General features: G+C 69.1%; 77 protein-coding genes, 1 rRNA gene and 1 pseudogene (1 of these 79 cut by a window edge). 34 read left to right on the top strand and 45 right to left on the bottom strand.

The window, feature by feature from the left end; genetic code table 11:
• From CRP45_RS32855 to CRP45_RS32835, 5 genes and pseudogenes are all read right to left on the bottom strand, one after another.
• Positions 1 to 219, bottom strand: a 16S ribosomal RNA gene (locus tag CRP45_RS32855); the annotation flags it as partial.
• Positions 220 to 749: 530 nt separating this feature from the next.
• Positions 750 to 2042 (bottom strand): tyrosine--tRNA ligase, encoded by a 1293-nt coding sequence (gene tyrS, locus CRP45_RS32850; RefSeq protein ID WP_097248478.1) that lies wholly within the window; start codon positions 2040 to 2042, stop codon positions 750 to 752.
• 100 nt (positions 2043 to 2142) lie between these two features.
• Positions 2143 to 2832: a DNA-3-methyladenine glycosylase gene (locus CRP45_RS32845; protein WP_097248477.1), complete on the bottom strand. Its 690-nt coding sequence runs from the start codon at positions 2830 to 2832 to the stop codon at positions 2143 to 2145.
• A 262-nt stretch (positions 2833 to 3094) separates the two neighbouring features.
• Positions 3095 to 3964 (bottom strand): annotated as a pseudogene (locus CRP45_RS32840) (RNA polymerase sigma-70 factor); the annotation flags it as partial.
• Positions 3965 to 4005: 41 nt separating this feature from the next.
• Entirely contained in the window at positions 4006 to 5064 is a 1059-nt protein-coding gene (locus CRP45_RS32835) for an NAD(P)/FAD-dependent oxidoreductase (RefSeq protein WP_097248502.1), read from the bottom strand.
• A gap of 181 nt (positions 5065 to 5245) precedes the next feature.
• On the opposite strand from CRP45_RS32835, the gene CRP45_RS32830 reads away from it, so the two are divergent.
• The 4 genes from CRP45_RS32830 to CRP45_RS32815 all read left to right on the top strand — a co-directional run bounded on the left by CRP45_RS32830 (position 5246) and on the right by CRP45_RS32815 (position 9139).
• Positions 5246 to 6769 (top strand): multicopper oxidase family protein, encoded by a 1524-nt coding sequence (locus CRP45_RS32830; RefSeq protein ID WP_097248476.1) that lies wholly within the window; start codon positions 5246 to 5248, stop codon positions 6767 to 6769.
• 77 nt (positions 6770 to 6846) lie between these two features.
• On the top strand, positions 6847 to 7578 hold the full coding sequence (locus tag CRP45_RS32825; protein WP_097248475.1) for an ABC transporter ATP-binding protein: 732 nt from the start codon (positions 6847 to 6849) through the stop codon (positions 7576 to 7578).
• Entirely contained in the window at positions 7575 to 8369 is a 795-nt protein-coding gene (locus tag CRP45_RS32820; protein WP_097248474.1) for an ABC transporter permease, read from the top strand. Before CRP45_RS32825 ends, CRP45_RS32820 begins: the two co-directional genes overlap by 4 nt.
• Positions 8366 to 9139, top strand: a complete 774-nt coding sequence (locus CRP45_RS32815) for a TetR/AcrR family transcriptional regulator (RefSeq protein WP_097248473.1) — start codon at positions 8366 to 8368, stop codon at positions 9137 to 9139. Before CRP45_RS32820 ends, CRP45_RS32815 begins: the two co-directional genes overlap by 4 nt.
• A 297-nt stretch (positions 9140 to 9436) precedes the next feature.
• Here CRP45_RS32815 and CRP45_RS32810 read toward each other — a convergent pair whose 3' ends face one another.
• The 3 genes from CRP45_RS32810 to CRP45_RS32800 are packed head-to-tail and all read right to left on the bottom strand — an operon-like array spanning position 9437 to position 12381.
• A complete protein-coding gene (locus tag CRP45_RS32810) occupies positions 9437 to 9655 on the bottom strand; it encodes a Trm112 family protein (RefSeq protein WP_067793020.1) in 219 nt (72 codons plus the stop codon).
• Positions 9656 to 9665: 10 nt separating this feature from the next.
• A complete protein-coding gene (locus CRP45_RS32805; RefSeq protein ID WP_097248472.1) occupies positions 9666 to 10151 on the bottom strand; it encodes a GtrA family protein in 486 nt (161 codons plus the stop codon).
• Positions 10152 to 10209: 58 nt separating this feature from the next.
• Positions 10210 to 12381: a hypothetical protein gene (locus CRP45_RS32800; protein ID WP_425437000.1), complete on the bottom strand. Its 2172-nt coding sequence runs from the start codon at positions 12379 to 12381 to the stop codon at positions 10210 to 10212.
• A 260-nt stretch (positions 12382 to 12641) separates the two neighbouring features.
• On the opposite strand from CRP45_RS32800, the gene CRP45_RS32795 reads away from it, so the two are divergent.
• Together CRP45_RS32795 and rffA are read left to right on the top strand one after the other, a co-directional pair.
• Positions 12642 to 13724: a glycosyltransferase family 2 protein gene (locus CRP45_RS32795; RefSeq protein ID WP_084483508.1), complete on the top strand. Its 1083-nt coding sequence runs from the start codon at positions 12642 to 12644 to the stop codon at positions 13722 to 13724.
• On the top strand, positions 13714 to 14853 hold the full coding sequence (gene rffA, locus CRP45_RS32790; protein ID WP_097248471.1) for a dTDP-4-amino-4,6-dideoxygalactose transaminase: 1140 nt from the start codon (positions 13714 to 13716) through the stop codon (positions 14851 to 14853). The genes CRP45_RS32795 and rffA overlap by 11 nt, the downstream gene beginning before the upstream one ends.
• A gap of 64 nt (positions 14854 to 14917) precedes the next feature.
• Here the strand turns inward: rffA and CRP45_RS32785 are convergent, their stop codons facing one another.
• The 3 genes from CRP45_RS32785 to CRP45_RS32775 all read right to left on the bottom strand — a co-directional run bounded on the left by CRP45_RS32785 (position 14918) and on the right by CRP45_RS32775 (position 19605).
• Entirely contained in the window at positions 14918 to 15517 is a 600-nt protein-coding gene (locus tag CRP45_RS32785; RefSeq protein ID WP_097248470.1) for a methionine biosynthesis protein MetW, read from the bottom strand.
• Positions 15518 to 15701: 184 nt separating this feature from the next.
• Positions 15702 to 18650, bottom strand: a complete 2949-nt coding sequence (locus CRP45_RS32780) for an acyl-CoA synthetase (RefSeq protein WP_097248469.1) — start codon at positions 18648 to 18650, stop codon at positions 15702 to 15704.
• A 169-nt stretch (positions 18651 to 18819) separates the two neighbouring features.
• A complete protein-coding gene (locus tag CRP45_RS32775; RefSeq protein WP_097248500.1) occupies positions 18820 to 19605 on the bottom strand; it encodes a bestrophin-like domain in 786 nt (261 codons plus the stop codon).
• Positions 19606 to 19931: 326 nt separating this feature from the next.
• On the opposite strand from CRP45_RS32775, the gene CRP45_RS32770 reads away from it, so the two are divergent.
• The 7 genes from CRP45_RS32770 (at position 19932) to ilvA (ending at position 28097) form a co-directional block, all read left to right on the top strand.
• On the top strand, positions 19932 to 21338 hold the full coding sequence (locus CRP45_RS32770) for a family 2B encapsulin nanocompartment shell protein (RefSeq protein WP_097248468.1): 1407 nt from the start codon (positions 19932 to 19934) through the stop codon (positions 21336 to 21338).
• A gap of 15 nt (positions 21339 to 21353) precedes the next feature.
• Complete coding sequence (locus CRP45_RS34870; RefSeq protein WP_245910669.1) at positions 21354 to 23024, top strand: family 2 encapsulin nanocompartment cargo protein terpene cyclase; 1671 nt, start codon at positions 21354 to 21356, stop codon at positions 23022 to 23024.
• A gap of 31 nt (positions 23025 to 23055) precedes the next feature.
• Positions 23056 to 23928: a geranyl diphosphate 2-C-methyltransferase gene (locus tag CRP45_RS32760; protein ID WP_097248467.1), complete on the top strand. Its 873-nt coding sequence runs from the start codon at positions 23056 to 23058 to the stop codon at positions 23926 to 23928.
• Positions 23925 to 24503, top strand: coding sequence for an isopentenyl-diphosphate Delta-isomerase (idi, locus tag CRP45_RS32755; protein ID WP_245910668.1), 579 nt, complete (start codon positions 23925 to 23927; stop codon positions 24501 to 24503). The genes CRP45_RS32760 and idi overlap by 4 nt, the downstream gene beginning before the upstream one ends.
• A gap of 577 nt (positions 24504 to 25080) precedes the next feature.
• On the top strand, positions 25081 to 25431 hold the full coding sequence (locus CRP45_RS32750) for a hypothetical protein (protein WP_097248466.1): 351 nt from the start codon (positions 25081 to 25083) through the stop codon (positions 25429 to 25431).
• A gap of 218 nt (positions 25432 to 25649) precedes the next feature.
• Entirely contained in the window at positions 25650 to 26828 is a 1179-nt protein-coding gene (locus CRP45_RS32745) for a serine hydrolase domain-containing protein (protein WP_097248465.1), read from the top strand.
• 48 nt (positions 26829 to 26876) lie between these two features.
• The gene (gene ilvA / locus CRP45_RS32740) at positions 26877 to 28097 is read left to right on the top strand and encodes a threonine ammonia-lyase (protein ID WP_097248464.1); all 1221 of its coding nucleotides are present in this window, start codon (positions 26877 to 26879) and stop codon (positions 28095 to 28097) included.
• 28 nt (positions 28098 to 28125) lie between these two features.
• On the opposite strand, the gene CRP45_RS32735 is transcribed toward ilvA, so the two are convergent.
• Together CRP45_RS32735 and CRP45_RS32730 are read right to left on the bottom strand one after the other, a co-directional pair.
• Positions 28126 to 28449, bottom strand: a complete 324-nt coding sequence (locus CRP45_RS32735) for a DMT family transporter (protein ID WP_097248463.1) — start codon at positions 28447 to 28449, stop codon at positions 28126 to 28128.
• Positions 28450 to 28568: 119 nt separating this feature from the next.
• Positions 28569 to 29060, bottom strand: coding sequence for a hypothetical protein (locus CRP45_RS32730; RefSeq protein WP_143861605.1), 492 nt, complete (start codon positions 29058 to 29060; stop codon positions 28569 to 28571).
• A gap of 33 nt (positions 29061 to 29093) precedes the next feature.
• On the opposite strand from CRP45_RS32730, the gene CRP45_RS32725 reads away from it, so the two are divergent.
• The 7 genes from CRP45_RS32725 to CRP45_RS32695 all read left to right on the top strand — a co-directional run bounded on the left by CRP45_RS32725 (position 29094) and on the right by CRP45_RS32695 (position 34551).
• A complete protein-coding gene (locus tag CRP45_RS32725; protein WP_143861604.1) occupies positions 29094 to 29411 on the top strand; it encodes a WXG100 family type VII secretion target in 318 nt (105 codons plus the stop codon).
• A gap of 20 nt (positions 29412 to 29431) precedes the next feature.
• Positions 29432 to 29710, top strand: coding sequence for a WXG100 family type VII secretion target (locus CRP45_RS32720; RefSeq protein ID WP_143861603.1), 279 nt, complete (start codon positions 29432 to 29434; stop codon positions 29708 to 29710).
• Between the two features lie 6 nt (positions 29711 to 29716).
• Positions 29717 to 31048 (top strand): putative toxin, encoded by a 1332-nt coding sequence (locus CRP45_RS32715; protein ID WP_097248459.1) that lies wholly within the window; start codon positions 29717 to 29719, stop codon positions 31046 to 31048.
• Positions 31032 to 32120, top strand: a complete 1089-nt coding sequence (locus CRP45_RS32710; RefSeq protein WP_143861602.1) for a HEAT repeat domain-containing protein — start codon at positions 31032 to 31034, stop codon at positions 32118 to 32120. Before CRP45_RS32715 ends, CRP45_RS32710 begins: the two co-directional genes overlap by 17 nt.
• Before the next feature lie 109 nt (positions 32121 to 32229).
• Positions 32230 to 32901, top strand: coding sequence for a hypothetical protein (locus CRP45_RS32705; protein WP_097248457.1), 672 nt, complete (start codon positions 32230 to 32232; stop codon positions 32899 to 32901).
• A 139-nt stretch (positions 32902 to 33040) separates the two neighbouring features.
• On the top strand, positions 33041 to 33841 hold the full coding sequence (locus CRP45_RS32700; protein WP_097248456.1) for a 2-phosphosulfolactate phosphatase: 801 nt from the start codon (positions 33041 to 33043) through the stop codon (positions 33839 to 33841).
• Positions 33842 to 33996: 155 nt separating this feature from the next.
• Complete coding sequence (locus tag CRP45_RS32695) at positions 33997 to 34551, top strand: Uma2 family endonuclease (protein WP_097248455.1); 555 nt, start codon at positions 33997 to 33999, stop codon at positions 34549 to 34551.
• A gap of 48 nt (positions 34552 to 34599) precedes the next feature.
• Here CRP45_RS32695 and argH read toward each other — a convergent pair whose 3' ends face one another.
• Complete coding sequence (gene argH, locus CRP45_RS32690) at positions 34600 to 36021, bottom strand: argininosuccinate lyase (protein WP_097248454.1); 1422 nt, start codon at positions 36019 to 36021, stop codon at positions 34600 to 34602.
• 186 nt (positions 36022 to 36207) lie between these two features.
• Positions 36208 to 37410 (bottom strand): argininosuccinate synthase, encoded by a 1203-nt coding sequence (locus CRP45_RS32685; RefSeq protein WP_067793050.1) that lies wholly within the window; start codon positions 37408 to 37410, stop codon positions 36208 to 36210.
• A 279-nt stretch (positions 37411 to 37689) separates the two neighbouring features.
• Here CRP45_RS32685 and CRP45_RS34135 point away from each other — a divergent pair, with 279 nt between their 5' ends.
• The 4 genes from CRP45_RS34135 (at position 37690) to CRP45_RS32670 (ending at position 42388) form a co-directional block, all read left to right on the top strand.
• Positions 37690 to 37851, top strand: a complete 162-nt coding sequence (locus CRP45_RS34135; protein WP_157108036.1) for a hypothetical protein — start codon at positions 37690 to 37692, stop codon at positions 37849 to 37851.
• A gap of 133 nt (positions 37852 to 37984) precedes the next feature.
• On the top strand, positions 37985 to 38788 hold the full coding sequence (locus CRP45_RS32680) for an HAD family hydrolase (RefSeq protein WP_097248453.1): 804 nt from the start codon (positions 37985 to 37987) through the stop codon (positions 38786 to 38788).
• 36 nt (positions 38789 to 38824) lie between these two features.
• The gene (locus CRP45_RS32675) at positions 38825 to 41182 is read left to right on the top strand and encodes an arylsulfatase (RefSeq protein WP_097248452.1); all 2358 of its coding nucleotides are present in this window, start codon (positions 38825 to 38827) and stop codon (positions 41180 to 41182) included.
• 6 nt (positions 41183 to 41188) lie between these two features.
• The gene (locus tag CRP45_RS32670) at positions 41189 to 42388 is read left to right on the top strand and encodes a DUF2254 family protein (protein WP_097248451.1); all 1200 of its coding nucleotides are present in this window, start codon (positions 41189 to 41191) and stop codon (positions 42386 to 42388) included.
• A gap of 56 nt (positions 42389 to 42444) precedes the next feature.
• Here the strand turns inward: CRP45_RS32670 and CRP45_RS32665 are convergent, their stop codons facing one another.
• From CRP45_RS32665 to argC, 7 genes are all read right to left on the bottom strand, one after another.
• Positions 42445 to 43044, bottom strand: a complete 600-nt coding sequence (locus CRP45_RS32665; RefSeq protein ID WP_097248450.1) for a Uma2 family endonuclease — start codon at positions 43042 to 43044, stop codon at positions 42445 to 42447.
• 146 nt (positions 43045 to 43190) lie between these two features.
• Complete coding sequence (locus CRP45_RS32660; RefSeq protein ID WP_097248449.1) at positions 43191 to 43703, bottom strand: arginine repressor; 513 nt, start codon at positions 43701 to 43703, stop codon at positions 43191 to 43193.
• 108 nt (positions 43704 to 43811) lie between these two features.
• Entirely contained in the window at positions 43812 to 44756 is a 945-nt protein-coding gene (argF, locus tag CRP45_RS32655) for an ornithine carbamoyltransferase (RefSeq protein ID WP_097248448.1), read from the bottom strand.
• Entirely contained in the window at positions 44756 to 45955 is a 1200-nt protein-coding gene (locus CRP45_RS32650; RefSeq protein WP_097248447.1) for an acetylornithine transaminase, read from the bottom strand. The genes argF and CRP45_RS32650 overlap by 1 nt, the downstream gene beginning before the upstream one ends.
• The gene (gene argB, locus CRP45_RS32645; protein WP_067793075.1) at positions 45952 to 46878 is read right to left on the bottom strand and encodes an acetylglutamate kinase; all 927 of its coding nucleotides are present in this window, start codon (positions 46876 to 46878) and stop codon (positions 45952 to 45954) included. The genes CRP45_RS32650 and argB overlap by 4 nt, the downstream gene beginning before the upstream one ends.
• Positions 46875 to 48095, bottom strand: a complete 1221-nt coding sequence (gene argJ, locus CRP45_RS32640) for a bifunctional glutamate N-acetyltransferase/amino-acid acetyltransferase ArgJ (protein ID WP_097248446.1) — start codon at positions 48093 to 48095, stop codon at positions 46875 to 46877. Before argJ ends, argB begins: the two co-directional genes overlap by 4 nt.
• Positions 48092 to 49147 (bottom strand): N-acetyl-gamma-glutamyl-phosphate reductase, encoded by a 1056-nt coding sequence (gene argC / locus CRP45_RS32635; RefSeq protein ID WP_097248445.1) that lies wholly within the window; start codon positions 49145 to 49147, stop codon positions 48092 to 48094. The genes argJ and argC overlap by 4 nt, the downstream gene beginning before the upstream one ends.
• 236 nt (positions 49148 to 49383) lie before the next feature.
• Between argC and CRP45_RS32630 the strand changes: the two genes are divergently transcribed.
• The gene (locus CRP45_RS32630; protein ID WP_097248497.1) at positions 49384 to 50160 is read left to right on the top strand and encodes an isocitrate lyase/PEP mutase family protein; all 777 of its coding nucleotides are present in this window, start codon (positions 49384 to 49386) and stop codon (positions 50158 to 50160) included.
• A 747-nt stretch (positions 50161 to 50907) separates the two neighbouring features.
• On the top strand, positions 50908 to 51237 hold the full coding sequence (locus CRP45_RS32625; protein ID WP_067793086.1) for a transglycosylase family protein: 330 nt from the start codon (positions 50908 to 50910) through the stop codon (positions 51235 to 51237).
• A 66-nt stretch (positions 51238 to 51303) separates the two neighbouring features.
• On the opposite strand, the gene CRP45_RS32620 is transcribed toward CRP45_RS32625, so the two are convergent.
• The gene (locus tag CRP45_RS32620) at positions 51304 to 51792 is read right to left on the bottom strand and encodes a pyridoxamine 5'-phosphate oxidase family protein (protein WP_067793087.1); all 489 of its coding nucleotides are present in this window, start codon (positions 51790 to 51792) and stop codon (positions 51304 to 51306) included.
• A gap of 63 nt (positions 51793 to 51855) precedes the next feature.
• Here CRP45_RS32620 and CRP45_RS32615 point away from each other — a divergent pair, with 63 nt between their 5' ends.
• Positions 51856 to 52872, top strand: a complete 1017-nt coding sequence (locus CRP45_RS32615; protein WP_097248444.1) for a helix-turn-helix transcriptional regulator — start codon at positions 51856 to 51858, stop codon at positions 52870 to 52872.
• 79 nt (positions 52873 to 52951) lie between these two features.
• On the opposite strand, the gene CRP45_RS34865 is transcribed toward CRP45_RS32615, so the two are convergent.
• The gene (locus CRP45_RS34865) at positions 52952 to 54466 is read right to left on the bottom strand and encodes an epoxide hydrolase (RefSeq protein WP_097248443.1); all 1515 of its coding nucleotides are present in this window, start codon (positions 54464 to 54466) and stop codon (positions 52952 to 52954) included.
• Positions 54467 to 54529: 63 nt separating this feature from the next.
• Here CRP45_RS34865 and CRP45_RS32605 point away from each other — a divergent pair, with 63 nt between their 5' ends.
• A complete protein-coding gene (locus tag CRP45_RS32605) occupies positions 54530 to 55495 on the top strand; it encodes a helix-turn-helix transcriptional regulator (RefSeq protein WP_097248442.1) in 966 nt (321 codons plus the stop codon).
• A gap of 114 nt (positions 55496 to 55609) precedes the next feature.
• On the opposite strand, the gene CRP45_RS32600 is transcribed toward CRP45_RS32605, so the two are convergent.
• The 11 genes from CRP45_RS32600 to CRP45_RS32550 all read right to left on the bottom strand — a co-directional run bounded on the left by CRP45_RS32600 (position 55610) and on the right by CRP45_RS32550 (position 67735).
• Positions 55610 to 56944 (bottom strand): type III PLP-dependent enzyme domain-containing protein, encoded by a 1335-nt coding sequence (locus CRP45_RS32600; protein ID WP_097248441.1) that lies wholly within the window; start codon positions 56942 to 56944, stop codon positions 55610 to 55612.
• Between the two features lie 114 nt (positions 56945 to 57058).
• Positions 57059 to 59833, bottom strand: a complete 2775-nt coding sequence (ppc, locus tag CRP45_RS32595) for a phosphoenolpyruvate carboxylase (protein WP_067793108.1) — start codon at positions 59831 to 59833, stop codon at positions 57059 to 57061.
• Between the two features lie 336 nt (positions 59834 to 60169).
• Positions 60170 to 60727, bottom strand: a complete 558-nt coding sequence (locus tag CRP45_RS32590; RefSeq protein ID WP_097248440.1) for a sugar O-acetyltransferase — start codon at positions 60725 to 60727, stop codon at positions 60170 to 60172.
• 36 nt (positions 60728 to 60763) lie between these two features.
• Positions 60764 to 61339 carry a GTP-binding protein gene (locus tag CRP45_RS32585; protein ID WP_097248496.1) on the bottom strand — a complete coding sequence of 192 codons (576 nt, stop codon included), beginning with the start codon at positions 61337 to 61339 and terminating at the stop codon, positions 60764 to 60766.
• 28 nt (positions 61340 to 61367) lie between these two features.
• The gene (locus CRP45_RS32580) at positions 61368 to 61703 is read right to left on the bottom strand and encodes a DUF742 domain-containing protein (RefSeq protein WP_067793118.1); all 336 of its coding nucleotides are present in this window, start codon (positions 61701 to 61703) and stop codon (positions 61368 to 61370) included.
• A complete protein-coding gene (locus tag CRP45_RS32575) occupies positions 61700 to 62131 on the bottom strand; it encodes a roadblock/LC7 domain-containing protein (RefSeq protein ID WP_097248439.1) in 432 nt (143 codons plus the stop codon). Before CRP45_RS32575 ends, CRP45_RS32580 begins: the two co-directional genes overlap by 4 nt.
• Entirely contained in the window at positions 62128 to 64656 is a 2529-nt protein-coding gene (locus CRP45_RS32570; protein ID WP_245910667.1) for a sensor histidine kinase, read from the bottom strand. The genes CRP45_RS32575 and CRP45_RS32570 overlap by 4 nt, the downstream gene beginning before the upstream one ends.
• A gap of 328 nt (positions 64657 to 64984) precedes the next feature.
• Positions 64985 to 66013 carry a hypothetical protein gene (locus CRP45_RS32565; protein ID WP_097248494.1) on the bottom strand — a complete coding sequence of 343 codons (1029 nt, stop codon included), beginning with the start codon at positions 66011 to 66013 and terminating at the stop codon, positions 64985 to 64987.
• A 51-nt stretch (positions 66014 to 66064) separates the two neighbouring features.
• Positions 66065 to 66571 carry a PspA/IM30 family protein gene (locus tag CRP45_RS34130; protein WP_179831092.1) on the bottom strand — a complete coding sequence of 169 codons (507 nt, stop codon included), beginning with the start codon at positions 66569 to 66571 and terminating at the stop codon, positions 66065 to 66067.
• Between the two features lie 40 nt (positions 66572 to 66611).
• Entirely contained in the window at positions 66612 to 67379 is a 768-nt protein-coding gene (locus tag CRP45_RS32555; protein WP_097248438.1) for an alpha/beta hydrolase, read from the bottom strand.
• Between the two features lie 65 nt (positions 67380 to 67444).
• On the bottom strand, positions 67445 to 67735 hold the full coding sequence (locus tag CRP45_RS32550; RefSeq protein ID WP_097248437.1) for a DUF427 domain-containing protein: 291 nt from the start codon (positions 67733 to 67735) through the stop codon (positions 67445 to 67447).
• Between the two features lie 210 nt (positions 67736 to 67945).
• Between CRP45_RS32550 and CRP45_RS32545 the strand changes: the two genes are divergently transcribed.
• Positions 67946 to 68713, top strand: coding sequence for an SDR family oxidoreductase (locus CRP45_RS32545; RefSeq protein ID WP_097248436.1), 768 nt, complete (start codon positions 67946 to 67948; stop codon positions 68711 to 68713).
• 63 nt (positions 68714 to 68776) lie between these two features.
• Here the strand turns inward: CRP45_RS32545 and pheT are convergent, their stop codons facing one another.
• The 7 genes from pheT to infC form a co-directional block, all read right to left on the bottom strand.
• Positions 68777 to 71281, bottom strand: a complete 2505-nt coding sequence (gene pheT, locus CRP45_RS32540; RefSeq protein ID WP_097248435.1) for a phenylalanine--tRNA ligase subunit beta — start codon at positions 71279 to 71281, stop codon at positions 68777 to 68779.
• 49 nt (positions 71282 to 71330) lie between these two features.
• Complete coding sequence (pheS, locus tag CRP45_RS32535) at positions 71331 to 72407, bottom strand: phenylalanine--tRNA ligase subunit alpha (RefSeq protein WP_067793129.1); 1077 nt, start codon at positions 72405 to 72407, stop codon at positions 71331 to 71333.
• A 212-nt stretch (positions 72408 to 72619) separates the two neighbouring features.
• Positions 72620 to 73147, bottom strand: a complete 528-nt coding sequence (locus CRP45_RS32530; protein ID WP_097248434.1) for a hypothetical protein — start codon at positions 73145 to 73147, stop codon at positions 72620 to 72622.
• Between the two features lie 26 nt (positions 73148 to 73173).
• Complete coding sequence (locus CRP45_RS32525) at positions 73174 to 73998, bottom strand: TrmH family RNA methyltransferase (protein WP_097248433.1); 825 nt, start codon at positions 73996 to 73998, stop codon at positions 73174 to 73176.
• 14 nt (positions 73999 to 74012) lie between these two features.
• The gene (gene rplT, locus CRP45_RS32520; RefSeq protein WP_039797323.1) at positions 74013 to 74393 is read right to left on the bottom strand and encodes a 50S ribosomal protein L20; all 381 of its coding nucleotides are present in this window, start codon (positions 74391 to 74393) and stop codon (positions 74013 to 74015) included.
• A 98-nt stretch (positions 74394 to 74491) separates the two neighbouring features.
• Positions 74492 to 74686 carry a 50S ribosomal protein L35 gene (gene rpmI / locus CRP45_RS32515; RefSeq protein ID WP_040706116.1) on the bottom strand — a complete coding sequence of 65 codons (195 nt, stop codon included), beginning with the start codon at positions 74684 to 74686 and terminating at the stop codon, positions 74492 to 74494.
• Positions 74687 to 74759: 73 nt separating this feature from the next.
• Complete coding sequence (gene infC, locus CRP45_RS32510; protein WP_084483526.1) at positions 74760 to 75413, bottom strand: translation initiation factor IF-3; 654 nt, start codon at positions 75411 to 75413, stop codon at positions 74760 to 74762.
• Positions 75414 to 75755: 342 nt separating this feature from the next.
• On the opposite strand from infC, the gene CRP45_RS32505 reads away from it, so the two are divergent.
• From CRP45_RS32505 to CRP45_RS32495, 3 genes are all read left to right on the top strand, one after another.
• Positions 75756 to 76277 carry a DinB family protein gene (locus CRP45_RS32505; protein ID WP_245910666.1) on the top strand — a complete coding sequence of 174 codons (522 nt, stop codon included), beginning with the start codon at positions 75756 to 75758 and terminating at the stop codon, positions 76275 to 76277.
• Positions 76274 to 76612, top strand: coding sequence for a DUF1844 domain-containing protein (locus CRP45_RS32500; RefSeq protein ID WP_067793136.1), 339 nt, complete (start codon positions 76274 to 76276; stop codon positions 76610 to 76612). Before CRP45_RS32505 ends, CRP45_RS32500 begins: the two co-directional genes overlap by 4 nt.
• A 70-nt stretch (positions 76613 to 76682) precedes the next feature.
• On the top strand, positions 76683 to 77402 hold the full coding sequence (locus CRP45_RS32495) for an alpha/beta fold hydrolase (RefSeq protein WP_067793141.1): 720 nt from the start codon (positions 76683 to 76685) through the stop codon (positions 77400 to 77402).
• A gap of 626 nt (positions 77403 to 78028) precedes the next feature.
• Here the strand turns inward: CRP45_RS32495 and uvrA are convergent.
• Both uvrA and CRP45_RS32485 read right to left on the bottom strand, forming a co-directional pair.
• Positions 78029 to 81079 (bottom strand): excinuclease ABC subunit UvrA, encoded by a 3051-nt coding sequence (gene uvrA, locus CRP45_RS32490; protein WP_097248431.1) that lies wholly within the window; start codon positions 81077 to 81079, stop codon positions 78029 to 78031.
• 118 nt (positions 81080 to 81197) lie between these two features.
• Entirely contained in the window at positions 81198 to 83282 is a 2085-nt protein-coding gene (locus tag CRP45_RS32485) for an amylo-alpha-1,6-glucosidase (RefSeq protein ID WP_097248430.1), read from the bottom strand.
• 229 nt (positions 83283 to 83511) lie between these two features.
• Between CRP45_RS32485 and CRP45_RS32480 the strand changes: the two genes are divergently transcribed.
• Positions 83512 to 84144: a response regulator gene (locus tag CRP45_RS32480; protein WP_067793147.1), complete on the top strand. Its 633-nt coding sequence runs from the start codon at positions 83512 to 83514 to the stop codon at positions 84142 to 84144.
• A gap of 52 nt (positions 84145 to 84196) precedes the next feature.
• On the opposite strand, the gene CRP45_RS32475 is transcribed toward CRP45_RS32480, so the two are convergent.
• Positions 84197 to 84988: a sigma 54 modulation/S30EA ribosomal C-terminal domain-containing protein gene (locus tag CRP45_RS32475; protein WP_067793149.1), complete on the bottom strand. Its 792-nt coding sequence runs from the start codon at positions 84986 to 84988 to the stop codon at positions 84197 to 84199.
• Between the two features lie 138 nt (positions 84989 to 85126).
• Here CRP45_RS32475 and CRP45_RS32470 point away from each other — a divergent pair, with 138 nt between their 5' ends.
• A protein-coding gene (locus CRP45_RS32470; protein WP_097248429.1) for a sensor histidine kinase crosses the window boundary here: on the top strand, positions 85127 to 86805 show its 5' portion. It continues 61 nt past the right edge of the window; the window shows 1679 of its 1740 coding nt (coding positions 1–1679); its start codon is at positions 85127 to 85129; its stop codon lies beyond the right edge, outside the window.

The following is an 86805-nucleotide window of genomic DNA, read 5'->3' as shown; positions in this document are numbered from 1 at the left end:
CTCGCACCGATAAATCTTTCCACCACCAACCATGCAGCTGGAAGTCATATCCGGTATTAGACCCAGTTTCCCAGGCTTATCCCGAAGTGCGAGGCAGATCACCCACGTGTTACTCACCCGTTCGCCGCTCGTGTACCCCGAAGGGCCTTACCGCTCGACTTGCATGTGTTAAGCACGCCGCCAGCGTTCGTCCTGAGCCAGGATCAAACTCTCCGTTGAAGACTCACAATCACACCCAAAGGTGCAATCAGATCTAAACTAGAGTCCGAAAACCTAGCAAAACAATCGCCAGCCGGAAATTAGCTGACTTCAATGTCCGACCCTCCACACGGGGAGTGGAAGAGCCGGAACCAAATTTCAAAATTTGGCACTGACATTCATCGACACACTATTGAGTTCTCAAAGAACACACGCACACCCGTCCGCGCCGGTCTCACCCGGTGCTTCTGAGAGGCAACTTTCCCAGCCTAACCGGCCTCTCGTCTGGAGTCAAGTCCATTCGATTGTCCTGGTCCTTGCGGGCCGTCAGGCGCTCCTCGTCCTACCTCGTGTCCCGGTCCACGCTCAGCCTCTCGGCTTGGCGTCTCGGCTCCGGGTCGGTGTCCGTGTCGCTCTGACGTTGAATAAGTTACGCGGCGACGAACGCGGCGTCAAATCCGCACTACACCGATGTAATTCCGCAGGTCAGGGGCTTGCGATCGGGCCGAAAACGGGCTTGGGCCACACGAATGTGACCCAAGACACCAAGATCAACTCGCGGTGGCCCGCCGGACGCCCGCGATATTGCGCTTGCCCCTACGCACCACCAACCAGCGTCCGTGCAGGTAGTCGCCCTCGGCCGGGGTCCATTCGAGGTCGGAGATCTTCTGGTTGTTGACCGACGCGCCGCCCTCGTTGACCGCGCGGCGTGCGGCGCCGCGGCTCTCGGAGAGTCCGGTGGCGACGAGCAGATCGACGATCGTGTCGGGCTGACCGGGCGCGACCTCGGCCAATTCGCCGTCGACCGCGGCCTCGCGCAGGGCGGCGGCCAGCGTCGGCTCGTCCAGTTCGCGCAGCTCGCCGCGGCCGAAGAGGGCCTGGCTCGCCAGCTGGACCGCACGGGTGTGCTCCTCGCCGTGCACCAGCGTGGTCATCTCGGCGGCGAGCCTGCGCTGGGCCTCCCTTGCGTGCGGACGCTCCTCGGTCGCCTTCTCCAACTCGGCGAGCTCCTCGCGGGAGAGGAAGGTGAACCAGCGCAGGTACCGGACGACGTCGGCGTCGGCGGTGTTCACGAAGTACTGGTACCAGGCGTACGGGCTGGTCAACTCCGGATCGAGCCAGAGGCTGCCGCCGCCGGTGGACTTGCCGAACTTCTTGCCGTCCGCGGAGGTCACCAGGGGCACGGTCAGCGCGTGTACCGATTCCCCGTCGACGCGGCGGTTCAGCTCGACACCCGCGATGATGTTGCCCCACTGGTCCGAGCCGCCGACCTGCAAGCGGCAGCCGTAGTTGCGGCGCAGCTGCAGGTAGTCGTTGGCTTGCAGCAGCATGTAGCTGAACTCGGTGTAGGAGATGCCCTCGCCGTCCAAGCGTCGCTTGATGGTGTCGCGGGCCAGCATGACGTTGACCGAGAAGTGCTTGCCGACGTCGCGCAGGAAGTCGACGGCGGTGAGCTGCCCGGTCCAGTCCATGTTGTTGGCGATGACCGCGCCGGTGGGCGAATCGTCCAGGTCGACGAACCGCTCGAGCTGGGAGCGGATCCGCTGCGCCCACTCGGCCACCGTGTCGGTCGAGTTCATGGTGCGTTCGCCGACGTCGCGCGGGTCGCCGATCAGGCCGGTCGCGCCGCCTGCCAGGACGATCGGCCGGTGCCCGGCGCGCTGGAAACGCTTCAACGCGAGCAGCGGGACCAAGTGGCCGGCGTGCAGGCTCGCGGCGGTCGGGTCGAAACCGGCATACAGGGTCAGCGGCCCGTCGGCCAGCGCCGCGCGCAGGGCGTCGAGGTCGGTGGACTGCGCGATCAGTCCGCGCCAGGTCAGTTCGTCGATGATGTCGCCGCTCACGCCGTCCCATCTTTCCGCACCGCTGTCCTGCGCCGATGCGCAGGTACCGGGGGCGATTCTCCGCGACACGGTCCGCGGTCGCGGTGCAGGCCGGGTCCGTCTAACTCCTGGCACCACCGCGCGTGCCTCGGCGAACTCGGCCACCGGCTCCTGGAACGACCGAGGGGGCCGCGGCGGCGAGGGGCGCGCGGGGACTGCGCCGGTACGCCGAGACCGCGGGCGAGGACGGTAGCCAGAACCGCCACGGACGATCGGCGGCCGTGCTGACGCCGACGCGCGGACCGCTGGCGATCTGGGCGGCATCGATCGCGCCGTCGAGCTCCAGCCGGATCGGCGAAGCCGGATCGAACAGTGGCGTGCCGTAGTCGGCCAGGGTGATGCCGAGGACGGTGCCCAGATTCCCCGGCCCTCGCCCCAGGTCCGTGTCGGAGCGCGCACCTGGCCGCCGGGAACGCGCGACATCCAGGCCCTCGACGACCTCACCCGCCCTGATCAGGACCGCGCTGGCGATGCCGTCGGGTCCGCTGGTCACATTGATGCAGCTGTGCATGCCGTAGCTGAGGTAGACGTAGAGGAAGCCGGCGGGGCCGAACATCACCGCGTTGCGTTTGGTGCGCCCGCGCCCGGAGTGCGAGGCCGAGTCCGGCCACGGTCCCTCGGGATCGCCGCCGTACGCCTCGACCTCGACGATCCGGACGGCCACCGGCCCCGACCGCAGCGTGGCACCGAGCAGGCGACGGGCGGCAGCGGGCGGTTCGACCACGAGATCATCGAAAGACACAGCGGCCATTCTCCTCGGCCGCACCGACAACCGCCCAACCGCTGGTCAGCCGCCATGGTGAGCCCCCGGCAGCGACGGCTCCGAGCACACCTGCCGCGCCGCCCCCCTCATGTCGCTCGTCTCGCCGCACGACCGAGCGCCCCCGCACCACCGATCCCGCGGAATCGGCGCGCGCCCAACAGTGATCGGACGATAGTCTCGGCCAGCACCCAGAGGCGCGAGCCACGACAGCGACGCCCGCTCCCCAACACGACGCGTCCAGCGTCGACGTGCTCATCGTCAGCCCCTTCAACTTCCCCGGGTTGACCTGGAAGCGCAGGTTCTCGATGCGGCCGTCCACCAGGTCGTAGGTGAATGCGGCGACCGGGACATCGCCGATGCGGGCCAGCGCGCCGACTTCGCCGTTGATGTGGGCGGACTCGAGGACGATTCCCGCCGACTCGGGCTTGGCGAGCACGCCGAGGATCCAGCGCGCGACGTGGTCGGGGCCGTGCAGCGGACGGCGGGCCGCGGTGACCACGCCGCCGCCGTCGGACCAGCACGTCACGTCGGGGGCGAGCAGGTCCATCAGCGCGTTGAGGTCGCCGCCCGCGCATGCCGCCATGAACTGCTCGGTGACGTGCGCGCGCTCGGTCGTGTCGGTGTCGAAGCGGGGGCGCCGCGAGCGCACGTGGTTTCTTGCGCGATGCGCGATCTGGCGAATGGTGGCCTCCGGCCGGTCCAGGGTGTCGGCGATCTCGGCGTGGCTGTAGCCGAACACCTCGCGCAGCAGGAACACCGCGCGCTCGATCGGAGTCAGGGTTTCCAGCACCACGAGCATGGCGGTGGAGACGGTGTCGGCCAACTCGGTCCGTTCCGCGAAATCGGGTGTGGTGAGCAGGGGTTCGGGCAGCCAGGGCCCCACGTAGCTCTCGCGGGTGGCCCTTGCCGAGGTGAGCCGATTGAGCGACAGGTTGGTGACCGTGCGCACCAGGTAGGACTTCGGGTGGCGCACCTCGGACCGATCGGCTTCGTGCCATTTCAGCCAGGCGTCCTGGAGGACGTCCTCCGCGTCGGTGACGGTGCCGAGCATCCGATAGGCGGTGGCGAACAGCAGCCGCCGGTGCTCGGCGAAGGGATCGGAGTCCGACGTCTCTGTCATCAGCCCATGCTCCTTGGTGCGGAACCGAGTCGGCGAACCGGTCAGTCTCTTGTGCGGGTGGCCCGGCCACCACGCGAGAGCTGCACGGCGACGGTCATCTTCTTGCTGAGCCGGAAGGTCTTCGGCGGCGAGCCGCTCACGGTCTCCTTGTACAGCACCGCGGCGCGTCCGGTGAGGTGGAACCGGCGCGGGGTGTCGGCGGTGTAGGCCGCGGTGGGCATGCCACTCTGGCAGGTGCCGTGGATCGTGCCCCAGGCCTGGCGGACCGCGGCGGCGTCGCCGATGGCGCGAATGGTGGGGTGCGACACCGACTTCAGCGTCTGGTCGACGACGATCAGCCCGCGCTCGTCGGTCTCGATGCCCGCCCGCGCGGCGAGGGGTGCCACCCGCACGCCGGCGGTCCACAGCGTCAGGTCGGCGGGAACCACTGTGCCGTCGGCCAATTCGACCGCGTCGGGCAGCACCTTGGTGACCGACCGACCGGTGCTGCGGGTGATGCCGAGCCGATCCAGCGCGCGGTGCAGGTAGGCACGTGCCCGCTCCCCCATCATCGCGCCGGGCTCGCCGGTACTGATCAGGGTGACCCGCAGGCCGGGGTGCCGCTCGGCGATCTCGGCGGCGGCTTCGATGCCGGTGAGGCCGCCACCGCAGACAGCGACCGAACCGCCATGGGCTGCCACCGCCGCGAGCCGTCCGGCGAAGCGGTGCGCGGTGCGCGGATCGTTCAGTGTCCAGGCGTGTTCGGCGACGCCGGGGACCTTGTCGGTGTCGGTGGCGCTGCCGAGCGCGTAGACGAGTTCGTCGTAGGGCAGCACGCGATCGCCGTCGACGGTGACCAGTCGCGCCTCGGGGTTCACGGAAGTCGCCCAGCCGCAGACGAATTCGACGCCGGTGCCGTCGAGGATCTCGGGGATCCGGTGATCGGCCAGTTCCTGCCCGGTGGCGATCTGGTGCATGCGCAGCCGCTCGGTGAAGCGATCGGACGGGTTGACCAGCGTGATCCGCACGGGCAGGCGGCGGGTGCGGCGGGCCAGCCGCACGGCGGCAAGCATGCCCGTGTAGCCCGCGCCAAGGATGACGATGCGGTGTTCGGTGTTCATGGCGGTGGCTCCGATTCGTTGCTCGGTCGCTGGTTGGTGACGACCATGGGACAGGCGACCGGCGCCGAACGTGACACCGCAGATCGTGACCCGTGTCACACCGCGATCGGGGCTGGTCCCAGGGTCGAAATGGGGACGCTCCCCGATGCGCCCGAGCACACGAGATTCCTACCGTCGGTGCATGTCTTCGGTTTCCCGTCCGCGTCGATGGCGGCGGCTGTTCCTCGTTCTCGTTTCCTTCGTCGTCGTATTGCTCGCCGCGATCGGCGGTTGTGCCGGTTGGGTCTACGTCGACGCGGCGGTCTCCACCGTCGGTCGCACGAAGTTTCGCAACGAGCTGGCGGTGCCGCCGCTTGCCGAGTCTCGCGTCGAGCCCGACGGCGCGCGCCTGTTCGAGCTCGACATGCGCACGGGCAGTAAGGAATTCCGGCCCGGGCAGGCCACGGAGACCTGGGGTTTCAACGGTGACTACCTCGGACCGACGCTGCGCGCCCGGCGCGGCGAACAGGTCAGGGTCCGCGTCCGCAACGGCTTGCCCGAGGCCTCGACGGTGCACTGGCACGGCATGCACCTCCCCGCGGCCATGGACGGCGGCCCGCACCAGATGGTCGAGGCGGGCGCGACGTGGACGCCGGAGTGGACGGTGGACCAGCCCGCGGCGACGCTCTGGTACCACCCGCACCCGCACGGCGAGACGGAGGACCACGTGCGCCGCGGCCTGGCCGGGGTGTTCCTGCTCGACGACGAGCTGACCGAAACCCTCCCGCTACCAAGGAATTACGGCGTCGACGACCTGCCGGTCATCGTGCAGGACGTGACCTTCCGCGGCGCGCGCTTCGACGGCACCCACCGGATCTTCCGTGAAGTCGGCTTTCTCGGCGAGCAGACGATGGTCAACGGCACACTGGCCCCCTACCGCGAGGTCGGCGACGAACTGATCCGGCTGCGACTGCTCAACGCCTCCACCGCGCGCGTTTACACGTTCGGCTTCGACGACGCCCGCGCCTTCGCGCTCGTAGGCACGGACGGCGGCCTGCTCGAACGCCCGGCCACCCTGCACGAGCTGCCGCTCTCGCCGGGCGAGCGCGCGGAGATCGTGGTGCGGATGCGTCCCGGCGAGCGAACGGTGTTGCGCAGCAACAAGTTGGCCGCGGGCCTCGGTTTCTGGACGCAGCGCTTCAGCGGCGGCGACGACACATTCGACCTGCTGGAACTGCGCGCGGCGGCGACCCTCCGCCCCTCCCCGGCGCTGCCCGCGGCACTGGCGCCCGCGTCCACCCCTGACGGCGGCGACTCGGTGACCGAACGCCGCTTCGAACTCGATCTGAGCGGCATCAACGGCCAACCGATGGCGATGGATCGCATCGATTTCGCCGTCACCCGCGGTTCCACCGAGACCTGGATCGTGCACAACCGCGACGGCATGCCGCACAACTTCCACATCCACGACGTGCAGTTCCGCGTGCTCGCGGTCGGCGAGAACGCGCCGCCGCCGCGGTTGACCGGCCCGAAGGACACCGTCTTCCTCGCGCCGAACGAGACCGTACGGCTCGCGGTGCGCTTCGACGGCCCCGCCGATCCCGACACGCCGTACATGTACCACTGCCACCTGCTGTGGCACGAGGATCTCGGCATGATGGGCCAGTTCGTCGTCGTGGAGCCCGGCGGCACGCCGGGACGTCCCCCGCACCGTCACGGGCATTGACACCCCTTGCCGCGCCGGGCGCGACGGCGGTAAATTCATCACACAGTGAATTCAACACTCGATGAATTGAGGCCGTCATGTCTCACCCCTCGTCGTCTCCGGCCGTCGAAATCCGGAATCTGACCGTCCGGCGCGGCAAACGCGAAGTCCTGCACAACATTTCGTTGACCATTCCGCGCGGCTCGATCACCGGGCTGCTCGGACCGTCCGGCTGCGGCAAGACCACGCTGATGCGCAGCATCGTGGGCACCCAGATCGTGGCGTCCGGCGAGATCACCGCGCTCGGTCTGCCCGCGGGGTCCGCCGAACTGCGCAGGCGCATCGGCTACGTCACCCAGTCGCCGAGCATCTATCCCGATATCAGCGTCCGCGACAACGTCGCCTATTACGCCGCGCTGTACGGCCGCGATCGCGACGACACCGATACCGCCATCGCCGCGGTCGGCCTGCTCGACCACGCCGACCAGCGCGGCGACGAACTCTCCGGCGGTCAGATGACCAGGGCCTCGCTGGCTTGCGCGCTGGTCGCCCAGCCGGATCTGCTCGTGCTCGACGAACCCACCGTCGGGCTCGACCCCGTCCTGCGGGTCGATCTGTGGAAGCAGTTCCACGAGCTGGCGGCCGGCGGGACGACGCTGCTCGTCTCCAGTCACGTCATGGACGAGGCCGAGCACTGCGACAAGCTGCTGCTGATGCGCGAAGGCGATGTACTCGCCCAGCTCAGCCCCGACGAACTGCGCGAACAGACCGGCGAGCAGAACCTCGAACAGGCGTTCCTCACCCTCATCACGATGGGACGAGCGGCATGACCACGACAGCCCTGCCTTCGAGCGTGACCCGGTGGACGCTGCGCCCGTACGCCGCGACCACCACCCGCATCCTGCGTCAGCTGCGCAACGACCACCGCACCGTCGCCATGATCCTGGTGGTCCCCGCCCTGCTGATGACGCTGCTGTACTTCATCTACGCCGAGGCGCCGACCGCGCCGCATCAGCCGTTGACGCTGTTCGACCGGGTCGGCATCAGCATGCTCGGCATCCTGCCGTTCATCGTGATGTTCCTGATCACCGCGATCGCCATGCAGCGCGAACGCACCTCGGGCACCCTCGAACGGCTGCTCACCACACCGTTGTCCAAGCTCGACCTGCTCGGCGGCTACGGCACCGCCTTCTCGCTGGCCGCGGCCGCGCAGGCGACCGTCGCGTGCCTGGTGTCGTTCGGGCTGCTCGACCTGGAGGCGGCGGGCAACCCGGCGTGGGTGGTGCTGATCGCGGTCGTCGACGCCATCTGCGGTGTCGCGCTCGGCCTGTTGGCAAGCGCCTTCGCGCGCACCGAGTTTCAGGCGGTGCAGTTCATGCCGGTCGTCGTCGCACCGCAGATCTTCCTGTGCGGCTTGCTTGTTCCGCGCGACCAACTGCCCGGCTGGCTGCAACCGATCAGCGATCTGATGCCGCTCAGCTATGCCGTCGACGCGTTGCAAGAGGTTTCGACCAACCCGGAGGCGACCGCGGAGATGTGGCGCGATCTCGCCATCGTCGCCGCGTTCGCGGTGGTGGCGCTGGTGCTCGGGGCGGCGACCCTGCGCAGGCGGACCGCATGAGCTCGAACGAGAATCCGGCGAAGGACCTTCCGGCGTCGGCCGCGCGGCGACGCAACGGGTCGAAACGAACCGGGGCGGTGGATGCCGAAGAGCGGCAAGGGCGTTCGGGGCGTCGGCCGGGCAGATCCGGCGCGCGGGAGGCGATCCTCGCCGCCGCACGCGCCCGGTTCGCCGAGGCCGGTTTCGACAAGACCTCGATCCGCGCCGTCGCGGCCGACGCGGGGGTGGATCCCGCGCTGGTGCACCACTATTTCGGCACCAAACAGCAGCTGTTCGGTGCGGTGGTCGAGCTTCCGGTCGACCCGGAAGTGATGCTGAGCGTCATGGAGAGCGCGCCGCTGGACCAACTCGGCCCGACGATTCTCGGCGCGGTGGTCGGCGTGTGGGACTCCCCCGCGGGTCCCGGCATCGTCGCCGCCGTGCGCAGCATCCTCACCGGCAGCGATCCGGTGCTGGCCCGCACGTTCATCCTGGAGGTGGTGCTCGAGCGGGTCCGCAAACGCATCGCCACCCCGGAGGACGATGGGCACGCACGGGTGGCGTTGGCGGCCTCGCAGATGATGGGTGTGCTGGTGGCGCGCAAGATCATCGGCGTCGAACCGCTGGCATCGATGCCCATCGACGAGCTGGTCGCCGCCGTCGGTCCGACGCTACAGCGCTATCTGACCGGCGACATCGGCTCGCCCGCAAGCGAATTCGCACCGACCGCCGAAACGATCGCAGGGCGGCGCCGACGACTCGAGCGTGGGCCGTCAGCGAATCCACGCTGAGAGGATTCCAGAGCGACGCAAACGCGCTGGAACATCGGCCGCAAGCGAACCCGCGCGAACTGCCGGGACGATCCCTAGGCGACGCTGATCTACTCGAGCGCGGTCGCAAGCGAACCCGCGTCGATTGCCAAGACGAATCCAGAGCGACGCAAACGCCCTAGAGCATCGGCCGCGAGCGAATCCACGCCGATCGCCGAGACGATTCCAGGCCTACGCTGGCGCGCTCGAGCAGACAGTCGCTGGAATGCGGCCGATCTCCCCGATCGGCCGCCCGAAGACGTGGCCGTCGTCGCGCGCTCAGGCGGTGAACGCCTCGTGCTCGGCCTCGGTGACGTCGCGCGCCTCGTCGATGAGCAGCACCGGAATGCCGTTCTCGATCGGGTAGGCGCGGCGCAGGCGCGGGTTGTAGAGCAGCGCGGCGCCCGCGGCGTCGCGGACCAGCAGCAGCGGGCCCTTGTCCTGCGGGCAGGCGAGCAGGCTCAGCAGGGTGGCGTCCAACGCGGTTTCCTCCGGCATGATCGTGAACCTACCCGACCGGTTCGCCCGCTTCGACGGCCGGGCGACGGCGGAACGAGATGTGCCGATGCCCGAAGAAACTCGCCACCGCGACCAGCCCCATCACCACCACCGCGGAGGGCTGCGCGGGCAGGTGCAGCACCGTCACGGCCAGGTAGAGCAGCGCGGTGTTCAGCGCGAGACCGCCGGAGTTGACCGCGACGAAGCCTGCGAAATCGCGCAGCACGTGGCCGCGCACCCGGAACACGAGGGTGCGGTGCAGCACGAACGCGACGGTGATGCCGAGGGCGTAGGCCAGCGGGACCGCGACCAGCGGCGCCCACCCCGCGTCGGGCAGCACGGTCAGCCAGCCCACCGTCAGCGCCATGCCGAAGACCGTGTTGAAGGCGCCGATCAGCGCGAAGGCGACCTCCTGCCGCCGGACCAGCCGCAGCAGCAGACCCGAAGCGGGCGCGGCCGCCTCGGTCGTCGCGATCGAACCCTGGTCCGCGCTCACGACACCGCCGCCGCGTTCACTCGCGCCTCGCCGCGGTCTGTGTCATCGAGACGCGCGCTCACGAGACCACGTCCGCGAGCTCGCGCTCCGGTTCGCCCGCGGGGCGTTCTTCGGAGTCCGCGTCGTCGTCGCGCCGCCGGGACCGCACGTACATCCACTGCAACACCCCGAGACCCGCCAACCCGGCCACCATGGTCGCGATGCCGATCTTCCATCCCGGCGGACGCCAGGTCAGCACCAGTTCGGCGTCCTTCGTGCCCGCGGGAACCTCCACGGCGACGAAGGACTTGGCCACGGTGGTGATCGGAATCTGCTTGCCGTCCAGAGTGACTCGGTATCCGGGCCAGCCGAGGCGGGCGAAGACGACGCGGCCGCCCTGCTCCGAGCTCACCCGCACGCGGCTGGTGGTGTCGGTCTCGTCGATCGACGTGGCCGTCACGTTCTTCGTGTCCGAGACCCGCCCGTTCACGGTGGACACCGGACCGTCGACGCGCTCCAGCACCGCGATGTAGCGCTCGTGGCCCGGGTAGTCCACCCACTTCCAGCCCTCGGGAGCGGCTTGGTCGCGCGCGTCGGGGTACAGCGCGCGCTGCAACACCACCCGATCGAGCTTCATCAGGTCGACCAGCGCGCGGCCAGTGGTCGGCTCCGGCGCGAACACCCTGCGGTAGGCGTCCGGGCAGACGCTGCTGTCCCAGCGCATGCACAACAGCTCACCGAAGTAGAAGTGCCCGGTGGGCGTGTAGCCGTTGACGTACTTCAGCTCCAGCGCCCTGGCGTAGTTGCCGAAGACCAGCGAGCCGTAGGCGGCGTCGATGTCGCGGTCGGCCGGTTGCAGCAGCCCGCGCTCGCCGAGCTGGAGGGTGGTTCCGGTGAAATCGGGGAACTTCGCCATCGCTTCCGTGCGGTCGGCGGGCAGGTTCCACGGCATCGGCGTCGGCTGCGCGGCGCTCACTTGGAAATAGGCGATCGGGAACATCGCGACGATGGTCAGCGCGCATGCGGCAGCGATTCCCCGCTCGCGGGCGAGCCACACCACCCCGGCGCCGACGGCCGCGATCGCGAGCGCGGCGACCACGTGCCAGAGCGCGTGGTGCGGGTCGGCCGAGAAGGACCGCACCCACAGCGCCAAAATCAGCACACCGGCCGCGAGACCGCGGTTCTTCCAGTTCTGGAATGTTCCGTAGCGGCCGAGCAACACGCACACCAGCACCAGCAGTCCGATGGCCAGCATCGGCAGCACGCGCACCGGCCAGCGCAGCGGACCGATCGAACCGGGTCCGGCGGTCCACATCAGCATGATCATGGCGAACAGCGCGACCGCGCTCAGCTCGCGCCACGACTCGCGGGCCCGCTTCCAGTCGATGAACGCCAGCGCCGGGATCAGGAACCAGGCGATGTAGGTCAGCGGCATCGGCTGCACGTAGCCCCACCAGGAGGTGAAGGCGGGCAGCGAGCTGGGCAGGCTGGCGTTGAGCGATTCCGACCACGGCACGGTCAGGAACTGGTCGTTGTTGATCTGCGCCGTGCCGCGCCAGGTCACTTTGGCCGAGAGCATGCTGGGCAGGAAGGTCAGCAGTCCGGCCAGCCCGGCGCACAGCGAGACGGCCGTCAGCCGCGCGACCGGCCACCACTTGCGTTGATACACAAGCTCGCCGACCGCCACCGCGAGCAGCATCAGCGCCGCCTCCACGGCCGGGAAGATGTACTGCGTGGAGATCGTCAGATACAGGAAGACGAAGACCGGAATCGGCCCGCCCAGCCCGCGGGTGTAGCGCACCGACGAGGCCCACGCGTGCACCAGCCAGGCGGTGCCGGTCAGCGCGGTCATCCAGCTGGCCTGATCGAAGAACAGGAAGAAACCGGACAAAGGGAACGCGATACCGGCCACCGCGGACCAGGCCGGGCGCGCGCCGTAGGCCAGACAGATCCGGTAGACGCCGGTCGCGGCGATGACGGAGAAGATCAGCTTGACGACCGTCGCGTACAGCGCCACGTTGTCCACCGAGGGTGCGATCAGATCGATCAGCAGCTGCGGCGGATTGAACAGGCCCGCGTCGTCCATCGTGTTGTTGCCCGACATCCACTGCTCCGGGACCATCACCGGGAACTGGCCGTCGCGCAGCGCACGGCCGAGGCCCACCCACAGTGCGGTGTACTGCGATTCGGTGTCGTCGGTGAAGTAATGCCGGACGTTGGCGAGCAGCACCGCCGCGTATCCCGCGATCACCCCGAGCACTGTGATCGCGGCCCACCGGTGGACGTCCCGTCGCGAGTGCGGCCGCGAGTCGAGTACTGCACTGTCGGTCACGAGTTCCAAACCCTACAGCCCACTGCGGCGCTTGGCATCGGCCGCCGAGGTGTTGATGATGGTCTGATGAACTGCACCGGAAGGCCTTGTTCGCATCGTGCTACAGTTCACGGCGGCTCGGGCTCCGCTGTCCAGCGGGCAGTACCGGCACGCACCGTCATCGAAAGTTGATTCAGCTGATGCCGATTCCCTCCGCTCGCCCGTACTCCGACCCTGCCGCGGACGGACGTCCCGGCGTCGACCGGCCGCACGGCATTTCCGTTGTGGTTCCGGTGTATCGGGGCGAGAACACCATCGGCGGACTGGTCGCCGAGCTGCACGCGCTCACCGCGGGCTCGGAGACGCCAGGCGGCACCGCGTTCACCGTCCAGGAAATCATTCTGGTGCACGACAACGGGCCCGATCGTTCCGATGTCGTGCTGCAAGAGCTGGAGCAGACCTATCCCGAGGTGCGCACCGTCTGGCTGAGCCGCAATTTCGGCCAGGACGCCGCCACCATCGCCGGAATGTCGGCCGCGCGCGGCGACTGGATCGTCACCATGGACGAGGACGGCCAGCACGATCCGCGCTTCATCGGCGCATTCCTGGACGCGGCGCTCAACGGGCGCGCGGACCTGGTCTACTCCAAGCCGACCAACACCCGCCCGCACGGTTTCCTGCGCAATCTGACCTCGCGCGGGGCCAAGATCGTGCTGGCGACGCTGTTCGCCTTCCCCGATTCCACCAGGTTCGAGAGCTACCGGCTGATTCGCGGCGCCATCGGCCGCCAGCTCGCCGAGGTCGCCTCCAACGGCGTGTACCTCGATGTCGCGCTGACCTGGGTGGTCGGCACGGTCGTCCAGGAACCGGTGATGCTGCGCGCCGAGGGCCGCGAGGAGTCCGGCTACAACTACCGCAGGCTGTTCTCGCTGTTCTGGAAGATGGTGCTGTGCAGCGGAACCCGCGGCCTTCGCCTGGTCAGCATGCTTGGCGTGACGCTGGCGCTGGCCGGTGTGGTGATGGCGGGCGTCGTCGTGTACGAGGCGCTCACGACCGACGGCTGGGCGCCGGAGGGCTGGGCCTCCACCATCGTGGTGCTGCTGTTGTGTTCCGGAGCGATCCTGTTCTCGCTCGGCCTGATCGCCGAATATCTCGGTGTCGCCCTGCACATCCTGGTGGGCAAGCCGCTCTATCTCACCGTCGACTCACCGACGCCGCGCCCGATCGACGCGCGGGAACTGACCACGACCACGAGTAGGGGGATCGACCGGGTTGAGCACTGACCGCGTCATCTTCAGCCGCCCGTTCCGGGCGCGCCGGGAACTGGCCAATCTGGAGGCCGTGCTTGCCTCCGACCACAGCCATGGCGACGGGCAGTTCACCGCGTCGGCCACCGCGAAGCTCAAGGCCATCACGGGCGCGCCGCACGCGCTGCTGACCACCTCGTGCACCTCCGCGCTGGAGATGGCCGGTCTGCTGCTCGAGCTCGGCCCCGACGACGAAGTCATCGTGCCGAGTTTCGCGTTCACCTCCACGGCCACGTCGATGGCGCTGCGCGGGGCGACCTGCGTGTTCGCCGACATCGACCCGGCGTCGGGCAACCTGGATCCGGAATCGGTGGCCGCCTCGGTCACCGAGCGAACCAAGGCCGTGGTGGTCATCCACTACGGCGGTGTGGCCGCCGACATGGAAGGTCTGCTCGCGCTGGCCGCCCAGCACGGCTTCGCCGTCGTCGAGGACAACGCGCACGGGCTCGGCGGCAGGTGGCGCGGGCAGCCGCTCGGCACCATCGGCACGCTTGGCACGCTCAGCTTCCACGACACCAAGAACGTGCACTGCGGCGAGGGCGGCGCGCTGCTTCTCACCGACGAGATCCTGATGGCGCGCGCGGAGATCATCCGGGAGAAGGGCACCGACCGTGCCCGTTTCCTGCGCGGCGCGGTGGACAAGTACTCCTGGCAGGACATCGGTTCCAGCTACCTGCCCAGCGAGCTGAACGCGGCGGTGCTCGACGCGCAGCTCGACGAGTTCGACACGATCCAGTCCGGCAGGCATCGGGTGTGGGACGCGTACGCGGCCGGGCTGGCGGACTGGGCCGCGCGCAACGACGTCCGGCTCATGACGGTGCCCGAGGACCGCGCGCACACCGCGCACCTGTACTACCTGCGCACGCCCACCGAGCAGCGCCGCGACGACCTGATCGCACACCTCGGCGGTCTCGGCATCTCAGCTCCGTTCCACTACGTGCCGCTGGACTCCAGCCCGGCGGGCCTCAAGCTCGGCCGCACACCGCGGCCCTGTGTGCGCAGCGCGGAGTTCTCCGGAACCGTTGTGCGCCTTCCACTCTGGCCGGATCTGCGCGACGAGCAGGTGGCCAGGGTGATCGAGGCGGTCACCGCCTTCACCGTCTGACCCGCGAGACCGACCGAACGTCACCGTCACCCGGTCGGGCGCGGTGGCGGTCACCCTCGGTCGTTCACGCCGTCAGCACGTACAACTTCTCGCGGCCGCCCGCGATCAGTGCGCGGTGGGCGATGCGCGGCCGGTAGCGATCGAAGAATTCGTCCAGGGTCGCCTCGGTGAAGCGGTGCGCCTGGCGACCGTCGCCCGCGTTGGTGAACCGTCGTCCGACGGTGGCCAGGATTCGGTTGCGGCTGGTCGCGAGGTTGCGGACGGGTTCGGCGACGATCACGGCCTTGCGCGCGGCCGCGAGCATCCGGTCCAGCACCGGTCCCGGCTCGGGCAGAAAGTGGTAGAGGCTGGCCTGCATGATGACGTAGTCCGCCTCCGGCAACGCCGCGTCGGAGCGCATGTTCCAGACCAGGCCGCGACCGCCCGCGCGGGAGACGCCCGCGACGAAACCCTCGTTGAGGTCGAGCCCGGTGTAGTCGACCGACTTGGCGCGCAGGTAGCGGGTGTACAGCGTCGCCGGACCGCAGCAGACATCGACAACCTCGGCGCCGTCGGGCACCAGCCCGGCGATCGCGCCGTACCTGGCCGCGTAGTGGCGGCCGTACAGCCCGCGCATCAGCAGCTCGTACACGGCGCGATTGCGATAGATGAGGCTTTGACTCACCAAGTACCCCTGAACGGTTGTCGGACGTCGGGTGCGGCCTCCGGCGCCGCGCGGGCGGACCCGCGCACAAACTATGCCAGCCGACGCCGCGACGCGAATTGTCCGGGTGCGCGAGCCGCGGCCAATCCGGCGGATCTACAACACGTTCCGGCCGCACCGGGGGCCGGTGCGGCCGGAATTGGGTTCAGTCACCGAACAGAGCGCGGGCCTCGGTCTCGGTGAGCACCTCGTAGTTCTCGGTCTCGCGGTGGTACCACCAGGTGAGCGGCCCTGGCTCCGGTCGCCCGGCGGCCTGCACCGCCCTGGTGGACGGCCGGTAGCTCGAGCTGCGTGGAATCTCGTCGACCACGTACACCAGGTCGGGCCGCTGCTCGGTGTCGAGAGCGCGCATCGCCTCGGTGACGTCCTTGGGCTCCAAGTGGAAACCCGCCCGCACGGACACCGCAGCCACCGCCAGGCAGTGGTCGCCGACCGGAAGGCCGTAGGCGACCTCCATGTCGACGGCGGTGATGTCGTTGAGCACGTCGACGATCGGCTGGGTGAACACCGGGCCGCGGGCACTGTGGATCACCGTGTCCTTGCGGTCGACCAGCCAGTAGTCGCCGTCGCTGTCGCGGCGGAACAGATTCTCGGTCGGCATCCACGAGTCGCCCGGGGTGAACACCCCGCGCAGGCCGCCCTCGGAGATGTCGACGCCCTCCGAGGCCCGGCCGATCAGCAGGCCGACCTCGTTGTCCGCGCAGCGGCGGGCGAAACCGGCATCGTCTACCAGGATGCGGCCCTCGCTCGGGTCGTAGGCCACCAGTTCGACCTTGGCGGTGCCTGGCACCGGGCGGCCCTTGCAGCCCGCCTTGGCTCCGGTCACGTTGGCGAGCACCACATCGCCCTCGATGGAGGCGTAGAACTCCAGCACCCGCGCCGGCTCGAACTGGTCCATGGTGCGCCGCCACAGTCCGGCGGGCATCCCCGAGCCGATGAACAACCGGATCGGGTGGCTGTGCCCGGCGGGGAACACCCCGGCGTCGAGGATGTCGCGCAGCATCGTCCAGGTGTAGGTCACCACCGTGACGCCGTAGCGGTGCACCTCCTCGGCGAACTGCTCCGGATCGAGCGACCTGGCCAGCGCGATGCGGCTGCCGCCCGCGATCGCGCCGCCGAGGCTGACCAGCAGTCCGGACGAGTGGTGCAGCGGCGCGAGGCAATACACCGTGTCCTTGCGGTCGAGATCGGCGGTGGTCGCGGTGCCGAAGGCCGACAGCGCCCAGCGGTGGTTGGTGATGTGCTTGGTCTCCAACCGGTCACCGGTGCCGGTCACCAGTACGAAGGCCAGCTCGCGCGCCAAACCAGGGTTGGGGCGGTACCAGCCGGGCACCCGCACCTGGGTGGGATCGATCTGCTCGAGGTCGATCACGTTGTCGCCCAAGGTGATGTCGAGTCCGCGGGCGTCGCCGCCGCCCAACACCAGGACCCGAGCGCCGCTCGCCGCCGCCTGGCGCAGGTTCTCCGGATCGACGATCACCGTGTCGGCGCCGGTGAGTTCGATGGCGCGGTTCAGCTCGCTGCCCGGCGCGAGCAGCACCGCCACCGCGCCGAGGCGCGACAGCGCCGCCACCGTCACCAGGGCGCTCGGGCGGGTCTCCATCAGCACGCCGACCCGGGTCGCGGGCCGGATGCCGACGGAGATGAGCCCGCGGACCACGTTGTCGATGCGGACCTGCACCGCCGCGTTGGTGTGCACCCGGTCCTCGAAGAGGAAGCATTCGCGCAACGGCGCCCGCTTGGCCTGCTCGGCGAGCAGCTTGCCGAGCGAGATGCGGGTGTTGGGCTGGATCCTGCCCAACCGGGTCAACCTGGGCACCGCACGCGCCGCCTCGCCCGCCAGCTCGATCGAACCCCGCACGGTGTTGTTGGCGATGCCTTCCAGCGCCTTGCCGACCCCGGCGCCCGCCTCGGCCAGCGTCCCCGCGGTGTGCACCACCCGGGTGGCCGCCGAGCGCGGCCGGTTGGTCGTCACGTGCTCGGACATACGGAAGATCTCTTCGGGCAGCGGCTTGTCGCGGTCCATCCACTCCACCCACTGGCGCACCAGCGGCCAGGTGTGGTTGGTTGCCATGCTGCCCGCGACAAGACCGAAATGACCCGCGACCAGGCTGGCCTCGAAGACCTCGGCGTTCGGCGCCGCGCGCACGATGCCGCGCACCGCGGCGGGCTGGCCGATGTCGTCCACCTCGCCGACGAAGGCGAGGATCGGGCACTTCAGTTCGGCCAGCGAGATCGGCTGATCGCGAATCACGAAGCCGCCGAGCATCATCCGGTTGTGCGCGACGAACTGCTTGAGCAGGTCGGCGGCCGCAGGCCCGGCGTAGCCGACCCAGCCGTCGCTGTTGAGGAAACGGCGCTGACGCTCCTTGGGCAGCAGCGCCTCACGGTCGTGCAGCTGGCGCAGGAAGTCGATCCTGGCCTTGGCGGTCTTGACCGGGTCGAGCATCTGGAAGCCGAATCGCACCATCGAATCGGTGATGGGCAGCCGCGTCACCACGTGGTCGGCGAGGAAATCCGCCACGTCCGACACCAGGCCGTAGGGCAGGCCGAACGGCATGCCCGCGACGATGTCGACCGGGCTGCCGAAGGTCACGATGCTCTCGACGCCCTTGCCGAAGCGGTAGGCGGTGGTCTGGTAGGCGAACATGCCGCCCTGCGAGTAACCCATCAGGTGCACGTTGCTGCCGGTCGCCTCGCAGACTGTGTCGATGGCGCTGCTCACCGCGAGCACGTGGTCGGCGAGATCGCGCTCCCAGCCGCCCTCCTCGCTCGCCGGAGAACCGAAATCGACCACCCAGCAATCGATTCCGCCGCGATGCAGGATGCCGACGGCGCCGTCCTCCGCGTTCACGTCCCAGATGTCGGCATTGACCATCAACGGCGGCACCAGCACCGCGACCGGGCGACCGGGCGTGGCATCGTCGGGGAAATAATGGCGCAGCCGATACATCCTGCGCCGCTCGACCACCTCGAAGGGCGACGACTCGACATCGTGGGTGAGCCCACCGAAGCGGATCACCTCCAGGCCGTTCTGCGCGGTCGCCATCAACCGCTGCACCGAACCCACCAATTCCTTACCGAAGTTCACCATCGCTCCTGGCCCTACCCTGCAATGTGCCCACACGACCTTCGCGCGCTCGGCGCGAAGAGACACCTTCCGACCCCCGGGGAAGTATGCCGTCCACGCGTATAGACGAGCTTCCCACATCGGGGTGATCTCATGTGTCGGCTGTGACAGGTTCCATGGCAGGTGAGCGCGGTCACCGCCCCATGACGTGGATGTACATGCTCTCGAACGGTTCGGGGCTGACGCTGAGATCACCGCGGAACGGATAGTCCATGGCCGCGATCAGGAAGATCATCGCGCCGAGGAAGAAGGCGAACAGACCACCGAGCACCAGGTGCGCGCCGCGACTCAGACTGAACATGCACAGCAACACCAGGTTGACCGCGCCGCCGACCAGGATGACCCACCACAGCACGTCGGGCATGCCGCCCGCGGTGGCGTTGATCCGGTGCCTGCGGTCGGAGTCGAACTGCGCGAACTGTTCGATGGTCGCGGCGTGCACGATCTCCTGCGCGGTCGTCTGCGGCTCGAAAGCCAACAGGTTCACTTGGAACCGGGTCACCAGGGCCGTGCCGCCCATCGGCTCGCGCCCCTCCCGCAGCGCGGGCCACGCCTCGGTCAGCACGTTGTCGGCGTAGTCGACCAGATCCTGCTGAAGCTGGGTGCGCTGCGGCTCCGGGTAGGCGCCCACCTCGCGGTAGAGCGTGCCGAGCGCGGCGGCCTCGTCGGCGACCAACGCCTGTGCGGTGTCGTAGGACTCGTAGGTCGCCGCCGCGATCAGGCCGAGCAGCAGGCCGTAGAACACGCCGCCGACGGTCAGCACCATCGTGACGGTGTCGTTCTTGCCGGGCTCGGGCCCGAAGATCCTGATCACGTACTTGCGTGACACCAGGATGCCGACGGAAGCGAGTAGCACTGCGGTGCCGGTGATGATGAGGAAGACCAGCCAGATCGGCAACACGTAGATCCACGTGAACATGGACAGAAGATAGCCAGCCGACCGCGAATCGTCGGCGAATCCATGATTCATCCCAGGATGTTCGCGCGCGTCGCCGTGCCGTTATCTGCCGTTGGTCGAATCGAACGCATGTCGTGACCATCCGAATCCGCTCCCGCGGATCTGCGAATTTCGCTGCGCCGCAACACTTCCGCCACCTACCATCGATGCCGTCTGGAACGCACTGTCGCACAAGTCTTTTCCACTCGAATGTCTCTCCATTCGCAGGCCATTTCCGGTCTGCTGATCTGCCGTGCCCAAGAAACACCATCGACCGTCCCGGTGACCCCTCGAGGTGAGGACCACGCATGACCATCGAAATGCCAGTCCAATCGGAAAACAACGTTCGCAAGAGCCTGAGCACGGGCGCCGCGCACCAGCTGGCGCACACCACCAAATCCGAACCGCAGATGCAGGGAATCAGCTCGCGCTGGCTCACCCGCACGCTGCCCTGGGTGCAGGTCAACGGCGGTGTCTACCGCGTGAACCGGCGCCTGACCCACACCGTCGGCAACGGTGAGGTCGAATTCGTCGTCGACGGCGGACAGGCCCGCGTGATACCGCTGGAACTGCAAGAACTTCCGCCGTTGCGCGGATTCGACGACGAGGAAACGCTTTCCGCGCTCGCGCAGCGTTTCGAACAGCGCGATCTCGAACCAGGAACTGTCGTCGCGGAATTCGGCAATCCGATGAATCAGGTCATTCTGATCGTGCACGGCAAGCTGGCCAAAATCGGCTCGGGCGAATTCGGCGAACAAACGAAGGTCGGCATGCTCGGCACCGGTGATTACTTCGGCGCCGAAACCTTGCTCGATTCCTCCGCCATCTGGCCGGTGACCGTCAAGACGGTCACCAAGACGACCATGCTCGTGCTGCCCCGGCAATCGCTCGACGAAATGGTCGACGCCGCACCGGCATTGCGCGAGCAACTCGAACGCGTCGCCGCCGCGCCCGCCCACCGGCAGAATTCCAAGGGCGAGGCGAACATCGAGATCTCCTCGGGCCACGACGGCGAGCCGCTGCTGGAAGGCACCTTCGTCGACTACGACGCCTCCCCGCGCGAATACGAACTCAGCCTGGCGCAGAGCGTGTTGCGAGTGCATTCGCGCGTGGCCGACCTGTTCAACGATCCGATGAATCAGGTCGAACAGCAGTTGCGCCTGACCATCGAGGCGCTCTACGAACGCCGGGAACACGATCTGGTCAACAATCCCGATTTCGGGCTGCTGCACAACTGCGATCTCAAACAGCGCATCTACACCGAGTCCGGGCCGCCGACCCCGGACGACATGGACGAGCTGCTGAGCATGCGCCGCAGCACGAAAATGTTTCTGGCGCATCCGAAAGCGATCGCCGCGTTCGGCCGCGAATGCACCAAGCGCGGGATCTATCCCGACCCGGTGGACGTCGACGGACACCGGGTGCCCGCCTGGCGCGGCGTGCCGATCTACCCGTGCGGCAAGATCCCGGTCAGCGACAACGGGACCACCTCGATCCTCGCCATGCGCCTCGGCGAGAAGGATCAGGGCGTAATCGGATTGCACCAGACCGGAATTCCGGACGAGTTCGAGCCGAGTCTGAACGTGCGCTTCAAGGGTATCGACGACCAGTCGATCATCTCCTACCTGGTCAGCTGCTACTACTCGGCCGCCGTGCTGGTCCCGGACGCCCTCGGGGTGCTCGACAATGTCCTGGTCGCCCGGCAGGCGGACTAGCCGGGGTGATGACCGATGTCGGTGCTCTCCCGCGCCGCCGCGCCCGCCGCCACGCACGATCTGGCCGCCGACGTCGTGGCGCTGCTCACCAACACGCACAGCACGGCGCCCGCCGAGCTGTTCGCCGAAGCGGTAGCCGAATCCCCGGCGCCGCCGACCGATTCGAGTCCACCCGCGCGAGCGGCCGGCCCGACGCCGGTCCAGCTGCTCGGCCCGAGGGGGCTCGGGTCGGGCGCGCTGCGGTTGCCCGTCGATCGCACCGCCGGACCGACCACGCCGTACCTGGCGCCGGACGGTCTGGCGCTCGGGCCGTCCGCACCCGACGCCGCTCCGGTCGCGGACGGCGTCGACGAGGCTCCGTCCGGTTCGCCGGTCGGGAACGTCGCGCACTCCGTCGGGCCGGCGCAGGGGGCCGGTCCGGCGGGGTCGCGGCGCCCGCCGATTCCGTCCGGTCCCGCCGTTCCGGTCGCCGGACGAATCGACGGCCGCGTCGCACCGGAAAGCAACGGGCACGCATCCGGCGCAGGCGGGATGTCCACGACGGATGGATTCCGGTCTCGAATTCCCCTGGGACCGAGCGGATTGGGGACCGCGGGCTCGGCGGTGCGTCCGGCACCGGTCGCAATGTCCGATCCGGCGCCCGTCCCGCTCGGCCCGACCGGGCTCGGCACGGAATCCACGCGGCGCGGTGGCGGTAGCTCTCGGATACCGCCGCTCTATTGTCCGCCGCCGCTGCGCGACGATCCGACGCTTGCCGAGGCGGTGAACGAGGGACTGCTGGCTTGGGCCGAGGACATCGGGCTCTACGCCGGTCGGCTGGACGAGTTGCGCAAGGCCGACTTCGGACGGCTCATCATGCTCGCCCACCCCGACTGTTCCGACGCCGATCGGCTGCTTGCCGCGGCCAAATGCGCGGTCTCGGAATGGTCGGTGGACGACTACTACTGCGAGGAGGACGCCGACGACCGCGCACCGGACGGCACCCCGTCCAGCCCGGAGGCCGAACTGGGGCCCCGACTCGAATTGTGTATGGCCGTCATGGATCCCGCGCATCTGCCCGCGCGCTACGCACCGCAGCTGGAACGGACATTGCAGGCCGATCCGATCATGCGCGCCTTCCGTACCTCGTTCGAGCACTTGGCCAAGTACGCCACCTCGGCCCAATTGGCCAGGCTGCGAACCGAGATCGCAGGCTGGTTCATCGCACTGGGCGCCGAGGCGGGCTGGCGCGGCGCGGGCCGGATGCCGCCGGTCTGGGAATATCTCGCCAACCGCCAGCCGCACAGCTTTCTGCCGTGCATGGCCCCGATCGACGTACTCGGCGGCTACGAACTCTCGGCGGCCGAATACACCCACCCGGCGATGCGGCGCGTAACGACAACCGCGGCGCTCGCCGCCCAGATGGTCAACGACCTGTATTCGATGGCACGCGAAGACCTTTCCAACGGAAGGGAATTCAACCTCCCCACGGTGCTCGCCGCCGAAGAGCGGTGCTCCCGTCGGGAGGCGGTGCTGCACACCGCGGCGGTCCACGACGAACTCGTGCACCGCTTCGAACGCGAGGCCGCGCCGCTGGCCGCCGGCGGATCGCCGGAACTGCGACGCTTCCTCGTCGGACTGTGGGCATGGATGGGCGGCAACCGCGCCTGGCATGCCGACAGCCGTCGCTACACAGATGTCGGATAGCCGGTACCGCAATGAGAGAGGATGATCACGCATGACCATGCTCAACCCCAAGACCGAGGCCGTGCTGCGCACCAACTACCAGAAATCCGTTGCGGCGTACTGGAACAACAACCCCAACGACGACCGCGTCAACACCAAGCTCGGTGAGGTCGACGGGCTCTACCACCACCACTACGGCATCGGCGACCCCGATCTCTCGGTGCTGGAAGGTCCCGAGGAGACGCGCCAGCAACGGATCGTCGAGGAGCTGCACCGGCTCGAGACCGCGCAGGCCGATCTGCTGCTCGACCACCTCGGCGACGTCCGTCCCGGCGACCGGCTGATGGACGGCGGCTCCGGCCGCGGCGGCACCAGTTTCATGGCCAACCAGCGCTTCGGCTGCCAGGTGGACGGTGTCACCATCTCCGAGTACCAGGTCGGCTTCGCCAACGACCAGGCCGCGCACCGCGGCGTCGCGGACAAGGTGAGGTTCCACTTCCGCAACATGCTCGACACCGGCTTCGACAGCGGCGTGATGCGCGGGATCTGGACCAACGAGACCACCATGTACGTCGACCTGTTCGACCTGTTCCGCGAGTTCTCCCGGCTGCTGGAGCCGGGTGGGCGCTATGTCTGCATCACCGGCTGCTCCAACGACGTCACCGGCGGGCGCTCGTCCTCGGTCAGCTGGATCGACGCGCACTACGGCTGCATGATCCATCCGCGCAGCGAGTACTTCCGCGCCCTCGCCGAGAACGGACTGGTTCCCATCGACGTGGTCGACCTCACGGCCGCCACCATCCCGTACTGGGATCTGCGCACGAAATCCGAGCTCGCGACGGGTGTGGAGAAGCCGTTCCTCACCGCGTACCGGGAGGGCAGCTTCCAGTACCTGCTGATCGCCGCCGATAAGGTGGGGAGGTGACCGAGACCCTCGCCCAGCCGTTGACCGACCGCGAGGCCCTGCCCGTCGAGCTCGTGGACGAGGCGGGCCGCGCGGTCGGCGCGTGCCCGGTCTCGGAGGCGCACCGGGCGCCTGGGCGACTCCATCGCGCGTTCTCCGTCTTGCTCTTCGACGCGGCGGGACGGGTGCTGTTGCAGCAGCGGGCCGCCGTGAAGACCCGCTTTCCGCTGCTGTGGGCCAACACCTGCTGCGGACATCCCGCGCCCGGCGAGCCGGTCGCGGCCGCGGCGGCGGTGCGGCTCGCCGAGGAGCTCGGGCTGGCCACCACGCTCACCGAGGTCGGCGTCTTCCGCTATCACGCGCGGGACACCGCCACCGGACGCGTCGAACACGAATGGGACCACGTGATCATCGGCCTGCTCGACGCGGGCATGCCGAGGCCCGACCCCGCCGAGGTCGCCGCGTACACGTGGATCCAGCCGGAGGAGCTGCGTGCGGCGCTCGCGGAGGATCCGGCGAGTTATACGCCGTGGTTGGCGGATGTGTTGGAGATCGCCGACGCGGCGCATCACGCGGGGCGTGCGGGGTCGCTCTGAGTAGGGAGTAGTCGCAGCGGTCGGCAAAGCCATGGCCCAGCCCGCGAGTTGTCGGGCTGGGTCCTTCTTGTCTAGGTTCGACCGCCGACGGTGACCGGTATCGCTGATCATCGAGGCCTCGACCGCCGGCCGAACTGGCGCACGCTGCCGCTGATCGTCTGGGCTCTGGTTCGGTGAGTAGCGCGCAGAGTCCGCACGTCGAAAAAATGGGCTCCCCGTTCCTTGCAGATCTCGAAGGGGTCGAACGTTGTCGCCGGATTACATCTTGAATCAACATGCGTTCATGCGCATATTTACGTAGCGACATCTTGTTGATCGCTGCGCGGCCGTCGGTGGACCTGGCGGCGGAGGCTGCCGGTTATGGACTTGGCGGCGCAGGCGGGCGAGCCCGCGCACTCGCCATGTCGCAGCGCCAGCAGCAGCGGCAGGTCCCGCCCCGGTCCGAATTGGAACTCGTCTCGGGCGGTGCCTCCTTCAGAAGCTTGGGGAAATCACAGGATCGACACAGGGTCAATCCAGGGGCGGCCCCGATGCTGGAGTCGTACGGAAATCCGGGGGCGATTGCGAGGTACGCGGCATGGTGGAGATCGAGGTCACTGGAACGACGGTGACGGTCAAGGTGCTCGGCGGACATCGACTGCTCGCGCTGCGCGACCAACTCAGTTTCGACTTGCGCGATATCACCGAAGTCGCGCCTGCCGAGGTCGATCTGCGACCGCCGTGGGTGCGCGCGCCCGGCACCTTCTTCCCCGGCGTGATCGCCGCGGGCACCTTCCGCGGCAAGGGCCGCAAGGAATTCTGGGACACCCGTTTCGACGGCTCGGGCGTGCGCGTCGAGCTCAGGGGCTCGGAGTTCACCCGGCTCGTCATCGATGTCGCCGAGCCCGCCGATATCCTCGGCGCGCTGCGCACCGCCGTCGCGGCCTGACCCACTCCCCTCCCCCGCCGGTTCCCGACCGGCGGGTCGAATCGTTGATCGCCGCCGGATCGCGCGAAGCGGTCCGGTGGCGGCACCCGCGTCGCCGGGCCTCGGCGCGACGACGGCGACCGTCGACTCCCGAGAACGGACCCGATGCGGGGTAGGCGCGCCGGTTCGCCGTGTCCCAGACCCTTAGTCTGGGTAAGGGACAGAAAGGGGAAGCCTCGATGCCGACACCTCCGACAACGCAGTTCGTGGACCGGCGCTTCGTCGGCCTCGTCGCCGAATTCGACCGGCTCTTCCGCCGTCCGGGCGACGGCGGCGGCGCGCTGACGGTCTATCTGCACGGCGAGCCCGTGGTCGACGTCTGGGCAGGCTTCGCGCGACCGGGCGTTGCCTGGCAGCACGACACGCTGGCCGTGGCGTATTCCACCGGCAAGGGCGTCGCCGCCACGCTGCTGCACCGCCTCGCCGAACGCGGACTGCTCGACTACGACCGTCCCGTCGCCGAATACTGGCCCGAGTTCGCCGCGGCGGGCAAGGAGCACATCACCGTGCGCGCGCTGCTCAGCCACCGTGCGGGACTGCACCGGCTGCGCAATCTGCTGCCCGGTTCGCCAGAACGCTTCTTCGACGACGCCGCGGTCACGTCCGCGCTGGCCGCCGCCGCACCCGACCCGCGGCACCGCACGACCAGCGGCTATCACGGCATCAGCTTCGGACATCTCGTCGCCGAGCTGGTGCGGCGGGTCGCGGGCGCGGACTTCACCGACGTGCTGCGGACCGAGATCGCCGAGCCGCTCGGCGCCGAGGAACTCTGGTTCCGGGTGCCCGAGACCGAGCGCGACCGCATCGCCGTCAACTTCCCGAAGCTGACCGTCGCCGGGATGAGCTGGGAGAGCGGCGCGCGGATCATGGGTCGCAGCCGCCGCCTCGCCGCCGCCGCGGAGACGACGCCCAGCGGTTTCGCCGAGCTGATGTCGGACCCGCGACTGCACGATTCGGTGATGCCCGGTGTGAACGGCGTCTTCTCCGCGCGGGCGCTGGCCAGGCTCTACGGGGCGCTGGCGATCGGCGGCAGCCTCGACGGCTACCGGCTGCTCGGCGCGGAGACCATCGACCACATGCGCGAGCGCCAGGTCTTCACACCCGATTACGTGCTCGCGTTCCGCATCCCGTGGGGACTGGGATTCCACGGTGTGCCGATGATGCCCTCCAAGGCCGCGCCGATCTCGGCGTTCGGGCACTTCGGGCTCGGCGGCTCCGGCGCGTTCGCGGACCCGGCCACGGGGATGTCGCTCGGCTTCGTCACCAACCGGCTCGGCGGCAAGCTCACCCCACTCGGTGACGCTCGCTTGGCCCGGCTGGGCGCACTGGCGCACAACCTCGCGAAGAAAGCGGACTGAACACCCGAATCATAGGATGTCTTCGGCTCGCGATGGCAGCATGAGGCCATGGAGCTGATCGGGCTGGAACGGATCGAGTCGGCCGCGGCGCTGTTGGCGCCGGTGATCCGCCGGACGCCGGTGGTCGCGTCGCGGGTGCTGTCCGAACGTTGCGGCGCGGACGTGTGGTTGAAATGCGAGAACCTCCAGCGGACCGGCTCGTTCAAACCGCGCGGCGCGTACAACCGGATCGCGAATCTGCCGCCCGAGGACCGGGCGCGTGGGGTGGTCGCGGCGAGCGCGGGCAATCACGCGCAGGGCGTCGCGTGGGCGGCTACCACGCTCGGCATCGAGGCCACCGTCTTCATGCCGGTCGGCGCCTCGATACCGAAACTGGCCGCCACCAAGGCTTATGGCGCGCGGGTGCGACAGATCGGCGACACCATCGACGAAGCCCTCGACGCGGCACTGGATTTCGCGGCGCGTACCGGAGCCACGCTGATCCACCCGTTCGACCACCCGGACATCGTGGCCGGTCAGGCGACCGTGGGGCTCGAAATCCTGGAGCAGCTGCCGGATGTGGGCACGGTGCTCGTGCCGACCGGCGGCGGCGGATTGCTGGCCGGTATCGCCATCGCCCTGCACCGTCTTGCGCCCGACGTGCGGGTGATCGGGGTGCAGGCGGCCGAGGCCGCGGCGTGGCCGGAATCGCTGGCGGTCGGCAAACCGGTACGGGCGGAACGGATGTCGACCATGGCCGACGGCATCGCGGTGGGGCTGCCTGGTGAGGTGCCGTTCGCGCACATCGCCGCGCACGCGCCGCGCATCGTCACGGTGGACGAGGAGGCGCTGTCCACGGCGCTGCTGCTGTGCTTGGAACGCGCGAAGCTGATCGTCGAACCCGCGGGCGCGGCGGCTGTCGCGGCGCTGATGAGTTGCGCCGCAGGCGAACTCGAGCTGCGTGGGCCCGTCTGCGCGGTGCTTTCCGGCGGCAATATCGATCCGCTGCTGCTGACCCGGATCGTCAACCACGGCCTCAGCGCCGCCGGGCGTTATCTCGCTGTGCGCGTGACGATCTCGGATCGCCCCGGCGGATTGTCCGCATTGCTCACCGTGGTCGGCGGGACGGGCGCGAGCGTGGTCGACGTGGTCCACTCACGCACCGGGACTTGGCTTGCCGTCGACGAAGTCGAAGTCGCGCTCACGCTGGAAACTCGCGGACCCGACCACCGCGACGAGGTGCTCACCGCACTCGACGACGCGGGTTACACGGTGCGCGTTCAGGATTGAGGCCCTTCGTAACACGACGACGCGGACGCTAGTGCGAGCCGCCGAGTTCGAGTGCGAGCACGCCGAGAATGACCATCGCGATGCCGCCGACCTGCACCAAGCTGAGTCGTTCGTCCAGAAAAAGCACGCCGATGATCGCGATGGCCGCGACACCGACCGCGGACCAAATCCCGTAGGCCACACCGATCGGCATGCCCCGCTTCAGCGCCTGGGAGAGAAAGAAGAACGCCGCGCCGTAACCGATGACGACCACGATGGAGGGAACGAGCTTGGTGAACCCCTCGGAGAACTTCAGCGAAACGGTCGCGGTCACCTCGGAGGCGATCGCCAGCGCGAGTAGCAGCAAGGTCATGGCGGCAGCCTAGTGATTATCGGCGGTTCGAGATGTCACCGCTCGTACCACGGACCACGCCGCTACCAGGCCACAATCTCGACAGTCTCGGCGCGACACCGAAGGGTTCGCCTGTCCGATCAGAGGCGCAGAGTCCAGATGCGCCGTGTCCCAGGCGCCGCGATGACGCGGTCTGCGTCGAGATGTGCGCCGTCCGGACCGATGCTGTACGGAACGATGAACTGCAGTGCGACGCCGTCGGCATGTTCGATCAGCAGTTCGGCGGCATCGGTGCCGTCGGGTGGCAGGGAGACGTCGATCGCGATGAGGATGGCGCGGGAGTTGGTGGTGTCGCTGTCGAGAGTGAGCGCGTCGAGAATGGCTGTCTTGGTCGAGGCGGTGGGCGCCATGCGGAGGTTGTGATCGCCGGAGTGTCCGGTCACGATTGCGAACGGACTGAAGCCTCGGTGGTCGGCAAGCTGTCGCCGGATGAGGGTGAGGGCTTGGCTGTAGAGCCCGGAAATATCGGTTTGGGCTTGCGGAGAGGCGTGATCGCGCCAGGAGATCGGCATCGGCATCTGTCCTGTCGTAGGTGTGATGGCTACTGTATTGAGTAGGGTTGCCGACAGCATTCGGGCGTCGGTGCGTTTGGTGGGGTCGTGATCATGTCTGACGAGTTGTCGGTTTCGCCGGATCGGCTACGGGCTGAGGCTGATACCTTGCGGGGAATCCACAACAGCCTGGTCGCTGCGGCGGGTGACATCGACCGAGCACACGAGGATCTGCACGCGAGCTGGCGGGGACAAGCCGCGTCCTCGTTGATGTCGATCTGGCGAACGGAGTACGAAGCATTGACCCCGTTTCTCGGCCGACTCGATGAGCTAGCCGACAAGCTGACCCTCGCCGCCGACACATTTCAGCGGCAAGACGAATCCAGAGGATCGGAGATCGAGCAAGCGACCGACGCGATGCCGGAATCGTAATGAGCGGGCATTCTTTCGAATTGGACGATTTGGCGGCATTCTCCAAGGCCTTGGACGGGTTCATCCGGACGCTGACCGCTCAGATGCATGATGTGTCGCAGACCGCGGCAAAGCTCGGTGACGGATTCGCCGGCGCCGTCGCCTCGGCGGTCGCGCAGGCTCACACCGAGTGGCAATCCGATGGCGCGGCACTGATCGGAAGGTTCGCCGAGTATCGGCTGATGATCGACAACTGCCACTACAACTATGCGCAAGCGCGTCGCGCGAACTGCGAAACCCTCGGCTTGCCGACCACCTAGCCGACCATGGGGGATGTCGATCCGGCCGCCTACTATGCGGCCGCAGCAAGGCTGATCCAGGCCAGCCTCACCATCGAAAAGGCTCTGCGAGAGCTGAACAAGCGGCTCGAGGACGTACTTCGCAGCGCAGGACATCATGAGGCTGGTGTGCTGTGGTCGACCAGTTACGACCAGTCCGCCTCCGACGTATTCGAGCTCGCCTCGTTCTGCGCGATGGCGGCCCGCGAGCTCGGTTATCAGGTCCACGGTTTCGGGCTGATCCATGACATGCACGAACACGCCAACAACCCGACGGGCCCACCGTTCACTCCCCCGGCGCAGCCGCAGGGCACGAGTTTGTCGGTGGCATTGCATCCAAGCAAGATCTCGGCCGGAGGGACCGGTGACAAGCCGGAGCACTGGGACTACATCGCTGAGTTGGTGACGAAGAAATGGCCCGACGCCAAGGTGGCGGCAATCGCGGCGGCAGGGGCGGCTTTCGAGTCGTTCGGCACGGGTGCCGAGACAGACTCGTATGCGATGTACGACGATGTCAAGGCGCAGCTGGCCGATCAGACTGAACCCGAAATCGACGGTGTACTACAGGATTTGGTGTGGTTGGCCACTGCCTACCGTGATACCGGTGACGCGGCCAAAGCGCTGCGACCGGCGTGCGTGGAGGTGTCGTCGAAGACCGATACCGAACGCCAGCAGGTCCAGGCGATCCTGAACTCGTTACACGCGAGCCTGTTGCTGCTCGAAGGTGCCGACATCGGCGCCGAGCTCAATCCGACGCCAGCGGGAAGGGCAAGCAGCATCGCGATCGAGCTTCAGCGCAAGGAGTATCGGGAACGCGCGGCGTCGGACTTCGACACCCTGATGCGAGAATTGGAGGGATTCGTCGCCACCGCGATCAACTCCAACAAGGGCATCTACGCCATAGCCACTGCTTCCGCAGGGCTACTGCGGCCGATCCTCGGTCGGACGCCGCGCAAGACCGACCCGATCCACAACGGTGGTGGCGGGCATACCAATGAGGAGACCGGTCGCCGGGGCGAGGAACGCGCGGATGTGCCGCCGGGACCGAAGCGTTCCATCCCAGTCAACGGGCACGATCGTGAACCGGACTACCTCAATGTTCCCGATCAGCAACTGACAGAGGTCAAGAACAAGAACCAGCTCGACAGATCGGATACCGAGCAGATCACCGACTACCTCACCTGGGCCGATGGCAACGGATATTCGGTGATTCTAGTGGTCGATCATCGTACGCAACTGACCCCCGACGTTGAGAAGTTGGTTCAGGAGGGCAAGATCACCCTGATCCGGAAGGAGCTAGACGATGGCGACGGACACTGAACCCGATGACCATCCCGCTGATCCGGTACAGGTGGCACGGGATCTCGCGACGCTGAGTACTCGCGTCGGAGACTTGGCCCGGGCGATAGCCGCCGCCCTGGCACGGGTCGAGCAAATGGCAAGCACTCTGCCCGGCGACGCTGTGCAACTTCGCGAGTGGTGCCGGGAGATGGACCGGCAACTGGACGGGCTGTACCGGTACCGCAAACAGCTGATGGCCCGCAGCATGCATGTTCTCGCGGAGAAGCAAGCCGCAGACGCGCCAGCGGTTACTCTCCCCTCGTCGGTTACGACCCAATCGCCGTCCGCAAAATATGACCCGGCAACGATGCCCGACAGCCTCGGAAACCCACCCGTCGTGCACCGCGCCTACCCGGGAATGCCCGACCAACGCGATTGGCTCGAAGACCTCCCGTCCAGCCGACATGACGGTCAGGATGGGTTCGAGTTGCAGCTCGTCCGCGACCTCGCCGCAGTCGGTGTCCGCGCGTACACTCTCAGCCCGCTGAACAAGCTGAGACCGTTGCCACAGGCGATCCCGGTGTACCTCGACTGGCTCGAACATCTCGATGAACGAATCCCCGGCCCGGAAGGTCGCGGAGTCGCGGGCTCTCGTGCCCCACACAAGCTGGCCATCCACACAGACCTGATCAGCAATCTGGATGATCGCTCCGCCCGAGGAAATACAGACGCGATCCGGCTGCTCACCGAACAGCTGCGGCACAAAGCGCTGGATCACTTCCAGCGCTACACAGCCGCCCGCGCGCTTGCCACTGTCTCCGGACCGCGAGAATTCGATCTGATCGCCGGTCTCATCGCCGAACAACCCGAACCCAACGAGGTCGTGGCCGGACTGCTCACCTACTTCGGACGAGGCAAAGACCCACGCGCGCCGGGCATTGTCACGGCCTACTTGCACGACCCACAGACCCGCAACTACGCAATCGAAGTTCTGGGACGGATCAAGGCTCCCGGGACGCGCCAGCTGATCGAGCCGTTCCTCACCGACCCCGACTCCTACACCCGGAGGCTGGCAACCCGCGTGATCAAGAAGCTCCCCGAACAGAGCTGACACCCGGCGTAACACTGATAACGGCCGCCTCCGTAGCTCGCGCGGCTGCGGCAGCCTAGTGAGTCGGCGGACAATGGGAGGGTCCGTCGATCGAGGGATGTGATGGCCCGTGGTGGAAGCGTTCCGGATCGGTCTGATCGTGTTCGTGGCCGTGCTGTTGGCGGCGGGTTTCGGGGTGTTGCTTCCGTTGCGGGTGCGCAGGAGGCGGGCTTCTGGTCAGACGTTCAGCGAGTGGGCGGCGCGGCACGGCTGGCAGTTCGAGATGGCGCCGCTCGTGCCGTGGACCGCGCGGCTGCCCGGCCGCAATCCCACCGGACTCGGCGCGACGCTGACCGGTGAGCTCGGTGGACACCAGGTCACCGTGGCCGACTACTCCTACCCGACGAGCACGTGGAACGGCGAGGTCGTCCACACCATCACCCACCGGTGCGTTGTGGTGGTGGTGCTGCTGGAGCGGCCGTATCCGCCGGTGGCGGTGGTCGACGTCGCGGCGCTGTCCCAGCCCGGCAGCGGCCTGTTCAGCGACTCGCCCGTCACCACCGGCCATCGCGATTTCGACCACCGTTTCCGGGTGACCGCCGTGGACACGAACTACGCCCGCCTGCTCGTCGGCCCGCAACTGATCGCCGCCCACTTGGCGGGCGTCGTCCCCCGCTGGAGCCTCGCGGGCCACGAACTCCTCAGCTACCAAACCGGCCGCTTGGGCGACCCCGACGCCATCCCCGACCTCGCCGCACCCGTCCTCCACCTGGCCACCCTGATCGAACGCCGCGCCCACTGACCCTGACCCGCGTGCGCGCCCGCGGCAGTACGCGTGTCGTCCGCCTCGGTCACCAGGCGATCCCACGGCCCCTGCCGCAGCAGGGAGCCACCTGCTTTCGGCAGCACGAGGGACCGGGGACTTCTGTTAGAACAGTCCAATGGTGGGAGGAACATGGTTCGAGCAGCGAACCTTCGGCGTTCGCTGCGAGTGGGGTGTGGCGGGGGCGGGGGCGCTGGCGCCGGGCAGCGCGTGCGTGGTGGTCGTCGACGTGCTGTCGTTCACGACGTCGGTCAGCGTCGCGGTCGACGCCGGTACCCGCGTCTTTCCGTTCCCCTGGCGCGACGATCGCGCGGCCGACTTCGCCGCGGCCGAGAACGCGGTGCTCGCCGTGGGTCGCCGCGCCGTCACCGAGCAGGCGCCGTGGTCGCTGTCGCCCGCGGCGCTGCGCCGCGCCCCTGCGGTGCCGAGGCTGGTTCTTCCGTCGCCCAACGGTTCGGCCATTTCCGCCGCCGTCACCGGGATTCCGGTGCTCGCCGCGTCGTTGCGCAACGCGACCGCGGTCGCCCGATGGATCCGCCGACAGGGGTGGGGCACAGCGGATCGGCCGGTCGCCGTGATCGCGGCGGGCGAGCAGTGGCCCGGTCGCGACGCGTTGCGTCCGAGCATCGAAGACCTACTGGGCGCCGGAGCGGTCGTCTCCGCGTTGTCGGCCGCAGGCGCCGGACCACTGTCACCCGAATCAACCATCGCCAGAACAGCTTTCGAATCGACGGACGATATCGCCGCCACCCTTGCCGAGTGCTCGTCCGGCCGCGAACTCCGCGATGGAGGATTCGCCGACGACGTCGCCATCGCCGGTGAAGTGGACGTCAGCAAGGCCGTCCCGCTCCGCGCCGACGGCGCATTCGCTCACGTCGAGCTCATCCGGGCATCGTCCCCGGCCGCGACCGTTTCCTGAGAACACGCCGCGTGTCGTGCACTCGACGGGAACCAGCCGACGGCGTGCCCGTCCAACTCCGAGACAGAGAATCACTATCGAGAGGAGTCCCCGTGGCGATCATCGCAGGACACGAGTCACGCTCCGACCGTCCCCCACCCCGTTACCCTGGGCACATGGGTATCCAGGACGCCGACGTGAGCCTCGCGGAGTTCGAGGTACTGGAGCGTGCATCGTCGGAGGAGGTATCGGTCGAACTGATCAACGGAAGGATCTACGTGGTACCCGTTCCCGACGGCGAGCACGACGAGTTCGCCGCGACGATTCGCAACCAGATCGTAAGTTCGACCGGACTCGAGTTCTTCCACGAGCGTGGCCTGCGTATTCCCGCGTACCGCGAGGGCCGTTCGCGAGTCGACGGAGCGGTCGCACCGAGGGGCTACTTCCGCACCGAGCCGTCCTGGGCGGATCCGTCCGGCGTCCTGCTGATCGTCGAGATCACGTCCGGCCGCGAACGCGACGCCGAGGTCGATCGCGTCGAGAAGCGTGACGCTTACGCACAGGCGGAGATTCCGATGTACCTGCTGGTCGACCGCCATCACGGCGAGTTGACAGTCTTCTGGGCGCCCGACCGGGGCCAGTACACCCAACAGGCAGCTGCCAAATTCGGTGCGCCGCTGCATCTTCCGGCGCCGTTCGATTTCGATCTCGACACGGCCGAATTCCTGTGAACAGCGACGGCGGCGGGCCGAACTAGACGCCCGCCGCCGATCGAACGCTCAGTGCAACCAGGCGCGGGCCGCGGCGGACGACGCGCGGACCTCGTCGATCTGGACGGCGACCTGGGTGCCCGCGGTGCCGCCGCGGGCGTTGCGGGAGGCGATGGAGCCCTGGACGGTGAGGACTTCGCGGACCTGGGGGGTGAGGGCCGGGTCGATGGCGGCGAATTCCTCGTCGGTGAGTTCGTCGAGGCCGACGCCGCGGTTCTCGGCGGCGCGGACGCAGGCGCCCGCGGCCTCGTGCGCGACGCGGAACGGGACACCTTGGCGCACAAGCCATTCGGCGACGTCGGTGGCGAGAGTGAAACCGGCGGGGGCGAGTTCGGCCATCCGGTCGGTGTGGAAGGTGAGAGTGGAGACCAGGCCCGCGATGGCGGGCAGCAGCAGCTCGAGCTGGGCGACCGAATCGAACAGCGGTTCCTTGTCCTCTTGCAGGTCACGGTTGTAGGCCAGCGGCTGGGCCTTGAGGGTGGCGAGCAGACCGGTGAGGTTGCCGATCAACCGACCCGCCTTGCCCCTGGTGAGCTCGGAGACGTCCGGGTTCTTTTTCTGCGGCATGATCGAGGAACCGGTGGACCAGGCGTCGGCGAGCGTGATGTAGCCGAATTCCGGTGTGCTCCAAATGATCACCTCTTCGGCCAGCCGGCTGAGGTCGACGCCGATCATGGCGAGCACGAAGGCCGCCTCCGCGGCGAAATCGCGTGCGGAGGTGGCGTCGATCGAATTGGCCGCGGCCGCGGTGAAATCCAGCTCCGCCGCGATCGCCTCGGGATCCAGGCCGAGCGAGGAACCGGCCAGCGCGCCGGAACCGTACGGCGACACCGCGGCCCTGCGGTCGAAATCGCGCAGCCGGTCGATGTCGCGCAGCAGCGGGTGCGCGTGCGCGAGCAGGTGGTGCGCGAGCAGCACGGGCTGGGCGGCCTGCAGGTGGGTCTTGCCCGGCATCACCGCGTCGGGGTGAGCGGCGGCCTGGGCGACCAGCGCGTCGACCACCTCGAGCACGCCCGCCGCGATCCGGCGCACGCCGTCGCGCAGCCACATCCGGAACAGGGTCGCCACCTGGTCGTTGCGTGAGCGTCCCGCGCGCAGCCGTCCGCCGAGTTCGGCGCCGACGCGCTCGATCAGTCCGCGCTCGAGCGCGCCGTGCACGTCTTCGTCCGATTCCGCGGGACCGAAGGCGCCGGACGCGACGTCGGCGGCCAGCTGATCCAGGCCGGTCAGCATCCCGGCGAGATCGGCCTCCGACAGCAGCCCCGCCTTGTGCAGCACCCGGGCGTGCGCCTTGGACGCGCGGATGTCGTAGGGAGCCAGCGCCCAGTCGAAGTGGGTCGACTTGCTCAGCGCCGCCATCGCCGCCGCGGGCCCGGACGCGAAACGTCCGCCCCAGAGCGCACCCTCGTTCGTGCTGCCGCTCTGCGTCATCGTGTGCTGTCTCCTCGGTGGGTCGGTCGGGCGGTGCGGATCTCGAACGCGTCGGTCCCTACGGTAGCCGGGGCCCACACCGCCGCGATGGGTACGGGTTGCCGGGCGCTCGCCACCCCGCCGCCCGGTTGCACGACGAACGAGGGCCGACGCGTCGGCGTCGACCCTCGTTGCCGGGATGCTCGCCTACTTCTGGTTCAGGTCGCGGCGCGCGGCGACCTTCGAGGACAGACCGTGGATCTGCACGAAGCCCTTGGCCAGCGACTGGTCGAAGGTGTCGCCCTCGTCGTAGGTGGCCAGGTTGAAGTCGTAGAGCGACTGCTCGGACCGGCGGCCGTTGACCACCGCGTTGCCGCCGTGCAAGACCATCCGGATCTCGCCCGAGACGTGCTGCTGGGTGTCCTGGACGAAGGCGTCCAGCGCGCGCTTGAGCGGGGAGAACCACAGGCCGTCGTAGGCCAGCTCGCCCCAGCGCTGCTCGACCTGGCGCTTGTAGCGGCCAAGCTCGCGCTCGATGGTGACGTTCTCCAGCGCCTGGTGCGCGGTGATCAGCGCGATGGCGCCGGGGGCCTCGTAGATCTCGCGGCTCTTGATGCCGACGAGACGGTCCTCGACCATGTCGAGGCGGCCGACGCCCTGGCGGCCCGCGCGGTGGTTCAGCTCGACGATCGCCTCGAGCACGCTGACCGGGCGGCCGTCGATCGCGACCGGCACACCCTTGTCGAAGGTGACGATCAGTTCGTCGGGCGCCTCGAAGTTGACGGTCGGGTCGGCGGTGTAGTCGTAGACGTCCTTGGTCGGCGCGTTCCACAGATCCTCGAGGAAGCCGGTCTCGACGGCGCGGCCCCACACGTTCTGGTCGATGGAGAACGGCGACTTCTTGGTGACGTTGATCGGGAGGCTGTTCTCCTCGGCGAAGGCGATGGCCTTCTCGCGGGTCCACGCGTAGTCGCGGACCGGGGCGATCACGTTCAGGTCGGGCGCGAGCGCGCCGATGCCGACCTCGAACCGCACCTGGTCGTTGCCCTTGCCGGTGCAGCCGTGCGCGACGGTGGTGGCGCCGTGGAACTTGGCGGCCTCCACCAGGTGCTTGACGATGAGCGGCCGGCTGATCGCGGAGACCAGCGGGTACTGGCCCATGTACAGGGCGTTGGCCTGGATGGTGGGCAGGCAGTACTCGTCGGCGAACTCGTCGCGGGCGTCGACCACGATCGCCTCGACCGCGCCGCAGTCCAGCGCGCGCTGGCGCACCACGTTCATGTCCTCGCCGCCCTGGCCGAGGTCGATGGCGACGGCCACGACCTCGGCGCCGGTCTCCTTGCCGATCCAGCTGATCGCGACGGAGGTGTCAAGCCCACCGGAGTAGGCGAGTACGACGCGCTCGGACATGTCTGTGTGCTCCTCGGTTTCGTGCGGGTGTGTCTCGGGGCGCCGCGTTCGGCGGCCCGGCCGGTCGCGCCGGCGCGCAGGTCAGGCGGCCCGCGCCCTTCTGCAAATGATTATGCATGACGATGCAATCCCATTCAGAACCGGGGTGCCCTCGTCTTACCACGGACCCCGCGGCCGGGTGTGGCGGGCCGGGCCGTCGCCCGAATCCGCCGCCCCACCGGGCGTCCCTGTGCCACGCTGAGAACGGTACTCAGCCGTACGGGCCGAAGGACAGACGACATGCTTCAGCTGATCGCGCAGGAATTCTCCACCCTCGGCAACGACGTGCTGGACATCGGTCGCGCCGTCGTCGACCTGATTCAGGACATCATCGACATCACCACGCCGAACCAAGGTCCGGGCACCGGCGGAGGACGCGGCGGGGACTACCCGTTCGCCTGAGGCCGCACGCGGCTCGACACCCTGGTGATCATCGAGCGATTCCGCCGATCCGAGTAATCCGGCTGTGCCACGCTGGACGGGATATCACCGGACGGCGACGGGGTGTCCGAATGCCCTGTGGTGCGAGAAGCCGATGCCCATCCAGCTCGACTTCATCCTGCGCCGTCTGGTCGCCATGGCCGAGCAGGATCCGGCGTTGCGCACGCGTCAGCCGTGGCAGGCGGCCTGCGCGAAGGACTACGACTGGCTCGAGGGCGTGATCACCAAGCACTACCACGGCGACGACAGCGACGTGCGCGTCCTCCTTTCCGGCGTACTCGCCGCGTTCGCCGGTGTGACGGTGGACGAGTTCGAGGTCCTCGCCGATCGGTTCCTGCGGACGACCCGGCATCCCACGCTCGGCCGCGCCTACCTAGCCTGCGGATACGCGCCGATGATCGAGTTGCTCGGGTTCTTGGCGGCCAATGGATTCGCCAACTACATCGCCTCGGGCGGTGGCCGCGACTTCATGCGGCCGATCAGCCAGGACGTCTACGGCATCCCCCGTGAGCGGGTCATCGGCAGCAGCGTCGCGTTGGCCTGGGAGGGCGGCACGATCGTGCACAAACCCGAACTCGATGTCCTGGACGACGGCCCGCAGAAGCCGGTGCGGATCTGGAGCCGGATCGGTCGGCGGCCCCTGCTCGCGGCCGGAAATACCAACGGGGACATCCCGATGCTGCAATTCACCGAACGGCAAGATCGGCCGACGCTGCGTTTGCTGGTGCGCCACGACGATCCGGCCCGCGAGTTCGAGTATGTGGCGGGCGCCGAGCAAGCCCTCGCGCTGGCCGACGTGAACGGCTGGCAGGTGGTCAGCATCCGGGACGACTGGGCGACCGCATCGGCAGGCGTATCACCCGTCACGGGTGAGGCGATCGTCCTCGCGGCTGCCTAGGTTCAGGGCCGGGGGTCTACCCATGAGGAGAAGACCATGGCAGTTCCATTCCGCGGTGTGGTCAACCTCGACATCCGCGACTCGATTCCCGACTGGGGCCCCTACGAGCAGCCGAAGGCGCCGCCCGGCTCGCCGAACGTGCTGTACATCGTGCTCGACGACGTGGGTTTCGGCGCGATGGGCTGTTACGGCGGCCCGATCGAGACCCCGAACATCGACCGGATCGCCGCGAACGGGCTGCGCTACACCCAGTGGCACACCACCGCGCTGTGCTCGCCGACCCGCTCCTGCCTGCTCACCGGCCGCAACCACACCACCAACGGCATGGCATGCATCAGCGAGTGTGCGGTCGGCTTCCCCGGCGCCAACGGCCACATCCCGCCGGAATGCGCCACCCTCGCCGAGATCCTGGTCGAGCGGGGATTCAGCACGGCGATGGTCGGCAAGTGGCATCTGTGCGCCGAGGACGAGATGAACTTGGCGTCCACCAAACGCAATTGGCCGGTCGGCCGCGGCTTCGAGCGCTTCTACGGCTTCCTCGGCGCGGAGACCAACCAGTGGTATCCGGACCTGGTGCACGACAACCATCCCACCGAGCAGCCCGCCACACCCGAGCAGGGCTACCACCTCAGCGTCGACATCACCGACCGGGCGATCCAGTACATCGACGACGTCAAGGCGATCGCGCCCGAGCGTCCGGTCTTCCTGTACTACGCGCCGGGCTGCGCGCACGCTCCGCACCAGGTGCCACGCGAGTGGATCGAACGCTACCGCGGCCGATTCGACGCGGGGTACGAGGTGATGCGTGAGCAGATTCTGGCCAGGCAAAAGGAGATGGGGCTCGTCCCGCAGAACACCGAACTGCCGCCGCTCAACCCGATCGGTACCCCCGAGACCCGCAGCGGTCCCGACGGTCAGCCGTTCCCGCCGCTGGACTACACCCGCCCGTGGGACAGCCTCTCCGAGGACGAGAAACGCCTGTTCGCCCGGATGGCCGAGGTGTACGCGGGCTTCCTCTCGCACTGCGACGACCAGATCGGCCGCCTGCTCGACTACCTGGAGAAGACCGAGCAGCTGGACAACACGATCATTGTCGTGGTTTCCGACAACGGAGCCAGCGGTGAGGGCGGTCCGGACGGCTCGGTCAACGAGAACAAGATCGCCAACAGTGTCCCGGACGACCTCGCCGAGAACCTGTCCAAGCTCGACGAGCTCGGCGGTCCCAAGACCTACAACCACTACCCCAACGGGTGGGCGATGGCCTTCAACACCCCGTTCAAGATGTGGAAGCGGTACTCGTTCAACGGCGGCACCTGCGACCCGTGCGTGATCTCCTGGCCCGCCGGGATCAAAGCGCATGGCGAGACTCGCGACCAGTACCACCACGCCGTCGACCTGGTGCCCACCTTGCTCGACTGCCTCGGCATGGAGCTTCCGGACACGGTGAAGGGCCACGCCCAGACGCCGATTCAGGGCGTGAGCATGCGGTACAGCTTCGACGCCGCCAACATCCCGACCGCCAAACACACTCAGTTCTATTCGATGCTCGGTGGCCGAGGCATCTGGCACGACGGCTGGAAGGCGGTCACCACCCATCCGACCCTCAGCGGATGGAGCCATTTCCCCGACGACACCTGGGAGCTTTACCACACCGACCAGGACCGCGCGGAGCTGCACGACCTCGCCGCCGAGGAACCCGGCAAGCTCGCCGAACTCATCGGCCTGTGGTTCTACGAGGCGGGCGCCAACCAGGCGTTCCCGCTCGACGACCGCTCGGGCGTCGAGATTCTCACCACCCAGCGCCCCCAGCTCGCGCCGCCGCGCAACCGCTACGTCTACCGTCCGGGCGGCGCCGAGGTACCCGAGGCGGTCGCGGTCAACATCCGCAACCGCTCCTACTCGATCGGGGCGCTCGTCGATCTGCCGGGCCCTGGCGCCGAGGGCGTGCTGTTCTCCCACGGTGGCCGGTTCGGCGGACATGCCTTGTACATCAAGGACAATCGGCTGCACTACGTCTACAACTTCCTCGGCAGCGAAGAGCATCGGATCAGCGCGACCGAGGACCTGCCGACCGGCGCGAACCTGATCCTCGCCGCCTCCTTCGACAAGGAGAGCGAGGACCCGCCCGGCACCGCGCGGGGCACCCTGAGCCTCTACTACGGCGATCGCAAGGTCGGTGCGGGACGGATCAGGACCCAGCCCGGCAAGTTCAGCATCGCGGGTGAGGGCCTCAACGCGGGCCGCGACAACGCGGAAGCCGTCAGCGACGACTATCCCGGGACCTTCCCCTGGGCGTTCACCGGCGGCACACTGCACCGGGTGGCCGTCGATGTGAGCGGCGAACCGTACGTCGACCTCGAACGCGAAGCCGCCGCCATGCTGTCGCGCGAGTAACGGACCGTGCCCGCCCGGGTCATCCCGACCCGGCGCCGCCTGCGCGCCGGGCTCGCCCAGCTGGTGTTCGTCGCCACGGGGGTGGGCCTGGGCCTGGCGGTGCCGGGCATCGGCCGCGGACCGCAGGTACCGGCGCACGCGGTGATCAACATGCTGTTCTCGGTCGGTCTGGGTGTGCTCGGCGTTGTCGCGGTGATCTTCTCGCTGCTGTTTCTTGTGGTGCAGTGGGTGGCAACGACTTTCACGCCGAGACTGACCCTGTTCCGTGACGCCCCGATCGTCTGGCGGACATCCGGCTACGCCGTCGGGGTCGCCTTGTTCTGCTTCACCGCCGCCCTGGTGATCGGCACCGACAGCAAGGTCTCTATGGCGGTGCCGATCATCGCGGTCGTGCTGACGCTCGGTCTGCTCGCGCTGTTGCGAACCCTGCACATGAGGGCCTTCTCCGCCATCCAGTTGGCCCCCGCGCTCAGCGCGATCGCCGCGCGCGGGCGGGCGATATTGGCAGTCGCCTACCCGCAGGACGCCGGGCCAGCAGCGGTCACCGCCGCGCCGCGCGCGACGGTGACGTGGCCCCATCCGCCCGCGACGCTGCAATCCGTGCGGATGGAACGTCTGCTCGAGACCGCGCGCTCCGCGAACGCCGTCGTCGTCCTGCGGTCGGCGCCCGGCGCCACCTTGCATCACGGCAGTGCGGTCGCCGACGTGTACGGAGCCGAACTGCCGGATACCGCCGTCCTGGAGGCGCTGATCGTCGGCAACGAGCGGACTTTCGACCAAGACCCGCTGCTGGCGTTCCGGTTGCTGGCCGACATCGCGCTGCGCGCGCTCTCCCCCGCGGTGCACGACCCGGCGACCGCGGTGCAGGCGATGGACGAGCTGGGTGATCTGCTTGGCTGGGTGGCGGCGGCACGGCTCGGGCCGCTGCCGCTGACCGACCGAGACGGCGCCGAACGCCTTGTTGTGCAGCTGCCGCACTGGGAAGACTTCGTCCGCACCGGCCTCGACGACATCGCCGTGGCCGCTGTCGGCTCACCAATGGCCCTGACGCACCTGCGGGAGATGCTCGAGCGAGTCCGCGACCGCGCCCGCCCCGACCGCGCCGCATCCCTCACGCAACGGTTGACCTGGGTGAACGAGCAACTGACCCACCGCTTTCCCTACCTGCGTCGGACCGGAACCCGAGAGCATCCCGGCCCTGGGTGAGCCAGCCGGGCACGCGGTGCCCGAGCCGGTCGCCGTTCCGGTCGACACGGCCGCCGCTACGGTTGTTCCAGTACGTCGAAGGGAATTGTCGCCTCGACCGGGTCGTCGAGAAGCAAGACCCGTCGGTGGACCGTGTGCGCAGCGTAGCGGCGGCCGGACCAGTCGAGACGGTATTCCTCGATCTCTTCGATGCGGTCTTCCTTCTGGTCCAGCCGGACGATCAGGTACCGCGGAATGCCTGCGGTCGCGTATTGAATTCGCTTGTCGTTGATATCGGCATCAATGGTCGATTCGGAGGTGACCTCGACCACCAGCAGGACGTGCTCACGCACGGTGTTGACGTCGTAGGGTTCGCAGTCCCGGATCCAGATGTCGGGATAGCGGACGTTCAACCGCCGATCCGCTGATGCGGATTCCGCGTCGGCGAATCGCGCGGCGACGTCGGAGTCCACCACCATGCACGGCCCGCCGTTACGCCGGGCCGCCTCCAGCATCCCGGCCAGCCGCCGTACCACGCGGCTGTGCACCGGGCTCTGAGCCATCCGCCGGACCACGCGCCCGTCGACGATCTCGATGTCACCGAGTTCGGCAGTCGCCCCTTCGGCGAACTCCTCGGCCGTCACACGCAGTACCTGTTGCTCGTCGGGAGCGCTCATACCAGACATCATTGCAGGCCGAACCGCACCACGGACCCGGCTGTCATGGTGGCTCCGCGCGATTGGTCAGCACGGCTCCCGATCGCCACCGGGAAGATCTTGGTAGTGGACTTCGAGACCTTCCCGGTGGATCGAGTAGCCCGCCCTCAAGCGAGTTGTTCGATGCGGGTGGCTAGTTCGGCGCCGGTGAGGGGTTCGCGGGCGATGACGGCGATGGTGTCGTCGCCGGCGATGGTGCCGACGATGTACGGGAGGGCGGCGCGGTCCAAGGCGCTGGCGAGATAGTGGGCCGCGCCGGGCGGGGTGCGGAGGACGGCGATGTTGCCGCTGGCGTCGGTGGAGACGAGCAGGTCGCCGAGGAGCTTGGAGAGGCGGTCGGTGCCGCCGGTCACGCCGCGGACGGGGCTGCCGTCCTCGGGGACGACGTAGACGCCCGCACCGCCGTCGGCCGCGCGGAGTTTCACCGCGCCCAGCTCGTCCAGGTCACGCGACAGGGTCGCCTGGGTGGTCTCGATGCCCTCGGCGGCCAGCAGCGCGGCCAGTTCGGTCTGGCTGCGCACCGAATGCGCGGAGAGCAGCTCGATGATGCGCGATTGCCTGCCCGCGCGGGTGCGGGCGATCGCCGGACCTTTGCCCGGTACCGTCGCGTCGACGCTCATGCCCGCACCTCGCCTGCGCTCGGCTCCGTCATGCGCGAGGCCCGCCGGCATCGCTCAGCGCGTTCGCTCATCGTCGTCTCCCCCGCGCCGGGGTGGTGCGCCGCCCGCTCACGCCGCATGACTGTCTCGTCTGGCCAGCAACCACACCAGCAGCGCCTTCTGCGCGTGTAGCCGGTTCTCCGCCTCGTCCCAGACCACACTGTGTGGCCCGTCGAGCACCTCGTCGGTGATCTCCTCCCCGCGATGGGCGGGAAGGCAATGCAGCACAACGGCATCGGGCTCGGCATTGGCGAGCAGCGCGGCGTCGAGGCGGAACGGGCGGAACGGGCCGACCCGGTCGAGCCCGTCGTTCTCCTGGCCCATGGAGGTCCAGGTGTCGGTGACCAGCGCGTCGGCGCCCGCGGCGGCGGCGATCGGGTCACCGGTGACGGTGATCGTCGCGCCGGTCTCGGCTGCCCGCTTGCGCGCGGCCTCGAGAATCCACGGCAGCGGCTCGAATCCCGTTGGGGCGGCGATGGTCACGTTCAACCCCGCCGTGACGCCGCCGAGCAGCAGCGAGTGCGACATGTTGTTCGCGCCGTCGCCGAAATAGGTGAGGTTGCGCCCGGTCAGGTCGCCCTTGCGCTCGCGAAGGGTGAGCAGGTCGGCGAGCACCTGGCACGGGTGGAACTCGTTGGACAGCGCGTTCACCACCGGAACCGTTGCCGCCGATGCCATTTCGTCCAGGCGGACCTGCTCGAAGGTGCGCCAGACGATGGCGTCGACATAGCGCGAGAGCACCCGGCCGGTGTCGGCGAGGGTTTCCTCGCGCCCCAGCTGGGTGTCGCGGCCGTCGACCACCACCGCGTGCCCGCCGAGCTGGGCGATGCCCATCTCGAAGGAGAACCGGGTACGGGTGGAGTTCTTCTCGAAGATCACCCCGACCCCGCGCGGCCCCTCCAGCGGGCGCTGCGCGAAGGGGTTCTTCTTCAACGCCGCTGCCAGCGTGAGGATTTCGGCCTGTTCGGCGGGCGAGACGTCGTCGTCGCGCAGGAAGTGCCGCAGCTCACTCATTACCGGACCTCCTTGGCGTCCGCCGCCGCGCCGTCCAGGATCCGCGGCAGGTCGGCGACGAAATTGTCGGACTGGGTCTCGGTGAGCACCAGCGGCGGCGCCAGCCGGATGACATTCGGCTTCGGCGCGTTCACCAAGTATCCCGCCTCCCGTGCCCGCGCCTCGACCTGCGCCGAAACATCTTGGTTCAGTACGATTCCCAGCAGCAGACCGGCGCCTCGCACGTGATCGACCAGCGGGTGCTGGAGCAGTTCGATGCCGTCGCTGAGCCGCTTGCCGACCGATTCGACGTGGGCGAGCAGATCGGTCTCGTCGATGGTGCGCAGCACCGCGAGCGCGGCCGCCGCGCACACCGGGTTGCCGCCGAAGGTGGTGCCGTGCAGGCCCGGCGTGAGCAGCTCGGCCGCCCGCCCGTTGGCCAGCACCGCGCCGATCGGCAGACCGCCGCCGAGGCCCTTGGCCAGGGTGATCACGTCGGGCACGATGCCGACGGCTTGGTGCGCGTAGAACTTTCCAGTGCGGCCGATGCCGGTCTGCACCTCGTCGAGCACCAGCAGCGCGCCGTGCCGCGCGGTGATCTCGCGCGCCTTGACCAGGTAGTCGATCGGCGGGACCACCACGCCGCTCTCCCCCATCATGGGTTCGAGGAACACCGCGGCGGTCTCGTCATCGACCGCCGCCTCCAGCGCGGCCGCGTCACCGTAGGGCACGTGCACCACGCCGGGCGGCATGGGCTCGAACGGCGCCCGCTTGGACGGCTGGCCGGTGAGCGCGAGTGCGCCCATGGTGCGGCCGTGGAACGCCTCCTCGCAGGCGACGATCTTGGTCCGGCCGGTCAGCCGCGCGATCTTGAACGCGGCCTCGTTGGCCTCGGTGCCGGAGTTGCAGAAGAACGCCTTGCCCTCGCCGTCGCCGAAATGCGCGAGCAGCCGCTCGGCCAGTTCGATGACCGGCTCGCTGGCATACAGGTTCGAGACGTGACCGAGGGTGCCCAGCTGCTGGGTGACCGCGGCGAGGATCGCCGGGTGCGCGTGGCCGAGGCTGTTGACCGCGATACCGCCGAGGAAATCGACGTAGCGCTTGCCGTCCGCGTCGTAGACCACCGCGCCGGCACCGCGCACCAGCGCGACCTTCGGCGTGCCGTAGTTGTTCATCAACGCGGCGGACCACCGCTGCTGCAATTCGTCGACAGTACTCATGATTTCGTTCCGTTCGGCGCGCCGGTCCCGGCCGGGGCGGGCGTCACCATCGTTCCGATTCCTTCTCCGGTGAACAGCTCGAGCAGGACCGAGTGCGGGACCCGTCCGTCGATGACGTGCGCGGTCGGCACGCCGCCGAGTACGGCGCGCAGGCAGGCTTCCATCTTGGGCACCATGCCCGCGTCGAGGCTCGGCAGCAAGGCGGCCAGCTCGACGGCGTCGATGCGACTGGTCAGCGAGGAGCGGTCGGGCCAGTCGGTGTACAGGCCTTCCACGTCGGTCAGCACGACCAGTTTCTCCGCGCCGATGCCTTCGGCGAGCGCGGCGGCGGCGGTGTCGGCGTTGATGTTGTGCACCACGCCGTCGGCGTCCGGCGCGATGGTGGAGACCACCGGGATGCGTCCGGCGCCGATCAGGTCGAGCACCGCGTCCGGGTTGACCTCGGTGACGTCGCCGACCAGGCCGATGTCGGTCGCCTCGCCGTCCACGTCGACGGTGCGGCGCGTCGCAGTGAACAGTCCGGCGTCCTCACCGGAGATGCCGACCGCGTAGGGCCCGTGCGCGTTGATCAACCCGACCAGTTCGCGACCGACCTGACCGAAAAGCACCATCCGCACCACGTCCATCACCTCGGGCGTGGTGACGCGGAAGCCGCCGCGGAACTCGCCTTGCAGGCCAAGCCTTTTCAGCATCGCGCTGATCTGCGGACCACCGCCGTGCACCACCACCGGGTGCACGCCGACGGTGCGCAGGAACGCCATGTCGGCGGCGAAGGCCCGCTTGAGCTCGTCGTCGATCATGGCGTTGCCGCCGTACTTCACCACGACGATCTTGTCGCGGAACTTCTGCAGCCAGGGCAGTGCGTCGGCGAGGACATGCGCCTTGTCCAGTGCCGAGAGTTCGTGGATCGCGGGACTTGTCATGAGCTGTAGGCCGAATTCTCTTCGACGTAACCGTGCGACAGGTCGGTGGTGCGGACCGTGGCCGTGCCGTCGCCGACGTTCAACTCGATCAGCACGGCGATGTCCGCGCCGGACAGGTCGACCTGGCGGGCGCCCGGTGCGCCGACACTGTCGACGCAGACCGGATTGCCGTTGAACGACACCGAGATCCGGTTCGGATCCAGGGTGATCGGCGCGATGCCGACGGCGGCGAGCACCCGGCCCCAGTTCGGGTCGGAGCCGAACAGCGCGGTCTTGACCAGGCTGTCGCGGGCCACCGCGCGGGCCGCGATCAGCGCCTGCTCCTCGTCGACCGCGCCGGTGACGGTGATCGTCACCCGCTTGGTGACGCCCTCGGCGTCGGCCATCAGCTGGGCGGCGAGGTCGTCACAGACCGCGAGCACGGCGGCGTCGAGTTCGTCTTGCGACGGGGTGACCTCGCTGGCGCCGTTGGCCAGCAGCAGCACGGTGTCGTTGGTGGAGCAGGAACCGTCCACGTCGAGCCGGTCGAAGGTGAGCCTGGTGGCGTTGCGCAGCGCCTTGTCGAGCTGTTCGGCGCTCACCGCGGCGTCGGTGGTCAGCACGACGAGCATGGTGGCCAGCGAGGGCGCGAGCATGCCGGCGCCCTTGGCCATGCCGCCCACGTTCCACTTGTCGCGGTGGTGGAAGGCGGCTTCCTTGGGGACGGTGTCGGTGGTCATGATGGCGTGGGCCGCGTCCGCGCCGCCGGACATGCCGCCGCCCATCTCGTGCACGATCTCGGTGATCCCGGGAAGCAGCTTGTCCATCGGCAACCGGTCGCCGATCAAACCCGTTGAGCAGACCGCGATTTCACCGGCGCCGGTCTCCGTGCCCCAGTTGCTCAGCGCCTCGGCGAGCTTCTCGGCGGTCTGGTGGGTGTCCTGGAAGCCGCCGGGGCCGGTGCAGGCGTTGGCGCCGCCGGAGTTCAGGATGACGGCGCGCAATCGGCCCGACTTCAGCACTTGCTGCGACCACAGCACCGGTGCTGCCTTGACCTGGTTGCGGGTGAACACACCGGCGGCGGCGTACTCCGGGCCCTCGTTGAACACCAGCGCCAGATCGGGTTTGCCGCTGGCCTTGATACCCGCCGCGATGCCCGCGGCGCGGAAGCCGAGCGGCGCTGTCACGCCCTGGGTGCGGACCAGCTTGCCGTTCACGCTCTCAGCGGTTGTCGTCACGGTGCCACTCCTACGGTGGAAAGTCCTTCGGTCTCGTCGAATCCGACGGCCAGGTTCATGGATTGGACCGCGGCGCCCGCGGTGCCCTTGGTCAGGTTGTCGATCGCGCCGATCACCACGAGCAGTCCGGCGTCGGCGTCCACCGCGACCTGCAGGGTGACGGCGTTGGAGCCGAGCACCGAACCGGTCTGCGGCAGCACGCCTTCCGGCAGCAGGTGCACGAAAGGCTCGTCGGCGTAGGCCTTTTCGTAGACGGCGCGGGCCTGGGCGGCGTCCACCGCGGTCGGCGCGGTACAGGTGGCCAGGATGCCGCGCGGCATCGGGGCGAGGACGGGTGTGAACGACACCGCGACGTCGACGCCGCCCGCGGCCTTCAGGTTCTGCGCGATCTCGGGGGTGTGCCGGTGCGCGCCCGCGATGTTGTAGGCGCGGGCGGAGCCCATCACCTCCGAACCGAGCAGCCCGACGTCGGGTTTGCGGCCCGCGCCCGAGGTGCCGCTCACCGCGACCACCGTCACCTGCGGCTCGATGATGCCCGCGGCGACGGCGGGCGCCAAGGCCAGGCTGGCGACCGTCGGGTAGCAGCCGGGGACCGCGATCCGGGTCGCGCCGCGCAGCGCGTCCCGGCCGCCGGGCAGTTCGGGCATGCCGTAGGGCCAGCTGCCCGCGTGCTCGCTGCGGTAGTACTTCTCCCACGCGGCGGCATCGCGCAGCCGGTAGTCCGCGCCGCAGTCGATGATCACCGTGGACTCGGGCAACGCCTGCGCGATGGCGGCGGACTGACCGTGCGGCAGGCCGAGGAAGACCACATCGTGGCCCGCGAGCTCCTCGGCGGTGGTCGGCGCGAGCACCCGGTCGGCCAGCGGCAGCAGATGCGGCTGATGCTCGCCGAGGGTGGTTCCGGCGTTCGAACCCGCGGTCAGCGCCCCGACCTCGAGGCGCCCGGCTCGGTAGCGTGGATGGCCGAGCAGCAGGCGCAGCACCTCGCCGCCCGCGTACCCGCTCGCACCGGCAACAGCAACCCGCAACGGGGGCGCATCCGAATCAGCCATGAAATGATTATGCACGATTATGCAATCCCATTCATGGACGGGGTGCGACGAGCGTTCGAACTCGCGGTGCCGAACTCGCCGTGGACGGGTTCGGCGGCGGGCGCACCGACACCCTCGCCACCGCGCTGGACAGCACGAACGACACCCACAGCACTGTGATTACCCAGCGCGGCGGAAGTATCCATCCGGGAAGGATTCGAACGACGGACCGGCGTTCGAGGGATACCGTCGGCGCTATGGACAAGGTGACGGCATTCCACGAACTGCACCACCGCGCGGTCCCGCTGGTGCTGCCGAACGCCTGGGACTTCGCTTCGGCCGCCGTCCTGGCCGCCGAAGGGTTCCCGGCGATCGGCACGACCAGTCTCGGCGTCGCGGCCGCCGCCGGCGTACCCGACGGAACGGGCGTCACCCGCGCGGAGACCCTGGCGCTGGCGCGGCGGCTCGCGCGGCTCGCCGTCCCGGTGACCGTCGACATCGAGGGCGGCTTCAGCGACGAACCGGTCGAGGTCGCGGAGTTCGTCGCCGAGCTGGACGAGCTCGGCATCGCGGGCATCAACATCGAGGACGGACGGGCGGACACCGAGCTGGCCGACCCCGAGCATCAGGCCGCGCTGATCGCCGCGATCAAGGAGCGCACGCCGACGGTGTTCGTCAACGCGCGGGTCGACACACACTGGCTCGGCATCGACTCCGAAACCACCCTGGAGCGCGCGGCCCGCTACGCGCGGGCGGGCGCCGACGGGCTCTTCGTCCCCGGGCTCACCGAGCCGGACGCGATCCGTCGGGTGGTCGAGTCCGTGTCGCTGCCGGTCAACGTCCTCTATGCCGTCGGAGGGCCCACGGTCGCCGAGCTCGCGGAGCTGGGCGTGCGGCGGATCAGCACCGGCTCGCTGCTCTACCGGGCGGCGCTGGCGGCGGCAGTCGACGTGGCGGACGCGGTGCGCGCGGGACGACCGGTCGCCGCGGGCATCCCCAGCTATCGCGATATCCAGGCGAACTCGTTGCCATGAGGTCTCGATCCGGCCGAGCGCCCGTCGCAGCGCCGACTCCGATCGTCACCTCGATCGCGCCGTCGCGCCCGCCGAAATCGGCGGTCCCGCAGCGGCATTCGCCGACGTGAACACGCCGACGCCCGCGAAATACCCTTTGCGCCAGGCGATTCGAGCGGATCCGCGCTGCCGAACGGGCCGGATCACGGGCCCGATGCACGCCTATTACACGGCTATCACGATGATCGGAAACAACGGCCAGCGTGATTTTCTGATGCACACCTGAACCGAATTGTGACCCAGCTCCCTTTCGGAGAATTCGATGCCCCATAGACGGTGCGTTCGGCGTCACAGCGGCGTTCACCTGGCCTTTTTCCGCACGCGAGTCCGTGAGGATCACGGCCCGATACGACCCCAAACCTCGCAAATCGTTCCGCTGAACGAGACCGTTACCACATTTATTCAGTGATCCGAACCACATTTTCGTTTAGGAATCACATCGTCTCGATTACCCATTTCACGGGCCTCAACTGGGTGAATGCGGAGATGTACGACCGAGCGTTCTGACAACTCGGACGTTATTGCCACGTGATCTGCCGAGATTGATTCGTTATCGTCGGTGACGGCCCGATCGAACGCGACGGGCTCGAGCTCGAACCGCCGAACACCGGCAACCCTGTCCCGCGGTTCGAGAACCCCCGACATCCACTGGGGACAGGGACTCGACCGATAGTTGGTCGAGCCGGCGGGCGCAGCAAGGAATACCACATGTCTCAGACCCGTAAGTTCAGCACCCGTGCCGCCGCTACCGTTGCCACCCTCGGCGCCCTCGTTGCCGTCCCGTTCGGTCTGGCCACGGCCACCGCTTCCGCCAACAACTGGGACGCTGTCGCCCAGTGCGAGAGCGGCGGCAACTGGTCCACCGACACCGGTAACGGCTTCTCCGGTGGCCTGCAGTTCACCGACAGCACCTGGGCCGCCAACGGTGGCTCCGGCGACCCGTCGAACGCGAGCCGCGAGGAGCAGATCCGCGTCGCCGAGAACGTGCTCGCCACGCAGGGCCCCGGCGCCTGGCCGGTCTGCGGCGCCTACCTCTGAGCGTAGCGTCGCTCGCTGAGTGACCTTCCGACGACCCTGTCACCCCCGGGTGACAGGGTCGTCGCGCTATTTGCGTACGACGCGCTCGCCCTCGCCCGGCTTCCAGATCGTGATGGCGAGCTGATCGTCGGCGACCTCCACACAAGAGGCGCCCGTGAGGTCGGCGACGTAGAAGTGGTCGAACTCCTGGCCACGGATATCGAAGCCGCTTTCCTCGAACAGATCCTGCGCGAATCGCGCGTGCAGCTCGCGGTCCGGCAGGTCGGTGACGGTGCCGAACAGTTTCGCGTCGCCGTCGCCGACCATCGTGTCGACGGTCGCGGTGTGCAGGCAGAACCGTGGGTCACGGCCGAGGTCCTTGAACTTCGTCGTGCCCGGCATGCCGACGATGACCAGCATGCCCTCGAAGATCCTCGGCTCCACCGGACTGATCCGCGGCGAACCGTCGGCGCGGAGCGTGGCCAGCATGCACAGGTTGCCGGTCGCCTTGTGGCGACGGCGGAAGACGGTCGAGATCTTCGGCGCTTCTTCGGTGAACTCCGTCCAGAAAGTCATGGCGCAGACGCTACGCCCGAAACCTGACAGCCCACGTCAAGGTTTCCCGATAATCTTCGGGACATGCGAGCGAGTCGACTGGTGCAGCTGCTGTTGCTGCTGCAGACCAGGGGGCGGATCTCCGCGCCCGAGCTGGCGGCCGAGCTGGAGGTGTCCGTCCGCACGGTGTACCGCGACGTCGAGGCGCTCTCCGCGGCGGGCGTCCCGGTCTACAGCGAGCCGGGCCGCGGCGGCGGTGTCCGGCTCGTCGACGGCTACCGGACCCGGCTGACCGGCCTCACTTCGGAGGAAGCCGACGCGGTGCTGCTGTCCGGTCTGCCCGACGCCGCGGCCGATCTCGGACTCGGCACCGTGCTGGCCACGGCTCAGCTCAAGGTGCTCGCGGCGCTGCCGCCGGAACTGCGCGGCCGGGCGACCCGGATCGCCGACCGGGTGCACATCGACGCGCCCGGTTGGTTCCACCGGCCCGAGGAGACGCCGACCCTGGCGGTCATCGCCGACGCCCTCTGGCACGACCGCAGACTGGACGTCCGCTACGGGCGCAAGGACCGCGAAGTGCGACGGCTGCTCGACCCACTCGGACTGGTGTCCAAGGCGGGCACCTGGTATCTCGTGGCGCGGCACGAGGCCGACATTCGCTCCTATCGGGTGAGCCGGATTCTCGACGCCGCACCGACCGGCGACTTCTTCGACCGACCGGACGATTTCGAGCTCGCCGCGCACTGGGCGGCGGCGCAGCACGAGTTCGCGCGGTCGATGCTTCGGGTGCGGGCGCGCTGCCGGATCGACGCGAAGCACGTGCGTCTGCTGCGGCTCGGCTTCGAACCCGCGGCGGTCGCCGAGGCGCTGGCCTCGATGGGCGAACCGGACGCGGCGGGCTGGGTGGTGGTCACCTTGGCGGCGGAATCGTATCCGGTTCTGGCGCACGGGATTCTGCCGCTCGGCGAGCACGCCGAGATCCTCGATCCGCCCGAGCTGCGCGCCCAGCTCGCGCGGACCGCGGCGGCGATGGCGCAGCGCTACGGCGCCGCGCCGCCGAGCCCGCAGCCCACCGATCCAACGCCATCGAGCATCGCCTGACGGCGAGCCGCCGATGTGGACCGCGACCTGACGCGGGTGTTCCCGCAGACCTCGAAGGTCTGCGGGAATGCGGGGTGGGTCAGCGCAGGGTGCGGAAGAAGGCGCGGATGTCTTCGGTCAGGAGGTCCGGGGCTTCCATGGCGGCGAAGTGGCCGCCGCGGTCGAACTCGGTCCAGCGGACGATGTTGTGCTGCTCTTCGGCGATCTTGCGGATGGACAGGTCGCCGGGGAAGATCGCCGCGGCCGTCGGGACGCCGGAGTTCTTCGCCGCGCCGCCCCACGCCTCGCCCTCGCCGTAGAGCCGGATCGAGGAGGCGAACGTCCCGGTGAACCAGTAGAGGCTGACGTTGGTGAGCAGCGCGTCGCGGTCCACCGCGTCCTCGGGCAGCTCGATGGACGGGTTGGTCCAGCGCTGGAACATGTCCACGATCCAGGACAGCATGCCCGCGGGCGAATCGTGCATGCCGATGGCCAGGGTCTGCGGGCGGCCCGCCTGCACCATGGCGTAGCCGAAGCGGGTGAAGCTCTCCTCGCCGGTCAGCTTCTCCAGCTTCGCCTGGTCCTCGGGGCTGTACCCGGACTGCCCGCGGCCCCAGGAGCCGCCGCCCGCGCTCGTCGCATCCCACTGGTCGCCACCCTCGGCCGATCCCCAGCCCGCGCCATCGACCGCACCACCAGCGTCGACCGCGGGTGTCCCACCGCCCGGCAACTGGTCGCCGACTGCGGCAGGACCCGGCGAGATCGCATCCGCACCCCCATCGCCGCTCGCCCCTTTCTCGCCGCCCCAGGACGCATCCACGCCCGTACCAGAGAGCCGCGCACCCACATAGCTGCCCGCGCCTTTCGCACCGCCCTGCGGCTGATCGCCGCCTTCGGCCGCGCCCCAAGACGGCGCGCTCGCGTCACCAGCCGCATCCCAGGACTCGCCGCCTTCGCCACCCCACGACTCCGCATCCCACGACGGGATCGTGATCGGGCCGTTGACGTGGATGCCGACGACGTGGTCGGTCGCGATGCGCCCCAGTTCGGTGGAGACGAAGTATCCGGCGTCGCCGCCCTGTGCGCCGTAGCGGTCATAGCCGAGGCGGGCCATCAGCTTCGCGACCACTTGCGCGTAATGCTCGGTGGATCCCTCGCCCACCTTCGAACCGACGCCGGAGAAGGCGAAACCGGGCAGTGACGGGACGACCAGGTGAAACGCGTCCGCCGGGTCTCCGCCGTGCGCGCGCGGATCGCTGAGCGGACCGAGGACGTCGAGGAATTCGATGAAGGTGGCGGGCCAGCCGTGGCTGAGCACCAGCGGCAGGGCGTCCGGCTCGGATGAGCGGACGTGCAGGAAGTGCACTTGCTCCCCGTCGATCTCGGTGACGAACTGCGGCAGCTCGTTGAGCTTCGCCTCCGCGGCGCGCCAGTCGTAACCGGTGCGCCAGTACTCGGCCAGCGGCTTCAGGTAGGAGACCGGCATGCCCTTGTCCCAGCCGACGCCGGGCAGCTCGTCGGGCCAGAGGGTGTCGGCGAGGCGAGCGTGCAGCCGGTCGATCCGCGCCTGCGGGATCTCGATGCGGAAGGGGCGAATGTCCTGTTCGGTCGTCATGCGAACGACGGTAGGAGCCGCTTAGGACAGTTCCGTTCCTAAGGATCTGGCATTCTCGAGATCATGTTGGAGACCTCGGCGCGCCTGCTGAAACTGCTCGCGTTGCTCCAGACGCATCGCGACTGGACCGGCGCGGAACTCGCCGAGCGCCTCGCCGTCACCGGCCGGACCATCCGCCGCGATGTGGATCGACTGCGCGAACTCGGCTATCCGGTGCACGCCACCCGCGGCACCGCAGGCTACCGGCTGGGGGCGGGCGCCTCGCTGCCGCCGCTGCTGCTCGACGACGAGGAGGCGATCGCCGTCGCGGTCGGGTTGCGGGGCGCGTCCGACGGCACGGTCGCTGGCATCGAGGAGGCCGCGCTGCGGGCGCTGTCCAAGCTGGAACAGGTGCTGCCGCCGCGGCTGCGTCATCGCGTGCGCACCCTGCGCGCGGCGACCGTTCGGGTAGGCGCGCCCGCGGCGACGGTGGAGCCGGACACCCTGATGGCGATCGCCGACGCCTGTCAGCGCCGGGAGCGTCTGCGCTTCGACTATCGGGCGCACGACGGGGCGACGGCGGTGCGGGACGTGGAGCCGCACGGTCTCGTGCACTTCAGCCGCCACTGGTATCTGGTCGCCTGGGACGTGGCGCGCGCCGACTGGCGCACCTTCCGGGTCGATCGGCTGGCCACGCGCGTCCCCACCGGCCCGCGTTTCACACCGCGCGAACTGCCGGAAGGCGATGTGGCGGCTCATCTCTCGATGCGGTTGTCGTCGCGCGCCTGGCCCTGTCGCGCGACCGTGCTGCTGCACGCCTCGGCCGAGGTCGCGGGCCCCCAGGTCTGGCCGGGCATGGGTGTCGTCGAGGCCGTGGACGAGTACAGCTGCCGCCTGCACATCGGCGCGGACACCCCGGAGGCGCTGACCTGGATGATCACCTCCGTCGACCTCGACTTCACGCTGCTCGACGGCCCGCCCGAGTTGGTCGCCGCCCTCCGCGCCCAAGCCGCGCGATGCACGGCAGCCCTGCGCGACTTTCCCGTCTGATCCACCTGCCCCGGGTCGACCGGTCCGGAACCGACGCTTTCGGGCGGGCATCAGTCGCTCAGCCGATTTCGATCACGCGCAGACGTCGCGGCCCGCCCTTTTGACCCAGGGCGATCAGAAGAAGGTGTGTACCAGGTCGACCACGCGAGGGCGTTCGGCGTCCGCGTCGTCGACGACCGGGATCAGCCGCCATTTGTCGAAGGCCGTGCACGGGTGCGAGAGACCGAGCCGCACCACCGAGCCGACGGGCAGGTCGGCGGCCGTGGCGCCGGGCAGGCGGACGAAGGCGTGCTGATCGTTGAGCGCGCTGACCGTCGCGCCGGAAGGCACCGGCGATCCGGAAACGAGTTGCGGGACAGGCAGTCCCAGATCGTAAGGCAGGTCGCGCTTGCCGCCGTCGAGCAGCGCGAGCTCCGGCTCCGGCCGGGAGAGGGTGCGGGCCCAGCCGTGCATCGCCGCGCGCAGCGGCCGGTCCGTGCGGTCGGCCGCGAGCGGGGAGATACCCGCGTAGAAGCCGTCGTCGTGGATCAGGTAGGCACCAGAACGCAACACCACCGTGGTCGGAACGCCTTGCGCGCCTTGTTCGTCCGCGAGTCCGGCCAGATGCTCGACGACCAGGTCCTGGTAGGCGCTGCCGCCCGCGGTGACGATCGCGCGGCCCGGATACCGCCCGCCGTCGGCGAATTCGCGGTGCAGCCGGGCGAGCTCGTCCAGGTAGCGGTCGACCGCGGCGAGGGCGTCCGCGCCCCGGTCGTGGGCAAGCGCGGCCTCGTAGCCGCCGACGCCCGCCAGCGTCAGGCGGCGCGATCGCCGGACCGCGTCGGCGACCGCGTGCGCGTCCTCGACCCGGCGCAGTCCCGTACGTCCGCCCGGACCACCCAGCTCGACGACGACCGCGATGCGAACATCGGGCGCGTCCGCCAAGGCCTCGTCCATCAGCGCGACGGCGGCGACGTCGTCCACCCAGCAGTAGAACTCGAAATCGGCGTCGCGAGCCAGTTCCGTTGCCACCCAGCGCAACCCGATCGGATCGAGCAGGGCATTGGCCAGCACGACGCGCGACACCCCGAACGCGCGGGCCAGCTGCACCTGCCAGACGGTGGCCAGCGTGATGCCCCAGCAACCGGCGGCCAGCTGCTCGGACCACAGCTGCGGCGCCATGGTCGTCTTGCCGTGCGGGGCAAGGCGCACACCCGCCGCACTCGCCCAGTCGGCCATCACCGACAGGTTGGCCGTCATCGCGGCGCGGTCAAGGGTCAGCAGCGGCGTCTCGAAATCGTCGAGGAACGGCCCGGTCGCCAGAAACTCGTGGACGGTGCGCCCCCAGGCTGCGGGCGGCATTCCTTTGTGTTCCGGACCGATCACCCGATCACGCAGTGCGGCAACGGCCTTCTCATCGATTGCCACGGTCTTCCTTTCCGCGGATCCGCGCCTCGGAATCCACAACATCCGGACCTGTGCCGAACCGTCCGCAGCCGCACGAGGCAGCGATGGTCGAAGTCGGCGCGTCGAACTCGGCGCGAAACAGCCTTTTCGGCGTGGCGGTTTCGCCGAGACTCCCGCCTACCCCGAATTGCGCAGCGCGGTGGCCAGACCGTTCATCGTCAGCAGGATGCCGCGTTTCACCAACTCCGAGTCGTCGCCCGCGCGCAGCCTACGCAACAACTCCACCTGCATCTGGTTGAGCGGCTCCAGGTACGGAAAGCGGTTGTGAATGGACTCCGCCAGCGACGGGTTGTCCGCGAGCAGCTGCTCGTGGCCGGTGATGGCGGCGTGCATGCGCAGGGTCCTGGCGTGCTCCTCGCGAATCATCCCGAAGATCTGCTCGCGCAACGCCACGTCGTCGACCAATTCCGCGTAGCGCGCGGCGATGTCGAGATCGCTCTTGGCCATCACCTGCGCCAGATTGGACAGCACCGTGCGGAAGAACGGCCAGCGCCGGTACAGATCCGACAGCGTCGCGAGCCGTTCCGGATCGCCGCCGACCCACTCCTCCAGCGCGGCCCCGGTGCCGTACCAGCCGGGCAGCATCACTCGTGCCTGGCTCCAGGACATCACCCAGGGGATGGCGCGCAGATCGGCCACCGAGCTGGTGGGTTTGCGGGAGGCGGGCCTGCTGCCGATGTTCAGATCGCCGACTTCCGCAACCGGCGTCGATTGCCGGAAGTACTCGACGAATCCGGGCGTCTCGTGCACCAGCCGCGAGTAGGCGGCGCGCGCCCTCGCCGCGAGATCGTCCATGAGCTCGTAGGACGGCTCGGCGTCGGCGCCGAGTCCTTCCATGTCCAACAGCGTCGACTCCAGGGTGCCCGCGATGAGCGACTCCAGATTGCGATGCGCCGCACCGGGTTCGGCGTATTTGGCGGCGATCACCTCGCCCTGCTCGGTGAGCCGCAGCGAACCGTGCACCGCGCCAGCGGGCTGGGCGAGGATGGCGTCGTAGCTGCGGCCACCGCCGCGGCCGACGGTGCCGCCGCGACCGTGGAAGAGCCGCAACCGAATTCCCGCCTTGCGGGCGACGTCCACCAGGTCCAGCTCCGCGCGGTACAGCGCCCAGTTCGCGGCGAGGTACCCGCCGTCCTTGTTGGAATCGGAGTAGCCGAGCATGACCTCTTGCCGCATTCCCTTGGCGGCCACCAGTTCTCGGTACACCGGCACCTCGAGCGCCGCGGCGAGCGTGTCCGCGCCCGCCCGCAGATCCTCGATGGTCTCGAACAGCGGGACGATGTTCGCCGAGCAGTGCGGCGGGCCGTCCGGCTCGCCGGGATCGAGCAGGCCGCCCTCCTTCAGCAGCAGCGCCGCCTCCAGCATGTCGCTGACCGAGGTGCACATGCTGATGATGTAGTTCGGCACGGCCTCCGCGCCGAAGGTGTCGACGACGTCTTTGGCGGCCCGCATGATGGCGACCTCACCGGTGGCCAGGTCGCTCAACCTGGCGTACGGACCGAGCAGCGGCCTGCGGGTGCGCAGCTCGGCGGCGAGCAGGTCGACCCGTTCGCGCTCCGGCAAGCTCCGGTAGTCGGCGTGCACGCCCGCCCAGGCGAGCAGTTCGGCGACGACCTGCTCGTGCACCTCCGAGTTCTGCCGCATGTCCAGGCCCTGGAGATGGAAGCCGAAGGTCTCGACGGCGTGGCGCAGCGCGGCGAGCCGGTCGTCGGCGAGCAGGCCGTCGCCGGTGGCCCGCATCGAGGCGTCGATGGCGTCCAGGTCGTCGAGCAGGGCGCGCGGTGTGGGATACGGCGCGGCGTCGGTGTCGGTGATCCCGTCGGCGGGCGGCGCACCGAGCGCGGCGGTCGCGGTGGCCGTCAGGCGGGCCCGAATGGCATGCAGCGCACGGCGATACGGTTCGTCGGCGTGCGCGGTCGGATCCGGATAGCCCGCCTCCGCGAGCGCGGCCACCTCCGGGGTCACCCGCACCAGACGCGCGGACTGCGCCAGCGTCTTCTCCAGCTCGACCAAGTCGCGCAGGTAGCGGCCGAACGCCACCGCCGAGGCCTGGGTGGCCGCGTGCCGCACGACATCCGCGGTGACGTAGGGGTTGCCGTCCCGGTCACCGCCGATCCAGGAGCCGGGCCGCAGGATCGGGCGGGTCAGCAGGTCGGCGCCGGGCCAGCGGGAGCGCAGCGCGGCGCGCACCTCGGCGTTGATCGCGGGGATGACGTCGAGCAGGGTCAGCTCGTAGTAGCGCAGACCGACGGCGATCTCGTCCTGAATCCGCAAGCGCGCCAACCGGATCAGGGCCGTGCGCCACAGCGAGAGCACCTGGCGGCGGATGCGCAGCTCCAGGTCGGCGCGCTCCGGTTCGGTCTCGGCGTAGCGCTGGCGGCGGCGCATCAGCTCGGTGATCTTGGTCTGTCCGTCGAATACGGTGCGGCGGCGGGTCTCGGTGGGGTGCGCGGTGATCACCGGCGAGACCAGCGCGTCGGTGAGCAGGTCGGCGACCTCCGCGCCGTTCAGCGCGGCGGCGTCGAGCTTGCGGTAGGTGGCGGCCAACGAGGAGTCCTGCGGCGGTTCCCCCGCGGCGGTGTGCACCGCGCGGCGGCGGTCGCGCTGAATGTCCTCGGCCAGGTTGGCCAGCAGCACGAAATAGGTGAAGGCGCGGATCAGCGGCAGCGCCACCGCGATGTCGACGCCGCGCAGCATCTCCGCGACGGCGCTGCGCCCGACCTCCTCGCGCCGCACCCGGAACGCCTCGATGCGGACCCGCTCGATCAGGTCGAAGACCTCGGGGCCCTCGTGATCACGGATGGTGTCGCCGAGCACGCCACCCAGAAACCGGATGTCGTCGCGCAGCGGCCGGGTCGCGTCCTGTTCGGTCTCGATCCGCGGTTCGGTCATGAGATCGACCCTACTGCCGGTTTCCACCGAACGACGCGACGGACGTGCCAGGATCACACTCCCCCGCGCCCTCCACGCCGGTGTCGAGACACCCCGGAACGGCGCGGGTCGGTCACCAGACGTGGCCGGTGACCGGACGCCACCGTTCGCGCCGCGCACTCGCACGCGTCCAGAACGGTCGGCGCGGCAGCCGACCGAAGGCCGCCTTCATCCCGCCAGACAGACCGGAGGTGACCTTCGTTCACCCGGCCTGCGTGCCCGGTGAACCGACCGAGGGTGACCTCCATCGTGATCGGCCGACTGACGGTGACCTTTGGTCGGATGGCCGCCGGGTGGCTATAGAGTGCGGATCACTCGCGCCGGGTTGCCCGCGGCGAAGACGGCGTCGGGGAGGTCGCGGGTGACGACGCTGCCCGCCCCGACCACCGTGTTCGCGCCGACCGTCACTCCGGGGCAGACGATGACGCCGCCGCCGAACCACACGTTGTCGCCGATGGCGATCGGCGCCGCCGACTCCCAGCGCTGCCGTCGCGCCTCGTGGTCGGTGATCGGGTGCAGGGCGGTGAGCAGCTGACAGCGCGGGCCGATGGAGACGTCGTCGCCGATGGTGATGGGCGCGCAGTCGAGCAGGATGGCGTCGTAGTTGAGGAAGCTGTTGGCGCCGATCTCGATGAGATAGCCGTAGTCGCACTGGAACCGGGGCATGATCCAGGACCCCTCCCCCAGCTTGCCGAGCAACTCGCGCAGCACCTGCTCGCGCCGCGCGGTCTCGTCGGGGGCGGTCCTGTTGAACTCGTCGCACAGCGACTGCGCCCGCCGACGGTCCGCGACCAGCTCAGGATCGCTGTCCTTGTACAACTCCCCGCGCAACATCCGCTGCTTGTGCTCGCCCATTCGCCCCACGCTAGCCGAGCGACCGGCGCGACCCGGTCAGCCGACCTCGCGCGCCGTCCGGTGCGGAGCCGAAAGGCGATGCAGCAGAACCTGTTCCAGCAGACCGACGAGTACCTCCTTGACCGACTCGCGCCGTCGCGCGTCGCATTCCAGGACGGGGATCCACGCGTCGAGTCCCAGCGCCTCGCGCACCTCGTCGAGCTCGAAGCAGGTGCCGCGCTCGAAGCGGTTCACCACCACGACGAACGGGGTGTCGTGCTCCTCGAAGTAGTCCAGCACCGGGAAACAGTCCTCGATCCGGTCGGTGTCCACCACGAGGACCGCGCCGAGCGCGCCGTCCACCAGGTCGTCCCAGAGGAAGACGAAACGGTCCTGGCCCGGGGTGCCGAACAGGTAGAGGATGAGCGAACTGTCCAGCGTGATGCGCCCGAAGTCGAGCGCGACGGTGGTCTGCGTCTTGTCCGCGCGGTGGCCGGGATCGTCGACGCCGACCGCCATCTCGGTCATGGCGGCTTCGGTGACCAACGGCTCGATCTCGGAGATGGCGCCGATGAAGGTGGTCTTGCCGACGCCGAAACCGCCGCTGACGACGATCTTCACCGACGAAGGCAGCGCCGGTTCCACGAGCGGAACCGGCGCCTCAGAGTGCCCGTACAAGATCCCTGATCCTCTCGATGGCTGCGGTGGAGAGTTCCTGGGCGTCGCGGACCGTCACGTGGCCCGCGGCCACGAGATCGCTGACGATCACCTTCGCGACGCCAACCGGCACCCGCAGCGCGGTGCCGACCTCAGCGATGGAATGCGGGCGTTGGCACAGCCGCACCACGGTGCGCTGCTCGAAGCGCAGCGGCGCCGAGAGCGCGGCGGGCGGCGCCTGCACCAGGGTTTCGATGCGCAGACCGTCCAGCAGCGGGGTGGTGCGCCCCGCGGTGAGGACGAATGGACGCACGAAGGCGTCGGCGGCCGAATCTCTCATCTGCGCAACGTCTCTCTGAGTTCCGAGATCAGGGCGGGATCGAGCAGTGCGCCCGCGCGTTCGGCGAGCATCGCCATCTCGTAGCCCACCAGCCCGACGTCGCAGCCGCCCTCGGCGATCACTCCGAGGCAGCTGCCGTCGCCGAGCGCGGAGACCAGCAGGAAGCCGCGCTTCATCTCGATCATGATCAGCTTCAGGCCGTCGAACTCGTAGCTGCGCGAGGCGCTTCTCGCCAGGCTCGCCAGACCCGACACCATGGCGGCGAGCCGGTCTCCGCCTGCGCGGTCCAAGCCGTCCGACATCGCGATGAGCAGGCCGTCGGAGGAGACGGCGACGGTGTCGCGGACGCCATCGGTGTCGCGAACGAAGTTGGCGAGCAGCCAGTTGAAGGTGTGCGGGTCGGCGGTCTGCGGCAGGTGTGTGGTCACGGGCTCCCCTTCAGGATCGTCGTTGCTACTGCGGTGGTCTCGGCCGGATCGGCGGTGCGCCTGCTTGTTTCGGCGCGCGGAGCGGGATCGCTGCCGCGCTGGTGGCCGGTGCGGAAGGCCGCGAGCATGCCGCGAACCTCGTCCGGCGAACGTTCGACGGCGGGCGCGGCGGGTGGGCGCTGGACGGATCGGCGCTGAGCGGCGCTCTCCGCTGCGGGGCGAGTTCGCTTGGTGCGCTTGACCAGTCCGTTGCGTGTGCGTTGCACCGCTGGTTGCTCGTCGCCCGAAGGAGCGCGGAACCAAGGGGATTCGCCCTGGTCGGCCGGTAGTCGAGTGTCACTGACGCCCACGGCTCGGTGCCGGGGACCGATAGTGGCGGAAAGCGCGTGCGCAGAGGGAGATTCGCGCCGAACCACTCCGGTACCGACGCCGGGCCGCCCCTCGGCCATCGAGGAGCCGACGGCCCGTGCCGACCGCTCGGCCATACCATGTCGGGCGCCGTTCACCTCGGAGGAATCCGGTGTCGAGCGACCGTCTCCGACGCCGTTTGCCTCGATGGACGCCGGGTGCGGCGCTGGTGCCAGCGGACTGGAGGGGCGCTCTCCTGCCGTGCCGCCGACCCGTGACAGCGGTTCTCCAACCGCTTTCCCGCCGCCGCCCGAACCGGCCGACGTGGACGACGGATTGTCTTGTCCCCCCAGAAGTTCCGTCGGCAACAACAGCCGCGCCACGATGCCGCACACGGGGGCGACAGTCAGTTCGACGTCGATGCCCAGCCGCTTGGCGAGCCTGCCCACCACGTAGTGGCCGAGGTAGCGGGTCGGGGCGACCATGAAATCGCGATCGCCGCGCAGACGAGCGTTGGCCTCGGCCAGTTGATCCGGTGGCAGGCCGACGCCGTGGTCGACGACCGCGAGCAGGTACCCGCCGGGCAGTTTCCGGCCGTGGATCTCGACTTCCAGATCCGGTGGGGAGAAGGCGAGTCCGTTCTCGATCAGTTCGGCGAGCATGTGGGCGAGCTCGCTGACCACCGCGCCCGCGACGGTCACCTCGTCGATGCGCCGCAGCACGACCCTGCGGTAGTCGTCGACCTCGGACAGGCCCGCGCGGATCACGTCGGTGAGCGCGATCGGTTCGGCCCAGCGCCGCGGACTGCCCTCGCCGACCAGCACCAGCAGGCTCTCGGCGTTGCGGCGCATGCGGGTGGCGAGATGGTCGAGTTCGAACAGATTCGACAGCGCCTTCGGATCGAGTTCCTCGCGTTCGAACTCGCTGATCAACCCGAGCTGGCGACGCACGAGATTCTGATTGCGCCGGGCCAGATTCGCCATCGACTCGGTGCTGTTGCGGCGCAGCAGCGCCTGTTCCGAGGACAGGTCGTAGGCGGTGGCTTGCACCCGGTCCAAGGCGGTTGCGACAGCGGCGATCTCGACGGCGGCTCCGGCCGGCGTGCGCACCGGCTGCGGCCGCTCCGGCGGTGTATCGCCACCGGCGTGCCACGCGGCGATCACCTCGGGCAGCCGCCGCCCGGCCACGTCGTCGGCCTCGGCGGCCAGCGCGGCGAGCGGCCGCACGATGGCGCGCACGCCTGCCACCACCAAGGCGATCTCGACCGCGATCGCGAGCAGCGCGGCGATCAGGAAACCCGCCAGGGTCAGCGCCGCGGTCCGGCGCAGCTCGGCCGCGCGCTGGCGCACCGCGTCGCCGACGGCCTGTTGCACGGCGCGCTGGTCGTCGATGACGGCCGTCATCTGCGCCCACCACATGCTCGGATCCACCGGCCGCACCAGCGGCCCGCCGCTGGAATCGATGGCCACGCGCTCGGATTCGGCCGCGTTGGTCGCGTCGGCTCCGCGCAGCACGGCGTCGAGCTGCTCCCGCTGCGCGGCGGTGGCGTCGCGCGCGAACGCGGCGAGCCCGGCCGTCTTGGCGGCTCGAATGTCGAGGAAGTGCACGTACTCGCCGGGCTCGAAGCCGTCGGCGGCGAACACCCCGTTGAGGAAGCCGCGCTCGCGCGCCGTCTGTTCCTTCGCCTCGCCGAGCGCGTACAGCGCCAGCAGACCGTGCCGCACCTCGGCGTCGCGAGCCTGGTCCAGACCCAGCCGCGGACGGTTCAGTGCATCGATGGCGTCGGTGTAGAACTGGAACGCGGCCGCCCGGCCGATCCGGCCCGCGTCGACCTGGGCGCGGACGGCGGGCAATCCGGCGAGCTGACCGACCGCGACACTGATCTCATCGGAACCCGCTGGGGCGCCGGACAATTCGGCGTCGAGCGTGCGTAGCGCCCGGTCGGTCGCCCCACGCTGGTCGGCGACAGCCTGGCGCAGCCGGATGTCGCCGCCGAGCAAGCCGTTGCTCAGACCGCGCTCGCGCTGCGCCTCGTGCAACAGGTCCTGGACGACCAATGCCAGCGAGACCGCATCCACCGTGTCACCGCTGCGCCGGAACGCCTGGACTTCCCTGGCGAGGGTGAGACCGAGCAGCGTGAGCACCAAAGTCAGCGAAACGAACAGAATTCTGGCCAATCGGCCCCGAATAGTGCGCGGCCGAACTATTCTGCCGAAGCCAGCCGGTTCGGACGCGGCGGCGGAAACCCTTGCCGCGCCGCCTGTCTGCGACCTCGAACGCACACGCACCACCCCGCTCCTCGCGAACAGCGACCGCGACGGTTCAGGAACGAACGCGCGGAATCAGGAGCAAGCTGTCACAGCCAAGCGGGGGTGTCAACGCGAAAATCCGACAAAACGGACACCTATCACGATTCTAAACACGCTGGTAATCCAGTATTTTCGCGGTTTCGATCCGCTCACATCGCGCCGCACCCGACGGTGACCGCGGTGCGTCGCCGAGTCCTCAGCCGATCGCGTCCGCGAGGATGCCGAGCACCGCGTCCGAGGTGTAGAACGGCTCGAGCCGCTCGCGAATCAGCTTGGCCAGCACACCGTTTCGCTTCGCGCCCTCGATCACCGCCGGACCGTAGCGCAGGATCTCGGTGGCGATGTCGTCGCCGGAGAGGCCCAGCTCCGGCAGCATGGCCGCGAGCGTGTAGTCGCCGTACTTGGCGTAGAACACCTCGACACACTCCTCGACGAGCAGGCCGAAGTACTCCTTCTCGCGGGTGGTCACGGCGATCTCGTAGCAGAGCAGCACGAGTTCGTTGAGATCCTTCTGGGTCAGGTACTCGCGCAGGCCGCTGACCGGCTCGTCGGCGTGCAGATCCCAGAACTCCATGGCGGCCGAGTGCACGGGTGCGTCGCGCAGCATCTCGCGGATCGCGTTGTTGGTGCGCTTGAGCGCGAACATCGCGCCCTTGCCCGCGAGATCGCCGACGAAGGTGCCGTCGGCGGCCTTCTTGGCGCGGTTGGCGGCCGACTGACCCAGCGACATGAGCGAGGAGACGCCGGGGATCTTCTCGGCGCGTTCCCGGTTGGCCTGCATGAAGTCGTTGATCAGCTTGTCGACGAACTTCGAGGCCACGGTGGCGACCAGCGGGCTCTCGGTGAGCCGGTCCAGGATGCGCTCCTGGGCCTGGTGCATACCGAAGATCTTCTCCAGCAACGCCTCCACCGGCTCCCGCTCGACCACCTCGCCGAGGGTGTAGTCGTGATTGGCCGCGATGTTGTCGTAGATCGAGTCCGCGAACACCCCGACCATGTCGGCAAGGACGGGACTGCCGCCGATCAGGTCGACGACCGTCGCGACCGTCTGCTTCGCCTGGTCGAGCTCCACGACTTCGCGGAACAGGAGGGTGTCGGCGACGCCGAGCACCGCCTCGACATCGCGGGCGACCACCTCGGCGAAACGGTCGCCGGTCACCTCGGCGAGCAGCCACTCCACCTGGGCATCCAGCAGCCGTTCGGCGATCTCACGCGGCTCGCTCATCGAAATTCCACCCATTCGTTCTCGGTCCGGCACAGGTCGGACCAGCGCGGGTCAGCCCGCGTCGTTGCCGCGCAGCGATTTCCGTATCTGGTCCAGACGTTCCCGCGCGGCCTTCTCGCGCGCGGCGAATCGTTCGTCGGCGCTGCGGCCCGCCGGGGTCTGCCGGTCGAGCTCACCCATCCCCTGCGCAGTGCCGAAGCGCTGCTCGACCTTATCGCGAACCGACTCGAAAGTAGGCACCCCGGATGGCGAATATCCGCCGGTCTCGGGCGGTGCGGTGATACCGGTCGGTTGAACCGGTACCGCCGGTACCGGGAAACCGCCTCCGACCTGCCCGGATGCCGACGCGTCCGCGACGCTGTCATACACCGAAGCGCCGGACGTGGCGGGACTCACATCGGACCCGGTGCTCGCATCACCCGCCCCGATCAGCTCGTCAAGGGCCGCGCGGACGGCCCAGAACGTCGAGCGCCCCTCCACCGCGGCGCGCAACGTCGCCGCCAGTTCCGCGTCCGGCAGGGCGGCGAGTCGGGCGAGGATTTCTCTCGTATCGCTCATAACGCCAGGCTACGCACCGGAACAGACCGCTCGCCCCGTACTATTCGGCGAGCACCTCCATCGCCCAGGCCCGCAGGGTGGCGGGCCATTCGGCGCCGAGCAGCGCGATGAGGTCGTTGTGCCCGCCGCCCGGCACCACCACGAGCCGCTTCGGTTCCGGCGCGGCGGCGTACAACCGCTCGGCATTGCGCAGCGGTAGCAGTTCGTCTTGGTCGCCGTGCATGATCAGCACCGGCGCGGTGAGTCCGGCGATCCGCCGCAGGTTCGGGTAGGCGTCGGGGATCAGCGGGCGCGGCAGGAACGGGTAGATCGACCCGGCCGCGTCGCGGATGCCGGTGAAGGTCGACATCAGCACCAACCCGGCGGGCGGATGCGCCTCGGCCAGCTCGAGCAGCACACCGCCGCCCAGCGACTTGCCCAGGTACAGCACCCGATTCGGGTCCACCTCCGGCCGGGCGAGCAGCGCGGCGCGCGCCGCACGCGCGTCGAGGTAGGTGCCGTGCTCGCTTGGTCGTCCGGTGCTGCGGCCGTAGCCGCGGTAATCGAAGGTGAGCACGTCGAAGCCCGCGGCGACCAGCAACGCGAAGATCGCGACCCGGTCGCCGATATTGCCCGCGTTGCCGTGTGCGAAGAGGACGTGCCCGATCGAGCGCGGCGCGGGCAACCACCAGGCGTGCAGGATCTCGCCGTCGTCGGTCCGCGGGGACAGGTCGATGTAGTCCAGGCCGACCGCGGCGGGCGTCTGCCAGACCTGCCGCTCCGGCAGGTAGGTCAGCGCGTTGAGGATCCGAGCCGCGGGATGTCGCATGCAGACGTTCTTACCCCGCCCGGCCTGGGTGGTCTGCCCGACCCGCCCCGACTCGGCGGCCGGGTTCAGTCGACGACCACGTCGACGCCACGCCAGAACGCCACCCGGTCGCGCACCATCTCGGCGTCCGGCTTGGGTGTCGGGTAATACCAAGCGGCGTCGGGGTTACGCTCGCCGTCGACGGTCACCGTGTAGTAGGACGCGGTGCCCTTCCACGGGCAGACCGTGTGGTGCTCGCTGGGCTCGAAGTACTCGCGGCGCACGGCGTCCGCGGGAAAGTAGTGATTGCCCTCCACCACGACGGTGTCGTCGCTCTCGGCGAGCACCGTCTCGCGCCATACCGCTCGTACGGTCATCGGACCTCCCGGTCGTCGGAGGAAAGCTGCCAACCGCCACGCTACTCCCGAACACCCCGCCGCCGGCCGCCGCGAGCGCCGATCCCGGAGCGACCGTTTCGCAACGCCCGTGTCGTGTTGCCCGTGTCACACGGCTGCTCCGTCACAAGGGCGCGATCTCGGGCGTCTTGTGTTCGTTCAGCACACAGCACCCACGAGTGAGGACGAACCATGAACGAGCCCAACGGAAATCGAACGATCGCCTTGGTCACCGGGGCCAACAAGGGGATCGGCCGTGCGGCCGCCGAGGCACTCGCGGCGCAGGGCGCGATAGTCCTGATCGGTGCGAGAGACCGGCGCCGCGGCGAAGAGGCCGCCGCGGCGCTGCGCGTGGCAGGTGGCAGTGTGCACGCGATCGCCTTGGACGTCACCGACTCGAGCACCGTCCAGGCCGCCGCGACGTACGTCGAGGAGCGCTTCGGGCACCTCGACGTGCTGATCAACAACGCGGGCATCACCGGCTCCGGGCAGGTGTCCCCGGAAGACGCCCACGACCAACTCCCCAGCACGGTCGATCTGGACATGGTCCGGTCGGTGTTCGAGACCAACGTCTTCGGGGTGATCGCGGTGACCAATGCCATGCTGCCGCTGTTGCGGCGCTCGCGAGCACCGCGCGTCGTCAACGTCAGCAGTCACGCCGCGTCCCTGGCCCTCACGAGCGATCCGGACGGCCCCTTCGCGTCTCTCCTGCCGTCGGCGGCGTACACGCCGTCCAAGGCGGCGCTCAACGCGCTGACCGTGCAATACGCCAACGAGTTGCGCAAGGACGGCATCCTCGTCAACGCTGTCGCCCCTGGTTACGTCGACACCGACAGCAACAACCACACCGGGTTCCTGACGCCCGCGGAGGGCGCGGCGGTCTTGGTCCGCCTGGCTACGCTCGGCGCCGACGGGCCGACCGGTGGCTTCTTCGGTGCGGACGGCCCAGTGCCCTGGTGACGAGCGCAGGCGGGCGAAGTCCGCCTCGGCCCGCGCGTGGCCGGAGCGAACGCGGCGGTACGGCTAACCGCGCAGGACCGCGCCCACCGCCTCGGCGGCCGAGGCGACCGCGGCGTCGCGGGCGGCGCTCGCCTCGTCCTCGGTCAGCGTGCGATCGGCGGCGCGGAAACGCAGGGCGTAGGTGAGGGACTTGCGACCCTCGCCCGCCTGCGCGCCCTCGTACACGTCGAACAGGGCGATGTCCTCGAGCAACTCGCCGCCGCCGGTGCGCAGCGCGGCCTCGACCGAGCCGGCGGGCACCGACTTCTCGACGCTCACCGACACGTCCTGCAGCACCGCCGGGAACGGCGACACCACCGGAACCGGACGAGACTCGCGCAGCGGCAGCGCGTCCAGGTTCAGCTCGAGCGCGCAGGTGCGCGGCGGCAGGCCGGAACGTTCCAGCACGGCCGGGTGCAGTTCACCGGCGTGGCCGACGACCTGGCCGTCCACCACCAGCTCGGCGCAGCGGCCGGGATGCCAGGGCAGGTGCGCGCCCGCGCGACGCTCGATGGTCACGCCTGCCGCGTCGGCGATGGCGTCGGCCAAGGCGAACGCGTCGGCCGCCTCGGCTTGCCGTCCGGGACCCCACGGTCCGCGCGGCTCGCGGCGGCCGGTCAGCACGGCGCCGACGTGCACCGGCTGGGCGGGCAGCGAGTCGATCAGCTCGGCGATCTGCTCGTCGGTCGGACGACGGTCCACCGCGAGCGCCTCGACGGCCCTGGTGTTCGGACCGGGCAGCACCACCTGGGCGATGCCGTAGATCGTCAGGTCGCGGGCGCCGCGGGAGATGTTGCGCGCGGCCACCTCGAACAGACCGGGCAGCAGCGTGGTGGCCAGTTCGGCGCGCTCCACGTCGAGCGGGTTGAGCACCCGGGTGGTGGTGCGGCGCGGATCGTCGGCGTCCAAGCCCCAGGTGTCGAACACGCCAGCGGGCAGGAACATCGGCGGCGGCACCTCGACGCCACCGGCGAAGGCCAGCGCCCGGCTGACCGCGCGGCGACGGCGCTGCGCGGCGGTGAGTCCGCGCCCGGCCGGGGCGGTCGGCAGCACCGAGGGGATCTGCTCAAGGCCCTCTAGCCGGAGCACCTCCTCCACCAGGTCGGCGGGCTGGGCCAGGTCGGGCCGCCAGCTCGGCGGGGTGACGACGAGCTGACCGTGTCCGGTCTCCTCGTTCACCGACACCTCGACGGTGCAGCCGATCTGGGCGAGGCGGCGCGCGGACGTACCGGTCGGGTACGTGACACCCGCGACGCGGTCGGCCAGGTCGATGTCGATGCGGATCGGCTCCGCGGGCGGTGTCGGCACCCGCACGTCGGTGAGCGCGGGCTCGATGGTGCCGCCCGCGATCTCGGCGAGCAGGGTGGCGGCCCGGTCCAGCGCGACGACGTTGATCTCGGGATCGACCACGCGCTCGTAGCGCTTGCCCGCCTCGGACACCAGCTTGTGCCTGCGCGCGGTCCGGTAGACGAGCAGCGGGTTCCAGGTGGCCGCCTCGAGCACCACGTCGGTGGTCTGCGAACCGACCTCGGTGCTCGCGCCGCCCATCACGCCCGCCAGCGAGACCACACCGGAATCGTCGGCGATCACCACGTCCTCGGCGTCGAGCACCCGCTCCACCTCGTCGAGGGTGCGCAGCGACTCGCCCTTGTGCGCGGTGCGGACCACCAGACCGCCGGTGAGCTTGTCGGCGTCGAACGCGTGCAGCGGCTGGCCGAGCTCGAGCATGACGTAGTTGGTCACGTCGACCGCCGGGGAGATCGGGCGCACGCCCGACAGCAGCAGGCGCCGCTGCAGCCACCACGGGCTGACCGCGTTCGGGTCGATGCCGGTGACCCGCCGCACCGCGAACCGGGTGCACTTGGAGGAGGGCTCCAGCTTCACCGACCAGGCGTCGGCCTCGTCGTCGGGCAGCGTCCGCACCGCCGGGTCGGCGTACTCGAGATCGAAGCCGCAGGCCAGCTCGCGCGCCAGGCCGCGCACCGAGAAGCAGTAGCCGCGGTCGGGCGTGATGTTCAGCTCGATGACGGTGTCGTTCAGGCCGAGCAGCTCGTTGGCGTCCGTGCCCGGCTCGGCGGTGCCCGGCTCCAGCACCAGGATGCCGGAGTGGTCCTTGCCGATGCCGAGCTCGGCGACCGAGCAGATCATGCCGTTGGAGACGTGGCCGTAGGTCTTGCGCGAGGAGATCTTGAAGCCGCCGGGCAGCTCGCCGCCGGGCAGCACCACGACGACGAGATCACCGACGGCGAAATTCCGTGCGCCGCAGACGATTTCCTGCAGCTCCGGGTTGCCCACGTCGACCTTGCAGAAGCGGATCGGCTTCTTGAACTCGGTCAGCTCGGTGATCTCGGCGACGCGGCCGACCACCAGCGGCTTGTCGATGTCACCGGTCACCCGCTGGAGCTTGTCGACCTCCTCGACTTCCAGACCCACGCGGACGAACCCGGCATCCAGTTCCTCCGGCGTCACCGACCACTCGGGCGTGGTGCGCTGGATGATCTCGGTCAGCCAGGACTGCGCTACTCGCACTTGAGGTTTCGCTCTCTCGATCGAAGGGAGTTCGGGAATCGGGCCGGTGCTACGACCGGATGCCGAAGGGCAGGGTGAACCGCACGTCGCCCTCGACGATGTCGCGCATGTCCGGGATGCCGTTGCGGAACTGCAGGGTGCGCTCCAGGCCCATGCCGAACGCGAACCCGCTGTACACCTCGGGATCGATGCCGCTGGCGATCAGCACCTTCGGGTTCACCATGCCGCAGCCGCCCCACTCGACCCAGCCCGCGCCGCCCTTCTTGTCCGGGAACCAGACGTCCACCTCGGCGGACGGCTCGGTGAACGGGAAGTAGTTCGGGCGCATGCGGGTGCGCGTCTCCGGACCGAACAGGGCACGGGCGAACGCGTCCAGTGTGCCGCGCAGGTGCGCCATGGTCAGGCCCTTGTCCACCGCGAGGCCTTCGACCTGGGAGAACACCGGCGTGTGGGTGGCGTCCAGCTCGTCGGTGCGGAAGGTGCGGCCCGGGCACACCACGTAGATCGGCAGGTCGCGCTCGAGCATCGAACGCACCTGCACCGGGGAGGTGTGGGTGCGCAGCACCTGGCGCGAACCCTCCGGCGCGATGTGGAAGGTGTCCTGCATGGTGCGAGCCGGGTGGTCGGGCAGGAAGTTGAGCGCGTCGAAGTTGAAGTGCTCGGTCTCCACCTCGGGACCCTCGGCGACCTCCCAGCCCATCGCGACGAACACGTCGGCGATCTGCTCGGAGATGACGGTGATCGGGTGGCGCGCGCCGTCCGGGAGACGGCGGGCGGGCAGCGTGACGTCGATGGTCTCGGCAACCAGCACGGCCGCGTCGCGCTCGGCGAGCAGCACCGCGCGGCGCGACTCGAACGCCTCGGAAACCCGCGCCCGCGCCACGTTCACCCGCTTGCCCGCGTCGGCCTTCTCCGACTTGGGCAGGCCGCCGAGCGCGCGCTGCGCAAGGGCGAGCGGCGCCTTGCCGCCGAGATGCTCGGTCTTGGCCACCGCGAGAGCGTCCAGATCGGCGGCCGCCGCGAACGCCTTCTCGGCCTCGGCCGCCGCCGCGGCCAGCGCCTCCTCGGTCAGCGCGGTGACTTGCCCCTCGGCGTTCTGCTCGACTCCCGTGTTGTCGTCGGCCACGATCGTTCGTCTCTCCCCTGGGGATCGGTTCGCGGGTCCGGCTTATTGCCTACCCACATTGCTGCTGGTGGAATCCTATTGGATCGGCTGTGTCCGAATCACGCGGATTACCCGCTACCGGCCAGGCGAGTGTGCTAGAGCCACCGCTCGGACCGTGAAACGGGACATCCGCGCAGGTATCCGCCTCGGACGGGGCGAGCGGTTTCGGCCGGTCACCAGAGCGGTTCGTACACCGCCTCGCCGTCCAGATCGGGGGCGACGGGCAGGAAGTCCGGGACCGTCCGCGCGGCGCTGGCCCGCATCTTGGCGACCGCCTCCTCCACGCCGGGCGCGGCGATGCCGAGCCGGTCGAGCAGTTCCGCGCGAACCTCGAGGAACTCGGGCCGATCGACGGCGAACTCCTCCTCCAGCTCGGCCACCGGACGGCCCGCGCCGAGATCGCGCCAGTACGGGTAGGTCGCGATCAACGTGACCGCCTCCACCAGATCGGCGGCGAGCAGGACCGCGCCGCCCTCGGAATCGGCGTACAGCACCGGGCGCTCGGTCCCCGGCGCGCCGCACAAGAAGAACGTGCCGCCCGCACCGTCACCGGCGATCGGCGTGAGCGGTGTTCCGTTCGGCAGCCGCAGGTCCTCGACCGGCTCGCGGCGCGTGATGTCGAAATCACTCGGCCAGGCCAGCAGCCCGGCCAGTTCGGGATCGCCCTCGATCCGGCGCAGCAGTTCGTCCCCGGCGCTCATGATCGAACCCTAGAACGCCCCCGCCCCTACCGGTAGCGGACTCGCGAATTCGCGTACAAGCAGATGGCGGCGGCGGTCGCGAGGTTGAGGCTCTCGGCGCGGCCGCGGATGGGGATGCGGATGCGGTGGTCGGCGCGGGCGGCGACGGCGGGGTCGAGGCCGTGCGCCTCGTTGCCGAACAGCCAGGCGACGCGGCCGGTGAACAGGTCGTCGGCCTCGTCGAGATCGATCTCGCCGTCGGCGGCGGTGGCCAGAATCGTGATCCCGGCGGCGGCCAGCGCGTCCAGCGTTTCGGCGACGTCACGGTGCCGGGCGATCGGGACGTGGAACAGACTGCCCGCGCTGGCACGCACGCACTTGCCGTTGTGCGGGTCGACGGTGTCGCCTGCCAGCACGACCGCGTCGGCGCCGACCGAATCCACCACCCGGATCAGGGTGCCCGCGTTGCCCGGCTCGGCGATCTCGACCGGCACCGCCAGCATGCGCGGCTCGGCGGTGAGCACCTCGTCGAGCCCGACGTCGACCAGCTCGCACACGGCGACCAGGCCGGGCGCGGTCACGGTCTCCCCCAGATGCTCGGCCGCGCGCTCGCTCACCAGCGTGGCCCGCACCCCGTCGGCGACCGCGCCCGCGATCAGCGCGTGGTCGCGTTCCGCGGCCGTCGGCGAATAGAACAGCTCGCGCACCCGGCCGGTCTCCAGTGCCGCGGTGACCGAGTTCGCGCCCTCGGCGAGGAACAGTCCGGTCTTGCGGCGCTGCGGCGCGCGGTGCAGCTTGACAGCGGAAACGACCCGCGGGTTGCGCTCGGAGAGCGCGTCCGCGGGTCGTTCCGAAAGGTGTCCCTTGGTCAACAGGGTCGGCCGGATCAGGCGGCCGGGGCGTTGACGTCCTGCGGGAGGGCGGCCTTGGCGACAGCGACCAGACCGGCGAAGGCCTCGGCGTCGGAGACGGCGAGCTCGGCCAGGATCTTGCGGTCCACCTCGACACCGGCGGCCTTCAGGCCCTGGATGAACCGGTTGTAGGTGATGTCGTTGATTCGCGCCGCTGCGTTGATGCGGGCGATCCACAGCTTGCGGAAGTCACCCTTGCGCGCCCGGCGGTCCCGGTAGGCGTAGGTGAGCGAGTGCAGCTGCTGTTCCTTGGCCTTGCGGTAAAGCCGCGAGCGCTGGCCCCGGTAGCCCTTGGAGGCCTCGAGGATGGAACGGCGCTTCTTCTGAGCGTTGACGGCCCTCTTGACGCGTGCCACTGGTCAGTCCTTGATCGAATAGGGGGCGCGTGCGGCGCCCGGGAGGTTGGTCAGGGGTGGCGTCCGGAATCTCCGGTCGCGGTGCTGCCTGAAGGGGATCAGATACCCAGCAGCTTCTTCACGCGACGGACGTCGGCAGCCGCGACGACCTCCGTGCCGTCCAGACGACGAGTCCGGCGGGTGGGCTTGTGCTCGAACAGGTGGCGACGGTTCGCCTGCTGGCGCAGCAGCTTGCCTTTACCGGACACCTTGAATCGCTTCGAGGCGCCGCTGTGGCTCTTCATCTTCGGCATGGATTCCTCTATCTGGTCGTCCCGGCGGTCGTCGCCGACCGCCGGTGTCTGTTCGTATAACTGCGGGCGTGGCCTACTCGGCCTGCTCCGCGGCCGGGGTCTCACCGGCGGGTGCGGCGCTGGCGGCAGGCCGTCCGGCCGATTCCTGCTGCGCCTTCACGCGGGTCTTCGCTCCCTTGTGGGGTGCGAGGACCATGGTCATGTTCCGGCCGTCCTGCTTGGCCGAGGTCTCCACGAAACCCAGGTCCGCGACGTCGGAGGCCAGCCGCTGCAGCAGCCGGAACCCGAGCTCGGGCCGGGACTGCTCGCGACCCCGGAACATGATCGTCACCTTGACCTTGGACCCGGCTTCGAGGAAGCGAACGACATTGCGCTTCTTGGTCTCGTAGTCGTGGTCGTCGATCTTGGGCCGGAGCTTCTGCTCCTTGATCACGGTCTGCTGCTGGTTCTTCCGAGACTCGCGCGCCTTCTGCGCCGTCTCGTACTTGAACTTGCCGTAGTCCATGATCTTGCAAACCGGCGGACGGGCATCCGGAGCCACCTCGACCAGGTCGAGATCGGCCTCGAGGGCGACGCGTAGCGCATCTTCAACACGCACGATCCCAACCTGCTCGCCGCCAGGTCCGATGAGTCGAACCTCGGGAACTCGGATGCGATCGTTGATGCGGGTCTCAGTGCTGATGGGGCCTCCTAGGTCAAGCGGTGTCGTCTGACGACCGCAGGCAATAACTGCAACCCCTTGTTCAACACAAAGGCCCCGGTGCGGTATTTCACCGCGACGGGGCCCGAGTCGACCGATCGCCGATGACAGGCATCGACTCTTGCGCGCGAGAAGGCTCGCCACGCAAGAAACCCACCACGTCGGGCGGGTGACCGGACCGTTTGACCAGTACGATCGCTCGTCGGCAACGGTGGGAGTCGGGCTCCACTTATCAGCCCCGGGTCGTGCGGCATCATGCAACACCATTCGGGGCGGTCGTCAGCGGAAAGTCTAGCATTGCCGTCCGCTATCGCCGAATCGGCTCGAAAACGCGTTGCGCGCCCGGCGGCGCGGTGCCACGCTCCCTCGGTGCCCGCATCCTCTCACGACATCTTGCGCTGGCAGTTCGACCTGACCTGGTCGTTGGCGCGCTACCACTTCGACGCGCTGACGCCCGAGGACTTCCACTGGGAACCAGGCCCGCTGATCTGGACCGTGCACCGCGGCGCGGACGGCAACTGGCGACCGGACTGGGCCGAGGTCGAGCCCGACCCGATCCCGGTGCCGACCGTCGCCTGGCTCACCTGGCACATCGATTGGTGGTGGAGCACGGCGCTCGCGCACATCGAGGGCCGGACCCCAACGCCGCGCGAGGAGGTGTTCTGGGCCGGTGACGCGGCGCTGACCAGGCTGGACGACCTGCGCGTCGGGTGGTCGACGGCGCTGGAGGCCGCCGATCCGGACGCGCCCGCCGCGTACCCGTGGCCCGCCGACGCCGGGCTCACCGTGACGCATCTCGCCGCATGGGTGAACGCCGAACTGATGAAGAACGCCGCGGAGATCGGCCAGCTCCGGCTGCTGCGGGCGGCCTCGCTAGCCTGTGGGGTATGACTGACGAGCTCGACTCCATCCGCGAACTGGCCGACATCCCCGCCGTCGAGGTGATCAGCCGCGCCGCCGTGATGCTGATGAGTTCGGCCGCGGAAAAGCTCGGGCTCGCCGACCCGGACCCGGACCACAGCCCGCATCGCGATCTGGACGAGGCTCGCCGGGTCATCACGGCGCTCGCCGGCCTGGTCACCGCCTCGGTCGAATACCTCGGGCCGCACGCCGGACCGATCCGCGAGGGCCTGCAATCGCTGCAGCGGGCCTTCCGCGAGGCCTCCGCCCACCCGGACGAGCCGGGCAAGGGACCGGGCGAGAAGTACACCGGCCCCGTCTACTGAGCCGGGTTTTCCCGCTCCCGTCCGCCGCGACCGCTCACACGGTCGGCGGTTCATGCGGCATGCTGGCAGTATGTCGACACCGATCTTGCTCGTTCCCGGATTCTGGCTCGGCGCGTGGGCGTGGGACGAGGTGGCCGAGGACTTGCGCGGGCGCGGTTTCGACGTGCGGGCGCTGACGCTGCCCGGACTCGATCCCGACGACGAGGACCGGCTCGCCGCCACTATCGAGGAGCAGGCGGGAGCCATCCTCGCGGCCATCGACCCCGCGGAATCCGCTGTGCTGGTATCGCATTCGGGCGCCGCCGCGCCGGGCTATCTGGCCACCGATGTCGCGCCGGAGCGCTTCCAGCACGCGGTGTACGTCGACTGCGCGCCGGTGCCGGACGGGTTCGTGCTCAACGATTCGCTCGGCGCGGCGCGCGAGTACCCGCTGCCGAGCTGGGAGCAGTTGGCGGAAGAGGGTGACAGCCTCGTCGGGCTGGACAAGGCGCAACTGGCCCGCTTCCGGGAGCGCGCGGTGTCGGAACCGGCGAGTATCGCGGGCGCGCCACTGCGGCTGAGCGATTCGCCCGCGCGCCTCGCGGTGCCGACGACGGTGGTGTGCACCAGCATCACCGCGGAGCTGGTGCGGCAGCTGAGTACGAGCGGCGAGGCGCCGGTGTTCAGCGAGATCGCCAGGTTCGACGCGACGCTGATCGACCTGCCGACCGGGCACTGGCCGATGTGGTCGAAGCCGATGGAACTGGCGCAGATCATCGCCGAGGCCGCGTCGGAGTCGGCGAAGAACTGAGGGCGGCACGGCCGAGACGGGGCGGGCCGACACGACCGGCCCCGCCCGGCGCGCTCACTGCCCCGGGGTGACCGAGATCGACGATCCGGTGGCGATCATATTGGCGAGGGCCTGGAAAAGGCTGGTGAGACCGGCGCTTCCGCTGTCCATGGGACTTCCTTTCGCTGTGCGGCGCGCTCAGGCGCCCGGGTTGTAGTTGATGGACGATCCACTGCTCAGAAACGTGAGGATCTGCGCGACGAGCGCGGCGATGTCGACGCCTTCCATGGGCGTGTTCCTTTCTCTCCCACCGCTTTTCGGGCGCATATGCGCCACGGATCGGTGCACTCACCGTTACTGTCCCGGACGCGCCCGGACACGGTGAGCCGATCTTACACACGTCTGTTTCACTTTTTGCCGCGTTTTCGGGAGGCCACTGCGCGAGGCACTCAACCGGATCGATCCGAGCGCCGCCCCCACCCGGTGGCCCGCCTGGGGTGGGGCCTTCGACTCACGGGACAGAACCGTCCGCCGTCGACCCGCCCACCGAAACGACGAGTGGCCGCGTCCTCGGGACGCGGCCACTCGATCTGTTGCTGGTCAGCGGAGCTCTGCGAATCGGCTCTCCAATCAGCTCGGCTCTCGCATCAACGCAGCGCAGCGGCCTTTCGAGCCAACCGCTTCGCCGCCGCCGTCTCCGAGGGCGCCTTCTTGGCCGCCGCCTTCTCTGCCGGAGCCTTCTTCGCAGGCTTGGCCGCCGTCGGCTCCGCCGGAACCGCCTTGGCCGCAGCCTTCTTCGCGATCTTCTTCGCCGGGGCCCGCTTCACCGGAGCCGTCGCGGCGGGCTGGGCGAGCACCTCCTTCAGGAACTGGCCGGTGTAGCTGTTCGGCACGGCCGCGACGTCTTCGGGGACGCCCTCGGCCACCACGGTGCCGCCGCCGGAGCCGCCCTCGGGACCCATGTCGACCACCCAGTCGGAGGTCTTGATGACGTCCAGGTTGTGCTCGATGACGATGACGGTGTTGCCCTTGTCGACAAGACCGTTGATGACGGCGAGCAGCTTGCGGATGTCCTCGAAGTGCAGACCGGTGGTCGGCTCGTCGAGGATGTAGACCGTGCGGCCGGTGGAACGCTTCTGCAACTCCGCCGCCAGCTTCACGCGCTGCGCCTCGCCGCCGGACAGCGTCGGCGCGCTCTGGCCGAGACGCACGTAGCCGAGGCCGACGTCGACAAGCGTCTTGAGGTAGCGGTGGATCGAGGTGACCGGTTCGAAGAACTCGGCGGCCTCCTCGATGGACATGTCCAGCACCTCGGCGATGGTCTTGCCCTTGTAGTGCACCTCGAGGGTTTCCCGGTTGTAGCGCGCGCCGTGGCAGACCTCGCACGGCACGTACACGTCCGGCAGGAAGTTCATCTCGATCTTCAGCGTGCCGTCGCCCGAGCACGCCTCGCAGCGGCCGCCCTTGACGTTGAACGAGAACCGGCCAGGCTGGTAACCGCGCACCTTCGCCTCGGTGGTCGCCGCGAACAGCGTCCTGATCTTGTCGAACACGCCGGTGTAGGTGGCCGGGTTCGACCGCGGTGTCCGGCCGATCGGCGACTGATCGACCTGCACCAGCTTGTCCAGGTGATCCAGGCCGTTGACCCTGGTGTGCCTGCCCGGCACCTGGCGGGCGCCGTTGAGTTTGTTCGCCAGCACGGTGGCCAGGATGTCGTTGACCAGCGTCGACTTGCCCGAGCCCGAGACGCCGGTCACCGCGGTGAGCACGCCGAGCGGGAAGGAGACGTCGATGCCCTTCAGGTTGTGCTCGGTGGCGCCGACCACGGTGAGCTTGCGCTTCTTGTCCACCGGGCGGCGCACCATCGGCACCTCGATGCGTTCGCGGCCCGAAAGGTACGCGCCGGTCAGCGAATTCGGGTCGGTGAGCAGCTCCTGGTACGGGCCGCTGTGCACCACCCGGCCGCCGTGCTCGCCCGCCAGCGGACCGATGTCGACGACCCAGTCCGAGGCACGGATGGTGTCCTCGTCGTGCTCGACGACGATCAGCGTGTTGCCGAGATTCTTGAGCCGCGTGAGGGTTTCGATGAGTCGCCGGTTGTCGCGCTGGTGCAGACCGATGGACGGCTCGTCCAGCACGTACAGCACGCCGACCAGGCCCGAACCGATCTGGGTGGCCAGCCGGATGCGCTGCGCCTCACCGCCGGACAGGGTCGCGGCGGCGCGGGACAGCGTCAGGTACTCCAGGCCGACGTCGAGCAGGAAGCCGAGGCGCGCCTGGACCTCCTTGAGCACCTGCCCGGCGATCGCGGCCTCGCGCTCCCCCAGAGTCAGCGAGTTGAGGAACTTCGAGCAGTCGCCGATCGACAGGTCGCTGACCTCGGCGATGGACTTGCGTTCCGCGCCGCCCGCGATGGTGACGGCGAGGATCTCCGGTCGCAGGCGAGCGCCGTTGCAGACGGGGCACGGGATATCGCGCATGTACCCCTCGTAGTGCTCCTTCATCTGCTCGGAGTCGGTGTTCTCCATGCGCCGCTGGAGGAACGGCATGACGCCCTCGAAGTCGGCGTAGTAGGAGCGCTTGCGTCCGTAGCGGTTGGTGTAGGAGACGTGCACCTGGTCGGCGCTGCCCTCCAGCACGGCTTTGCGCGCCTTGACCGGCAGCTCCCGCCACGGGGTGTCCATGGAGAAGCCGATGGCTTCGGCCAGTCCGGACAGCAGTCGGGTGAAGTACTCCGCGGTCTGCCCGCGCGACCACGGCGCGATGGCGCCCTGGGCGAGGCTGAGCTCGGGATCGGGGACCACCAGGTCCGGATCGACCTCCTTGCGGATGCCGAGGCCGGTGCAGTCGGGGCAGGCGCCGTAGGGCGAGTTGAACGAGAACGATCTCGGCTCGAGATCCTCGATGTCGAGCGGGTGACCGTTGGGGCAGGCGAGGCGCTCGGAGAAGCGGCGCTCCCGGTCGTGGGCGTGCTCGTCGCGGTCGACGAAGTCCAGCACCACGATGCCGTCGGCAAGGCGAAGCGCGGTCTCGATGGAATCGGTCAGCCGCTGCTTGGAGGTCGGCTTGACGGTGAGCCGGTCCACGACGACCTCGACGTCGTGCTTCTCCTGCTTCTTCAGCTTCGGCGGATCGGTCAGCGGATACACCACGCCGTCGACCCGCACTCGGGAGTAGCCCTGGGAGTTGAGCTGGTCGAACAGGTCGACGAACTCGCCCTTGCGGGTCCGCACCACCGGCGCGAGCACCTGGAACTTGGTGCCCTCCTCCATGGCAAGCACCTGGTCGACGATCTGCTGCGGGGTCTGCTTGGCGATCAGCTCGCCGCAGACCGGGCAGTGCGGGGTGCCCGCGCGCGCGTAGAGCAGACGCAGGTAGTCGTAGACCTCGGTGATGGTGCCCACGGTGGAGCGCGGGTTGCGGTTGGTCGACTTCTGATCGATGGACACCGCGGGCGAGAGACCCTCGATGAAGTCGACGTCGGGCTTGTCCATCTGCCCGAGGAACTGCCTGGCGTAGGCCGACAGCGATTCCACGTACCGGCGCTGGCCCTCGGCGAAGATGGTGTCGAAGGCGAGGCTTGACTTGCCGGAGCCGGACAGTCCGGTGAACACGATCAGGCTGTCGCGGGGCAGATCGAGGTCGACCCCCTTCAGGTTGTGCTCCCGGGCTCCGCGCACGGTGAGGTGTTCCGCCACCAGGTGTGTCCCTTCTCGATCGTGTGTTGACGTGCAGACATACCCCCGTTGGCCACTCTAGGCCGGGGCACCGACAAGTTTTCGTCCGAGCGACCGCGGGCTGCCCGGACGACGCCCGTCAACCGGCCCGTCGCGTGCCCTCCGACCGCCCGATGACCTGCCATCCGTGCGCGTCCACCGTGACGGTCAACACCTCCGAGCCGACCCGGAGCCCGCTGATCCGCAGCGGCAGGTACCGCTCGGGGACGGCGGGCGCCACCTCCGCCGCGCCCGCGCCCGGCTCCAGCCGGACCAGGCTGCGCAGGAACAGCAGCGGCGCGGCCGCGGCCCAGGCCTGTGGCGAACACGAGGTCGGGTACGGCACCGGCGCGTCGAACTCCGCGCGGTCGAAACCGCAGAACAGCTCGGGCAGCCGGTAGCCGAACCGGACCGAGGCGTCCAGCACCGCGTCGATCACCCTGCTCGCGTGCTCGGTGAGTCCGTAGCGCATCAGCCCGGCCGCGCAGACCGCGTTGTCGTGCGGCCACACGGAACCGTTGTGGTAACTGACGGGGTTGTAGGCGCCCATGTCGCTGGACAGGGTTCGGATGCCCCAGCCGGTGAACATGTCGGGGGCGAGCAACCGGTCCGCGACCAGCGCCGCCTTGTCCTCGTCCACGATACCGGTCCACAGGCAGTGGCCGATGTTCGAGGTCAGCGCGTCGATCGGCCGTTTGTCCCTGTCCAGCCCGACGGCGTACCAGCCGCGCTCGGGCAGCCAGAACTTCGCGTTGAACTCGGCCTTGAGCCGGGCGGCCGCGGCGCGCAGCCGGTCGGCGGTGTCCCGGTCGCCGAGGTCGGCGGCCAGCTCGGCCCGCGCCAGGTACGCCGCGTAGACGTAGCCCTGCACCTCGGCGAGCGCGATGGGCGGTTCGGGCAGCGTGCCGTCGGCGAAGTTGATGCCGTCCCAGGAGTCCTTCCAACCCTGGTTCTCCAGGCCGTGGTCGGTTTTCCGCCGGTATTCGACGAACCCGTCGCCGTCGGCGTCGCCGTAGCGCTGGATCCACTCGATGGCGCGGTCGGCGTGCGGCAGCAGTTCGTCGCGGGTGGCGGCGTCGAGTCCCCAGCGGTGCAGCTCGCCGAGCACCATGACGAAAAGCGGTGTGGCGTCGACAGTTCCGTAGTACACCGTGTCGCCGCCGAGCAGTTTCGTCGCGGCCCTGCCGAAGCGGATCTCGTGCGGGATGCGGCCGGGTTGCTCCTCGGTGGCGCCGTGCTCGCGGACGCCCTGCAGCCCGGCCAGGCTCTGCAAGGTGCCGATGGCCAGCCTGGTGTCCACCGGAAGCACCATCCACGAGGTGAGCAGCGAGTCCCGCCCGAACAGCGCCATGAACCACGGCGCGCCCGCCGCGACCACCGCGCGCTCGGGGCACGCCGGATCGAAGATGCGCAGTGCGCCGAGATCGGCGACGGCGCGGCGCAGCACGGCGGCCAATGTCGGGTCGCCGGTCCGCACCCGCGGCGAGTTCTCGTACCAGGCGCGCAGCCGCCGGGCCGGCGCGCTGTGCGCGATCGAGCTGCCGCACATGTGCCGCGGCGTGACCTCGGCCGAGCCGAGCAGCGGGTGATACTGGACGCACGTCGTGAAGGACCCGCGCGCGGGCAGCCGGACCGACCAGCGCAGGCACCGGCCGTCGAACGTCGCGTCCGCGGCCCGCACCGCCATCGCGACACCGAGCGCGGGCGCCGCGATCTCGAGGCTGCCGTCGTCCACTCGGTGTTCGGTCTCGGGGCCCGCGCCGACGCGACCTTCCTTGACCTCGAACAGATCCGCGAAATCGGCGTCCACCTCGAGCGCGATCGCGCAGTCGATGGGTTCGCCGGAGAGGTTGCGCACGGTGAGGTCCTCGCGCATGCCGTCGCCGACGTGCCGTCCGACGATCACCAGCGCGGTGCTGTCGGCGCGGCCCGGCGGTGGCGTGGTGCGCGCGAGCAGCGTGGCGCTGTAGGGATCGGCGTACTGCACGCTCAACGGTTGCGGCGCTTGGTCGTCCACGGTGAGTCGCCAGCGGGAGAGCACCCTGGTGTCGCGGACGAACAGGCCCTGCGCCCGGCGCGGCTCGATGCCGCCACCGGAATCGCTGAGGCAGAACGTGGATCCCTCGACGAGCGTGACCGCGCCCGCCGTCCCGTGTTGCGCGGGTCCGCTGCCCCACGGGTCCATGACGTCACCCGTCCTTGCGCCGGGGATCGGCCGGAGCGCTCGGGGCGTTCCGCGGTGTCGCTGAATCGGCCATGGTTCGACAACTTCCACGCGTGCGGTCCAGAAATCCAGCATACTCGGAACATCAATACGCCCAGGGCAATTCGACCCGTTCCGTTCGCCAGATGTTCGCTGGGACGGGATTCCGAGGGTCGGTCCCGCGGCGGGATCCATGTAAGGAGGGGCCGCGGTGATCAAGGTGTTCCTGGTCGACGATCACGAGATCGTCCGGCGCGGGCTGACCGATCTGCTGGAGAGCGACCCAGAACTCGCGGTGATCGGCGAGGCGGGCGATGTCGCGCAGGCCATGGCGGGCATTCGCGTTGCCGAGCCCGATGTCGCGGTGCTCGACGTGCGACTGCCCGACGGCAACGGCATCGAACTGTGCCGCGACCTGCTCGCCGAAATCGACGGTCTGCGCTGCCTGATCCTCACCTCCTACACCGACGAGCACGCCATGCTGGACGCGATCCTCGCCGGCGCTTCGGGTTACGTGGTCAAGAACATCAAGGGCATGGAGCTTGCCGAGGCCATCAAGGCGGTCGGCGCGGGCCGCTCGCTGCTGGACAACCGGGCGGCGACAGCGCTCAAGGCGCGGCTGCGCGACAGCGTCGAGGCCGACGGACCGCTGGCCGGACTGACCGAGCAGGAACGCAAGCTGCTCGCGTTGCTCGGCGAGGGTTTGACGAACCGGCAGATCGCGGCGCGGATGTTCCTCGCCGAGAAGACGGTCAAGAACTACGTGTCTCGGTTGCTCGCCAAGCTAGGCATGGAGCGACGCACGCAAGCCGCGGTGCTGGCCTCCCGCCTGCGCGAGGGGTGAGCGGGTTCGCGTGTCCGAGGAGCGACACTGCTCCCGCGGACGATGCTGCGATTCAGTCGTTTTCGGCGGGGGCGACGATCGTCAGGTCCCCGTCGTAGCGACGGTAGAGCAGGTGGCCGCGGCGGGTCTCCACGTCGGTGAAGAACAGGAACGGCAGGCCCGCGCCGCACAACCTGGTCGCCGCCTCGGACTCGCTGAGCAACGGGCTCGGCTCCGAATGCACCGTCAACGGTAGGGAATTCGCGCTCAGCGGCCGGATCCGCTCGAGCGGGGTGATCGTGGTCCACTGGCGGACGAGCCGCACGCCGAACGAATCCGACCAGTGCACGATGGCGTCCTCGCCGGTCTCGGCATCGGTGAACAGGTACGCGTCGTAGTCCATCGCGTCCATCACCGCGGTCGCCTCGGCGGGCGTTCCGGTGAGCAGCGCGCAGTTCTTGCGGCGGATGATCGGCCGCTGCTCGGTGACCTTGGCCAGCGGCGGCCGCGCCGGATCCGGCCACGCCCGAGACTGATTGGCGACCAGCCTGCTGAGCTGACGGTCCAGCCGCTCCACGGCGAAGGTCACCGCGAACCCGCGCGGCCCGGTGACCTGCACCCGGGTCGGTGTGTCGTGCAGCCGCACGTTGGCCTGCACCACCGTGGGTTCGTCCATATCCGGTGGGGCGGTGACGCGCACGCGCGCGGGCACGTCCAAGTGGTGGCGGCGCAGCACCCGCCCGATGGCGCGCACGGCACGCGTCACGTCGGCGGGCGGTACGGCGCCGCGGGTGGTCACCGCGAGCTCCGGATCCGCGGCGCTGGACCAATGTTCCGAGGAGTACAACGATTGCAACGAATTCATAGGACACCTCTACTCTCAATTCACCCAGTGCCGCTATCCCACCTCTGCAACGTCGCCGCGAACAGGGCCGAAAGTCCCCGATCCGCGAATTACACTGGCTGAAGCGCTGTTCAAGCGCCCTCCCGAACAGGAACCGACATGACCGAACACAGCGGTAACGGCCTGTACTCGGTACGCGACACGCTCTCGCAACTGCGCCTGCGCGAATTGCTCAGCGAGGTGAAGGAGCGCGTCGAGCTGATCATCGACTCGCGCGACCGGATGGACGGTCTCGTCGAGGCGATGCTCACCGTCACCTCCGGCCTGGATTTGGACGACACGCTGCGCGCCATCGTCCGCACCGCGACCAGCCTGGTCGACGCCCGATACGGCGCGCTCGCGGTGCGCGGGCACGACAGGCAGGTCGTGCAATTCATCGACGAGGGCATGGACGAGGCGGTCCGGCAGCGCATCGGCAGGCTGCCCGCCGGACACGGCGTGCTCGGCGTGGTGTTCAATCGCCCGAAACCGCTGCGGCTGGACGACCTCACCGAACATGTGGAGTCCGTGGGCTTCCCACCGGGGCACCCGCCCATGCACACCTTCCTCGGCGTGCCGGTGCGCATCCGCGACGAGGTGTTCGGCAGCCTCTACCTCACCGAAAAGGCGGGCGGACAACCCTTCACCGAGGACGACGACGTGCTGGTGCAGGCGCTGGCCGCCGCGGCGGGCATCGCCGTGGACAACGCGCGCCTCTACGAATCGGCCCGCACCAGGCAGGCCTGGATCGAGGCCACCCGCGACATCGCCACCGAATTCCTCGCGGGCACCGAATCCGAGCGCGTCCTCGCGCACGTGGTGGACCACGCGCGCACGCTGACCGGTTCGGACCGCTGCTTCCTCGCCGGACTCGACGAGCACGGAACACCGGGCGAGATCGGCGAACTCGTGCTCACCCAGTGGTCGGGACCCGGCACCGGGCACGAGGGGTGGCTCGCGTCGACCGAGGGCACCGCGCTCGGCGAGGCGTTCACCCGGCGCACGCCGCTGCGCTTCGACGACGCGGCCCGCATCGACCTCGGTGTGCCGCTGGCCGATGTGGGACCCGCGCTGATCCTGCCGCTGTGTACGCCGGACGCCACGCTCGGTGTGCTCGTCGCGGTGCGCCCCGCCGGATCCGCGCCCTACGCCGACGAACTCGTCGAACTCACCGCCGCGTTCACCGACCAGGCCGCGCTTGCCATGCAGCTGGCCGACACGCAGCGGCGGATGCGCGAGCTCGACATCCTCGCCGACCGCGACCGCATCGCCCGCGACCTGCACGATCACGTGATCCAGCGGCTGTTCGCGATCGGTCTCACCTTGCAGGCGTCGCTGCCGAAGGCGGTGATTCCCGAAGTGCGCCAGCGGTTGTCGACCTCGATCGACGAGTTGCAGGAGGTCGTCCAGGAGATCCGCACCTCGATCTTCGATCTGCACGGCGGCGACGGGCACAGCGCGGGATTGCAGCAGCGCATCGAGCGCGCGGTACGCCAGCAGACGGCCGAGACCACGCTCGAGGCCACCGTCCAGGTGACCGGTCCGCTCTCCGTGCTGGAGGCCGAACTCGCCGACCACGCGGAGGCGGTGGTGCGCGAGGCGGTGAGCAACGCGGTGCGGCACTCGGGCGCCGACACCATCGCGGTGGAGATCAGCGTGGCCGACGATCTGACGATCGTGGTCACCGACAACGGTTGGGGCGTACCGAATCACGTCATCCGCAGCGGGCTGCGGAATCTGGAGCAGCGGGCCGAGAAGTCCGACGGCAGCTTCACGGTGGGTCCGGTGGGCAAGTCCGG

This window comes from Nocardia amikacinitolerans (genome assembly GCF_900215415.1).
Classification (GTDB): domain Bacteria; phylum Actinomycetota; class Actinomycetes; order Mycobacteriales; family Mycobacteriaceae; genus Nocardia; species Nocardia amikacinitolerans.
The sequence above is the reverse complement of the archived record's forward strand: the minus strand, read 5'-3'. Positions and strand labels throughout refer to the sequence as shown.

Excerpts from the sequence above, each read along its gene's own strand:
- CRP45_RS32710 (WP_143861602.1), top strand. The coding sequence starts at position 31,032 with ATGGCGACGGACACTGAACCCGATGACCATCCCGCTGATCCGGTACAG.
- CRP45_RS32795 (WP_084483508.1), top strand. The coding sequence starts at position 12,642 with ATGCCGATTCCCTCCGCTCGCCCGTACTCCGACCCTGCCGCGGACGGA.
- argC (WP_097248445.1), bottom strand. The coding sequence starts at position 49,147 with ATGGCTGATTCGGATGCGCCCCCGTTGCGGGTTGCTGTTGCCGGTGCG.
- ilvA (WP_097248464.1), top strand. The coding sequence starts at position 26,877 with ATGGAGCTGATCGGGCTGGAACGGATCGAGTCGGCCGCGGCGCTGTTG.
- CRP45_RS34135 (WP_157108036.1), top strand. The coding sequence starts at position 37,690 with ATGCTTCAGCTGATCGCGCAGGAATTCTCCACCCTCGGCAACGACGTG.
- CRP45_RS32620 (WP_067793087.1), bottom strand. The coding sequence starts at position 51,792 with ATGACTTTCTGGACGGAGTTCACCGAAGAAGCGCCGAAGATCTCGACC.
- CRP45_RS32675 (WP_097248452.1), top strand. The coding sequence starts at position 38,825 with ATGGCAGTTCCATTCCGCGGTGTGGTCAACCTCGACATCCGCGACTCG.
- CRP45_RS32530 (WP_097248434.1), bottom strand. The coding sequence starts at position 73,147 with ATGAGCGCCGGGGACGAACTGCTGCGCCGGATCGAGGGCGATCCCGAA.
- CRP45_RS32845 (WP_097248477.1), bottom strand. The coding sequence starts at position 2,832 with ATGGCCGCTGTGTCTTTCGATGATCTCGTGGTCGAACCGCCCGCTGCC.
- CRP45_RS32735 (WP_097248463.1), bottom strand. The coding sequence starts at position 28,449 with ATGACCTTGCTGCTACTCGCGCTGGCGATCGCCTCCGAGGTGACCGCG.
- CRP45_RS32825 (WP_097248475.1), top strand. The coding sequence starts at position 6,847 with ATGTCTCACCCCTCGTCGTCTCCGGCCGTCGAAATCCGGAATCTGACC.
- CRP45_RS32770 (WP_097248468.1), top strand. The coding sequence starts at position 19,932 with ATGACCATCGAAATGCCAGTCCAATCGGAAAACAACGTTCGCAAGAGC.
- CRP45_RS32590 (WP_097248440.1), bottom strand. The coding sequence starts at position 60,727 with ATGGGCGAGCACAAGCAGCGGATGTTGCGCGGGGAGTTGTACAAGGAC.
- CRP45_RS32745 (WP_097248465.1), top strand. The coding sequence starts at position 25,650 with ATGCCGACACCTCCGACAACGCAGTTCGTGGACCGGCGCTTCGTCGGC.
- CRP45_RS32750 (WP_097248466.1), top strand. The coding sequence starts at position 25,081 with ATGGTGGAGATCGAGGTCACTGGAACGACGGTGACGGTCAAGGTGCTC.
- CRP45_RS32815 (WP_097248473.1), top strand. The coding sequence starts at position 8,366 with ATGAGCTCGAACGAGAATCCGGCGAAGGACCTTCCGGCGTCGGCCGCG.
- CRP45_RS32730 (WP_143861605.1), bottom strand. The coding sequence starts at position 29,060 with ATGCTGTCGGCAACCCTACTCAATACAGTAGCCATCACACCTACGACA.
- CRP45_RS32830 (WP_097248476.1), top strand. The coding sequence starts at position 5,246 with ATGTCTTCGGTTTCCCGTCCGCGTCGATGGCGGCGGCTGTTCCTCGTT.
- CRP45_RS32700 (WP_097248456.1), top strand. The coding sequence starts at position 33,041 with ATGGTGGGAGGAACATGGTTCGAGCAGCGAACCTTCGGCGTTCGCTGC.
- CRP45_RS34870 (WP_245910669.1), top strand. The coding sequence starts at position 21,354 with ATGTCGGTGCTCTCCCGCGCCGCCGCGCCCGCCGCCACGCACGATCTG.
- CRP45_RS32780 (WP_097248469.1), bottom strand. The coding sequence starts at position 18,650 with ATGGTGAACTTCGGTAAGGAATTGGTGGGTTCGGTGCAGCGGTTGATG.
- argF (WP_097248448.1), bottom strand. The coding sequence starts at position 44,756 with ATGAGTGAGCTGCGGCACTTCCTGCGCGACGACGACGTCTCGCCCGCC.
- CRP45_RS32580 (WP_067793118.1), bottom strand. The coding sequence starts at position 61,703 with ATGAGAGATTCGGCCGCCGACGCCTTCGTGCGTCCATTCGTCCTCACC.
- argB (WP_067793075.1), bottom strand. The coding sequence starts at position 46,878 with ATGACAAGTCCCGCGATCCACGAACTCTCGGCACTGGACAAGGCGCAT.
- CRP45_RS34130 (WP_179831092.1), bottom strand. The coding sequence starts at position 66,571 with ATGAGCGATACGAGAGAAATCCTCGCCCGACTCGCCGCCCTGCCGGAC.
- CRP45_RS32695 (WP_097248455.1), top strand. The coding sequence starts at position 33,997 with ATGGGTATCCAGGACGCCGACGTGAGCCTCGCGGAGTTCGAGGTACTG.
- CRP45_RS32775 (WP_097248500.1), bottom strand. The coding sequence starts at position 19,605 with ATGTTCACGTGGATCTACGTGTTGCCGATCTGGCTGGTCTTCCTCATC.
- CRP45_RS32475 (WP_067793149.1), bottom strand. The coding sequence starts at position 84,988 with ATGAATTCGTTGCAATCGTTGTACTCCTCGGAACATTGGTCCAGCGCC.
- CRP45_RS32555 (WP_097248438.1), bottom strand. The coding sequence starts at position 67,379 with ATGCGACATCCCGCGGCTCGGATCCTCAACGCGCTGACCTACCTGCCG.
- CRP45_RS32485 (WP_097248430.1), bottom strand. The coding sequence starts at position 83,282 with ATGGACCCGTGGGGCAGCGGACCCGCGCAACACGGGACGGCGGGCGCG.
- CRP45_RS32680 (WP_097248453.1), top strand. The coding sequence starts at position 37,985 with ATGCCCATCCAGCTCGACTTCATCCTGCGCCGTCTGGTCGCCATGGCC.
- CRP45_RS32660 (WP_097248449.1), bottom strand. The coding sequence starts at position 43,703 with ATGAGCGTCGACGCGACGGTACCGGGCAAAGGTCCGGCGATCGCCCGC.
- CRP45_RS32650 (WP_097248447.1), bottom strand. The coding sequence starts at position 45,955 with ATGAGTACTGTCGACGAATTGCAGCAGCGGTGGTCCGCCGCGTTGATG.
- CRP45_RS32615 (WP_097248444.1), top strand. The coding sequence starts at position 51,856 with ATGCGAGCGAGTCGACTGGTGCAGCTGCTGTTGCTGCTGCAGACCAGG.
- CRP45_RS32665 (WP_097248450.1), bottom strand. The coding sequence starts at position 43,044 with ATGAGCGCTCCCGACGAGCAACAGGTACTGCGTGTGACGGCCGAGGAG.
- CRP45_RS32565 (WP_097248494.1), bottom strand. The coding sequence starts at position 66,013 with ATGAGCGAGCCGCGTGAGATCGCCGAACGGCTGCTGGATGCCCAGGTG.
- CRP45_RS32820 (WP_097248474.1), top strand. The coding sequence starts at position 7,575 with ATGACCACGACAGCCCTGCCTTCGAGCGTGACCCGGTGGACGCTGCGC.
- CRP45_RS32760 (WP_097248467.1), top strand. The coding sequence starts at position 23,056 with ATGACCATGCTCAACCCCAAGACCGAGGCCGTGCTGCGCACCAACTAC.
- CRP45_RS32600 (WP_097248441.1), bottom strand. The coding sequence starts at position 56,944 with ATGTTGTGGATTCCGAGGCGCGGATCCGCGGAAAGGAAGACCGTGGCA.
- CRP45_RS32685 (WP_067793050.1), bottom strand. The coding sequence starts at position 37,410 with ATGTCCGAGCGCGTCGTACTCGCCTACTCCGGTGGGCTTGACACCTCC.
- CRP45_RS32630 (WP_097248497.1), top strand. The coding sequence starts at position 49,384 with ATGGACAAGGTGACGGCATTCCACGAACTGCACCACCGCGCGGTCCCG.
- CRP45_RS32550 (WP_097248437.1), bottom strand. The coding sequence starts at position 67,735 with ATGACCGTACGAGCGGTATGGCGCGAGACGGTGCTCGCCGAGAGCGAC.
- argH (WP_097248454.1), bottom strand. The coding sequence starts at position 36,021 with ATGACGCAGAGCGGCAGCACGAACGAGGGTGCGCTCTGGGGCGGACGT.
- CRP45_RS32725 (WP_143861604.1), top strand. The coding sequence starts at position 29,094 with ATGTCTGACGAGTTGTCGGTTTCGCCGGATCGGCTACGGGCTGAGGCT.
- CRP45_RS32545 (WP_097248436.1), top strand. The coding sequence starts at position 67,946 with ATGAACGAGCCCAACGGAAATCGAACGATCGCCTTGGTCACCGGGGCC.
- ppc (WP_067793108.1), bottom strand. The coding sequence starts at position 59,833 with ATGACCGAACCGCGGATCGAGACCGAACAGGACGCGACCCGGCCGCTG.
- CRP45_RS32625 (WP_067793086.1), top strand. The coding sequence starts at position 50,908 with ATGTCTCAGACCCGTAAGTTCAGCACCCGTGCCGCCGCTACCGTTGCC.
- CRP45_RS34865 (WP_097248443.1), bottom strand. The coding sequence starts at position 54,466 with ATGACGACCGAACAGGACATTCGCCCCTTCCGCATCGAGATCCCGCAG.
- CRP45_RS32835 (WP_097248502.1), bottom strand. The coding sequence starts at position 5,064 with ATGAACACCGAACACCGCATCGTCATCCTTGGCGCGGGCTACACGGGC.
- rpmI (WP_040706116.1), bottom strand. The coding sequence starts at position 74,686 with ATGCCGAAGATGAAGAGCCACAGCGGCGCCTCGAAGCGATTCAAGGTG.
- CRP45_RS32605 (WP_097248442.1), top strand. The coding sequence starts at position 54,530 with ATGTTGGAGACCTCGGCGCGCCTGCTGAAACTGCTCGCGTTGCTCCAG.
- CRP45_RS32715 (WP_097248459.1), top strand. The coding sequence starts at position 29,717 with ATGGGGGATGTCGATCCGGCCGCCTACTATGCGGCCGCAGCAAGGCTG.
- CRP45_RS32495 (WP_067793141.1), top strand. The coding sequence starts at position 76,683 with ATGTCGACACCGATCTTGCTCGTTCCCGGATTCTGGCTCGGCGCGTGG.
- CRP45_RS32810 (WP_067793020.1), bottom strand. The coding sequence starts at position 9,655 with ATGCCGGAGGAAACCGCGTTGGACGCCACCCTGCTGAGCCTGCTCGCC.
- CRP45_RS32500 (WP_067793136.1), top strand. The coding sequence starts at position 76,274 with ATGACTGACGAGCTCGACTCCATCCGCGAACTGGCCGACATCCCCGCC.